The organism is Chryseobacterium gwangjuense, assembly GCF_021311115.1.
GTDB lineage: Bacteria > Bacteroidota > Bacteroidia > Flavobacteriales > Weeksellaceae > Chryseobacterium > Chryseobacterium gwangjuense.
This window is the reverse complement of sequence record NZ_JAJTNP010000003.1, coordinates 365,403-465,482: the sequence shown is the minus strand read 5'-3', so window position 1 is coordinate 465,482 and position 100,080 is coordinate 365,403. Positions and strand designations below refer to the sequence as shown.

The window sequence follows — 100,080 nt, the reverse complement described above, 5'->3', positions numbered from 1 at the left end:
AGGCTCTTCTGCGCTTACTGAGATACTCTCGTTTTCAGTGGGGCAAAGATAGAACAACTATCCATTACAATCCAAACTTTATTAACCTTTAATTTACTTTTAATTCATATTTAATCCTAACTAGCTGAACAGGAGAGAGAAAAAGTTTAAATTAAAAAATCTAAAAGCATATTAAACACAAAAACACCCATACATTACTAATGAAATGATCAAAGTATACTATTATATAGGTCATCAATATCTACATTTGAAAAATATTTTATACCTTCGCCATATGATTTTTAACAACAAGACATATTATTATAGAATTTTTAACTCAAATATGGGATAAGGAATTCTTATGTATATATAATTCAAACCTCGTCCTAAGACGGGGTTTTTTGATTTTTAAAGTATAGAGAAATGAAAATAAGCATTATTGGTATCGGATTAATAGGAGGCTCGATCGCATTAAAATTAAAACAAAAAGGCATTGCAACATATATTTATGGAATTGATAATAGTGCACGACATCTTAATGAAGGTTTAGATTTACACATCATTGATGAAAAAACCAATCTGGAGGATGGGGTAAAAAATTCCGACCTCATCATTATTGCAGTTCCTGTAGACGCTACAAAAACGCTTCTTCCTAAAATTTTGGATCTGGTTACCGACAATCAGACGGTCATGGATTGTGGTTCTACAAAATCAGGAATCGTGAATGCAGTGAAGAATCATCCTAAACGATCAAGGTATGTTGCTTTCCACCCGATGTGGGGAACAGAAAACAACGGTCCGAAATCTGCTGTTGCAGAAAGTTTCTCAGGCAAAGCCGGAGTCATTTGCAATAAAGAAGAGTCTATGGAAGATGCTTTTGTATTAGTTGAAAACATCGTACAAGCTTTAGATATGCATCCTATATATATGAACGCGGAAGACCACGATGTTCATACGGCTTATATTTCCCATATCTCTCATATCACGTCTTATGCTTTAGCTAACACGGTGTTGGAAAAGGAACGTGAAGAGGAAACTATTTTTCAGTTGGCAAGTTCCGGATTTTCAAGCACGGTACGTTTGGCAAAGTCTCATCCGGAAATGTGGGTTCCGATCTTTAAGCAGAATAAGGAGAATGTTCTGGATGTTTTAAATGAGCATATTTCACAATTAAGAAAATTCAAATCTGCTTTAGAAAAAGAAAACTACGAATATCTGGGTGAACTGATTTCAAATGCCAACAGAATAAGAGAAATTCTTGATAAATAATAACTTACAATAAAAAGTAACTCATAAACTTCCCTAGCCGGAAGTTTTTTTATTTTATATTTTCAATTAATATTTTAACTTTATTAAAATAATATTTAATTTTATTCAAATTAACATTACATTTGTAAAAACATTTTCAATGAAACTACCTATTGTTTGCCCCAGTTGTGATCATACTTTACATGTAAGCCAGATGAAGTGCCCCAACTGCACTACAGAAGTAAATGGAGATTATGAGCTTCCGGTCATTTTAAAACTCAATCGTGAGGAACAGGAATTCATTCTCAACTTTTTCTTATCCAGCGGAAGTATTAAAGAAATGGCAAAACAGGCTGATCTCTCCTATCCTACTATGAGAAACAAAATGGACGATCTTATTCAAAAAATCAATGTATTAAAAAACTAAATCAAAAAAGCTCATAACATGAATTGGAAAACGATTTTCAACCCTTTCTCAAAATACAGCGAAAAACAGCTTCTTCTTGTAGGAATTTTATCTTTAGGAATCACTTTGGTTATTTGTCAGTGGTTCGGACTTCAGGTAGACAGTATTTTTCATTACAGATATGCAGATGAGAAACATTCACTCATAGAAAATATTGGTTTAAGTTTATTAAGCTACAGCATCGCCATTATCATCTTCTTTATCCTTGGAAAAATCTATAACAAGAGGGCGAGGTTTATCGATATTGTTAACACCATTTTAATTTCTCAGATTCCGGGAATATTCATTCTTCTGATCGGAGAACTTCCCATCGTTAACAACAGTATGGAGTCTGTAAGATTAATGGCAGAAAAAAATCCTGAAAATATTTCTCCTTTTGACCTTATTATTATTTGTATTTTCAGCTTTTCAGCTCTTTTACTGATTGCTTACGGAATAACTCTTTTTTATAATGGTTTCAAAACTGCTACCAATGTAAAGAACTGGAAACAGATCGTCATTTTCGCATTCTTAATTATGGTCACCACAATCACTTGTCAATTTATATTTTAAAACTATGAAAACCAAAATTTCATTTAGTCTCTTTTTACTAAGTATTCAACTGATTTTTGCCCAACAAATCACAGGATCCTGGAAAGGGGAATTAGATTTTGACGGAACTAAGCTTCCTATCATTATCAACATCGAGAAAGATAAAGATTCTTACAAAGCTTTGCTTGACAGCCCTGCGCAAGGAGCGGAAGGTATTCCTGCAGAAAAAACGTCTTTCCTCAACAATGAATTAACTTTAGAAATCTCAAGCGCGAATGCCTCTTATAAAGGTAAACTTGAAGGTAATAAGATTTCCGGCAGCTTTATTCAGAATGGGAAAGCTATCCCTTTAATTTTACAGTCTTATGATAAAAAGAATAATACAGATGAAAAACTTGAGGTTTTGAAATTAACCGGTAATCTTCAGGAAGGTTTGAATAAGATTGATGATTTCATTTCTTATTTGGAAAAAAACAATGCTGAAGCAGGTGAAATATCGATTTTCAAAGAGGGAAAAGAAGTTTATAAAAGAACTTTTGGTGAAGCAAGTCTTTCGCAAAAAGGTAAAACTACGTTTCAAATTGGTTCTATCACAAAATCGATGACTGCCATGATGTTGTTTAAGCTTATCGAAAAAAAGGAATTGAACCTTAATGATAAACTTTCAAAGTTTTACCCTAAGATTCCGAATGCTGAAAAAATAACGATTTCACAACTGCTTCATCATTCTTCAGGACTTGGAGATTATGTTGTTGGAAAAAACACGATGAAATGGCTGACAGAAAAGGTTTCTGAAGAGCAGATCATGAATCATATTATTGAACAGGGCTCTTTATTTGAACCTGGAACAAAAGTTCAATATTCTAATTCAGGATATTATTTACTAACAAAGATTTTAGAAAAAATCAGTAAAAAATCTTATGCAGACAATTTAAAGGAAACATTTGTACAACCTTTACAACTGAAAGATTTTTATACAGTCAGTCAAAAACCTGCAAACGTTTTCAGTTCTTATAATTATGCTAATACATGGGAATCTGTAAAAGATTTTGACTTCAATAATGTAGTAGGTGTAGGTGACATTGCCACTACTCCAACGAATTTAAATATCATCTTGAACGCATTGTTTGCAGGAAAGATTGTTTCTAAGGAAAGTCTTTCTGCCATGATGCCTAGAGAAGATCGATTTGGAATGGGACTCGCTTTGGTTCCTTTTTATTCCAAAATGTTTGTAGGGCACAGCGGCGGAACTTACGGAACCAATTCATTAATGATTTATAATGGTGAAGATGATATTTCAATTTCTTATTCTTTAAATGCTGACCGAATAGGAGCCAATAATTTTGTCATTGATATTTTCAGTATATTTTATAATAAAGAATTTAGTTTACCTACATTTTCAACTACAACAATTACCGAAACGGAATTGAAACAATATGTCGGAGATTATTCGTCTAAAGACCTTCCTTTGGGTATTAAAATATACATAAAAAACGGAGGATTATTTGCACAAGGAACCGGACAACCTGAATTTCCGCTGGAATATGTGGAAAAGAATCAATTTAAGTTTGATAATGCCGGACTAAAGATGACCTTCTTCCCGGAAAAAGAAGAAATGCAGCTGGAGCAAGGCGGCGGAAATTTTTTATTCAACAAAAAGAAGTAAATAAAAAACCTCAGATGTATTTCTGAGGTTTTTCTATTTAATATAAAAGTTTTCTTAACATTCCGGAACATTCACCGCAATGGCCAAACCTCCTTCTGAGGTTTCTTTAAAACGATCGCTCATAGCCAAAGCAGTTTCCCACATCGTCTGAATTACCTCATCCAAAGTCACTTTTGCTTTCGTAGGGTCACTTTCCAATGCAATATTTGCTGCAGTAATAGCTTTTATCGCTCCCATCGTGTTTCTTTCAATGCAAGGAATCTGTACTAAACCTTTAATAGGATCACAAGTTAAACCTAAATGATGCTCCATTGCAATTTCGGCAGCCATTAAAACCTGTCCTACACTTCCTCCTAAAATTTCTGTAAGTCCTGCCGCAGCCATCGCTGAAGAAACCCCGATTTCTGCCTGACAACCACCCATTGCTGCAGAGATTGTTGCATTTTTTTTGAATAAGGTTCCGATTTCACCTGCTACTAATAGGAATCTTACAATATCATCTTCACTTATCGAGTCTGTGAAAGCCTGAGAATACATCAATACTGCCGGAATTACTCCACTTGCACCGTTTGTAGGAGCTGTGATAATTCTTCCAAAGCTTGCATTTTCTTCATTTACGGCCAATGCAAAGCACGCAATCCATTTATTGATATTGGTAAAGTTCTCTTCGGCATCCACTACCTGCTGAAACCATTCGTCTTTATTTTTATAAACTTTATCGCCTAATAGTTTTCGGTTCATTCCGGCCGCTCTTCTTGTCACATTCAGACCTCCCGGAAGAATTCCTTCTTTATTTACCCCTTTATAAATACATTCTTTGATTTGCTGCCAAATATAAAGCGCTTCCTGTCTTGTTTCTTCCTGAGTTCTCCAGCTTTCTTCATTCATCAGAATTAAATCTGAAATTCTGTTAAGCCCGAGTTTCTCACAATACTTTACAATATCCGAACCGTGATGGCAAGGATACAGTGTTCTTATACATTGTTTTTCAATAGATTTTTTTTCCTGACTCATGATAAATCCTCCCCCAACAGAATAAAAATCCTGAACAAGCTCGGTTCCGTCTTCGAAAATCGCTTTAAAAATCATTCCGTTTGGGTGAAAATCAAGAGACTTTTTCATATTCAAAATCAAATGATGACCGTAGATAAAAGGAATTTCCTTTTCACCACCCAAATTCAGAGTCTGGGTCGTTTTTATTTTATCAATTTTCTCATCAATTTTTGTAGTATCGATTGTTTTAAAATCTTCACCGTTCAAACCAAGCATTCCGGCGATATCTGTTCCGTGTCCGATCCCCGTTTTTGCCAGCGAACCGAAAAATTCAAGGAAGACCTCCTTCACCTCATCAATTAATCTCTCCCTTTTAATAATTCTGATAAATGCAGAAGCTGCATTCCAAGGTCCCATTGTATGTGAGCTGGACGGACCTATCCCTACTTTAATAATCTCAAAAACCGATATTGATTCCATATAGAAAATTCATCATTTTATCCTAAACACAAAGATACACGATAAATTGAAAAGCAAAAGCCGAAGATGAAAATTCAGCTCCGGCTTTCCCGTAAAATATTTTTAATATCGACTCACCATTGTGAATTGATCATTTACCAAAACCAAAGAATAGTATTTAAATAAACTCCTCTTCCAAAATCCGAGAGACTTCTTTAAATTTCGTTGCAGGAAAAAGATGGGTTCCTCCTTTGACAATATAATCCGGCTTTGAATTTTTAATCGGAAAAACGATATCTCTATCACCCAATACCTGAACAACATTGGACGTTTCTTCAAATTTCCATTCTGAAATTTTTTCTACCGACCATTTCAAATAATATGGATCTTTTACTCTGAAGTATTGCCAAACTTTAGGATTTTTAGGATCAAAAAACTTTCTCAATACAGAATATGCCCTGGTTGTTTTTTCATTAAATAAACTCACCGGTAAAATTTTAGGGATTTTTGTAATCTCTCCGGCTCTTATCAATCTGGATTTTTCTTTATCCGATTTTATGCTTCCTAAAATCACTACTTTTTCAGCAGGCTTTAATTTATTAATTTCCTGTACCAAAATTCCTCCAAATGAATATCCTAAAAGATAGAATGGTTTCGAATCGTCTATTTTTTTTGCCATTCTCTGTATATACACCGCAAAGCTTTCCTCTTTTTCGGGAATCAGCCAGTCTATGAAAACAATTTCATGTTGTACAGGAAAACTTAGCTTTTCCAATACTTTAAAATCTGCTCCCAAGCCGCTAACTATATAAATTTTCATTCTACTAAAATAAAAAATATGGGCAACTTCTGAAAGCTGCCCATATTTAAATATTGTTAAAAAAATTTATTTCTTTTTTACCGGAACTCTGTTTTCGTTATCCAATTTCTCTGTAGAAATCTTAAACTGAATATCCATTTCATTTTTGATGAAGTAATCTTTTAATGAAGACTGATAGAATACTTTGAAATCTCTTCTGTTTAGAGAGAATTTAGCAGATTCAATGATTACAGTAAACTGAGTAATATATACATTCGCAGGGAAAGAAATTGTCTTTCTTACTCCTTTCAATGTAAAGTCTCCGTATACTGTTGAATTGTATGTTCCGTTTGCTAATGGTAAAATTTTAGTTAAATGAAACTTTGCAGTCGGGAATTTTTTAACCTCAAAGAAATTTGTGCTTTTTAAGTCGTTTGTAAGCTTTATCTGATCTTCTTCTGAAACATCTCCTGCCATTAAACTTCTCATATCAATGATAAACTCACCATCGATCAAAACCGTTTTATCGAAATTGAACTTTCCGCTTTTCAACTTTACAGTTCCTGAGTGTGAAGTCTCTTGAGTTTTCACTACTTTATAACCCCACCATCTTATTTCAGATGAAGTTACTTTGATCACTTTATCACCTTTTTTTTGAGCGAAAACAAATGACATGCAAACACACATCATAGCCAACAATAATAATCTTTTCATTCTTTTTTATTTACAATTCAACAAAAATAAAAAAAAGTGTAGAATTTCTACACTTTTAACAATCTTTTTTTGTTTAAATTATTTAGCAGTCACTTTTACAGTCATGTCGATGTCATCTTTCACAAAAACATCTTGCATGGTAGACTTGTAAGCAACATCAAATTTTTGTCTGTCAAATGAGAATTTATTAGACTCAATTGTTACCGCTCCGTTAGCAATTGCAACTTTAGCAGGGAAAGAAACAGCATTTGTTTTACCTTTTACAGTAAGATTTCCTGTCACTAAGCTATTGTAAGTTTTATCGTTGTTTTTCTTTACAGAAGTAATTTTAAAAGTTCCTGTAGGGAATTTTTCAACTTCAAAGAAATCTCCGTTTTTCAAATGCCCGTTAAGCTTTTGTTGATACTCTCCTGAAAGGTCTGTTGCGTTGATAGAGGTCATATCCAAAACGAAAGTACCTCCTACAACCTGATTTCCTTTTAAAACTACATTACCGGATTTTACTTTGATTGTTCCATCGTGAGAACTTGCCTCAGATTTAGCAACTTTATAACCCCACCAGTGAACATCTGATGATACTACTTTTTTTGTCTGCCCGAAAGCTAATCCACCAGCTAAAACTGCTAATAAAAATATTTTTTTCATTGAATTAAATTATTACTTGTTTATTTAACAGTGCAAATGTAGCTAACTTCCCTGATAGATTTCATTGATGTACATCAATAAAATCAATTATTTTTATGAATCATATCATCAAAAAAAAATCTCCGAATTTCTTCGGAGATCTTTTTTATTCTTGATAATAAGCTGTATAGAGCGCTGCTCCGTTTAATGCTGTATTATTATTCTTTATCAGGTAAATCGGAATGCTTCTCAGCATCTCTTCCATCTTATCACTGATTTTATATTTTTCGTAGAAGTTTTCTTTATTAATGTATTCTCTTATCGCCTGAGGAATATCTCCTGAAATCAAAAGTCCTCCGGTAGCTTTAAGCTTCAGCGCAATATTGTTTGCTTCTCTTGCCAAAAACTCTAAAAAGGTATCTAAAGCAATCTTACAAATAAGTACATCATCCTCCATCGCAGCTTTAAATAGTTCCTGAACAAAATTACCTTTCGTAAGCCTTTCTGCTAACCATTCAGGTTCAGGATGCCTTTTTACATCTCTTAAAAATCTATAGATATTAAATAACCCGGTTTTTGAAAGCACATTTTCCCAGCTTACAATTCCGTAAATATTATTTAAGAACTGGTAGAATTCCACCTCTACGTTAGTACGCGGAGAAAACTCGGAATGCCCTCCTTCTGAAGCAAAGGGTCTCAAATATTTCCCGTCAAAGAAATATCCGGCCTCACCCAATCCGTTTCCTGGTGCTATAATTGCAACATTTCCTTTCTCCAGATGGCCACTTGTATAAATAGGTTCTAAATCGTTGTCTTCCAAAAGTGCCATTCCGTAAGCAGAAGCTTCAAGATCATTCAGCATATCTGCTCTTTCGAAACCAAACTTGGCGATAATTTCTTCCTGATCAAGACTCCAACCCAGTCGTATTGGATGGCTCTTTCCATTCATTACCGGACCAGGAATTGCCATTCCTAATCGCTTTACATTTTCAAGTTTATTTTCCTGAATAAATTTTTCTAAAATTTCAGAAAAAGAAGAAAATGATTTTGTAGGATAATTGGTTTGAATTTTAATATGTAGCCCTTCATTGCTGGAAACAAAATAACCTAATGTTGTCACATCTTCACGAAGGCTTGCTCCTATAATTGAAACATTGTCATTATTACCATTTTTTACTCCTGGTAGATAAAGCGGAAATTTTGGATTTAAGTTCATAATCTCAAATTTTATCAAATATAATAATACTTTTTGTAAATTCTATAGGGAAAGAAAAAACCTTTTCACAAAATTGAAAAGGTTTGGTTAATAATTGCTTATATAATGATATAATTAATTTCCTAGCGGAATATTGTAAGAGAATCCTACTCCGATATTCCCCACATTATAGTCCTGTCCTGACAAATCTCCTTTATCTCCTACAAATACTTTCTGATATTGTACAAAGAAGTTCCAGTTTTGGTTGTGGTATCCTATCTCCGGTTTGATGTAAAAGCCACCATCCGGTCTGTCCACTGTAGAATTAGAAGCTACTTTATTATCACCAACCAAGAATCCGTATCCTAAGTCAGTTCCAAAATAAAATCCTGTTTGTTTCGGATAAATTCTGATTAATGCACCTACAGGAATTACTCCTACATCATTATTGGTATATCCGTTATTATCTTTTCCGAAATAATGAGTATATCCTGTTGCAATACCTAATCCGAATCCAGGTGTAATCAAATTCTGATAAGCAACATCAACACCTGCTGCTGCAGAAACGTTATCAGCAGGAACAGCCAAACCGGCATTCGCTCCTACTTTAATCATATTATTCATTTTTGAGTCCTGCGCACTTAATACACCCGCTGTTAAAATTCCAGCAAATAAAATTGCTTGTTTAAACATTTTCATAACTCTGATTTTTTAAATTTTACTACCCAAGAAGATGTAAAAATCGTGCCAAGCAAAGAAAAAATAATTATTTTAACACTTTTAAAAAACACAAAATACTGAATATCAAAAACTTAATTCAAGACAAAATTAAATACTTGTTTAACTCATTTTTTTCTAAAAAGTAATATTAAGAATTGTTAATCGTTTTTAAATTTAACCTATATTCTCAAAAAACATCCAAAAAACAAAGTATTAACATGGCTCTCTCATCACTCACCAACAACAAACATCTTCTGTGGCGCGCAGGTTTTGGCTCTGGAATCAACCAGTTTGAAGAACTCAATAAAAAAGACAATACAGCGCTAATTAATGATCTTTTTAAGGAAGAAACCTTCCAGTACATTAATTACGAAACACCCGATGTGGAAACTATCGACTACATGAATGATAAATCTCCTGCAGAAAAGAGAAAGGAAATTCAGAGGATCAATCGCATACAAAATGAAGAGCTCAACCTGAATTTTCTTGATAAAATGGTGAACAGCAAGGAACAGATGAGAGAAAAAATGGCGTTTTTCTGGCACGGCCATTTTGCTTCGAGAGTTCAAAATCCGAAATTCAACAGACAACTCTTAAATGTAATCCGGAAAAATGCACTGGGAAATTTCAGAGATCTTTTATTTGAGGTAAGTCAGGCTCCTGCCATGCTTAATTTTTTAAATAATCAGCAAAATAAGAAAGACCATCCCAATGAAAATTTTGCCCGTGAAGTGATGGAACTTTTCACAATGGGACGAGGAAATTACACAGAAAAAGATATCAGAGAGGGAGCCAGAGCTTTTACAGGATGGGGATTTGATAAAGAAGGGAATTTTGTGGAAAGAAAAAAGCTTCATGATGAAGACCCAAAAACATTTTTGGGGAAAACCGGAAATTTCACCGGAACAGATGCCTTAAATATCATCCTTGAACAAAAAGCAACTTCAAAATTTATTACCACTAAAATCTACAAGTTTTTCGTCAATGAGAATGTAGATGAATCTATTGTCAACAAACTAAGTGAAAGCTTTTACCAATCCGGTTACGACATCAAAAAACTGATGAAGGATATTTTTTCGAGCTCATGGTTTTATGACAAAAAGAATATCGGGAACAGAATAAAATCTCCGATAGAACTGATGGTCGGAATGATGAGAACGCTTCCGATGAATATTCAAAACCCGGAAAACCTTATTGTTTATCAAAAATTGTTGGGACAAATGCTTCTTTATCCACCGAATGTTGCGGGGTGGCCAAACGGAAAATCCTGGATCGACAGTTCTACTTTGATGTTAAGATTACAAATTCCTCAGATTTGGTCAGGTTTGCGCCCGCTTGATTACAAGCCAAAAGAAGATGATGATTTGGATATGGGATTGAAAAACAATACGAATACTTTAACAAAAAGTTTTAAAAATCCGAATATCACCATAGACTGGGCCAGAGTAGAAAAAATTTTTAACGGAAAAAATATTGAAGAGTATTTAATTCAAAATTCAAAATCATTGGACATGAATTCCGTGAAAAATTTCTCAGACAATAGTGTTAAAATGAATGTTATTAATCTAATGTCAACACCGGAATATCAGTTAATGTAGTTTTAGGTAGCAGGTAGTAGATTTTAGCAGATTGTTAAAGTCGCCTGAATCACCTGTAGCCTATCATCTTTAACCTAAAACCTAATTGTATGTTAATCAAAAGAAGAGAATTCCTAAAAATAAGTTCATTGGCTACCGCATCTTTTTTGATGCCAAATTTCCTGAAAGCAATGACATTCGACGAAGCGTTGGTACCCGATCAGAAAATACTTGTCGTACTACAATTCACAGGAGGAAATGACGGTCTGAATACGATCATTCCTACCAAAAACGATATTTATTTTAAAGAAAGAAATAAAATCGCAATCAAAGATTCTTTAGCATTGAATGACGAAACGGGGATCAATCCTGCCCTCTCCTATTTTAAAGAGCTCCATGATCAGGGTGAACTCTCAATTTTAAACAATATTGGTTATCCGAATCCCGATAAATCTCACTTCCGAAGCATGGATATCTGGCATTCTGCAAGTAAAAGTGATGAGTATTTAGAAACAGGCTGGCTAGGTCGATTTCTGGATGAAGAATGTTATCGTTGTGAGCATCCTACTCAAGCACTGGAAGTAGATGATATGCTGAGCTTAGCTTTAAAAGGCGAAAAAAACAAAGCGTTTGCTTTCAAAGATCCGAAAAGATTGTACCAAACAAGCCAAGAAAAGTATTTCAAATCGTTGTATGATCATCACCATGATGATGAAACGGTTTCTTATTTATACCAAACTTTAGGCTCTACCATCAATAATGCTGATTATATTTTTGAAAAAAGTAAAGCAAAAAAAACTGAGCAGACCTATCCGAATTCTCAATTGGGAAAAGACTTCAAAACCGTTGCTTCATTGATTAAATCTGATATCAATACAAGGGTTTATTATCTTTCTGTCGGAAGTTTTGATACGCATGTGAACCAAAATGAAAGACAGAAAAAGTTATTCGGAGACATTAATGAAGCTGTAAAATCTTTCGTTGCCGATATGAAAAGTAACGGACTTTTTGATGATATTTTATTAATGACCTTCTCAGAATTTGGCCGTCGTGTTGCTCAAAATGCAAGTAACGGAACCGACCACGGAACAGCAAACCAGATGTTTTTCATCAGTGGAAGCCTGAAGAAAAAAGGTCTTTTGAATCCACTTCCGGATTTAGCCCACTTAAATGAAGGAGATTTAATTTATACTGAAGATTTCAGGAAAGTTTATGCTACGGTTCTTAAAAACTGGCTAAAAGCGGATTCTTCCAAAGTATTGGGCTGGAAAAATGGGGTTTATGATTTTATTTAATTATCAAAAAACAAAAAGAGACTGTTACACAATGAACAGTCTCTTTTCTATAAATATAAATCTAACTACTTCTAATTTTATGCAGGAAGTTTCTTAGGCTCTTCTTCCTGTGATTTTTTATCCAGTTTTTCGGAAATTTTCTTTACTATAAATTCAATTACCAAAGGTGCTACAATTGCGAGAACAGCTTTAAATATTCTTGATTTCATACTATTTATTTTATGTTTCTAAGAGATACAATTTTCAAGCCATTTTAATTAAACGAGATTATAATTCTTCATTTTTATTAGTAAGCTCCTGATAATTTAAATAAGCCATTTGAATACTTTTAGCAATTCTTTGTTTCAGTTTCCTGGGGCCTAAAACTGTTAAAAACTCACCCATTCCCAAAATCATTCGCTCCAACTCGAAATTGAGCTGAACACAGATTTTAAAAGTAGTTCCTCTTTCGTCTTCTTTGATAATTTCCTGAGAATAATGAAAAGGTTTAGTTTTCACATAGGGAGCATGTTTGGAATTCACTATGAATATTACATTTTGAGGACGTTGCGTTTCTGAAACTGTCGCACCAATAACTTCCCCGAAATAGCGGTCTGCATCAAAATCCTTATCAATATATTCCGTTTCATGATCTGTTTCAATACCTATCATTCTGTCTAAAGCAAGATTATAGATTGCTTTTTTATGCCAGCAAATCAAAAACCACCGGTTGTTATATTCTTTCAATAATTGAGGATGGACCGTCAGAATATTTTCTTCTTTCGCTTTAAAACTTTTATAACAAATCTTTAAAACCTTCTTATTAAGAATCGCTTCATATAAAACATCAATATGCTCCAATCCTTTCAACTGCTCATTTTTATCTAAATGAATAATTGATTTCTGATTAGTTGAATGAATAGAATCTTCCAGTTTCTGAATTACCCCGTTCATCTCCTTAAACATCGAAAAATCCTTGAACTGCTTCAAAATCTGCACCGCATTATTCATTGCTTTCAGGTCACTTTCATTCACCGAAATATTATGAATGCTGTATTCAGGATCGCTGTACCTATAATATTTTCTTTCATACACTTCAATCGGAGCTTCATACCCGAACTTTTCACTTCGCATATTCTGCAAATCCAACTGTACCGTACGTTTGCTTACGAAAGATTCTTTTCCTTCAAATTCAAACAATGCTTCGGAACATTCATCGATCAGATCTTCTAAGGTATATTTTCGATACTTATTCTTGAGACATTTGTCTAAAGTTTTATAGCGGATTAAAGCGTTTTTATTGGATGACATAGGCTTAGATTGAGGTTAAGCTGAATTTAAATTATGTAAAATTCCCCTCCTTTGGAGGGGTGGCGAAAATTCGCAGAATTTTTGACGGGGTGGTTAAAAACTTATTATTTATAACTATTTTCTCACTAAAGCTTCTCCCTCAAAAGCAATTCCGTCCCAACCGAATTCCATAAAGTTTCTGATATTCTGATGATCCGTTCCTTCAGGATTTTTCAATACATCTTCTCTGTAAAATTCTCCGAAAAGATTCAAGGTATCTTCTTTAGACAAATCATTCAGTTTTGCATAACTGAAAACTTTACACGAACCATTATTTTGGTTTTCTTCATTTACCGTATTTCCGTTGGTAAATTTCGTAGGTGTAAAATCGTAATTTTCATCAATATGAGCGATTACCTCTTTAAATTGAATGGTTTCCGGTGAATTTTTTAATTGTTCTGTCATGATATTTTTTTATGTATTTTTTGTATTTCAGCATCAAGGTTTTGCCAACAGTTCTGGCTCCATATTCTTACATATTCAAAACCTGTATTTCGTACTATTTTTTCTTTATGCACATCTTCCAGATATCCAAGATTTCCGGAATATTTTTCTTTACTCATTGCTTCCACGATAATAGATTTTCCATCTTCTTTTTCAATGAGAATATCAAATTCATAGCCTCCGAAATGATGGTTCTTCAACAGTTTGATATGAGGAAAGTCTTTCTGTAATTGATTATAAATTACATCAATGAAAGCACTGGAACTATTGTTTTTCTCAGAATGATTGGTATATCCGAACTGATCCAAAGTATTTAGAATTTCAATCCTTTGATTTTCATTTTTATCACTCACAGCTTTACAATACGCCAGATACGCATACAAAACTGCTTTTCTGTTATTCGAACCTTCCTGCTCCAAAGCATCTTCATAATTTGAGAAAACATCTTCAGGAATTGAGTTGCAAACGTAGATCTTCTCTTTCGCTCTTGTGATAATTACATTCAATAATTTATAGCCTTTTGTATGGTTGATCGGTCCAAAACTTTGGATAAATTTCCCACCGGATTTTCTTCCATACGTTGTCGACATAATGATAATATCTCTTTCATCACCCTGAATATTTTCAAGGTTTTTAATAAACAATCCGGCTGCTTCCAATCCCTGGATTTTTTCTTTAAAAATTTCATTTCCGGGAAGATTGGTCTGCTGAACGATTTTTCTTTTAATATAATTTCTCTGTGAGATATTAAAGGTGGCAATCCCAACTGAAGGATAATTTCCCTCTTTCAAAGGTTGAATACTTTGTAAAATTTCCAACACTTTATCCGCTTCTTCCTTATTTGTATGTTCATCAAAAATTCCATCCACCTGAAAGAATTCAATCGGTTGTGTTTCAGATTTTGTCGGAAGAGGTTTCAAACGCGAATTGTAGAACGCATGATTAGAAAAGTCGATTAAGTAAGGATGTTTTGAACGGTAATGAAAATCCAGATGATTTTTTTCAAACTGGCTTTCCGTGGCAAAATCCAATAAAGACTCAATATTTAACAAAGAGTTTTTATACGTGATCACCTCATTTTCAGATTCAATATCATCCTCATCTTCAATTGTCCCGTCAAAAACTTTGCTGAAATAATTTGAAGGCGGCATCTGATGCTCATCACCTGCAATAATAATATTTTTCCCTTTCAGCATTGCCGGAAGGTTATCTTCCAGTTTCAACTGACTGGCTTCATCAAAAACCACATGATCGAAGTAAAAATTCTTCCCCTGGAAAAGATTGCTGCAAGCATCCGGAGTTGTAAGAATAATAGGAAAAAAGTTAGTAAAAAGATCCATGTCTTTCTGAACAATCTGCCTCAATGTTAACCTTTTATGATTGACACTACTTCTTTTATTATAAAGATTGGCAACCGTAATATCTTTATTCGTTTGTTCAAACCTCTTTACCGCATTTTGCTGAGCATCATTCCAAAAATACTGAATAAAATTCTGCTGAGAAGAACCATACTGTTTAATCTGTTTTGAGATTTCTTCGTAATTCTTTTCGTTAAAATTAAGTTTCGAATCAGAATATTTATTTAACAATAGCGGAAAATAGGCAGCATAAAAAGAAGCATTCCAGTTGTTAACGGAATGAAGTTTCTCCAATATCTTTTTCTGAAAAACACTTAAAGGTTGATAAAAATAAAACCAGTTAAACTCCGCCAACAAAGGATTTTCAGGATGATTTCTGTACGTTCTGTATCGATCTAAAATAGCAATCAGATACTGATCAAAGTTTTGATAGGTGTTTCCAAAATTTACATCTTTCACCCATTGATCATTAGAGATACTTTTTTTCAGCTGCTGAATTCGTTGAGTAATGATCTCAGTCTCTTTTCCTGAAACTACAGGATCAAATACATTCAGGAAATCAATGGCATTAAACTGTTCTTTCAAATGAAAAGAAAATTCAGACTGAAGAGTTTGCATTTTCTGACGATAATTCAGAATTTCGTTTTTATTGTTCCAAAGATGATCAGACAGATCGATCGAAGGGAAAAACTCATTCAGACTGATCTGTTTAATAGAAGAACTTATTTCCAGTAATCTTTTCTGATTGCTGATCTTCTTTTTCTTTGATGAAGAAAACAATGCAGTGAACTTATAGAAAAATCCGTTCGTAATTTCCGGGTGAAATTCATCAGAACTTTCATTCAGCACAGAAGTAATTACTTCCGTTTCGTTAATTAAAGATGATAATTTTTGAAAATTCTGACTAAAATCCTGCTTTTTATTTTCTTCATAAACAGGTTTAAAATCTATGATTAACGACTGGATTTCGTCCCACATTTTCTCATAATACTGAAAGGAAGTATCTAAATTCTGCAGGCTGCTATGAAAATTCTCACGGATCAGTTGTTCAGGATGAATAAATGATAATTTTTCAAAAGGTTGATACTCCTGATAAACCTCTTTTCCTTTTTCCAAAACATATTCAATCTCCTTACCTTCTTCTTCTGAAAAAGAAAACTGAATATCCTGAATATTTATATTTTCCTTGGTATCCTGAAATGTTAAAAGATCACCGACAATTTCCGTCCAGTTTTTGCCCGAAATCAAATCTGAATTCAAGAGTTCATGAACCGTATTAATTGTTGCTTTATGTTGTGAAATTACTGTGAGTTGATCTTGCAATGACTGAACGGAATAAGGCTGTCCCTGTTTTTTAAAATCGGCCGGGTCAATTGTATTTCGGACAGCATCTACCACAAGCTTTCTGTCGGACATACTGTCTTTAATCATCACACAATAACGCCCCAAACCTAGTTTATGAAGCGCATTATATAAAACTTCCAATGCAGTCTGCTTTTCACAAACAACAATTGTTTTTTGTTTATTTTCCAAGGCATTGACCAAAACCGCAGTCAATGTCTGACTTTTTCCCGTACCCGGTGGACCCTGAATCAGAATTTTCGTCTGTGATTTTAATGATTCTAAAATTCCTTGCTGAGAAGGATCGGTTTCAATGGACGTAATAGATTGAAAATCCTGTTTTATTTCGTTTTCAAGAGGTTTAAATTCCCTCTTCAACGATTCATAATCATTAATAATATTTTGTTTCTGAACTTCAAAAATAGAGAAAACACCAGATTTAATAATAATCGCATCTCCATTATTCTGAAGCTGTTCATCGTAGGAAGCTTTTGGCTTTATGAATGGGATTTCCTCGTAATTATTCAAGATAAAATCAAGATTCTGCGTGATTTTTAGCTGACCTAATAAGGTTTGGCAAATCTCTAACAGTTCCGGTTTATCTATTTTTCCGTCGGCAAGCATTTCTTCAGAAATCTGTTCCAATACAATTCCTGAGTCATTTTGCAGGTGATTGATCAGAACCTCATTCACATAGATCGGATCATCTTCGGTTCTACTGATTTCCCAAGTATTCAGCTCATTGACAGGTTTTATATTCACAGACCAGATCAGAATAGGTGAAGCGGAAATCTGTCCATCCATATCTTTCCTGATCAAAATCGGAAAACCAAATCCCAAAGAATTGATTCCTTTCTCAGATCGTATGACTTCGTTTTGAAAGATCAGGTTTTCTAAACCGGTAGAAAGTTTTTCTAAAGCTGCTTCTCTTGTTCTATCTTTAACCAGTGCAACTTCTGCTACCTTATTTTCGGTAACTTCTTTTTCATCTTCATATAAGTAAATACTTTCTTTTTCCGGAGTTTTAGCAACCTCATCAGAAATTTTATCATGAATGGAGAATTTAAAATTAACGTTCTTTTGCGTTAAAAGGTTAATGATAAAATGCTCCGGAAGACTCTTATGAATTTTAGAAAGTCGGGCAAGATCAAATTTATATCTTGAGTTTCCGGGAATCGCATTTAAATGAACACCTCTTCTATTACCTGTTTTCAGTTTGTTTTGAAATGCCTGAAATATTTCCGGATTTAAATTTTCCATCTTGCCTAAAAATAATTTTGAATAAAAATATAAAATTTTTCTACAACGCAAAAACATTGCACACTTTAGTTTTTACTTTGCATCAACAAAATGACCTTGTAGCTTAAAAGGAAAAGCCTACGGAAAAATTTACGTATTCGTAGAGTTTGGGGATATTCCCGTTAGACCTGCGCGGACTAATGGGTAGAGTTTACAGAAGCACCGAAATTCTGAGAAAAGTAGGGAAGCGTATTTACAGCCTCAATGCCAATTTGGAATGTGAGTTCGAATCTCATCAAGGTTACAAAAATGACAGATGTAAACACCGCAGCCCGACTTGAACGAAGCTCTTTTTGAGAAACGAAGTGGAGCAAAAAAGCAGGAGTGGAAGGCGGTTAACAGCTGCCAATAAAAAAAATTAAAATGAATAAAATGACTGGTAACGATTTAATAGCTTTAGGATATAGACCTGCAAAATGGTTTGCGGAAGCTTTGGGGTATATTAAGGAAAACAAACTAAATGAAAATCAAATTAAAGAATATTTAGAGCAATTCAAACAACCGGAGCCTATTCCGCTTCATGAAACAGCAAAAGATTTTATCATCAACATCCGAGCCGAGCATGAAAGTGAAAACGATAATGTGGAAAAAGTAATCAATACGATGAATGTCTTAATGAAAACTCCGACTTTGGTTGCCGGTGCAATCATGCCCGATGCGTGTCCTACAGGTCCGGTTGGTCAAATTCCTGTAGGTGGAGTCGTTGTAGCGAAAAATGCCATTCATCCGGGATTCCATAGTGCAGATATCTGTTGTTCGGTGATGTTGACGGATTTTGGAAAAGCAAATCCCAAAGAAGTGTTGGATGCCGCTCATTCTGTTACGCATTTCGGATATGGAGGAAGACCAAGAGGTGAGCAAATGCCAATGTCTCAGGAATTGATGGATGCGTTCAGAGCCAATGAGTTCCTGAATGATGAAAAACTGATCAGCATTGCCCGTTCTCATATGGGAACTCAAGGTGATGGAAACCATTTCTTATTTGTTGGGATCTCAAAAAATACAGGAAATACCATGTTGGTAACGCATCACGGCTCAAGAGCTCCCGGAGCGGCTTTGTATGATAAAGGAATGAAAGTGGCCAATAAATTCAGAATGGAAAACTCTCCTGAAACCTTGAAAGAAAACGCCTGGATTCCGTATGAATCTGAAGAAGGAAAATCATATTGGGAAGCACTTCAATTGATCAGAACATGGACGAAAGAAAACCATACTTCCATTCATGATGCGACTTTAAGTAAGCTGGGAATTGAGAAAGAAGACAGATATTGGAACGAACATAATTTCGTTTTCAAAGATGGGGATTTGTTTTACCATGCAAAAGGAGCAACACCTTTAGATGATAAATTTATGCCGGATATTACAGGACCAAGATTGATTCCGTTGAATATGGCAGAACCTGTTTTAATTGTTCAGGGAAAAACGAATGAGAGAAATCTAGGCTTTGCTCCACACGGAGCGGGAAGAAATTTCAGCAGAAGTCAGCATAAAAGATCTTTGGCTCACAAAACGATTGAAGAAGTTTTTGAAGAAGAAACTCAAGGATTAGATATCCGTTTCTTTTCAAATGAAATTGATATTTCTGAACTTCCGACTGCTTATAAAAGCGCCAAAAACGTAAGAGCGCAGATCGAAGAATATGGACTTTGCGAAGTTCTGGATGAAGTGATGCCTTATGGATGTATTATGGCGGGTGACGTTCAGAAAAATGCACCGTGGAAGAAAAAGAAGAAGTTTGGAAAAGCTTAGTATTTTTCTTTTGTCTTGAAACAAAAATTCACCATGCAAATACAATTTTATCGAAGATAAAATCCTTGCGCCTTAAAACAACTAATAAAACAAATTGCGTCTTTGCGCTTAAACCCAAAAAACTAATGACCCAACCTTGCAGGTCTTTGTAACTTGCAAGGTTATTTTTATTTTAAATATTCATTTTTTTAATAGAAACCTGTTCATTTTTCACATCAATTACAACCTTTTTCCCGTAATCGATCTGAATATTGAACATATTTTTCAAAGGAAACTGAAGAATAGTCTGAAGTATTAATCGAATGACTCCTGCGTGGGTAACAATTAAAATTTTGTTGACGTTTTCTTTCGAAATCAATTCATTCCAAAACTCAGAAACACGGATTTGCATTTCCAATAAATTCTCTCCGTTTTTAGCTTTTCTAGTAATGAAATCTTCATACCAAGGATTGATTTCCTCTTCGGGAATTTCTGACCATTTTTTCAGTTCCCAATCTCCGAAATTCATTTCACGAATCCTTTCATCTGTTTCGTAATTCAACTGAAAATATTGTGCTAATAACTGACAACGCTGTGAAGGGCTTGAAATAATCCAATCAAAATCTTTATCAATTTGAACAACCTTTAAATCTTCTTCAAAGCCTTTTCTTAAAGGTATTTCGGCAAATCCGTAACACAAATGATCAGGATTTTCTACAGCAGTATGACGAATTAGATGAATTTCCATACGATGATTGTTCCTAAATAGAATAACACCTCACAAACCTGCTGAACCGTTCCCAAACAATCACCAGTATAGCCTCCGATATGTTTCTTGAAATACCATCCCAAATAGACTTTCCCGATATAAGCTAATATAAAAGCCAGGATTAATCGCCAATCCGGAAGCAGTGAAAATGCAATAAGAACAGCTAAAAAACTTATGAATAAAGACTTTCCATCCAAAGGTTTATTCGCCAATGGTTTAGATTTGCTTACATCAATATCTGTAACATATTGATGCGTGTAAATCATAGTTCCTGAAATAAAGCGGCTTGATGTATGAGCAAAAATAATGATGGCTAAAGTTTTCGTTACATCAATATTTCCTAATTCTTTAATGCTGAAAAATTTTAAGGCAAATAACAAAATGATTCCAATTGCGCCATAAGCTCCAACGCGGCTGTCTTTCATGATAGTCATAATTTTCTCTTTACCATAACCACCTCCGAAACTATCGCAAACATCCGTAAAACCATCTTCATGAAACGCTCCGGTCAGCAAAACACTTGAAACCATCATCAAAACAATCGCTATTTCAAGGTTAAAAAGTTGAAAGGGAAGATAGAAAACAACAGCATTGATTACCCCAACCAATAATCCAACCCAAGAAAAATATTTTTGGGATCTGTTCATAATCTCACTAGAATACGGAACTTTGAACGGAACAGGAATCCGGGTGAAAAACATCAAAGCTGTTGCAAAGTAAATCAGTTCATTCTTTAGAGCTTTCATTTAGTCTTTATTTGAAACATTTGCATCTTCAAAACTTGACATTTCATTCAGAAAATTAACCGCACTCTGAATGATCGGGTAGGCTAATGCACAGCCAGTTCCCTCTCCTACTCTCAAATTAAGATTCAGCAAAGCTTTTTGACCTAATAATTCTAATAATTTGATGTGTGCATATTCATCACTAACATGACAGAAGATGCAATTATTTAAAATATCAGGATTCTTTTTAAATAAGGCAGAAATAGCAACCGTTGCGATAAATCCGTCAATCAGAATCAACATATTCTGTCGGTACGCTTCTTCCATTGCGCCCATCATCTGAGCAATTTCCAAACCTCCAAAAGTCTGGGCAATTTTATCCGCCGTTTCAAGATTTGGATATTTCTCTATAGATTTTGAAAGAATTTCAATCTTATTCTGCAATTGAGCATCATTTAAACCGGTTCCTCTTCCCACACAATCCGCAATCGGAATATTGAATAACTGGCTCATCATTAATGAAGAAGCCGAAGTATTTCCAATCCCCATTTCCCCAAAACCGATAATGTTACAACCTGTTTCAGCAATTTCTTCAACAACCGACTTACCGTTTTCTAAAGCTAGTTGATATTCCTCAACAGTCATTGCGGGTTCGTCCAGAATATTTCTACTGGATTTTCTGACTTTTTTATCGATCAAATTCAAGCCTTCAGGAAAATCGAAATTGACTCCAGCATCCACAATTTTTATATCAGTTCCGTTCTGTCTACAAAAAACATTGATTGCTGCACCTCCCCCTAAAAAATTCATCACCATCTGGTAAGTAACTTCCTGTGGATAAGCGCTCACACCTGCTGTTGCAATTCCATGATCGGCTGCAAAAACAACCATATGAGGTTTGATTAATTTGGGAGATGCTGTCTGCTGAACCAATCCGATTTTATGAGCCAGTTGCTCCAAAAATCCTAGTGCACCTAGAGGTTTTGTCTTGAAATCGATTTTGTGTTGTAATTCGTCTGCTAACATTGATGTAATGTAGGTTTTTGTCTTTTTATTAGATTAAATGATGGGTGCAAATTACTAAATTCCGAGTATTAAACGGGTATTTAATTTTCTTTTGTCTTGAAACAGAAATTCAAGACTTTGAAACTTTAGCCATCGGATTATAGTCCAAACATATTTTTATCCAATATTCAAAATCTTCGGGTTTTTGAAAACCTTGAGGTTCTACATAGCAATATCCTTTAAGCTGTTTCCCTTTCATCATCATCGGCAGAAATCCCTTTCTCTCTGCAACTTCATCTTCCAGATCAGGATCATAACGACACATCAGATTGTCGTGACTCACATTGATACACATTTTCCCATTCACCAGAAAAGATAACCCACTGAACATTTTTTTCTCAACAATTTCAAGATCGGAAATTTCGGAAAGCCGTTCACGAACTCTGTTTGCAAGTTCAATATGATATGCCATGATCAAAAATTTTATATTTCTAAGTTAATTAAAAACTGCCATCTATATTAAGTTTTTCCCTATTTTAATACTTAATTAAAAATTCAGAAATAAAATTTTATTTAAATTACTTATTGTTTTACGATAATTAATTATACATTTGCATTATCTATTAATTATCAAGTCATGAACCAGACAAAAATTATTTCACAAATTCTCTACTACATTTGCTTTGTACTGGCAATCGGCTATTTGCTGACTGCGGTTTATTCAATTCTTTGTCTCGTAACCGGATTTAGCATTACCCCTTATAAGGAAAATGTATACTTTCATATCAACTACCCTTTTACCGAAAAACCTTTTTTGAACATTGAAAACAACTATCCGTACATCTTATTCTCCTTTCTTTTGGTTTTAATATCGTACGGAATATTCTTTTGGTTTTCTGCTAAAGTTTTTAAGGTCTTCTTCCAACCAAAATTATTCACAAAGGAAAATATTATACACCTGAAAAGATTTTATGTTTATAATATCTTTTTTCCATTACCTCTGGTAGTGATCGCGAACTTCTTCGTAGAAGTGGAAAGTATAATCTGGGGATTGGTTTTTATCCATCTCATGCTGGGAATTTTCTGTTTATTTCTTGCGAATATTTTTAAGCAAGGATTACATTTGCAAAACGAACAAGATTTATTTATATAAAATGCCAATTATAGTCAACTTAGATGTGATGCTTGCCAAGCGTAAAATGCAGAGTAAAGAATTGGCAGAAAAACTGGGAATTACACCCGTTAATCTCTCCATCCTGAAAACAGGAAAAGCCAAGGGAGTCCGTTTTGATACATTGGAAGCCATCTGCAAGATACTGGAATGTCAACCGGGAGACATTTTAGAATTTAGAGATGAATGATAAGTAATCAAGAATCCTCGATTATTTTGATCATCTTATGTGAACTTTTTGAAATTAAAACTCTAGTCTTTTAATAATAGCTTTTGTGACTTTTGTGGTTACATTACACCTTTCAGTATAAAATCTTAAACATATTATTTTAAAAAAGCAATGGAAGCATTGCCTGTCCTTCTATTATCCAAACCCAACAATATGAATACTTTATCTATCAACAATCTCAGTCTCACCTATAAAAATGGGTTTCAGGCTATTCAAAACATTTCCCTGGAAATCGGAAACGGAATGTTCGGACTTTTAGGTCCCAACGGAGCCGGAAAATCTTCTTTAATGAAAACCATCGTCGGACTTCAGAAACCCACTTCAGGAAATATAATCTTCAATGGAGTCGATATTGCTGAAAACCCTGATTATATAAAACAAAATTTAGGCTTTTTGCCTCAAGATTTTGGTGTATATCCTAAAATTTCCGCTTATGATCTATTAGAACATATCGCGATTTTAAAAGGCATTAAAAACAGTACCGAACGCAAAAATCAGATCATAAACTTGCTTGAAAAAGTAAATCTGTCTGATTTCAGAAATAAAGAAGTCCATACGTTTTCCGGAGGAATGAGACAACGATTTGGAGTTGCACAAGCTTTATTGGGTAATCCGAAGATTATTATCGTCGATGAACCTACAGCTGGTCTTGATCCCGAAGAACGTAACCGCTTCAATTCTTTGTTGAATGACATCAGTAAAGAAGTTATTGTAATTCTTTCCACGCATCTCGTGGAAGATGTCCGCAATCTGTGTTCACAAATGGCGATTATGAATAAAGGAAAGCTACTGAAAAAAGGAAACCCCAATGATCTGATCGCAGAACTGGATCAGAAAATATGGTCAAAATCCATTGAAAAAAATGAATTGGATCATTATCAGTCAGCTTATCAAATTATCAGTCAGCAATTGATTGAAAGGGAATTATACATTACGACATTCTCCAACGAGAAACCAAAAGATTTCCTACCAGTAAATCCTTTATTGGAGCACGTTTACTTCCATTCTCTCACTCAAAACATCTAATCATGAATGCCTTATTTTTATTCGAAATCCAACGCACTACAAAGCATTGGCTCACTTATCTTATTTCCTTAATTCTGATCGGAATCGGAATATTTTGCGGAAATAATTTCAACCTCAGTATTGGAGAAGGCATCTATTTGAACTCTCCTTATACCATTGGTTTTATGACCGGGATGTTGAGCTTATCCGTTATATTATTTGCTACTATTTTTGCCAGTCAGCAACTTTTTAAAGACCAGGATTCAAAATTTGACACCATCTTGTTTTCCCTTCCGTTTTCAAAATGGAATTATGTATGTGGAAGATTTTTCCCTTTCTTTTTAATGACATTCTTAAGCTTTACGTTCTTAATGACCGGCTTTATGATCGGACAGAATATGCGTACCGGAAGTGAGATACAACCTTATTTTAACCTTTGGTATTATCTATTTCCGCTTTTAATCTTTGGATGCATCAATTGTCTTTTGGTCTGTAGTTTTTTGTTTTTCATTTCATTGACTACGAAGAAGAAGCTCCTGGTTGTGATTGGCGGATTACTGCTTTACGTCTTCTATATGGTTGTTTTGCTGTTTTCCAACTCCCCTTTTATGGCGGGAAGTGTTCCTCAATCATTAGAATCGCAGCAGATATCTGCATTCATTGATCCTTTTGGCTTATCTGCCTATTTTTTTGAAGGAAGAAGTCTTTCTGTTTCTGAGAAAAATGAATCGATTATTCCCTTGTCTTCCTATTTGTTAGTAAACAGAAGCATTTTCCTGATCATTTCGGTGGTGTTTTTATTGCTCTCCTATATCCTTTTTTCATTTTCAGGATTTTCCGGTAAAAAGAAAGGAAAAGCAGAGATCAATGCTCTATTTTCAAAGATCAATTCAAAAGCATATACTGTTGTAAGCCCAAATTTCAGAGTGGTTTCGTCTTTACAATCTGTATTATCTTTTGCCAAAATCGATCTCATTTATCTTTTTAAAGGGATTATCATGATCGCCGTTTCCATCTTATTGTTATTTTTTGTCGGAATGGAGATGTACGCTGAAATTGAAAAAGGAATCCGGCTTCCGCAGAAATACGCCAGCTCCGGTTTGATGGCCACTACGATTTCCGAAAATTTTCATTTGTTGGGCTTACTGATTGTCACTTACTTCATCAATGATCTGTATTGGCGAAGCAATACTTCAGGATTTTCACTGATTGAAAAAAGCACTTATTTTCATAAAAATAAATTGAGAGGTCATTTCTTATCTATCAGTATTTTACTGTTCTTTTTTACCGTAATATTGATTTTGGAAGGATTAGTTTTTCAATTGGGTTACGGTTATTTCCATATTGATTGGAACGCTTATTTAGGAACTACTCTTTTCAATACTTTACCGCTCATTCTTTTTTCCGGTTTTGTTTTGCTTATCAACGATACTATCAGGAACAGGTTTGTTGCTTTGGGCATTTCCGTTGTAGCGCTGATTATGATGGCAACACCCATTACAAAAAAAATCATTTCTTATCCGCTTTTGAGAATATTCTCAGATTTTAAAGGAACTTACAGTGAATTTAACGGATATGGAATTTACTCCACAGCTTTTGCAGAAAGACTTTTATTCGGATTCGGAATCATTCTTCTTTTGTGGATGATAAATGAATGGCTTACAACTAAGAAATGGAACCTAAAAAAAGCTTTCTTCAGTGTTTGTATACTTATTATCGGATGTTTGGCAGGAAATCAATTTATGAAAGGATATTCACCTAAAAATGATGACAAACTCATTTTAAATGCGGTTCATTATGAACAACAGTTCCGTTGGTACGAAAACCTACCACAACCTGTCATTACCGATGTTACGACACAAATTGACCTATATCCATCTCAAAGGTCTTATGAAATTAAAGGAAAATATACCTTGGCCAATCAAACTGATAAAGCTATTGACAAGATTCTTATCAATTTTCATCCGGATTTGAAAATAGAATCTGCAATCCTTCAAACTGCGTCTGAAACAAAGAAAATTGATCAAAACACTACTGAGATTCATTTAAAGCAGCCATTGCAACCCCATGAAACCACCCACCTTGATTTTAAAATATCCTATCAATGGTTTGCTGTAAACGGACATGAATCATTTAATGCGATTGTAGAAAACGGTTCTTTCATGAGGATCAGCAGATATTATCCTACGATTGGATACCAAAAAGATTATGAAATTGAGGATCAGAAGAAAAGGGATGAATATAAACTTGGAAAAGCACGAACTGTAAAAAAATTAGAAGCTCCGGAAGTTTTCAATAAAGATTTCATCAATTTAAACATGATCATCTCTACGGAAAAAGATCAAGAGGTTATTGGAACTGGAGATCTTATGGCTCAGTCAATAAGAGGAGAAAGACGATTTTTTCAATATGAATCGAAAAACATTCCTTTCCGTTTCGCTCTTTCTTCGGCAAAATATAAGCAGAAAAGTGTCAATTATAAAGGTATCAAGATCAATGTATTCTACCATGAAAAACATGAGGAAAATGTAACCCATCTCATCAAAAATACTCAAATAACATTAGATTATTGTACCGAAAATTTTGGAAACTATCCTTTTAAAACCATCAATTTTGCAGAAATTTCTTCATTTACCAGAGGTTTTGCAGCAACAGCTTATCCTTCTGCTATTTTTATGCCTGAAGATATGGTTTTCCATGCGAACATTCATGCAGATAAGAAGCAGGACGTCATTAATGAGCTTGCAGGACATGAACTCTCTCACCTTTGGTGGGGAAACAGCCAGATCAATCCGGATGACCGGGAAGGCTTTCCTATGCTCACGGAAACTCTTGCCATGTACACGGAAATGATGCTTTACAAAAAAATGCACGGTAAAGAAAAAATGATGGAACGAATAAAGGTTCATCAGCAAATCTATGATAATGAAAAAGGGTTGTCTGAAAACGAACCCCTCTATAAAGTAACCGGAAATAACACCCATATTTCTTATTCCAAAGGTCCTATTGCTATGGTACAACTCAGTGAACTGATCGGGGAAGGAAAAGTTAATCTAGCCTTGAAAAACTTCCTTCAACACAATACGTATCCTAAAAAACCTACTACTCTTGATCTTCTCAAAGAGTTTTACAGAGTCGCTCCGAATGAACAGATCAAAAAGAAAATCAATCAATTATTTACCTCTATATAAGTTTAAAACCATCGTGTATACGGTGGTTTTTATTTTAATCTAAAAAATTTATTGCTCCATTGTAACAAAACAAAATTTCACACAACAAATTAATTGATATATCAATAATTGATAAGTCATTTTTATTTAAAATTATAACTAATGGAAAAATTAGATTCAATCATATTTTATAACATCGATAAAGCCATCCGATCATACAGAAACTATGCTCAAAGACAATTAAAAGAGAATGGATTCAATATAACCATCGATCAATGGCTGATTATTAAAGCGATATTGGAAAATCCGGGAATTACACAAAATGAAATCGGAGATCTTGTTTTCAAGGATAATGCTTCTGTGACAAGAATTATTGAACTGCTAGTAAAATCTGAATATATCATTCGAAATTCAAATCCGGATGACCGCAGAAAGACCAATCTTGAAATCACAAAGTCCGGCAAAAAAATCATCCAAAAAGTACAGAATTTAGTGGAAAACAACAGAAAGACTGCTTTGGAGGGTGTTTCTAAGGAAGAACTTGAAATCATGAACGCTGCATTACTCAAAATATCAAAAAATTGTCTAACCTCTAAAAAATAAACACAATGACCAGAATATTTTTATTCGTTTTCTTTTGGCTTCTCTCAGCCTTTAGTTTGCTGAAAGCACAGACGATACAGAATTTATCTTTATCAGGAAAAATTGATTCGGATAAAGCAAATCAGATGGAAATTAATTTGTTCAATTCCGAGAACAAACTGGTAAAAACTGAAATTGCCGATTCTAAAGGAAACTTCAGTTTTAATGATTTAGCTTCAGGAAATTATTCCTTAAAAATCAACCGAAACGGCGCAGAAACATATGCGTCTGAAAATATTGCCGTAACAGAAAATACAACATTGCCTTCCATTTCATTAAACGAAAAAGTAATTGAAGGCGTGGTAATTACCAAAGCAAAACCTTATATCGAAAGACAGGACGGTAAAATGATCCTGAATGTTGAAAACAGCATTGTAAGTACCGGAAATTCTGCTTTTGAAGTCTTAGAAAAGGCTCCGGGCGTGAAAATTGACAATAATGACAACATCAGTCTTCGAGGAAAAGGAAATCTATTGGTACAGATCGACGGAAAAAATACGCCGATGAACGGAACCGATCTTGCTAACTACCTTCGTGGAATTCCTTCTGCCAGTGTTGAAAAAGTAGAATTTATCACCAATCCTTCTTCAAAATATGATGCAGCCGGAACTTCGATCATTAATATTAAACTGAAAAAAGACCAGAGAAAAGGAACGAACGGAAGTATTTCAACAGCTTTGGGAACAGGAAAATATATTAAAAACAACAATAGTCTCAGCATCAATCACAGAAATAAAAAAGTGAATCTTTTTGCGAATTATAGCTTTGCATATCGAGAATTCTATAATAAATTACTTCTCGACAGAAGTTTTTATGAAAATGGAAATTTTAAGCAGGCCTACATTCAGGATAACTTCCTTAAAATGAATTTTCGAAATCATATCGCCAAAGTCGGGATGGATTATTACATGAACAATAAGAATGTTCTCGGATTTTCAGTAGGACTTATCAGCAACAGATTTGATCCGACCAGTAATAACAATACTTCTATTTTGGATCATAATTATCAGCCTGCAGGAAGTTCCAATACAACTAGTAATAACCGGGATCATTGGAAAAATATTGCATTGAACCTTAATCATAAACTTACCATCGATTCATTAGGTTCGGAACTGACAACAGATTTGGATTATATCAATTATTCAAACGCTTCTTTGCAGAATTTTGTTACCAGAAATTTTGATGTCGATGGAAATCTGTTGCCTTCCACTATATCTGCACCCAATCCTTATAATTTAAAGGGAGATTTGGGCGGAAATCTCAATATTTATTCACTGAAATCCGATCTTACCAAAGCTTTCAAAAAGAACTGGAAATTAGAAGCAGGAATCAAAACAAGTTTTGTAAAAGCAGACAATGATCTTCAATTTTTTAATGCGAGCTCTGGAAATTTAGAACTTGATCATTCTAAGACCAATCATTTTATTTATGAAGAAAATATTAATGCAGTGTATGGAAATTTAATTAAAAACTGGGAAAAATTCAAAGTGAATTTCGGGTTAAGAGTAGAGAATACCAATGTTACGGGAAATCAAATAACCACGAATCAAATCAATAAAAAGAATTACACTCAATTATTCCCAAGCGCCGTTTTCTCTTATGATCTGAATAATAAAAATACAGTTGAGCTTAATTTCAGCCGAAGAATTACAAGACCGACTTACAAACAGCTTAATCCTTTTAAATTTTATCTGGATCTTACAACGTATCAGGCAGGAAACCCTGATCTGAACCCGCAAACCACAATGAATTATGAGTTTACCTACAGTTTGAGCAACAAATATTTTGCAACGTTGAGTTATAGCAAAACAAAAAATAATATTACCGATGTTTTAAAACCAACTGTTGAAAACGGAAATATCGTTGTCGTTCAAGCCAATGAAAACCTAAGTTCAGCCTCCTATTTCGGTCTGAATCTGATTGCTCCGGTAAAAGTTGCCAAATGGTGGGATATGAACAACAGTGCCAATTTCTATTACGGAAGTTACACTGGTAATATTGCTGATACTTCTATTAAAAATCAGGGGAATTTCACTTTTGATCTCAACAGTAATAATTCTTTCAAACTAGGAAACGGATTTACTGCTGAATTAAACGGAAATTATAAAGCAAAAGAAGTCTATGCCTATATGTTCCTGAAACCGATGTGGTCTGTAAATATCGGTGCTCAGAAGAAATTTAAAAATAACAGTACCCTTAAGTTTTCTTTCAGTGATATTTTCTTGACAAGCAATCCTGAAGCCAAAAACATTTATAACAGCTATGTAGAAAATTTTATTGTAAGACGGGATACCCGAGTTGTTACGCTTTCCTACACCTATAATTTCGGGACAGGAAAATCGGGACAGCCTAGAAAAACTGGCGGTGCAGATGATTTGAAGCAAAGAATTGGAAACGGATAAAGTTTTAATTTATATAGAAAAGAAAAACCACCAAAATTTGGTGGTTTTTTTATTATTTGTTCTTCTTTAAGATATAGTAAATCGCTTTATCTTTTTCATCATTCATTGTATAGGCAAACTGAAAAGAAAATCCGTTTGCAGACATAAAATTAAGCGCATCCATCATCGAATTGAACTTCATATTCCTACCTCTTTCATCTTTGATGCTTGTCCCGTTTTTAAAGGAAATTGACTTGATTTCCTGCCCAAAATCAATTTCAACATTTACTTTGGTACTTAGTGACCTTCCTGTTCCGATGATCTGTACATAATCGACATCAATATCTTTAAGAGGAACATCATTTACCGTTTGTGCAAATGAATAAGAAGTAAAACCAATAAGGGAAAGCATCAGTAGTTTTTTCATAAGTTTTTGTTTAAAGATAATTAAAATTTCATCATGAGTAAACATACAAAATCCCTCAAACAATGAGGGATTCTACTATATCTGAGAAATTAATCTGAAGTGGGATTAATTATTTTACCAATCTGATCTCTGTTGCAGAAAATCCTTTCGGAGATTTTTCTTTTTCAAAAGATACTTTGTTGCCTTTTTTAATCTGATCAATGCAATTGTTGTTATGGAAGAAGATATTTTCTTTTGTTTTATCTTCCGTGATAAATCCATAACCTTTTTCGCTTAAAAAAGTTACAATTCCTGTTTTTAAAGCTTCTTCAGCTTCGATTGGGGCTGCACCCAGCTGAATGTTGTCAAGATCTATTTCAGCTCTTTCATCATTATCAGGTGGTGTAGATGTCAGTTGCCCGTTCGCATCTACATACATAAACATTTCATCAAGGGTTTTCCCTTTGTCGTTGTTCTCTTTACGCTCTTCACGACGTAAAGCTTTTTCTTTTTGTTTTTGCTGTTTCTTCTTGAAATTTTCTTTTTTAGAGAAAGAATCTGCCATATATTATTATAAAATTAAAATTATCGAGTACTATTCATTAGCTTAAATATAAAATAAACTAATTCCACACCATCCTATTTCTCAAAGAGAAACATCTAAGCTCCTTTATGAACTTTTCAGTAATTGATGATCCAAATTGCCGCTTTACAATTTTAAACGGCAGTAAAAAATGAAAAGAAGAAAAAAATGAATATCTAAATTCTTTTTCCTACTTTAAAGATAAAGAATTTTTACTGATGGAGCTACAAATATACGAAAAATGAAATTAACAGGTATCAAATAATCAAAATATCAATAAGATAAAAACAAAAAACCACCGGAAATTCCGATGGTTTCTATTTTATTAAGCTTGTTCAGCAGGTTTTTCACCTTCTGCCTGAGCTTGTACTTCTTGTTTTGGTTTCCCTTCCGGTTTTGGAGGTCTTGGTAAAAGAACTTTTCTTGAAAGTTTCATTTTCTTACGATCATCATACCCCATGAATTTCACCTCAACTTCATCACCTTCAGCATAAGGAACCTTGTCTAAACGCTTCCACTCGATTTCCGAGATATGAAGAAGACCTTCAGTACCTTTAGCAATGGCTACGAAAGCTCCGAAATCCATTACTTTCACAACTTTACCTTTGTAAACTTCACCTACAACCGGTACGAAAGTAATTTCATTGATTCTAGCAACAGCAGCGTTAATTTTCTCTCTGTCTGTTCCGGCAATTTCAATACGTCCGATTTCACCTTGTTCTTCAATTGCAATAACAGTATCTGTATCTTTTTGCATTTGCTGAATAATTTTTCCACCAGGTCCGATTACAGCACCAATGAAATCTTTAGGAATCTCCATTACAACCATTTTCGGAGCGTGAGGTTTCACATCTTCTCTTGGTTCAGAAATCGTTTCCGTGATTTTATTTAAGATATGTAATCTTCCGTCTCTTGCCTGCATCAAAGCTTTTTCCATGATGTCCATAGAAAGTCCCTGGATTTTGATATCCATCTGACAAGCCGTGATACCGTCTGCAGTTCCTGTTACTTTAAAGTCCATATCTCCAAGGTGATCTTCATCTCCTAAGATATCAGAAAGTACCGTGAATTTTCCTGATTTTACATCAGTGATCAATCCCATTGCAATACCTGAAACCGGCTTAGTAATTTGTACACCTGCATCCATTAATGCTAATGTTCCTGCACAAACTGTTGCCATTGAAGACGAACCGTTTGATTCTAAAATGTCAGAAACAATTCTGATCGTATATGGATTTTCTGCAGGAATTACTGCCTGTAAAGCTCTCTGAGCTAAGTTTCCGTGTCCGACTTCTCTTCTTGAAGTTCCTCTTAAAGGTCTTGCTTCACCTGTTGAGAATGGAGGGAAGTTATAATGTAAGAAGAATTTTTCGTCGTGTTGAGTGATTACGCTGTCTACCATGTTCGCATCTTTTACAGAACCTAGTGTTACAGCCGTTAAAGACTGAGTTTCACCTCTTGTAAAGATTGCAGAACCGTGAGCTCCCGGAAGATAGTCAATTTCTGACCAGATTGGACGAATCGTTTGAGGATCACGACCATCTAGACGAATATTATCTTCAAGAATCATCTGACGCATTGCTTCTTTTTCTACATCATGATAATATACTTTTACGAAAGGAGTTACTCTTTCTAATTCCTCTTCATTATCAGCATATTGAGCTAAAAACTCTTCACGAACCGCTTTGAATTTTTCTCCTCTTTCTTCTTTTCCAGATGGAGTTCTTGCAACTTCGTATACTTTATCATAAGTCTCTTTCCAAACTTTTTCACGAATTTCTTCGTCATGATTTTCGTGAGAATATTCTCTTTTAGGGAAAGCTTTTCCTACTTTTTCAGCTAATCTTTCCTGAGCTTCGATTTGTTTTTTGATTTCAGCATGAGCAAAAATGATAGCTTCCAGCATTTCCTGCTCAGAAATTTCTTTCATCTCTCCTTCTACCATTACGATTGAGTCTTTAGTAGCTCCAACCATAATATCAAGTTCAGAATCTTTTAATTGCTCATAGCTTGGATTGATCGCCAACTCTCCGTTGAATCTCACCACTCTTACTTCAGACATTGGTCCGTTGAAAGGAATATCCGTAATAGCGATTGCTGCAGAAGCTGCTAAACCTGCTAAATCATCAGGAATTGTTTGCCCATCGTAAGAAATCAATGAAATCATTACCTGAACTTCCGCATGGAAATCTTCAGGGAAAAGCGGACGTAGAACTCTGTCTACCAAACGCATTGTTAAAATTTCCTGATCAGAAGGTCTCGCTTCTCTACGGAAGAAATTTCCAGGGATTCTACCTCCCGCATAAAATTTCTCTCTGTAATCTACCGTTAATGGTAAAAAATCCACTCCCGGATTTGCTTCTTTATTGGCTACAACAGTTGCTAATAGCATTGTTCCGCCCATTTTTACTACCACAGATCCATCAGCCTGTTTTGCCAACTTCCCTGTTTCTAGTGTGATTTCTCTTCCGTCTGCAAGAGTAATCGTTTCTGTAAACGCTTGAGGTATACTCATAAATTTTCGTCTATTGTACTCCGTATTGAGTACGATTATTATTTAAACTCTTTAAATTTTCGTTTGCAAATTTAATGTATTATTTGGATAAAACCGAAAATTGAGTCCCAAAAAGGTTTTCGTTTGGTCAAAAAAACTTCTTCCATACAATTTCTACAGCTTAAAAGCATTCAGGCTTCTATTTTCTGACTTTCTTGGAGAAAGTATAGCCTAGTTTCCATTCCAGATAATTCGCAACATGGAAATCATAAGCATTGATTCCGAATGAGGCAAATAAACGATCTGTAACCTGATATTGTAAACCTATTCTTTGAAAGAAAGCGGTTTTATCATATTTTGTTGTTTTTTTGAAAGCATAATATCCTGCTCCCACATTCACATATAAATTACCAATCATCAAACGATAGGTAGGAATAACACTAAACAAAAGCTGATCATGAGAAAAACGTTTTTTTTGATACAATGTACTGTCTGAAATATACATGGTATGATTATATTCTTCATCCTTAGTTATTCCTATCCCTATTCCATAAGCCGATTTAGCAGAATACTGACGTAAATAGAAAGCTTCTGCTCCATATATTGAGTAATCAAATCCGTCATACAATTTTATTTCATCCCTTCTTTCACCTTTATAAAAAGCATCTTTTCTCCCTGCAAATACCGAAAACTCTAATGTATTATATTTTTTGCCACTTGTAGTAATTGAATCGTCTCTTTTAATGACTGCTCTTTCCGGATAATATACCAGACTCAACTGAGGTGCAATACTATTCAATCCTTTATTCGGGATTTTTAGTGATCCATTTGAAAGATGATTAAATTTAAGATTCAATCCCAAATCAAAATGTTTCCCCATTTCATAATACAAACCGGTTCCTACGCTAATAAACATATTAGTTTTTGAACCTACTGAAGTATTATAATATCCATTATCCAGATCAAAAGGGTTTGAATTAAAAGAAATACCAAAATTGATATTATGATACCATTTAAGATTTCCCCATTGTTTAATTTTGGTATTATATATTCCATAAACAGCAAAAGGACTTCCCATTTGTTTATTCTCAAGAAAGTCGAAAGCAAAGAAACCAATACCATATTGAGGGTAGTTATACAACTTTTCCCAATCTTTTTTTCCCGTTGCTTGCTTTAAAAACTGGAATGAGTAGCCAGTATAATCTCTGTTTGGATAACTTTTCAAATGAAAGTTAGTAGGCAAAACCGTTCCATATTCCGCGCCTCCGGAAATAGCCCAGGATGTATTGCTTTTTATAGAATCTGCTTCTTGAGCACTGCAGAAGATTGATAATAAAACTAAAAAATAAGTATAAAAATTCTTCAAAACTAATCTTAATTAAAAAAAAGAAACAAATTTAAATATTCATTTAAAAAAATGGTAAAAAAATAATTAAAATTCGTTTATTCTTTACATATCTAATAAAAAGCATAAAAAAAGCAACTTCTTTCGAAGTTGCTCTTGTGTAAATCTTTGTAGATTATTTTCTTAAACCTAGTTCAGCAATAATTGCTCTATATCTTGCGATATCTTTGTTTTTAAGGTAATCTAGTAAACTTTTTCTCTTACCTACCAATTTCACCAAAGATCTCTCTGTGTTGAAATCGTGACGGTTAGCCTTTAAGTGCTGAGATAAGTGATTGATTCTGAAAGTGAAAAGTGCAATTTGCCCTTCAGCACTTCCTGTGTCTTGTGCAGATTTTCCGTGTTTTGCGAAAATTTCCTGCTTTTTTTCTGTTGTTAAGTACATTCCAATATTGTTTAATGATTATTATGTAACGCGTGCAAAATTACGACTATTTTTTGATTCTGCAAACATTATTGATTTCATGTATGGAAATTGATAGAAAAAAATGTTAAAAATTTCTTAAAAAAATTATGCCATCCCATTAAAAGACAGTAATTTTGCAACCGAATTACAAATGAGAAAAGTTTTATTTTTTTTAGTCTTTACTTCTTTTTTATTGATCGGAACAGCTTCAATGAAAGCACAAAAAAGTGTCGATAATAAAACCAGAAAAGTCCTTTACTTCAACCCTGAAGTGGAGCCCGACATCGAGGAGATCAAAGAACCTACCAATAATGCATTTTTCAGCGCTGTTTCTGATAATATCAGTAACATGAAAAAAAGCAAAATGCTGAGAGCCGAAGTGCAGGTTTCTTATGATAGCATCGACAAACAAACCATTATAGACTATTGCAGTAACAACGCAACCGATTTTGCCATTGTTCCAAAAGTAAAATACTTTAAAGTAGGCTTAGGTAAATACGTATTTTCAAATCAGGTCGTAGTAAGCATGAAGCTTTTCGATGCAACGGGAAATCTTCTCACGGAAACAGATTATGATACTTATCGTAAAAACATGCGTCTTTTGGGATCTACTGAAAATTCTATAAAAATAGGAACCAATGGTGCTATAAAAGGGATCTTAAAGAAGTTGAAGAAAATAAAGTCTGCCACAGAATCCGGGTTTTAGTCTTTAAATATTCTTTAAATTTCATCCATTATTCCTGTTTCTTGAAAATTTAAATTATTTTTGCATATCCAAAAATTTCACGTTTTGAATTCTAGAGACGAACTTATCTTTAACCCTGCCGATATTGCCGAAACTCTTAGTGGACTTCCCGCTGATGAGAGGCTTTTAGCATTTTTAAAGGTTCCAAAAGAATACAAAGCAGAAGTTTTTTCACATCTTGATCCCGATTTTCAGGAAGAAACTATCAGAAGTATTGGAAGCGACGAAGTTTCCGAAATTTTGAACGCTATGACTCCCGATGACAGGACGGCTTTATTTGAAGATTTCCCGGATGAATTAATTAAATATTCTATCAATCACCTTAACCCGCAGGAAAGAAGAATTGCCCTGAAACTTTTAGGATATAATTCCGACTCCATTGCCCGTCTGATGACACCTTATTATATCCAAATCCGTAAGGAATGGACCGTAAAAAAGTGTCTTCAACAAATAAAAAAGGTAGGTAAAAGAGTGGAAACCATGAACCACCTGTATGTAGTGGACGAAAGAAACCGCCTGATTGATGATATTGCATTAGGAAGTTTACTTCTAGCAGAAGAAGATACTCTGATATCTGAGATTACGGATAACCATTTTGTAGCCATTACCACTACCACTTCAAAAGAAGATGCGGTACAATATTTTGAAAAATATGACAGAGCCGCACTTCCTATTATAACTGAAGCCGGAGTTTTGGTAGGAATTGTTACCATTGATGACATCTTAGACCAGATAGAGCAACAAAACACTGAAGATATTCAAAAGTTCGGGGGACTTGAAGCATTGGATGTTCCCTATACGCAAACTTCTTTGATCGAAATGATCAAAAAAAGAGGAATGTGGCTGATTATCCTGTTCTTTTCAGAAATGCTGACCGCTTCTGCCATGGGTTATTTTGAAGATGAAATTCAAAAGGCCGTTGTTTTGGCTTTATTTGTTCCTTTAATTATTTCCAGTGGAGGAAATTCCGGTTCGCAGGCTGCCACCCTGATCATTAGAGCAATGGCACTTCAGGAAATCGGTTTAAAAGACTGGTGGTATGTCATGAAAAAGGAGATTTTCACAGGACTTTTCCTTGGTGGAATTCTTGGAATTATCGGTTTTCTAAGAATTATGATCTGGCACGAAGCAGGCTTCTTTAATTATGGAATGTACTGGCCATTTGTAGGACTTAGCGTTGGGGTTTCTTTAGTGATGATCGTCCTTTGGGGAACTCTTTCCGGATCTATGGTTCCTTTTATTCTAAAAAAATTAAAACTTGACCCGGCAACCTCTTCTGCTCCATTTGTAGCAACGTTAGTAGACGTAACAGGACTTATCATCTATTTTTCTGTAGCCGGACTTTTCTTAACCGGTAAACTTTTGTAATTTTAGGCAGAATCTAAAATAGTAATATGAAAGTTGTTTCTTTAGTTCCTTCAATTACTGAAGCTTTATTTGATTTGGGGTTAACCGAAAAAGAAATTGTCGGAAGGACAAAATTCTGTATTCATCCTGAAGAAAAAATAAAAAATGTTGCGGTAATCGGTGGAACAAAAAATATTAATATTGATAAAATCAAAGCTTTACAACCTGATTTAATTCTTGCTAACAAAGAAGAAAATATCAAAGAGCAGGTAGAAGCTTTAATGGATGAATTCAAAGTAGTTGTTACTAATGTAGAAACTATTGAGGATAATTATTATTTACTTAAAAGCCTCGGAAAAACCTTTAATAAGGAAGAAAAAGCACAACTTTTCAATCTTAAAATCTACGAAATTTTAAACCAAGCTAAGATCAGTTCCAGTATAAAAATAGCTTATCTCATTTGGAAGAATCCTTATATGACGATAGGTTCTGACACTTTTATTCATAAGATTTTAACTGAAATTGGTTTTGAAAATATTTTTAAGAACAAAACACGCTACCCGGCAATTCAAACTGAGGATTTAGCAGAAGCGGATATCATTATGCTGTCTTCTGAGCCTTTTCCCTTTAAAGAAAAACATATTGAAGAATTGAAGAAATTTTATCCGGAGAAAAAAATTATGATCGTAGACGGGGAAGCATTTTCCTGGTACGGAACGCACATCGCAAAGTGTGAAAATTATTTTAAAGAACTGATTTCTGAGGTTGAATCGATTACAATCTGATTTAATTTTTCAAACAAAACAAAAAACTCCGGCTCTTCGAGCCGGAGTTTATATTTACTAAAAGTATTTTCAATTATAATATTTTTGATACTTCATTACAAAGCCATTCCAACAATTCTCTGTCTTCATCTGTAAACGGATCTACTGTATGGGAATCGATATCGATCTGTCCAATGTTTTTACCATCTTTAAAAATAGGAACTACAATTTCAGCTTTTGTATCAATTGAACAGCTTAAATAATTACTTTCTTCATTCACATCAGGAACAACAAATGTTTCATTAGAAACCGCAACCTGTCCGCAAATTCCTTTTCCGTAAGGAATGATGGTATGGTCTGTCGGTGCTCCAACATAAGGTCCTAATTTCAGTTCATCTTTATCTCCGTTTTTAAAATAAAAACCCGTCCAGTTAAAATAAGAGATTTCCTGATCCAAAAGATGACAAACTTTTTCAAGTTTCTCTTCCGTATTATGTTTAGGACTTTCAAGGATAGAAGAAAGTCTTTTCTTTAATTCTGACATTGTATATATTGTTTTAAGAGAATTGTTTTAACGAAAAATCTTCTTTAAACCCAAACATTCCTCGTTCTTTAATCATTTCTGCAACACCATCAGGAACCTGTGTTTCCCAACCTTTCATATTGCATCCAATTTTTTTCAAAATATCTCTTGAATAAATTTCCAAAAACTCAGGATTATAGTTTGTAATATCTACAATACGTTCGTTGAGTTTGAAGTATTTATACAATTCTTTCAGATTTTCTTCCACTTTAAGGGTTTCAGAGTCTAAAAGTTCATGTGTTTCCGGGTCTTTATAAGGATACAGATACACTCTCATTCCGTTTCTGAAGAATTTACCAAAAGCTTCAAGAATTCCTCCTGACATATCTGTGTAATATTTTTCATCAAACACCATCAATAGGTTATTAACTCCCATTGCAACTCCAACATTTTCGCTTGTGTAAGAAGAAAAATAATCGATCAAACGATAATATTCTGAGAAATTTGACACGATTACTGTATACCCTAATTTCCCAAGGACATCTACCCTGTCGAGAAAATCTCTTTCATCAATATCTCCGTCTGCACGAAGATTTGAAATGGTAATTTCTATTAAAACTTCCGTTTCTTCCTGAGTACAGATAGCATCTTTCATGAACATGTCCAAACCATTCTGAAGCATGTCAATATTCACTTTTGTTACAGGTCTGAAACTTCCTCTTACTGCAAAAATATTTTTCTTATACAAAATATCTGCAGGAAGCATATTGTTCCCTTGTGAATTGAAAATTACTGCATCCGTCATTCCGTTTTTCACCAATTGTAATGACATTAGCCTATTGTCAACATACGCAAAAGCCGGCCCGCTGAAATCAATCATATCAATTTCGAGGTTATCTTTTGCCACGTCATCATAAAGAGACTCTACCAACGTTCTTGGATTATCGTAATAATTGAAAGCTCCAAAAATAAGGTTTACCCCAAGATTCCCTAAAGTTTCCTGCTGTAAGGTAGCATCATTTTCTTTAAATTTTACGTGAATAACAATTTCGTTATAATCTTCATTTTCTTTTACCTGAAAACGGATTCCTACCCAACCATGACCTTTAACAGTCTTATCAAAGTTAATCGTAGTAACCGTATTGGCGTAAGAAAAAAACTTTCGGTTTGGATTGTTTTCTCTGGAAATTCTCTCTTCAATTAAAGCTACTTCATAACGAAGCATTTTTCGAAGCCTGTTTTGAGTAACGTATCTGTTTTTTACCTCTTTTCCATAGATCGCATCACTAAAATCTTTGTCGTAAGCAGACATTGCCTTAGCGATTGTACCCGAAGCTCCCCCTGCTCTAAAAAAGTGTCGAACAGTCTCCTGCCCTGCTCCAATTTCCGCGAAAGTACCATAAATAGTAGGATCTAGATTAATTGTTAATGCTTTTTGTTTAGGAGTTAGTTTCTGATACATTAGGACATTAAATTTTTCGTAAATTTACCAAAATTAAACCAACCTCAAAAGAAAATGAAGTTGAAATTTTTAGGAACGGGAACTTCCCAAGGCGTACCCGTGATTGGCTGCGCTTGCGAAGTGTGTACTTCAGAAAATCCCAAAGACAGTCGACTCCGTTCTTCTGTAATGATCAGTACTGACGAAAACAAAAAAATATTGATCGATTGTGGTCCCGATTTCAGGCAACAAATGCTTTCAAACCACGAGACTCACGTTGATATTACGCTGCTTACTCATGAACACAACGATCATGTGATTGGTCTTGATGATATGCGCCCGTTAATTTTTAAAAGTGGAAAAAATATTCCCCTTTATTGCTATCAAAGAGTTGCAAATGAAGTAAAAAACCGTTTTCCGTATGCTTTTGCCGACGTAAGATATCCCGGAGCTCCTGCATTTGATCTGCATGAAATTGAAAATAAACCTTTCCATATTTTAGATATAGAAATCACTCCGATTGAAGTGATCCACTATAAAATCACAGTTTTTGGCTATAAGTTTAAAAACCTTGCTTACATTACGGATGCCGGTTTTATCTCTGAGACTGAAAAAGAAAAATTGAAGAATCTTGATGTACTTATACTAAACTGTATCCGAAAATTTGATCCTCATCCTGCTCATTTTGTCCTTCCGGATGTCATTAAGCTGTTTGATGAACTAAAACCTAAAAAATTATTTTTAACTCACATCAGTCATCATCTAGGGTTGCATGATATTGAAGACAAGCAACTTCCACCCGGAATACACCTTGCCTACGATGGTTTAGAGATAAATTTCTAAAATTTTTATGCAAAAAAACTTTGGAGTATTAAGAAAAGTTTATATATTTGCACACCAATTTGAAACAAGCGGTAACGTTTGAAGTAAACATCAAGCCCAGGTGGCGGAATTGGTAGACGCGCTGGTCTCAAACACCAGTTCTTAGGAGTACCGGTTCGATCCCGGTCCTGGGTACAAAAAACCTCTGAAATCGATTGATTTTCAGAGGTTTTTGATTTTCAGGGTGGTCAAAAGGGTGGCTAATAATATTTTTATTATTGATTATCACTAACAAATTAATTACAACGCTACAGAGATTCTATTTTCAAGATCTAAACTAATAGGAAGTAATGCTGAATATTTAGCTCTAACCTTACTATATAAATCTACTTCTGACTTAGGAGTTGTTACAGTTAACACTAATGTATATTTTATTTTCTCAGATTTATATCTTTTTCCACGCTCCAGAGCATGTAAGTGAAACATAGGATTATATACATTATCTGCATTTTTATTTTTTCTTCTAGTATCCATACTATCCCATTTAAAATCAGCTCGTAAATCATTTTCTACCTGATAAGGAGTTTGCCCAGATTCACTTACAGGAAAAGGAGATTCCCTAGACCATCCTATCGATAGAAGTTCAGTTTCCTTATCTGGATCTTTCATAACATCAACAATCTTTGTTGATCCACCATTTTTAAATTTAAATTTTGAGGTATGGGGATAAAAAGAAGTCACTACAGAAGATGTAGAGTAATCATCTGGGCTCTGTGGATCTACATTGGTTTGAGTTGAAACCGTCCATCGAAAATTCACTTTACCTTTATCTATCTCTTCAGTCCAAGGGATAGGTAATTCTATAAATTTACCAGGCTCTACTTCTCCACTATATATAATTGTATAAGAAGATTCAGGACACGTGACAAGCTGTTGAATATCATCCGGTAGTATTCCGTGCCCTAATTCAAAGCTATGACTATCAGTAGCCTCAGATACACCATGTATGAGTAACACTCTTGCAACGAAACTATTGATAGTATCATTGCTATAACCTACCAAATGAGCGCTTGCAGCAGAAACTAAAGGACTTGAAAAGCTCGTTCCAGCTGTTAAAATTCTTAAATCTTGATTTTCACCCATTAATTGTATTGGGTTTTGAGAGCATCCACCGAATGCTGATAAATCAGGCTTTAATTTATTTCCTTCTCTTCCTGGACCAACACAACTGTATGGGGCTCTAGCAATCTCAGTATCAATTTTTGAATAAGCACCAACAGCAAGACCGTTAACCATATCAGCAGGAGCTTGTATTCTGTTATAACCAACTATATGACCATCATTTCCTACTGCCGTACAAAATAGAACACTATATTTTTGAATAAGTAAATCGCAAGCAAATGTAAATCGGCTTATGTGATCATCTAATATAGGTCCCGCAGGTCCCATACTTAGATTATATATCTTAATATTGTCATTTTCAGGAACAATTTTTTCTATAGCATCAATTACTTCGTAAAGGTCAGGATCAGAAGCATCAGAAGACAACACTCTAAAATTCTTTACACTTACCTTAGGCTCTGGTAAAGTATCGGTATTTTTATATTTATTTAATGCACCGTATAAAACTGCACTAGTCACTTGAGTACCATGTTGCTGGTAGTATTCTACTGCCGTACCCGGAACTGAATCTTCAGATTCTACATACGGATCTAATGCTGGATTTCCTGGAATATAACCTCCATCTATAACACCAACAACAATTGAGGATTTTCCTGTAAATTGTGGAGGGATTGGAGCTCCATACATAGGAGTTCCCCTTTCGATAGAACTAAAATCTCTTGCTTCTAAAGGATGTAATGTTCTTAATGGATTATATCCGGATAAAGCCCTCACAACTTCTCGATCACCATAAAGACTAATAAACGTCACTCCTTCATCATATTGTTTATATTTTATACTTTCAACATCTACACCAGAGGAATTCAGAACACTCATGAAATGATCAAAAGCTATTTCATGATCTATCTCAAAAGGATGAAGTACAGCTTCTAAACACCCTCTCTCCCAATCATCAGGTATTCCCAATATTTGCTCTTCTTCAGATAGCAAATCAATACTTATAATTTTCCTTACATCTTCAGTAAATTTTTTTGTCAGTCTGAATGGTGGTCTGTCTAAATGATTCTTTAATTTGTCCAATGCCTGCTCTGTCCCTCTTACAAAAAAAAGTTTTCCTGATTCCTCAAATTGATTTTGATCTTCATTATCTTCCGTCCTCCAGATTCTTGAACCAACCTCTTGTAATCCAAATTTCTCATTATTTCCATCAAAAAGAGAATCTGGGTAATAGCTCTTTGCAGAAAAGTCGGGATGCATTCTTATGCAAACAACAACTTCATTAGGCAGCTTTGATGTTTCTGGTAGACTCCGAATTGTATCATGAACCTTATCGATATCATCCTTAATTCTATACTTTGCTTCCTCATAAGAAATAGGAAGTTTAAGAGGGCCCCCTCCACCATTTTTCGAAACAGGTTTGCTATAAACTTCTCCTTTGTATAATATTGGTTTTCGGTTATTATTCATATTAAATTATTTTATTTTAGAGATATGATGCTGTACACCCGCCGTGCTTAGGCCGGTCATTTCTGAAAGCTTTCTTACAGTGATTTTTTTTCCTAACATTTCTTTAGCAAGAATGCAAAATTTCCCTCGAACTTTTTTATCTGTTGAATGTGACTCAAGTTCATTAAGTGATGCTATAATCAAATCTTCGTCTTTTAAAGCAATACGACGTTTAACATTATTTGTAAACTTACATATATCAGCCGCGCTTCTACCATCGAGCAGTCCCGCAAGCAACTGCAAAATGGACATATTATTTAAATCATCATTTAAAAATTGAAGGAGGTTTTGATTTAATATTTTGATCACTTCCTCCGTTGATGGCAAGGGAACTTCTATTACATGATCAAATCTTCTCCATATAGCCCTATCAAGCAATTCAGGGTGATTACTTGTTGCAATTAACATTGAAGAAATCGGCCAATCCTCCAACTCCATTAAAAGGACGTTTACAACTCTTTTTATTTCACCAAGGTCTGTTTGATCATCTCTTTTCTTAGCAATTGCATCAAACTCATCTAATAGTAATACAGCTCCTGTATCTTTTGCATAATTAAGAACCTTTTTTATGTTATGGCCTGTTTTTCCCATTAAATTAGAAATACTTGATGAAAGATCCATTATAACTAAATTTTTATTAAGCTTAGATGCAATATAATGAGCAAGCATTGTCTTACCTGTCCCAGGTTGACCTATTAACAATAAATTAGTAGAAGGACTTATATCAAAAGCTAACAATGTATTCAAGTTGTTTCTTTCTTCCAAAATATCATTAATCCACATATTTATTCTCTCATTAAAAACAGGAAGCACTCCTCCATCAGAATGGGGTTTTATAATGCGAGCCATTTCTAAATGTGTATCATTATCAGTAGGAATAGGTATATTACCATTACTTCTTACTGCACTGCTTCCTGCGGAAGAATTTAAAGCAAGTATGTTTTGTATTGAAGACGAAACATCGGGATCCGATTTTCTAATAGATCTTGCTAAACTAAGAGAAATCACTTCAACTTTTCTAGTATCACCAATAATCCCTGCAGTTACAAGATCTATTAAATATTTAGATATATTATCAATTTTGTTTAGTTCTTTATTCATTGTATTATAAAATATACCATACAAAAATAACAATATAATAGTATTTTGCAAACATTTTGTATGGTAATTTTATTTACACTTTTAAAACCATACAAAAAAAACACATCTATAATGAGAAATGTCAAATAGAAGATTGTCAATGTTTAAATTCTGGAAATTTTGAACCAAGAAGCAACGAATGACAAGCGTTTCGAAGAAACGAAAAGTCTGAGGAAGTGATGACTGAAAAATTTATATAATACAAAAGCTCCTAAATTAGGAGCTCTATTTGAAGTCACAACTCGGGAATTGAAAGGTATTGTTCCAACCGAGGTATTATTAATTTTCAGAATAAGATTCCCAGGATTTCCTGCAAATTTTAAATGTGAGTGACAGTAAGACTTCCATTCCTGATGACAGTAGCTTTATTATTTCAGTTCCAGAATCAGAAGCCGTCCAAGTAAAATCGTGTAAGTGGTTATTTCAAATACATAAAAACCCCGTTCCTTGGTGCAAAAAACTTCTGAAATCAGATGATTTCAGAGGTTTCTCATTCCTAGAATGGTCAAAAGAGTGGCTAATTTTCATTTGACATTATCGTTCCATCAGTAAATTTAAATTCATAATCCCTATACTCTTCCCAGAAATTATTAGAAATTTTATTTACTAATTGTTCACGAGTTGCTTTACCAGCAATTATAACAACACCATCTTTATTCTTAGATGTTATTAATAAGCTCCAACCTTCATTAATACCTCTTATATAATCCAAGTCATCGTGATGCTTTAGTAGTTCTTTTTTATCAATTTCACTCAATTCAACAGGAGAAACAAACACCATTAAAACCCATGCTTTTTTTTGCCTGTTAAAACTATATCGATCATTTAATTCCATAATCCAAATGTCACCTCTTTTATTATCAAAATTATAAATATTAGAATTATTTCGATTTATGCTACTTTTACCTAAGTATAACCCCAGCTTCGAGTGAACCAATAACGGTGACTGAGAAAAAACTCCCAGTAATCCATTACTGTAGTTATGCATGCCTTTTATTAAATTTCCTGCTTTTTTTAAACCAAAATCATTAAGATTATTAAATAATCTTTCAGGTATTAAAGGGTATAAGCCTGTTATTAGATCAAAATCCTTATCAAAAACACCCCATTCATTTGCTTTGAATAAAAGTTGTTCTCTATCCAAATCACCATATCCATTATTAGATATATGATTCTTATTGAATTTTTGCATATTTATTTCAACAATCCCATCAATTATATTTATAGATTCCGCACTTATTAATTTTGATAAAATTAATTTCTGTGTTAGTTGCGTTTTTTCTTTAAAATCAAAATTATGAATACTTATTTTTTTAGCACGGATAAATTCTTTTATAGAAATATTCTTTCCTACTATGTCAGACAACTCTTTACTCTGCACGTCTCCGTACTCTGTTTCACTCAGCTCATTAATGAATAAAACATCAGCAAAGTTTATTTTATCTAAAACATAGTCCCACACAAGATTAAATTCAGTTGAATCGTCCAAAATATTATGTGTCTTAATATGCTCCCTGGCTATTTCAATGATTCTTTTAATATAGTCTATTGAAATCTGCTTAGCTTGTTTCTCACATTCTTTAGGGTAAGAAATAATCGATTTTCTATCAACAGAAATAATAGGTCTCAATTCTCCATAAAAATCCAAATGCCCATCGTAATGTATAAGATGATGAGTAAAATAATGCTTAGATTGGCTTAAGTGACGATCATCAATGGAAATTCCATCAATTGATAACCCATCATTACTTTTTAGAAAGAAGCGTCCTGCATTTACCTTTTTAAATGAAAAATCTAGGTTTTTGTTAGGTAAGCTTATTAAAGTCGTAAAGCTGATATCATTCTTTACAATTTTAATTGGATACGTACTTATTTCTTCATGTATTTGAGTAATAGTTGGTGCATCATCTGCTCTATTATGATTCCATAAGAGTATGTCATTAAGAGGTTCTGCATCTTCAATAATATCTATCTCAAGTACTTCTTTATTCTCTAAAACATTTAAAGGTTTAGAGAATATTGGAAGGCCTTGACCATCATTAAATTTTACCAAAATTTCTATATCATCTGGAACAATTGAAATAAAGTTGTTAATAAACTGATATATATGCTTTTGCCAAATTTCTGACATATCTTTAAACTTAGCATATTTTTTCTGAATACCTAGCAGTAAGAGTCCCGTCTTATCAAGCTTACAATTTTCTAAATTTTGTGAGATTTTATCATTTAAATAAACTTTAATAAGGGTTCCTGTGTTTACAATTCTTTCCTTATCTGACATTACTGCTGGCTTATAATAAAAATTATCATGAACTCCAGTTATTATACAAGAGACATAATCTCCTCCTTCTGATCTTGTAACTATTTCTATTTTCGTACCTATCATAAAGCAAGATAGAATTCCAATTCCAAATTGTGATGTAGGAGTAAAACCTCCATCCCATTTAGATTGTTCCTTATAAAAATCAGAAGAATTATAATAAGAATTTCCTATATTTAATAGATATTTTTCAATAATATCTTTATTCATGCCTATTCCGTTATCTAACGCGTAAATATACCTTCCCACTTCATTTTCTTCTATTCCAAACTCTATTTGTCCCTTAGTTTGAATATTTACTTTTCTCTTCTTAGAAACCATGCATCTGCAAGCGTCTAATGAGTTCTGATACAATTCTCTCAAACATGCAAATTCATCTTTGTATAATCCAACTCCTTTTAGTAACTCGAGAATTTTCTTTTGATTTAGCGAAAAGCCTAATCCTCTCTTAGGTGAAAATTGTGATTCATCATTAGATACATTGATTCTCTCTACCTTATCATTAAGATTCTTTATATACTCAACATTCCATTTTCTTTGAAATTTAAAATAATTTTGAATCTCTACTTCAATCCAGTCTATATACTGATGAAGCTTAAAATATGTTTCAGGGCTTTCACAATAAGCTCGATACGATATCAGACCATTTTCAATTGAATAGTTTGCTCCACTATTTTTTACTGCCCATTCTTGAAAGCTATATTCAGATTTAAAAATTTTTGCCGAAAGTATATTTAAAGGCGCCCTGTCAAAGCTGTAATGTATTATATCTCCTAATCTCAACATCATTGCAACCATTTGTAAATTTGCTGAGGAACTTCCGTAATATTGAGAATTTACACTTAATTGTTCTGTATATTCTATATTTTCACCATGTGATCTACAAATTTTTGCTAAATCATTTGCTAACTTTTTGCCCCAGGATGGTTGCTCAAATGCATTTCCAAATTTAGTTTCTAAGTTTTTAACATAAGTTTCAATTCTTATATGATGTGTTGCTCTAATATAATCTATTCTAATAAATTCATTAATAGATTTAAAATCCTCAATATCATTAACGCCTTTTAATTCTTTAGCAAACCCATTTCTAAAATTTTGGTAATCGACTAATAGATCTGCTAAATAATTTGTAAAATCTTTTTCGGTAGAAGAACAAAATATCCATTTACTTGGGAAACCAAAATCTTTATACAAGAATTCCTTGTTAGAATTTATAATATTTAATGCTTCTGTATGCTTTAATGGTGCTTTTAGATCATGTTTAATAGAATTTCTTTCAGAATAAAAGTTCTCATTCCCTTCTGTTAGCTTCATAACATTAATTTCATATTCTGAAGGAGCCATTGCACAATCATGCAAAAATGCTGATGAATGTAATAAAAATAACTCATAAGAAGAAAGCTCATTTACTGTATTTCCTAATAAATCTTCAATATTTTTAATAACTTTCTCGCTGTGTTTTTCATCATGAATATCAAATTCCTGTAAAACAGTTATAACTCTTTTAAGATGATTTCTTGCTTCTTTTTCTATATCATCAATTAGATTATAAAGTTTCAAATCTATTTTTACAGAATCCTTTTCAAGCTGGCTTCTTTTCTTCAATTCTTCTAATACTCTCATTAATTTTTTAGGTTTTTAACAAATTTACAAAAAAGGCTTTCTCTCAGACAAATACTGTATATCACTTTAAATCATAAATTGTATATTTGAGATAAATCATACATTTATGAAAAAATTACAGCCAAAATTTAATTCAAATACATTTCTTAAAAAGACCATTTGTGATTCAATGTATACTGATGCAAATCAGTTTCTATGGCGAGTACATCATTTGATTCGAATAGATGAATTTCATGATAGAAATTGGTATAGTAAAATATATGTTGATTTAATAATGGCAATTGAAACAGATTTAAAAGCCATTATAGTTGCATTATCTAAATCCTCTGAAACACCAGAAGATGCCTATAAATCTGCACGAGGAAAAGGTCATAATATCCAAAAACTTTATGGTGAAGTTGAATCAAGAGCAAAGAATCGTTTAAAATTGTTGAGTAAAAAAAACAAAGAACTTTTACTTACTAAATACACCTTACTAAATGTAAGTAACAGATATGATTTAGTTACTTTGTATGGTATTAGAGAAGATATTAAAAACAAGAACTTCACAGATAAAGCGGTTAAATATCTCTTAACTCATGAATCATTATTGGAGCTTGAAAAAATAGCAAATCTATTACATCAAGTTTCTAAAAAAGCAATTAAAAAGAAACCTATTATTGCTATGAGTGGGGATAAAATGACAAAATTCTATCAAAGAATTGATAAATTTAAATCAAATATAGGAAATATATAAAATCATAGTTTTTTAATCCTTATCCTAATAAGGTTTAAATCTTAAATAAATTTTTTATTAGTTTTAGCAATGAAAGCAACATATATAAATATTGAAGAAACGCAAAAAATAAAGAATATTTTACTCGAAAATGGAGACAATTTTGATTATGATCAAATTCTAAAATTATGTAATACTGCATTTCCGAGAATTCCAATTTCAATATATAATTTTCAAAATTTACCTTTCGAACTAAATCAAAGAGAGGCGGGAGGTCTTAATCTAATTTACAGAGCTCGTGAAATAAAAAATACAGAAAATAAACCTTTTGATAAGATTGATGAGATATCTTACATTCCTGAAAGTTTAAAGTATTTAATAGCGGATTTTGGCAGAGCCAACAAACCTAACGAGTCAATGTTCTATGGAGCTTTTGATTATCCCATTGCCTGCACAGAATGCATTGTTAACGGAAGAGAAGTTTTAGATAAAGGTTCATCCTTATTTACAATAGGAATGTGGCAAATAACTGAACCTCTAACATTAGCTCAAATCCCCCATTCTGAAAATACTTTTAAAGATTTTTATGATACAGTAGGCTTTAAGTCAGAAACAATACAAAGTGAAGATATTATAAAAGCAAATGAACAAATCAAAAAGCAAATAAACTCAGAATATGATTATAATAATTTAATGTTTTTTGCAGATCAATTTGCTAGATTTGATGAAGGAAATTCCTATAAACTAAGTAATTATTATAGTGACAGAGTTTTTAATAAAATAGAAAACTTGAAAACACAATATGAGATCGAAGGCATTATATATCCTAGTATTGTAAATTCATTTCAAAAGGAAAATATTGTCTTAAAACCATCTGTTGTTGACAAAAAATTAAAATTTGCTGGTGCAATGTTAGTTTGGTTTATTCCAGCACCAGATGGAAAAAGCGGCGCAAAATTTATTCCAGTTAAACAGCATATTAAAGCGGATGAAAATGGGATCTTACAATGGGATCTATAATAAAGTAATAGATATAATCTTTTATAAATATTGTGAGTTTAATTTTGAACAAAGAAAGAACGAATGACAAGCGTTTTGAAGAAACGAGAAGTCTGAGGAAGTGACGACTGAAAAATTATATTATCGATTTTTAATTATTCGTTTTCCTACAATTGTAAATAATTTTATAAGGGTTTGTTTTTTCGATAAAAAGGATATATTTTTGTTGAGCAAAGAACAGGACCAGTATAATTTGGACAGCTTCGGCAGGATTATCAGTGTTTGGGCAGTTCTTTTTCAAAAATTAAAAAAAGTATTTTAAATATAAAACACTACAATTTAAGTGAAGTTTTTTATAGATATGCTTACTTTTACCAAAGAAAAAACAGGGCGAATGTAATCTGGACAGCTTCGGCAGGGTTATGAAAAGTCTGGACAGTTTTTTCATTTTGAGTAAGAATGAACTCGTAAAAATCCATCCATAAATTATTTATGAGATGGATTTTTTTAGATATTTAAAGTTTTTACTGTATTGCATGATTAATGATATTATTTGTTTGAATTGAAAGAAATAAGATTTTAATCAAAAACCAATTCACAGCAAATTCTTTTCAAGGTCGGCTTCTAATAAAACTGGCTGATTTTTAATATCAGATAAAATTTTTTCCAAATCACTTCTCAATTCTTCTATATCCTCGTAATTATCTAAAGCAACTGGATCTTCTGTCCACATAATAACTTTTCCAGTTTTTTCGTTGAAATAAACTTCGTGCACTCCATAAATAGGAGTTTCCGTTGTTCCTGTATTGATAATCTGATAACGCCAAAAAGATATATTTTCCATTGATATTTATTTTTTTAAAAAATATGCTTACTTTTAACAACGAAAAAAACAGGATTTACAAAATCTGAACAGCTCAACAGCAGGATTTATAAAATCTGAACAGTTTTTTTCTTTTTAAGCTAAAAATAAACTTATAAAAATCCATCTCAATAATTTTAGAGATGGATTTTGTCTTAAAGATTACAATTCAAATAATTAATTAACTATAAATTTATGTGTCATATTTTCTGTTTTAAGAAGATACATACCCTTCAGTAGATTATCTATTAATATTGAATTGCTTCTTAAGTTTGATTTCTTAATAAGTCTCCCTTCACTATTATAAATAAGAACCTCATTTACCTTTCTATTAAGATACAGATATTCACCGTTTTTAATTGGATTAGGATAAATTGAAAGCTGAGCCACCTTATTAATTTCACTAATTCCCAAATTTGAATAGCATGACCAGGAAAGATCATCAATAGCAACTCTTTGCCCCGTATTAGGATTTACAAGCTTAATAATGATATTTCCTGCGATATTTATATTATCAAGTGTTGTTGTCACAACTCCGGAATTAAAAGGTATTGTTCCAACTTGGATATCATTAATTTCCAGAATAAGGTTTCCCGGATTTCCTGAAAATTTTAATTGTGTAGTGACAGTAAGACTTTTAATTCCTCCTGTAATAATAGAACTCGTAAGACTACCATTTCTGATAACAATTGCTTTACTATTAATTGTTTGATCGGTTCTGGAGTCCGAAGCCGTCCATGTAATATTATTATTTAACCAGCTATTTGATTCAAAAGAACTGGAGCTTGCTGGGATATTTTCAAAATTTTCCGATCCGCAAGAAAAGAACATTTTAAAATTCTGATCAGTAATTTCCTGATCGATTGAATTGCAGTAAAGCACATTAGAACAAAATATTAATGCACTGATAATTAGTAAATTGATTTTGTTTTTCATTTTTTTAAATTTTAAATTAATATTTTTTAAGGTTTGTTTTTAGATATGGAAACCCCTGTTCTGAACAGGTTCCAAAATTTTTTTGCTATAACACAGCGGTCGTAAAAATTGTTTGATTTAGTTAGTAGCTTCAGAAAAGCTGAGTATTAAGCTTTGTTAACTTAATTTTCTTATTGATATTTCTTTTTATCCAGATCGGATAAAAAATACGGTTTTCTTTTATTTCCGAGTAATATTTTCTTTAACCTCATTCTTTTATTTACAATTATAGAAATGTAGTTTATTCTGTAAACATTTAAAAAATTATAATAGTTTTTAAATGAGTGCTCTTGGCTATTGATTTTGGCAATAGCGTCATCTATTAGATTTTCCAGATTATCATATTCTTTAAAAGGAATTCTCAAAATATTTATTCTGTTTTTCAACGCATATCTATTCTTAATCCAATCACACTTTATTGTATTTTTAAAGCTTTTAAACCCTTTAAAATAGTCAATTGGATAATAATGTTGATGTCCATCATACTCAATTATTAAATTCAGTTTTGGAATAAAAAAATCACATTTTAATTCCATATTATTTTTCAGTCCAGGGAATTTCTTTTGCTTTTTAAAAGTTATATTTTGAAAGTTTAAATATTTGATAACTCTACTTTCACCAAGGGTATCATTTGGGTAGCAAACTTTACATTTTACAGATTCAACATACTTTTCTCTTTCCCATTCGGAACATCCACAATTTTCACAAATTAATTCATAAAAAATAATACCTTTATTATTTCGGTTTATAGAACCAAAGAATGAAAAAGAGTTGTTCTTATTTTTTAAAATATCATTTATTTTGTCAATGAGATCTTCACCATTCTTCTTTTTGTAATCTCTTGTTTTACAGCATTCGGGACAGATATTGTTTTTCCCAATCGACACTGCGGTTTGAGGAAACATTTCTTTATGATGACCAAACAAATTACATTTAACCATTACTACAGTATTGTTATTATGTAATTTTTCAGAATATTTAATAACAGTCTGTTTGTTTATTACTAATGGCTCTGTTGAAAGTTGAATTCTTCTATTAAGTTCAACAATAGGAATGCGAGTATTTTCACTTTGAATTATAGAAAGACATTCCGGACATTTTTTAGAGCGTCTTAATATCCTTGCATCCTGAATATCCTGTTCAAAAGGTTCACAATCATGCTCATTGCAACTAAGTAAAGCCCACTTTTTAAATTGTTTACCTGAAGGCTTATAGTAAACGTCAACAGGAGTATAAAAGTGTTGATTTTCTAGGTATAAAATCTTTAACTCTTCAAGAGAATTCTTACAAATATTGATTTGTTTTTCGGTCATTGTGAATGGATTTTTCATATTAAAAATTTTTACAAAATTATTTCATTAAATAAATTTTTTAATTTTTGTCAAAAAAGATTTCAATTATTTTCTGTAGTTCCAAACAAAGCCTTATCAAGTTCTTTATAATCTACTTTCGGCTTTTCCGCTGTTGTTTTAACTGAATCTTTTGTTATTGCAATTGAGATCAAAAAGATCATTAATATTAATAGGGTTACAATGCCCCAAACAGAAATTTTGCTCTGTAGTATTTTCATAACTTTTTTGTTTTTTTATAATTATTTAATGATTGTTTGATTTAGAGACTTCTGCTTGAAAACTTAAAATTTCTTTCATTTTCTTCAAGCTCAGTGGATGAATTAGATTCTTCATCTTCAATTATGTTGATTCCGCTAAACTCTTCAGAACTATTATCGGGAGCCGGATTCATTTGCCTGGATCGATCTTGCTTGCTTTCATTCTTATTAATTTCGCCTTTGAAAAGAGAAATAATTTCATTGACTTCATCCCGAACTTTTTCATAATAATCAGTAATGACGAAATCGAGTTGGTTTTTAAACTTACTGTCTATCTGATAGGCTAATTGCTTTCTTTTAACAGGTAAAAATTTCTCATGAATATAAGCTTCAGAACTTTCGGCAACTCTTCCAATGAATTCACCAACCGGTAGCTCCATAAAAACTGAATTTCTGAAAACGTCTCTTTCTTGTACAGATCGACTTTGACCAACGTTTCTCTTAAATGGATTTAGAAAATGACGTGAAGTATTACTGCTTTCAAAAAATTGATCTTTCTTACCAAACTGTTTACTGAGAATATCTGCAGTATGACTACTGGAAACCTGACCGTAAAAATGATTTAGACAACTCGCAAACAACACATCTGCTTTTTCTTTCGTATAACCATCCGTAAGCTGTGAAAGATCCTGGCAGAAAAACATACTTGCAATCTTATTACTTCTTCCCGTATTTGGAAGAGTTTGGATATCGTTAATAAAAACAGTTGGAAATTCATCCAGTAATACAAAAGAATGGTGTTTACGAGGTTGATTCAATTGTTTTGCAGCAACTGATATAACCAAACTACACAAAGGAGCTAATGTCGTTGCAATGGAAGGATTATTCCCCACCGTCAAAACAATTGGATTTTCCGGATTATTAATATTCAAATCAAAATCCTCTCCTCCGAAAATATACATAAACTCCGGTGTATTAATCTGTGCTACTGCTCCCTGTAATGATCCCACTACTCCTGCTAATTGTGAATTTGCTTCGCTCTCTAGAGCTGTAGCAAGCGACAATATCATTGCCTTGGTTTCGGAATTTGAAGATAGTAAAGCAATTAAATCAGTGTGATTTGTCGCAATCAATGCTAATGTATGTGGAAGATCACAATATTTAGGATATTCTTTCTTCAGAAACCAAATACATGCTGTCAGAAGATCTGTTGCAGAACGTGACCAAAAATCCTCTTTCTTGATAGATTCTTTCATCAAATTTTTAGTGATGGCAGAAGCATATTCCCTTGCATACGCTGAATGAGGTAAATATTTTGGATTTAAAGGGTTACATCTATGGCTTTTAAGTGAATCATTAAAATTCAAAACATAATGCTTAATACCCGAATCTGAATAAAAAAGTTCAATATCATTTGCCAGTGCCGGATATTTAAAATCATAACAGATACCTGAAAACTTTTTTTGTGCTAACTCTCGTATAAAGGGGACTGCAAAACTTTCAGATTTTCCTGCTCCGGGACCGCCTATTACCAAAATCCCACGAAAAGGATTAGGAATTTGAACGGTTCTTTTTTTGGTTTGTAAAGTTAATCCCTGAAATTTTTTCTTTGAATCTTTCAAAGATGAAAAGCCCGTAAATTGTTTATTAATAAACCCAAATGGATAAAAAATCAGTTTTTTATAAAAATTGAAAGGTGTTTTCAGTGGCGGAATTAAAGATTTTACAATCCAGAATTGAATCAGAATGTATAAAAGCTCTGCATATCCGAAACAAATTCCCACAACTAAAAATTTTAATCTTGCCAGGAAACTTGCTTCAGGAGATACCACTACTGAAAATCCGTGCTGAGATATATTGTATAAGAATGAATTAATACCTATAATCTTCACTCCTAGCATATACAATAAAAATAAAGACATTGCGACAATGATAAATTTTATCATTAAAATTGGATCTTTTTCCATGTTTATTATTTTTTATAGGCTTAAGCCCTGGTTATTTTTTTTATTTTGTTCGATAGTTTTTTTAATTTCAAATTGCTTTGAAGATTCCTGCTTTATTGCCGTTTCTATTACTCTTTTTCTTTCTTCGATTGTACCGTTTTTGATCGCATTACAATATTCAAAAGATTGTTTATAGTTTCTTTGAAAGGCAAATTTCTTATCAAAAGCTTCTTCGGATTTTTGAATAAAATTTTTACGGTCAAAACCTCCTTTAACCTGTCCTCTCGTTGTATTTTTATGGTTCGTCATTGGAGAAAGTTTCATTCTTTTATCTAAAGATTTTCTACTAACAACTATATGAACATGCATATCAATATTATTTTTCAAGTTTCTTTCGTGATGAATTTTAGCGTAATACATAATATCTTTAGCCTGTAATCCTTTTCCAAAATTTTCCGCATACTTCTGCATTACTTCGTTTCTTACATAATCTTTCAAAGCGTCACTTCTTTCTTGGGAGGTTTTGCCAATTTGCTGTAATTCTTTTTCTGAAGGACTCACAGTAATGACAAAGAATTTTGCATCTTCTTTTGTCAGTTTTTGTTTATTGTTATCAAGCGATTCAACCACTTCAGCTGAAGGAACTCTATCCTGGTAATGAGAAAAAAAATGTTCAACCTGTTTCCCCTCCTTCATTCTTTCCAGGTCTTCATGTTCTAAATAATCAATTAGGTTTGATGAACTTCCGGAATTTGAATATTTACCACTTTCGCCACCCTGAATTTTAATGTTCATTGTGATTGCTTTGATTTAATAATTTCAAAGAATTTTTTGTTTCCATAGCAAAAGAATTAAACCCTCTGATGAACTCATTAAAATGTTCAATTTTCAGAATTTTTGAAAGATCATTTTTAATTCTTTCCTCACTCGAAACGATTGCTTCAAAACTTGGACGAATAGTTTCTTTCTCCTGAGTTTTTATAAAAGCGATAATCTGATCTATTCTTTTTATCACTTTTTCAAGTTCAGTTTTTGGAGATTCGTGTTTAACCGGATCAAGTCCGGTTCTCTCAAAAAAATCTAATGAAACTGTAATAAATTCTTTCTTCGAAAGTCCTTTTTTTCTTACAAAGCTCTCCAGTCTTTTTAGGTCTTGTTGAGAAATAGCAATTGTTGTATTTGGCTTTTTATTAGATTCCATTATATTGATTTATATGTAATAACTTCGATGAATACGGCTTTTCAAGAGATTTATATATCCCTGATATATAGTTTTAAAAAGATTAAATATTGTAATTCATTGACGGTCAGTTATTTCCCCGAAGGGGCAAGATGAAACAGTGGCTCTGCCCAGTTTCGTCTTGCTGGATAAATCCACCCTTATCAGCCACGAGAAACTCATTAAAATCCTTGTAATCTTTATATATAAAACTATAATCTACTGCATTGGAAAACGAAAACAACAGTGCATCTTTTGTCTTTTTTCCGGCAGGATCATTGTCGAGAAAAAGTAATATTTCCGAATAGTTTTGAAGATAATTTTTGGCTTTGTTTAACATCGAAATTGAATTCAGAATTAGAATGTCTTCTTTCAATTTTTCTTGAAATTCGATATAAGAAAGTGCATCCAAAAAACCTTCAAAAACAACAATTTTATTGCTATCATTTTTAATTATCGAAATATCTTTTTTCAAAAGTGAACCTTTGTAAAATGAATTTCTAAGTTCCCATCCTCCGGATAAATTTTCGAATCCAACAGCATACAATTTTTTATTATTGATCGTAAATTTTATCTCTTTTAAAAATCTGAATGATCTTTGACTTATACCTCTTTCAAATAAATATTTTTTAAGGTTCCAATTCTGAATTTCCGCAACATCTGTAATGTTGTAATTTGGCTTCTCAATTTCCGTCTGCTGATGAAAAGAAGAAAAACTTTTCTCGGATGCCCAGGAGAGAATTTCATTGATTGAATAATTAAAATATTTCTTTAAAAAATCGATGTTATTACCACCAATGCCTTCTGAGTATAAATACCAAATATTTTGGCGCTTATCGAGCTTAAAAGATGCTTCAGTTTCGATTCCGAAAGGACTGAGAAACCAAGCTTCTTTTTCATTTTGTTTTTTTGGAAGGTGTCCTAGAGAAATGAGAACTTCTAGCAATTGCCAAGAATTGACCTGTTTACAATTTTTCATTTTTTCATTTTTTTTTTTTTGATTAGCAAAAATTCCTTTTAATAAAAAAGAAAACTTTTAAATACTTTTAATATATATTTTAGTAATTCCCGCAAACCATTTACAGGTAGTCGTTTGAGTTGAAAATGACAGGAGTGCAATACCGCAAGTGACAGGAGTGCAATACCGCAAAAACAAGAGTGCAATACCGCAAAAACATCAATTATGTCCGAGCGCAATACCGCAAACAATTGGTGAATTCACTAAGAATTTTCCCAATTGCTAATTTTCAGCTAAAAATTTGATGTGGAAAAGAGCGCAATACCGCAAAGCTGACGGTAAAAACTAAAATTTTAACATTTTCTTAACTTCAGAGAGTGCAATACCGCAATTGGAGAGAGCGCAATACCGCAAACACAGGAGTGCAATACCGCAAACTAAATTATATGATGACTGGATATGCATCCGGAAATCTTTTTCCGGTTTCTGATTCCCGGTAAACTTCAATAAGAAATTCTTGTAATTTCTGAAGGAAATAAATCCCTTTAATATTGGTAGAAGTTTTTCCTCTAATCCTGTTTTCTTTAATGAATCTTTTGTAAGCTTCTTCAATCTGATGCCTTATTTTTAAAATATTAGAATAACTATACAAGAATCTGGTTAAGTCAATATTTTCTAAATAATATCGCTGTCTAAAATATCTCATCCTTCGCTTTATAAACCTAGGATCATTAATTTTCTCCGTTAAAAGTTCTTCTTTACTATTTTTATTTAAATACGGAATAATTGAAATAGCATCATTTTCGTATTTATAATTGAATGATAAATACTTTAATTTATCAAGGTTTAATCTGATTGGTTTCAAAAACTTAATACAGAAATCATTTGAATTTTTATAATTGAGATTAAACTTCTGATTAAAAGTCGAAAGTTTCAGAGTCGTACCGTTCTCAGGAATCTTCGATAACCATATTGCAAACAAAACATGTTTGTTATTTCTGATTTCATAAACCAATTTATACATAACATGATTATATTCTGTTAAGACAATCAATTTTTTAAGCCAAAAACTACTTATTAAAAAAGAAGTATAGCCTCTTTCTTCATAGCTAGGTAAAGAGATTAATCCTCCAAAAGTTTTAATATCCTTACCTGCTATATTTTTTGATGTGTACCAACCCATTTTGAATTTTGTAAGATATTCATATGCTTCAACAATTTGTTTACTAGATCTTTTTTCTGAAATCTTTTTATTCCTGATTTTCATAGAGATAAAAACGTTATTTTCAGTTTCGAATTCTTCATCAAAAAGAGTAAGTTGTCTTACCTGCTTTTCAGGCATAAACTGGTCATTTCTCAGAATTGATATTATATTGAAAATAATTCTTAATGCATTTATGGGTATATCCGTTGCTTTATTATCCTGAAACAAAAAGTCATCGGCAAATTGATTACTTATTTTTATATATTCAGCATTCTTAATACCATCATAGCTTCTTTTAACAATTTTTCTACTTTGATCGGAAACCATATGTGTCATTTTTAATTTCTCTTTAATGCTTCAAAAAAACTTTTGAAAATTGAAATTATTTTCGAAAATAATTTCTTTAACCTTTCACTAAAATTCTCTCTGTAATATTTGTCTACGAAATTTTCCTGCACCAAAATGTTACAAGCTAATCTCCGAAGATGGTGTCTTGATAGTTCCGGATTTCTTTGAATAGAATTCAAAAATTCTTTCCTGGCTGTATTATTAGGTAAAGAATCTAGCTGTTTAATCAGTTTGTGTAATTCGTTCATTACAATTTTGACTATTTACGATTTCTTCTACCGTATTCTAGAAGCTCTTTTTTCGAATAGTAAAATCTCCCACTGAAATTATAGTAGGGAAGATCTTTATTCTTTCTCCAGTCAATGATTGTTGGCAAAGAAACATGCAAGAATTTTGAAGCTTCAGTTTGAGAAATAAGATCTTCCGGCTGTTCTTCTGATTTTTTTCCAGGAATAATGAAACTTTCTGCTTTAGAGAGGATAATCTCTACGGCTTTTTCTAAGTCATTTTTAGAATAGGAATAAAGTTGTATTGCCATTTTATTTAGTTTTAAATTAACATTGTAAAACTGAGAAAAAATGACAAGCTTTTTTTGGGGTAATTTTTTATTTCTGTATAATATTGATTTACAATTCTTTAAATGCAATTAAAAACTGATTTAATAAATTTTTCCCATTTTTTATATTCGCTACTTGTTGAGTCATATGTATAGTTTTCAATGTTTAACTCAATTGAAGAAAATGAAAATCCATAAAAACCTTTGAAAATTAGGTTTAAAAAATAGACTATTTCATCTTTAGACTTTGCTTTTATGTAGGACATAGAGTATAGTGTATATATATATAAACAAAGTTGGTGCTTCCAGTATTTGTTTTCTTTATCTAGTTCTCTAAATATCTGAAGATAATTATTCTTTGCAATAATGTCGATTGCAAAAGTTTCTCTTTTATTGAAAAAATAATCTCTAAAAATATATTGTGCTAGAATTAGATTAAAATTCCTTTTGTTAGAAGTATTCTTTTGAAGATCTGGAAAAGTTTCATTCCAGAACTGTGTAAAGATTTCTAATTCAATTTCATGTACGTTTTTACATTTAAATTTCTCAATATTTACTTCGAAGTTTGGAATTTTGGCATTAATAGATCTATTTAAGTAAACATATAGCTCATATAAAAGTCTATATTCTTTTTTTAATTCTATTCCTGATAATTGAATATTAAGTAATGCTCGATGTAGCGCTTCAATGTTCTTCAGATTTTCAGAAATGAACATTTTAAATACTACTTCTTTTTTAAATAGAGGGCTCTTTTGTCTCGATTCCTTAAGAATCTGCTTTTTCAGTACATCAAATTTTGATTTGAAATCCAATGTTATTTCATCATTAAAGTTTTCGTATTCGGCAGGAAAAAATAATGAAACCAGAAAATCAATATTTTCATATTCTTTTAAAGGTAAACATAAATTCAATAAATAAAATGACTCTAATAATCTTAATTTATTAAGTTTTTCTTTAAGTTTTGAAACATCAGTCTTATCACTAATCCTTATTCTAATTAATTCTTTATATGCTGCTTTGAAATTTTTATCTGTAAAATCTAATAGATTTTTAAAGTCAGAAATTTTTAAATTCTTAAAATTCGATATTTTTATTATCATAACTTATTTCCAAGCTTTATCCATTTGATCATCAGTAAATGCTTCTGTAACCTTCATATATTTATCTAAGACAGCATCTTTTTTAATATTAGCTATTTTCTTAATTGCTTTCGGCTCCATTCCTAATAAAAGAGAGTTTGTGATAAATGTTTTCCTGGCTGTATGACTTGTAATAAATCTACATTTTGGCTTGGTCAATGATTTTTTTTGATTGCCAACAAACCAGTGTATTGTGAAAGGTTGCGTTAGATCTGCTTTCTCACAACATTCTTTTATGTATTCATTGAATTTTTGAGATGAAATATGAGGTAATGGCTCGTAAATAGTACCTTTATATTTATTCAAAATCTCTTTTGCGTATTTATTAAGTTTAATAGCATGATTTTGAGTTTTCGTTTTTTGGATTGATAGTATAATATGTTCTTCAGAAATATTTGCCAGGTGAAGCTTTGAAAGATCGGAAAATCTTAATCCTGTAAAACATCCCATACAATAAAAATCTCTTACATGGTTTATTCGCTCACTTTCAAATTCTTTATTATAAAGAATCATCAGTTCGTCAAAAGTCAGATAAACGATATCGATATCATGTTCTGAAGCTTTGAAATCTTCGAATTTGCGGTTTTCGTTATAGCCTTTTTTAATACTCCATCGAAGCATTGTTTTAATTACAGCAATAATTTTAGCGAAGTAGTTATTTTTAATCTCCTTTTCAAAAAAACAATATTTTGATAATTCTTCAAAAAAATAGTCGTCAATTCTGTCGAATTCAATTTTGAAATTTTTGTCATTTTGAAATTCTTCAAGAAAGTTTTTAACCGTATTTTGGGCTTTTGTTGTATTGTAGGCTTTTGAAAGTTTTCCACTTTCAATAAATTCTTTAAAACAATCAAAGAAGTCAAAATGAGCAGTTTTAATTTCTTCTTCGCTATCATATTTCTTAAGGAATAGTTCTTTGGAGAACTCTAGCTTATTTGCCCGGAAAAAGAAAAAAATATCATTGATTTTCTCTTCAGCTTTCTGAAGTTTATCATTCAAAAATTGATAATTATTACTTGGTTCTTTTTTAGCGTTCGGTTTAACTCTGGAACCGCTCCAATATTTTTCTAGTACCGAAACACCTACATTTTTCCTTATTCTTTCTCCTTCAGCTCTAACAACAAACTGGACAGGTATTAATCCATTTGCATTAATTTTCTCTTTTCTTAATTCAAAACTTACTTTCATTTCAATTAAACCTAGATTAAACAAATTAAAGGGTGGCTAAAAAGGTGGTTTATTTTGAAATTAAATGAATGAAAGATCAGACAAAATTATATTTCAAAATTCTACACTATTCAAATATACTGATATTTAGATAGTTTAAGAACATTAAAATTAAATAAAAATATACGGTAGTTCGGTCCTGGGTACAAAAAAACCTCTGATTTCTCAGAGGTTTTTTATTTTTATATTCTTTCTGTAAACTCTACAATCCCTTTTAAACTCCACCCATCACATACATATTTTCCATAGTAGGAACATCACTCCCACCCTGCTTTTCTAATGTAATAGCGAAAGCCTGAGCTTTAGGAATATTAGCAAGTACAATTTTACTGTCTTTCTCTTCTGTATACATTCCTGCATTCACTGGTTTTCCGTCTGCGATTGCCCACAGCTGATATTGCATTCCTTCAGGAGCTTTTGGTAAACTTTCAGCATTCAGGTATACTTCTTTTGTTTTGGTATTCCAGAAAACCATTGCTTTGGAATCTGTGTGTTTTTCTACCCCTTTCAGCATTACCATTTTCATATCAGGATTGGAAATCATTTCCATTTTCTGATTCATTTTCTGTAGAACAACATCCTGAGTTTTTTTCTCAGTCTGCATTTTTGCAATTTCTGCTCTGGTTTTAGATTGGTTATTCATCCAGAAAAGATTTCCGGCAACACTTACTAAAAACAATACTGAAGCCGCCATCGCAAATGCCTTCCAATTACTATTTCCCTGAATTTTAATTTCTTCCTGAGGTTTTGCAGCAGGAATATCCGTTGAAACAACAGGTTGTATTTGTTCAGCAGTTTGTTCTTGTTGAATTTTATTCCAAATCTTTGATTTTAAATCTGCCGGAGGTGTCACTGCCTGTGCAGTAGCAAGGTCTTCCAATGTTTTTTGCGCTTCTTCAAGAGCTGCCTTTACTTCTGCATTGTTCTTCATCACACACTCCAAAATCCCTGCCTCTTCTGGAGAAGCAAGACCTAGAATATAAGATTCTATAATTCCGGATGATATGTATTCTTTAGTGTTCAATTTATTGGTATTCTTTTAGCAAATCTTTTAATTTCATAAGAGCATTCCGCATCTTGGTTTTTACCGTTCCCAGCGGTATTTTCAGTTTATCGGATATTTCATTTTGAGTATATCCCTGATAATAGGCGAGATCGATAAGTTCCTGTTTGTCAACATCCAGACTTTCAAGAACATTGTTAAATCCTATATAATCCGAGGAATTATTGGTCGTTGAAAGTTCTTTAGAATTATATACGAAATCCGGAAGCGGTTGGTTTTTCAATTCGTTTTGAAAACCTTTTGATTTTAAATAATCTATCGCTGTATTCCTTGCTATATTAATCATCCAAGTATAAAATCTTCCTTTTGAAGAATCATATTGATGAACGGAATTCCAGATTTTAACGAAAACATCCTGAATAATCTCTTCCGTATATTCTTTAGAATTAACAATTCGAAGAATCACCCCATACAACGCACCGGAATAATGATCATATAAATAATGAAAACCGGTTTCGTTTTTTTCTTTCAGTAAAACGACGAGTTGCTCTTCGGAGTAAATTGTTTTAATAATGGATATTTTTCAAGCCAAATGTAATGAAATAAAATTAATGGCAAACAAATTTTAAAAATTCTTTCAATTATCAAATAATTTAAACGAAACATTAACAAATTATTAATTCAAAATATTCTTTTCATTCTAAAAACAAAAATTAATCAATTGATTTTCAAAACATTGTGATTTTTAATTAAAATTTTAAAACCGAATTACATCATAGCTCGTAAATGGTTTTAAGAACAAAATCAAATTCAATAACAATTAAAAAATTACAGCAATGAGTACAACGTCAAAAATCGCAGTTTTAGGAATGATCGCTCTTTCTTTTGCTTTCAGTGGAAATGTTTCAGCACAGAGTATGAAGGAAAAAACAGTAATGGTAGGTGGTGCCGCTATGTATCCTTCTAAAAATATTATCGAGAATGCAGTGAATTCTAAAGATCACAAAACATTGGTAGCAACCGTAAAGGCAGCCGGACTTGTAGAAACCCTGCAAGGAAAAGGACCTTTCACCGTTTTAGCACCTACCGATGAGGCTTTTGCAAAGCTTCCCAAAGGAACTGTTGAGAATTTAGTAAAACCAGAAAATAAACCCATGTTGACTAAAATTTTAACGTATCATGTTCTTGCCGGAAAATATAATGCTAAAGAAATCTGGGCAGCTGTAAAAGCTAAAGGCGGAAAAGCAATGATGAAAACAGTCGAAGGTGAAAATCTTACTTTCTGGACTAAAGGAAAAAATCTGTATGTAAGAGATACTAAAGGAAATGATGCCAAAGTGACCATAGCGGATGTAAACCAATCCAACGGAGTTATTCATGTGATTGATACGGTGTTGATGCCATAATTTTTAAGTTTTTCAAACAGCATAAAAATTTATGCTGTTTTTTCTTTTTTAAACAAATTACCTAACACTAAAAGAATACTATTATGAAAACAACGATTAATGTCTCCAATCAGGGTACAAGTCTTGATACTGGCAGACGAAATTTTTTGAAATTAAGCGGTGTCGGCTTGGCAATGGCAGGACTTACCCTGATTGGCTGTAATGACACCGACTATGATTTGATGGAAAATAATACCATTTTCGATTTGGGAATGGGTGATGTAGGTGTTTTGAATTACGCCTATGCACTGGAACAGTTGGAAGCCGATTTTTACACTAAAGTCGTGAATAATTTCTATTCAGGGATTTCAAGTATAGAAATGCAGATCTTCACAGACCTTTATCATCACGAAGTCATTCACAGAGATTTTTTTAAAGCCGCCATCAGTGGAGCAACTTCAAATGTTTTGCCCACCTTGGAATTCCAATATCCTAATGTAAATTTTAACGATCGAAGTTCTGTACTTGCCACCGCAAAAGCTTTGGAAGACACAGGAGTTGCAGCCTACAACGGTGCCGGAAAATTCATAACAAATCCGGAGTATTTAGTGATCGCAGGGAAAATCGTTTCTGTTGAAGCGAGACATGCTTCAGCCATCAGAAATCTGATCAACCCTGGAACGGCAGCGTTTTCGGGTGATGATGTAATTGATGCCAACGGACTGGATCTTGCCAAAGAACCCAAAGACATTGTAGCAGCTGCGGGAGGATTTATCAAAACTCCTTTCACCTGGAAAGAGCAAGGAATTATTTAACTCGTATTCATCTTCAAAAAAGTACATTATGAACATTCTTAAATTACTCGATAAGCTTTCTGATGATAAATTTTTCACTAAGGAAGCTTCAAGATTAGATGCATTAACTGATATTTCAGGATTCGGAAAAAAAGCAGCAGCTGCTGCCGTTCCTTTTGGTCTGGGAGCACTAATGACTACTCCTGCAAAAGCAGAAACTACAGTTTCCATCACCAATACTCCATTTTTTAAAACTGTTTTAACGGATGCCCTACAATTGGCTTTGATACTGGAATATCTTGAAAACGAATACTACGCCATGGGTTTGGCAGCAGGAACGTTGATTCCTTCAGCTGACAGAGTTGTTTTTATGCAGATTTCGAAACATGAATCTGCTCACGTCACCTTTTTAAAGAATACTTTGACCTCTTTAGGGGTAACTCCGGGAGCAAAACCCACTTTTGATTTTACAGCTGGAGGAAATTTTACTCCTTTTACAGATTATAATCAGTTTTTAATTCTTGCTCAGGCTTTTGAAGATACTGGAGTAAGAGCTTACAAAGGACAGGCGGGAAACGTAATGTCTAATAAAGTAGTTTTACAAGCTGCATTACAAATACATTCTGTGGAAGCAAGACACGCTTCACAGGTACGAAGAATGAGAGCCAACAAAGGCTGGATAGAACTTGCCAATGGAGGAAATATGCCTTCTGCAACCAATCCTGTATATGCCGGAGAAGATAATATCAACCAAGCAGGTTTCAATACGTCTACAAAATTTGGAGCAACAGCAGGATCTGCGGCTTACGATGAGATTCTTACAGGAAGTGATGCTCAGGCAATCGCATCTTTGTTTATTGTATAGCTTTTTCGTAATTTAGTTGTAATCCCTTTCTTTTTTCGGAAAGGGATTTTTGTTTATTCCAGAATGTTAATTTGGATTCAAATTACTTCTCGTCAGTGCTACCATCCTTTTCCAGTCTGTTGAGCATGATCCATCATTTTATAAGAATTGGATGAATCAGACAAACTAAAAATATAAGGAAGTATAGCTTTGTCATTTTCAAGAATATCGATTTTTTTCACTTTGTCATTTCTGTCGAATTTCACAGATAAGGTAATTCCTTTGGTAAACCATGTTCGATTGAATGTGTAATAGAGTACATTCTCAGAATACACATAAGTATTTCCAAATTTTGAAATGATTTCGTTCTTGGTTTTACCTACTAAAGAGTTAAATTTTTTTGCAAGCCTTTTCAATTTTTATTTTTTTGGTGTTAAAACTTATTTAAAAACACATAAGGCTTCATTTTATTGCCTTTAGTTTATTTTTTTTTTAATTTTTTGATTCTTCTGATCTGAGAACAAAAAGTGACCTTAGATAAGTGATTGTTGTGCGTTCACCTTTTTCATTCACTTTCATCATGATAGACCTGCAACAGGGAGATGCACTGAAATGGTTTTGGTATCGTGTTCCACATTTAAAACACTCTGTAATTACAATACTCTTTTCTTCCATACTTATATTGTGTTAAAATTAAAACGGGATAGACAGGTGTAGGATGGTTAAAAATTAATAACCATAACTTCATACCTCAAAAAGTTCTTTGTGTTTTTCAGGAGATACCTTACCTATAAAACTGTGTTTTGAGGCTAGTATTCCTGATTAGATTGCAGAGCATATCAATTTCAGGTTCCCGTTTGTAGTTTATTGAATAAAGCCACTTTGTAAAGAGCATCCATTATTCTTTCGTCGTAAATCGTTCTATTTTTCACCTGTCGTATATATTCAGGCTTTTTCTTATCTTCTTTTAGGATAAAATTTACTGAACTTGTATAATGTACCGGTAACCATTGTTTAATGAAATCATATTTTTCATTAATGATTTTCTGATCGTGAGTGGTCTCAAATTTGCCCATAATGAAATAATTTTGTTTAACTTTTTTCGTAATTTTGTGTTTGATCGCAAATCAATCCGACAAGACAAATATACAATTATCTATCAAACAAACAACAAATCATTGTTTTATCAATATATAATTGTTTTGATTGAAAAAAATTATTTAATATGAAGATATACCAGAAGATAAGAGAATACAGCAAAGAGAAGGGAGAGACCATGAAAGAGATCGCAGCAGCTTATGGTGTCACACCGCAATCTATCCAGCTTTATTTCTCAGGAAAAAACGCAATGCCTCTTAATTTTTTAGCATGGTATATTGAAACCCATCCCGATTTAGACCTTTACGCTCTTTTTGACAAGAAACAACAAAATATTGTTGCAGAGCCAAGAGCTGTTTATGAAAAGAAAGTAAAGAAGCAGGATGTGATCGATAAGATTGTATCGATCCTGGAAAACGAATTATAAGAACTAAAAAAATAAATGCTTCCGTACTGGAAGCATTGTTGTTTATTTATAATGTAAAAATATTCCGTAGTCGGAAGGAGTCCAACATGCGGCTTTTTGTTCGGCAGCTTTTAAAGCATCATTTGCCCATGTATTGCAGGTATATAAAAAGCTATAATTTCCCCTTGCATCATAAAAGGCATCATTATCGCCATATACCGCATTGGTAGGAATTAAAACAAACTTTCCGTTTTTATCTGTATCAAATTTACCTTCAACAAAAGCAATCAATTTCTGATACTGATTTCTGCTGATCATGATTTTCTTACAGTCTGATGCTTCTTTCATTTCTCTGTAATATGTACAATGCATTGCAGATTCGCTTAACCAAAATGCCGCTTTAAAAGCCGTAGAAAATTTCAGATCTGCCCATGTAGGCGTATCCAGATAGAAACCTTTATCTCCCCAACCTACTCCAATATAATTATAATCCGTCTGTTTCGATTTTATATTGTTAAACGGAAGCTTTGCGCTCCAATCCTGCATATCATTTTTTACGGGCATTACAATATCCGTATGAACACCATTGGTATAGATATAAATCGGTACTTCTTTATTTTGACCATCATCTTTCGCTGGGGTTTCGATAAAAGGCAGCAAATACCCTAAAACAACATACAGAATCACGATGCCTAAGACTGTTCCGAATATTTTTAGCAGCAGGATTATCATTTTTTTTATAGTCATGTTTTATATTAATGAAATTTAACAATCAAGATTAATGAAAATATTTGTTTTAAGCGAAAAATTTATTAAATTTAAGTAACAAAATATTCTAAATATGCTTAAAACTTCCAAATCCCAGAAGAGATTTAAAGTAAGAGTAAAAGTTGCTCCTAAGAGAGTACAAAAAAGACGTTGATTTTTGGTGAGATAACCTCCCCGGAAGTCAATTTTTTCTTTTGTAGAAAGCTTTTTACCTCAATAGATCTTTACCTCCTTAAGAGCACAAATTTTAAGGAATGGTCGATTAACCCTACTTGCTTTGGAACCCAATAATTCCAGGTGAGGATTTGTCACCAAAAAACAGATTATTTTTTCTCTGAGGATTTTTCTAAAAATTCGATATTTCTTTTCAGACCAGCAAATTTTGTTCTTTTTACAGGAGATTTTCTGAAGATTTCGGAGAATAATTCCTGAGTAAGTTCCTTCCACTCTCCTTTTTTAAAACTTTTCAACGCTTCATTCGGCTGAAATCTACTTTGCTTATTGGGAGCCGAAAACCTATTCCACGGACAAACATCCTGACATACATCACAGCCAAACATCCAGTCATCCATCTTATCCTTAAAATAGTCCGGAATTTCATTCTTTAATTCTATGGTTGCGTATGAAATACATTTGCTTCCATCAATAATTTTTTCAGAAACAATAGCATTGGTAGGACAGGCATCAATACATTTTCTACAGGTTCCGCAATGATCGGTAACAGGATGATCCGGAATCAGTTCCAGATCACAGATAATTTCTGCTAAAAAATAAAAAGAACCGTTTTGCTTGGTGATTAAATTCGCATTTTTCCCCACCCATCCAATTCCTGATTTTTTTGCCCAGCTTCTTTCTAAAACCGGAGCAGAATCTACAAAAACACGAAAGCCGAATTCTCCAATTTCCTCCTGCAGTTCAACCACCATCTCACGAAGAATCTCCTTAATGACTTCATGATAATCTTCTGCATAAGCATATTTTGAGATTTTGAAATTTTCTAATGCCGAAATCTTCTCTTCAGGAAAATAATTATAGGAAAGCGAAATCACAGATTTTGAACCTTCTACCAATAATCTCGGGTCTAATCTCTTGTCAAAATAATTTTCCATGTACTTCATTTCTCCATGAAAATCATTTTTCAGCCATTTTTCCAAATGAGGTGCATCTTCCTCCAAAAAATCTGCTTTAGAAATTCCACAATCCTGAAATCCAAAACTTTTTGCTTTGGCTTTAATGAGCTGTGAATATTTTTCGGCAGTTGAATTCATAATTTCGCATTGCAAAACTAAGATTATTTTATAAATTTGTTTAGACTTTGGATGATTGTACAAAGGTATGCATCTTTACAAACATCCATTTTATATTTTTTAACTCTAAAATATTAGTTATTATGTCTTTAGCAGAAGTAATAAAATCAGGAAATTATGAATTAATCGACGTTCGTGAACCTATGGAATTGGAAATGGACGGAAATATAGACGGTGCAAAAAACATTCCTTTGGGAGAGGTGGAAGACAGACAGGATGAAATTTTGTCTATCGAAAAACCTGTTGTAATCTTCTGCAGAAGCGGAAACAGAAGTGGAAAAGCATTAGAATATTTAAATTCTCAGGGTTTAAAAGACGGCTACAACGGTGGCGGTTGGGCAGACCTGAAAGCAACGATTAAAGCAAATCAAGGAACTTTTTAAAGTTCCTTTTTTTATACAATTTAATGATGGATTTAAAAGAGATATTTTCGGAAAGCTGTTTACTATTTACTCAAGATCAACATCTTATTGAAAAGCTATGGTCTGAGATTGAGAAAAACTATTCTCAAAAAAGCAGGCATTATCATAATCTTGAGCACCTGAAAAGTATGTTTTCTGAGCTTGATGCCATAAAGAATAGTATTTCAAATTATTTACATATATCATTTTCTGTTTTTTATCATGATATTATTTATGATGCTTCTTCAAAATCGAATGAGGAAAAAAGCGCTGATTTTGCAAAAGAGAGACTTCAACAATTAGATCTTAATCCTTCTGATATTGCTGAAATTGAGCATCAAATCTTAGCCACCAAAGTTCATCAGAATTCTGACTTCCAAGACATAAACTATCTTTTGGATGCTGATCTTTCTATTCTTGGAAAAGAGTTGGAAACGTATATTGATTACACTAAAAAGATCCGAAAAGAATATTCTATTTATCCAGATTTACTTTATAAACCGGGAAGAAAAAAGGTTTTAAAACATTTTTTAGCGATGGAAAACATCTTCAAAACGAATTATTTCAGGGAAAAATATGAAGAACAGGCAAAAAGAAATATTCAATGGGAAATTGATAATTTATAATTCTGTTAATTTATAACTACCCCGTCAAAAATTCTTTCAGAACTTTTGCCACCCCTTCAAAGAAGGGAAATCTTCGCACTGGAAAAATTTCTGATTAGTGATTAATGATTTCGTCAATAAATTCAATTGCTTTGTTCAAAACCACTTCCGGAGCTTCTTTATGTGGAGTATGTCCAATATTAGGAATAATGAATTTTTCCGTGCTTCCGCTTACCTGGGAAATCGTTTTTTCAACCTGATCCAATGTTCCGTATTCATCAGCTTCTCCTTGAATAAAAAGTAACGGACTTTTAATATCTTTCAGCAAATACTCTATGTTCCAGCTTCTGAATCTGTCACTCAGCCAGATTTCCGTCCATGCTTTGATTATCATTTCGACTTTATCACCGTGATATTTTTGTAAACGTTCCGGAAGATTGGTCGTTTGATAAGCTTCTAAAGCATCTTTCACTCCTTTTACGGTTACCTCTTCCACAAAAATATGTCCGGCTTCACATAGGGTCGCTTTTATTTTTTCGGGGTATTTTGAGGCTGTAATCAATGCTATTGTCCCTCCATCACTATGACCGAAAAGAATAACATCATTTAGATTTAATTCATTTAAAATATCATTCAGAAGATCTGCTTCCGTTTCCATGTAGTTGTTTTCTCTTTCGTGAGTAGGCATCGGAAAAGATTTTCCGTATCCTAAACGGTCATACACGAGAACGTTACATTGAGTAGCCTCGGATAATTTTAAAGGAAAATCCCTCCAAAGTTGTGCAGATCCTAAAGAATCGTGTAAAAAAACAATTGCAGGTCTCTTCTCAAATGAATTTTGATATTCTATATAAAGTTTTTTACCGTTTACCTCAATTATTTTCCCTTCCATTTTTAGAAACTTTAAATTTTATTTTAACCATTAAGGAGAATTAAATTTTTAAGCAGAGTTAAGTTTTTTAAACACTGAGCCAATCTTAATATTCTACACCTCTTAAAGGATCTTAATGGCTACCACTTTTATGCCTTTTGCTATTTAAAAACCAGCCACTTTTACCAACTTGGATTGTTTGCCTGTTCAAATTCTTTTAATAAGTTTCTAAATACAGCATCTACAGGAAGAATATCATCAATTAAAGCAGAAACCTGCCCGATTTCCAGTTCGCCTTCTTCCATATCGCCTTCGAACATTCCTTTTTTAGCTCTTGCACGACCTAAAGAAGCGATCAGGGAGTCTTTATTTCTTCCTACATTATAAATATCCTCCAACTCATTAAAGAACTTATTTTTAACCATTCTTACAGGTGCTAATTCTTTTAATGTTAGATGGGTATCTCCTTCCTGAAGCTCGGTAATTTTATGTTTCCAATTGTCGTGAGCACTGGCTTCAACTGTTGCGGCAAAACGAGAACCAATCTGAACTCCGTCTGCACCTAAAATCATGGCAGCCTTCATCTGAGAACCTAAAGCAATTCCTCCGGCAGCAATCAACGGTTTTGAAATATGTTTTCTTACATTGGGAATTAAGCAAAACGTTGTCGTTTCATCTCTTCCGTTGTGACCTCCTGCTTCAAATCCTTCGGCAACTACTGCATCTACCCCTGCGTCTTCACATTTCATGGCAAATTTTGTAGATGAAACTACGTGAGCTACTTTTAACCCTTCTTTCTGAAGTGTTTCTGTATAGGTTTTCGGATTTCCTGCTGAAGTAAAAACGATTTTTACGCCTTCTTCCAATATAATCTGAATCACTTCATCCAAATTCGGATACAACATAGGAACGTTTACACCAAAAGGTTTATCCGTAGCCTGCTTGCATTTTTGAATGTTTTCTCTTAAAATATCCGGATACATACTTCCTGCTCCGATTAATCCTAAACCTCCGCAATTAGAAACGGCAGAAGCCAATCTCCAACCGGAATGCCAAATCATTCCTGCCTGAATAATAGGATGCTGAATATTAAAGAGTTGTGTAATTCTATTTTGACCTTGCTGCATATCGTGAAGTTTTCTAGCTGAATTGAAATCTATAAAATTGCTCATCGTGTAAAAATACTAAAAACAAGGCTTTTGCAAAGTATTTCAGCACTTTTTTACAGAAAAAAACCTTCAGATTGTTCTGAAGGTTTTTTATTTATTTTTTAAGAGATTCTTTTTTCCAGTTTCCTTTAAAACTACAAGAATCGTAGCGGCCATCTATTGAAATAAAAGTTGTCGGTAATTTGGAGTTGACAAACTTTTCGATCATTTCATTTTTCTTTTTATTAAGAGCCATCTGCTTTATTCTGTCGTAGTCAGTTTCTAAAGTAATCTTATGAGTAGGAATTTCATCGTCGATTTTAATGATTTTCACTACTTTTCTTTTGTTTTCTGCATCTTCAAAAGCTGTAGTAATATCTCCTTTTTTAAGACCTGCCATTTCGTAAGTAATTGTTCCCGGAATACTTTCTCTTTCAATTTTACTTGAACCGTCTGCTCCCGGAACTAATCCTCCGTTGAATTTAGTTCTCTTATCATCTGAAAACTTGAACGCTGCATCTTTAAAACTAATTTTACCGTCTGTAATAAGTGTTCTGATACTGTCTAACTTCTTTTTAGCAGTATTTACTTCATCGTCTGTAGGAGTAGCCATCAATAAAATATGTCTCGCCTCGTACATTTTTCCTGATTTTTTCACCAATTGGATAAGATGGTAACCAAATTCAGATTCTACCGGATCCGAGATCTCGCCTTCCTGCAGGTTTAATGCTGCTGCTTCGAAAGGCTTCACCATTTGACCTTTGTAGATATTTTTCATCAATCCTCCATTCGCCGCAGAACCCGGATCTTCAGAATAAATTCTAGCCTGGCTTTCAAAGCTTTCTCCTCCAAGGATATCTTGTTTTACTTTTTTAAGTCTATTGATTAATTCCTCTTTATGAGCTTCTGTCAATTTAGGATACATCATGATTTGCCCTAAAGATACTTCGTCTTTAATTTCTGGCAACTGCATTTTGTACATATTATAAAAATCTGTCACCTCATTTGGAGTAACATCAGCTTTCTCTGTAATTCTCTGATATTTAGCTTGTCCGTAATACTGATCGGTATCTATTTTCTCGATCGTATTTTTCATCTCATAAGCATTTCTGAACTTATAAGCAGCTAACATCGTTTTCTCGTCCGGAAACTGAGACAATAACTGCTGATATTTTGCATTTGCACCTTCTTTTAAAGCTGCAGAACGGTTATCAATCAATGTATCTCTTTTAGCTTCGTATACTAAAAGTTTATTATTAATTAAGTTCTCCAAAAACTCACATTTATCTACGCTGGCAATTCCCTGTTGCTTTCCATAATTCATTTGCTCTTCTACATCAGATTCCAAAACGATCTCATCTCCAATTACCGCTGCAATACCGTCTATTAACTGACCCTTCTTAAGTTGAGCTGTTACATTTGTAGAAAACATCAGCACGAAAATCCCAAAAAGAAAAGTGATTTTTAGTTTATTTATCATTTTACTATTTTAAACAAGTTGCAAATTTAGAATTCTTAATCAATTAGACTAAATTTTTTATTATAAATATTTCTTAAAAAGCTTTATTTATTGTAGTTCAACATCAAAAGTTGTTAATTCTTTGAACTGTCTCAATCTGCTGAACATATCAGCTTCTTTTACTTCCTGAATTCTTTCTGTTCCGAATTTCTCAACGGTAAATGATGCCATTGCAGATCCTACGATTAATGCAGACTTCATTGTTTCAAAATCAATTTTATCTTTTTTAGCAAGATAAGCTGCAAAACCTCCCGCAAAAGTATCTCCGGCTCCTGTTGGATCGAAAACTTCTTCTAACGGTAACGCAGGAATTGCAAACACATTGTTATCATGGAAAAGTAAAGCACCGTGCTCTCCCTTTTTAATGATCACATATTTTGGACCCATTGCATGGATTTTTTTAGCGGCTTTCACCAAAGAATATTCTCCTGAAAGTTGTCTTGCTTCTTCATCGTTAATGGTAATTACGTCAGTTTTAGCAATCATATCCATCAAAATATCCCAAGCGGTATCCATCCAGAAATTCATTGTATCAAGAATTACCAGTTTCGGGCGCTTGTTCATTTTTTCAAGAACAGACAGCTGAACTCCCGGGTGAAGGTTTCCTAATAATAAAATCTCAGCATCCTGCATAGAATCAGGAATTTTTGGGTCAAAGTTCTCTAATACATTTACTTCAGTAGCTAAAGTGTCTCTTGTATTTAAATCATTATGATATTTTCCTGCCCAGAAGAATGTTTTTCCTTCTTTTACGATTTCAAGTCCTTCGATATTTACATCTCTGTCTGTAAACATATCAAGATATTCCTGAGGAAAATCTCCTCCTACTACAGAAACGATTCCGGATTTCACTCCTAAAATAGAAGATGTGATTCCGATATAAGTGGCTGCACCTCCTAATATTTTATCTGTTTTACCAAATGGTGTTTCAATTGCATCAAATGCAACACTTCCTACAACTAAAAGTTTCATATATGTTTTAATGTAAATTTTAAGAATTTTAATTTTTCCATTCAAATGTATCCAGCAAATGCTTCATATCCTGTTTGATATAGTTTACAGCCGGAGCTAATGAATCTGGTTTTGGTCTTGTATTGAAATAAAGATATCCCGTCACAAAGTGTTTTGTACTGTCAGTAACATAGAATTGAAGGTTAGAAGCACTCTGCCCTTTTAATTCATAGAAATTTCCAAACACTTTTCTTTCAGGGTACTCAAATGATTTTGTATCGATTGAACTTGCTTTAATGGTATGTTCATACACCATTTTTTCTGTTTCTTTCAGATGGTCTGCAAAATCATTTTTAATTGGGAAATAGGTGATGAATACCTTAGCTTTCATCTTAGGATAGTTCAGGTAATACCAACATGGCCTTTTAGCATCAGTAATTTTAGCAAAATCCGAATATTCAAAAGTATAGTTACAGTTGTTCTCAAATTTCTGGTATTTTGGAGCAGGATACTCCAAACGAAGTTCTCCATACGGTTTAGGAACAGAGTCTTTTCCGCAAGACACTAAAACTAAGGCTATAAAAATAAAAATGATGTTTTTAATCATTTTGCAAAAGTACAAATTAGATTTCAGATTTTGAAAGACAAATTTCAGTCTTTCAGTGAGTTTTGAATATAGTTTTCCAAAGGTTTTGGAAACGACTTTTCGTGAAAGTTTTCAAAGTCAGAAATTATATACTGATTTGAGTCTTTCAGAACCTTCCAAACGGAGGCTGAAATCACTTCTACATCAAAAATTTCTATTGATAAATTCTTATGAGTCAGCTTATGATTAATGGTTTTTGCACTTTTGACAAACGGCTCAAGCTCCACAGAAATTTCCGGTAAAAATTCAAAAAGTTTTTTCCAGATAAAATCATCTTTTCTTTGCTGAATTAAAAACTGACCGTCTCTGTGAACAAAATAGTAGGTTAACTGAAGATTCTCTGCCTTCACTTTTTTAGTTTTAACAGGAAAAGAAGAGATTTTATCTAAAGAAAAAGCGATACAGTTCTTATCTATCGGACATTCTCCACAAAGAGGATTTTTAGGTTTGCAGATTTCTGAGCCCAAATCCATCATGGCCTGATTGAAGTCTCCAACATTTTCAGGCAGGATCAAAGCTGCAAGCTCGGAAAAGTAATTGAAGGCTCTGGAATTGGAAATATCAAAATCATCTGCAAAGAAACGACTCAGCACACGATAAAAATTACCATCAACAGCAGGCATTTTTCCGTTAAAACAAATACTTGAAACAGCTGCAGCAGTATACTTCCCCACTCCTTTCAGTTTTAAGATCTCCTCATATTCGAAAGGAAAAGAGCCTTGATAATCCGTCATAATCTGCTTTGCAGCTTTATGAATATTTATCGCTCTTGAATAATATCCCAATCCTTTCCAATGCAATAAAACCTCATCTTCATCAGCTTCTGCCAATGTTTTTACATCCGGAAATCTTTTGATAAAGTTATTGTAATGGTTTAATCCCTGATTAATTCTGGTTTGCTGAAAAACAATTTCACAGATCCAGATTTTATAAGGGTCTGTTGTTTGCCTGAAAGGTAAATCGCGTGCGTTTTTTTTGTACCAGCTAAGAAGTGCATTACCTATATGCTGAAAGTCTGAACTGTTGCTATTCTTTTCCAAAAATCCTGCTCATTTTTATGATGGCAAAGATACTTTATTTTTTGACTTCAAAAGCGGAAGCACCTTTTACCCATTGGTATTTAAGGTGTTTTTCTTCTGCAATAAAGCGAAATCCTTCGAGTTTTTTCAGATAGACATATACTGATGAATCTTTTTTAAAGGTTAATTTTTGATTGGACAAAAACTGAAGAGGATAAGTAATGACCGAATCTCGTGTTGTTTTTAATACATTCCCGGAATCAACTTTATAAATAAAAATAGGCTTTCCGCGACCGGAAAAGCTGTCTTCGAGTTTGATTTTTGAAGTTGAAATCACTATTTCGCTGGCCTCAAAGCATTCTTCTTCATTCATTACATAAGCCTTACCCTCTTCTCTTTCACCAGCAAAAAGATCAATTTTATGTTCTATTTGTGGTTGTTTTTCTTCACAACTTATGGCGAATATTATGAAAAACATTGATAAAAAGATCATCCTTTTCACTTTCATATTCATTAATTTTGGTGGTTTGATATAGAAAAACCGATGTTTGAATAGCATCGGTTTTTCATGAATTATTAAGTGTGTTGTATTATTCTTGTGAATATTCAGCATCCCATTCGTTTCCATCATCTCCTTTGTGTCCGTCTAGTTTAATAACGAAACTTTTTGTTGGGAAATAAGGTGTTAAACGAATATCTAACCAAACTCTGTCTTTGTTTACTTTATCTTGTTCAAAACGAACAATTTTAAATTTCTCAATTAATTTATCCGGTCCTTTAATATTGTCAAGGAAATTTACAATTTGTCTTCTTAGATCATCTTCGTTTCTTGCATTCCAGTTTTCAAAGGCTCTTCTGTTTAAGAAATCCAATAAAACTTTAGTTACATAATCGAATACACGAACCACCGAATACGTCTGAAGCCCGATATTGTCTCCTGTAAATAATGTTTTTGCCGAGAAAGCCATGATTTTACCATATTCATTCACCATAGGAACCAATCCCATTTTTTCCAACTGAGAAATTTCGCTTTTCTTCAATTCGAATTTTACAGCATCTACTTCGTTGATGTTACCATGCTTTTTACCTGCAGCTACCTGAGACATCAATGTTTTATGAATTTTTCCTGCTAATGAAGTGGAAGGTGGAAGTTCTACATTTTCTTCTTCTCCTACTTCTTCTGCTTTCCCTCTTCCAACAAGCCAGTTACACGTCATAATCACATTACTTCTGTGTAATTCGCCTCCGGTAAGGTTCGCAGAATGGAATAAGTCTACCACATCATCCGGTTTGTCAAGGTTTGCAAAGTCCGTAACCATCATTACTTTGTTCTCGTTACAGATTTTCGCCCATTTTTCAATGACTTTGTTCGATCCTAAGTAACCGGGAATCGCCAAAATCGAATAGTTATCTCTAAGGTCTAAACGGTCGTAATAGTTCTTGAATTCTTCTGCAATAGCATCAATATACAAAGGATTATCCAAGTCCGAAACCTGATCTAAACTTGCATTTACAATGCTTACATTATCTACTTTATCAAGCTCTGTATTCTTATAAAACTGAGCTACCGTTCTGTAATTGGTTTCCAATAGTCGAACTGCATCTAATGTATTTTTCAGATTAGTTTTTAAGCTTTGATCTGCCTGTTGTGCTTTATTTTTGCAGGTATCTGCCATTTTATCTGCAGATTCGTTACCTTCCAAAAGGTTTACCCAAAGGTTGATCTTTTGAAGCAATTCTTTTCTTTCGTCTCCTTTGTTGTTATCGTTAAGGAAGATTTCTTTCCTAGCTTTTCTGGTAGGGTTCATGTTGGCGATGCCATCTACAACAGATTCAACAAAACCGAAACCTCCTATTTTATTCAGTTCGGCAAGAGGATTACCTTTCGGTTGTCCTGAGTGTTGCTGCTGCCCTTGTTGTTGGCTTTCAGCTGCCTGTAATTTACTATCCATGATGTAATTGTAAAGTCTTTAAAATTATTTTTCAAGTTCTTGTGCCACTTCTTTCAACACTTCCACAAAAGCAGTTCTTGTCTGCTCATTTTCTAACATATTACGCAGAATTTTGTTCGTTTTCAGCTGACGAACGATTTTATTATATTGCTCCTGCTCCATGCTAAGCTGCTGCAAATAATCTGATTTCTGAGTAAGGTTTTTGGGAGTGAAATCCGCAAGATTTTGAAAACGGAATTCTTCTTCTACTACATTGCCATTCTCTGTTTCATGCTGTACGTTTACAGAAGGCTGAAAATGTTTGAAGACATCATCCACGGTTTTTAATCCTGTTACAATTTCAGGGGTATAAGATTCGTCGGTTGTAAGCTGGCTTACTATCAGTGATTTATTTTCCTGTATTTCCTGAATAGCTTCATTAGCGTCTACTTTGACCTCGTTTCCGCCAACACCATAATTAAACATTGCCATATTATTAATATTTTGAGATTTTATGCTTGGGTGTGAATTGGTTTTATCTGAATCGAACAAGTGCCCAATCCAATGTTTAAATTTATAAAAAAACTGTAACATACAAAATTTTGTTAAGATTTTTTCTTGAAATATTTAATAACGTTCATAAATAAGTATCTTATTATTACCACTTTACAAAGTCACTAAACTATGAAAAATAAACAAAAAACGCATCATTTCTGATGCGTTTTTCTTTCTAACAATTGATTGGTTATATTACCAAATTTTTATTCTATCCTGAGGAGCTTTATACATTTTGTCTCCAGGTTTTATATCAAAAGCTTTGATAAATGCATCCTGATTCACCAACGGACCAAATGCTCTGAAAATTCCAGGAGAGTGAGGATCTGTCTTTACCTGATTCACCATATACTGCTCCGTTGCTTTGGTTCTCCAAACAGTCGCCCAGCTCATAAAGAATCTCTGATCTTGTGTAAAACCACTGATTAATCCCGGATTTCCTTTGTCTTTAAGATACATCTGAAGTGCATCATAAGCAACAGCAACACCGCCTAAATCACCGATATTTTCTCCACTTGTGAATTTTCCGTTTACAAAGCTTCCTTTTACTGGTTCATAGCCATTGTATTGTGCTGCTAACTGCCCCACTTTTGTATCAAAGTTTTTACGATCTGCATCTGTCCACCAATTATTTAAATTACCATCACCGTCGAATCTTGAACCGCTATCGTCAAATCCGTGAGAAATTTCGTGACCGATAACTGCACCGATTCCACCAAAATTAACGGCAGCATCAGCTTTTGGATTGTAGAAAGGAGGCTGAAGAATTGCAGCAGGGAAAACGATTTCGTTGTTTGAACCGTTATAATATGCATTTACCGTTTGCGGAGTCATTCCCCATTCTGTTTTGTCAACAGGCTTTCCTACTTTGTCCAAGTTTTTTTGATATTGCCAAGCCGAAACATTCTGTAGGTTCGAATATAAAGTTGCACCTGATTTTGGAGACTCTACTTTTAATTGTGTATAATCTTTCCATTTGTCAGGATACGCAATTTTCACGGTGAATTTTGATAGTTTTTCCTGAGCTTTGACTTTGGTTTCAGGAGACATCCAATCCATATCGTTGATATGCTGTTTGAATGATTTTAGTAAGTAATCAATATAGGTCTCCATCTGAGCTTTTGCTTCAGGAGTGAAATATTTTTCAACGTATAATTTCCCGAACGCTTCACCAAGAACACCATTCACAAGAGAAAGACCTCTTTTGTTCATCGGACGCTGCTCTTTTTGCCCCTGAAGATATTTAGAATAGAAATCAAATCTGATCTGCTCTAAGTTTTCATCCAGATTGCTTGCATTACCATTAATTAAATGATATTTCAGATAGTCTTTCAATAATGGAAGGTTCTTTTGAGTAAGGAACGAATCCATATTTTGGTAATATTTCAGTTCACCAACGATTACTTTATCTGTTTTAACACCTGCTTCTGTAAGATATTTAGCAAGGTTAACATTTTTCACCAAAGCAGGCAATTCTGATACATTTTTAGGATTATATCTTAAATTGGCATCTCTGTTTTGCTCAAGCGTCAATAAATAATTTGCCAGTTGTTTTTCAAAATCCACTACATTTTTTGCTGCAGCAGAAGAGTTTTTATATCCTAAAACTCCAAACAGTTTTCCAACATAAGTTTGGTATTCTGCTAAAGTTTTAGTGTTGGCTTCATTTACTTTTTGATAATAATCTCTTCCCAATCCTAGATCCGGACCACCAAGATATACTGCATTCATATTAGAATTCTTCATATCTGCGCTCACTCTCCATCCGTAGAAGGAATTGTCACCTAATTTAGTCGCTTCCAATAGATACTTCTGAAGATCATTCAAGTTTTTGATCGCATCGATTTTTGCCAGATCTCCTTTAATTGGAGCCAAACCTTCTGCATTTCTTTTAGCCGTATCCATAAAAGAAGCATACAGATTCTGAATTTTCTGTCCTTCAGAACCTGCCGTATAATTCTCTGATAAAATTTTGTTTAAAATATCCAAAGAAGCATCATCTACATTTTCTCTTAAGGCATTGAAAGATCCCCAGCTTGCTTTATCGGAAGGAATCTGAGTCGTTTTCACCCAGTTTCCGTTTACATAGCTAAAAAAGTCATCTTGCGGGCGAACACTCTTATCCATATAAGATAAATTAATTCCCTCCTCTTTCACTTCCTCTTTTTTCACCTGTTCTACTACAACGTCTTTCATCGTTTCCGGTTTTTGAGTTTCAGCAGTTTTTGTCGTACCACACGAATTTAAAAATACCAAACCTGAAAAGGCAAGTATTCCAATATTTAGCTTTTTCATTAAAGATTGTTTTTTGATTTTACACAAACTTATCAAATATACGAATAGTTTGTTAATGATAATTTAATAATTGAGATGCTTCGACTTCGCTCAGCATGACATTTCTAATACTAACAGTTTATTTTAACAGCATATTTTAGCGGTGTTATACTGAACTTACCGAAGCATCTCTAATATTATTAAAACAAAAAAACCGCTCATTTCTGAACGGTTTATTATTTTTTGGTAATGATTACCAGATTTTAATTCTGTCTGTAGGAGTTTTGTATAATTTATCTCCTTGCTTCACATCAAATGCTTTATAGAACGCATCAACGTTGATTAGCGGACCGAAACTTCTGAAATATCCAGGAGAGTGCGGATCTGTTTTCACCTGGTTGATCATGTATTTTTCACTTGACAATGTTCTCCAAACTGTTGCCCAGCTTAGGAAGAATCTTTGATCTTGTGTATAACCACTGATTGAACCTGGATTTCCTTTATCTTTCAAATACATTTGAAGCGCATCGTAAGCGATGTTTACACCACCTAAATCAGCAATGTTTTCTCCGTTTGTAAATGTTCCGTTTACGAAAGTTCCTTTTACCGGCTCATATTTGTCATACTGAGCAGCAAGAGCTTTTGTTGCTTTTTCGAAGTTGGCTTTGTCTTCCGGAGTCCACCAGTCTACCAAATTACCTTCTGCGTCGAACTGTGCTCCTGAATCATCAAACCCGTGGCTCATTTCGTGACCGATAACTGCACCGATTCCACCGAAGTTAACAGCAGCATCTGCTTTAGGATTGAAGAAAGGTGGCTGAAGGATTGCAGCAGGGAATACGATTTCGTTGTTTACCGGATTGTAGTAAGCATTTACAGTTTGTGGAGTCATTCCCCATTCTGTTTTATCTACAGCTTTTCCGATTTTTGCTAAATCTTTGTTATACTGCCATTCTCCGATATTCTGAAGGTTGCTGTATAAGCTTCCACCTTTAGCTTCAGAAACGATATTCAATTTAGAATAATCTTTCCATTTGTCAGGATAAGCAACTTTTACGGTAAACTTGTTCAGTTTTTCCATTGCTTTTACTTTCGTAGTTGAAGACATCCATGTTAAACCATTGATGTGAACTGCAAAACTTTTCTTTAAATAGTCGATCAACTCTACCATTTGAGCTTTAGCTTCAGCAGGGAAATATTTTTCAACATATAATTTTCCAAAAGCTTCTCCTAAAGTTCCGTTGATTAATTCGAAACCTCTCTTGTTTAAAGCTCTTTGTTCTTGCTGACCTCTTAGATATTTACCATAGAAAGCAAATTTCATGTCACCCAATTTCTCACTTAAATAAGATGAGCTTCCGTGAATCATGTGGAACTTCAAATAATCTTTAATCACAGGAAGGTTTTGAGCATTCACTAACTTGTCAAAATCTTTATAGAAACCGATTTCACCGATAATTACCTTATCTGTATTTACTCCAACTTTTTTAAGGTAAGCCGGAAGATCAACTCCTTTTACCAACGCTGAAAGTTCAGCCATTGTTCTTGGGTTGTACTGAAGCGTATTATCACGGCTCTGCTCGTTAGTAAGGTAAGTTTTTGCCAAACTTTTTTCGTAATCTACGATACCTTTTGCAGCTGCATCAGCATTTTTGTACCCTAATTCTTTTAACATAGAAGCTACATACTTTGTATATTCTGCAATAGCTTCTGTATTTTTTTCGTTTACTTTCTGGTAATAATCTCTTCCTAAACCAAGAGACGGATTACCCAAATAAACCGCATTCATTTTAGAATCTTTTAAATCTGCATCAATTCCCCATCCGTATAGAGTATTTTCACCTTCTTTCGTTACAGAAGTCAGATAATTCTGAAGATCTGTAAGGTTTTTAATAGCATCGATTTTGTTGATGTTTGCTTGAATAGGCTTAATTCCGTCTGCATTTCTCTTCTGCATATTCATGTACGTTGCGTACAAATCCTGAATTTTTTTCCCTTCGCTTCCGTCAGCAAATTTATCCTTCAAAAGAGAGTTCAAAATCGTCATCGAGTTATTGTCTGTATCATCAGCCAATTTGTTGAAACTTCCCCAAGTTGGTTTATCTGAAGGAATTTTGGCAGTTTTCATCCAAGTTCCGCTCACATAGTTATAAAAATCATCTTGTGGACGAACTGATTTATCCATCAAGCTAAGGTCTAAACCTTTATCTGTTCCGGCTACAGCCGCTTTGGTAGCTTGAGCATTCACTGTTTGTGAACCAATTCCTGCTAATAAAGCCAAAGAAAGTGTTAATTTTTTCATTTCTAATTACAATTTAACAATATGTATGTTTTTTTTTCAATTTGTTACTAAGAATTTTTGTTTTTCAAAAAAACTCATTAACCATTGGTTTTCTTTCGTTTACTTCTTAATTTTTTATTCAGAAATTAAAAATCCCACCAAATCCTGAACAATTTTCTGTGAAACAAAGTTCATAAAATCCAATCGATCAAGATGTGGCATATAAAGTTTTGAAGTTCTTTCTTTATCACCCATTCGGATGGTGTAAAAAACAGTTCCGATGTCTTTTCCGTCCTCTCCTTTTCCGGGCCCTGCGACACCTGTTGTTGACAAAGAAACATCAGTTCCAAATAATTTTTGACAACCTTCCGCCATTTCCGCAGCAACCTGCTCGCTTACCACAGTAAATTCATCTACCGTTTCTTTTTTAACTTTTAAAATTTCAATTTTCTTTTCTGTTGCATAGGCTACCATTCCGCCAAAATAATATGCCGAACTTCCTGAAACCGACGTTATCATTTTTGCCAGCTCACCTCCTGTACAACTTTCTGCTGTAGAAATGGTGAGTTTTCTCTCGGTTAAAATCTCTGCAAGAATTTTTTCGATTTTATCTTCGGAAACAGCAATTACATTATCTTTAACCAAAGGCAATAGTTTCTGAATTTCTTCTTCCAGTTGCTGTTGCAGCAGAGCTTCATTTTCTCCCATCGCCGTAAGTCTCAGCTTTACGCGAGTTCCAACCGGAAGGTAGGATAAAGCTAAATTTTCTGGTAAAGCCAGTTCCCAATCTTCTATGGTATCAGCCAAAATGCTTTCTGGAATCCCAACAACGGAGACAATTCTTGTAGAAATATAATTCAGGCTAAATTTTTCCTGTAAAAAAGGAACAATCTGATCTTTAATCAATGGTTTTACTTCGTAAGGAACTCCGGGTAAACTGAACAATAATTTCCCCTCCTGTTCCATCATCATACAAGGTGCCGTTCCGAAATGATTTTGAAAAACTGTCGATTTTGTAGGGACAAAAGCCTGCTCGCGGTTTCTTTCCAGAATTTCCAGGCGACCGCGTTTTTCCATGTAGTTTTTAAGATGATTAAAAGTCACCTCATCCAAGGCAATTTCATCATCAAAAAACTCGGCAATCGCTTTCTTGGTTTTATCATCTCTTGTTGGTCCTAAACCTCCTGTTGTGATAATTAAATCTCCTATTTCAAAAGCTGATTGAATGGTCTGTTTAATGGTTTCTATTTCATCTGAAATCGTGAAAATCTGTGAAACTTTAATTCCTATGTTCTTAAGTTCAGTAGCAATGAAGTTAGAATTGGTATCAATCGTATTTCCTGAGAGAATTTCGTCACCAATTGTGATCAGAACAGCATTTTCCATATATTATTTTTCGAAAAAAATTCGTTTACAAATGACGGAAAATTCTGATTGACGGGCAATATAAATTGATTTTTTCTATTTTTGGTAAATATTGTTTAAAACTATAATTGGTTATGTCTAAATATGATGATGCTTCATGGCATTATGGTGGTGATTTTCCTGAAGGTCTTCCTGAGAAAAACAGTGCAACACACACCGGAATGTTTCTGAACTGGTGTATTCACAATGATTTAATTTCCGAAGAGCTGAAAGAAGATGCCCATGAAGAAATAGAAAAATTAAAAAGAAGAGAAATTACAGGTGCAGAGTTCGTGATAGAAGCCATGGACGGAAAATTTTCCGAGTATGATCTAAATGATCTTGGAAATCAATTTGCTAAAGATTATTATGCAGATGATACGGATTTCGGGAACAGGTTCAGCTCATTTGCGGATGATTACATTAATCTGTTTGATGCAAAAGCTGAGGAAAACGATTATGAGTATGAGACTTTTTATCATATTGAAGATACGTACGAAAACTATGATCTCATGAAACAGATGATTGCTCATCGTTTTGAGGAATGGAAAGAGTATAAAACTCTGAATTAAATGCTAGTCTGTCATTCTGAAAGAAGCGAAGCGTATTGAAGAATCTCTGTAATTGAAACAGATTCTTCACTTCATTTTATTTCGCTCAGAATGACAAAATGTATGAATTGATTTGTTTTTACAGTCTCATGAAACTACCCCGTCTTTTTGCTTTCGCAAAAATCCACCCCTTCAGAGAAGGGGAATTTTTTATAATGATTAAGTATGCTTTACCCAGATTAATTCGTCAGTATTATAACCAATTTTTTTAGCTTTTTCTAAGAATCTTTGTCGGATACTTTCAGGAATATCTTTTACTCTGGAGAGAATCCAGAGGTATTTTAGACTGTTTCCGGCAACTAAAGCATATTGATAGTTTTCATCAATATCAATAACATTATAGCCGGCCCAAATTGGCTTAAAAAATGAGACTTTCAATCGGGCTTCATTTTTATCTTTCACAAATTTTGCTTCTCCTATAGATTCTTTCCATTCTTTTTTAACGTAATTGTACCCTTTATTATCTACACGAATGGTTCCGTTTGGATTTTGAGAATAAATTGCCGTCACATTATCCATATCTTTCTCGAATTTGTAATCGAAACGGGCAATTTCATACCATTTTCCGAGGTATCTATCTGCATTAAAGTTTTTCACGGCAGTCGCTCCTTTAGGAATTCCTACGGAACATGATTTAAATATCATAAAGCCCAAAATACCTATAGAAACCGGAATGGCAATTTTTTGAAGAGTTTTCATAATACAATATTTGTGTGGGTTATCATGAAAAGTCCAAAAATGATGCCTTACGAATTTTAATTGAATGACTTTTATTTTTAACGCAAAGGCGCAAAGATGTTTTTAATTATTAATCGTTTTGAGTCGCAAAGGCGTTTCACTTAACTGAGATTCCAAGGAAAAAAGTTGAAAAAAATTATGAAAAAACTTTCAGAAAATTATCTTTAAAACTTCCCGAAACTTCAATTTCGGTTTCGTCTGAAAGTGTTGCAGTTCCGCTTTTATGATACGATTTTACAAAACTGGTATTAATGATATGCGAACGATGCACTCTCACAAAAGGGTTTTCCAGCAAATCATCGAAATGTTTTAAAAATCGACAGACCATTTTCTTCGAACCGTCTGTCAGATAAACCTGTGTGAAGTTTCCATCTGCCTGAAGCCTGACAATATCTTCGGTTTTCACCACATCAAAACCCTGTAAGGTTGGAAGTATAAGTTGCTGCTTTTCGGGTTTTAATTTTAAATTTTCGAGAAGAATTTTATTTCTATTGAGTTCTTCTTTACTTTCCAGACTTTCGGCCACTTTATTTACTGCTACAATTAATTCCTGAATGTCGATAGGCTTCAGAATATAATAGCTCGCAGATTTATTCAAAGCCTGTAAAGAATATTGTGAAAACGCCGTAATGAAAATGGTTTCATAAGAAAATTCCTTCGTCGCTTCCAATACATCAAAAGCATTTCCGAAAGGCATTTCCACATCCAGAAAAACCAATTGTGGCTGCTTTTCTGCAATCAAGGGAACGGCTTCTTTAATATTTTCCGCTTCACCCAAAATCTCAACCTGCGGACAGTATTTTGTAAGATAATTCCTCAAAACATCTCTCGCAATGATTTCATCGTCTACGATTACGGCTTTTATTTTCATATTTTTCAGGTTTTAGGTGGTAGCTTTTAGGTTGCAGATTGTTTACTGAAAATTTATTGGTAATTATTAATTAATCAGTTTATACATGATTTCGACAAAAACTCCCTGTTCGTGGTTTTTATCTGTGATTTTACATTGAATGTTCTGGTCATACAAATCATTCAGCAGAGCTATTCTTTCCAGGGTATTTTTCATTCCGCGACCTTCCCGATTTTTTTGATGCTCTGTTTTTTGTTTTTTACTTTCTTCAATACCGATTCCGTTGTCTTCGATGATAATTTTTAAATATTCACTTTCTTTTTTGAAGCTCAGTTTTAAAAATCCTTTACTATCTCTGTAACGCAATCCGTGCCAAACTGCATTTTCCAAAAATGGTTGTACAAGCATTCCGGGAACTTTCAGACTTTGGGTATTCAGGCTTTCATCAACATCAATTTCAAAATCGAATTTATCTGCAAAACGCGTTTTTTCCAATGCCAAATAATTTTGAAGCAAATCCAATTCCTGCTGAAACGGAATAAAATCTTCGGTTGAATTTTCCATTACACCACGCATCAGCTTTGAAAATTTGGTTAAATACTGATTGGCTTCCAATTCATTATTGGTCGCTATAAAATGGTTCACAGAATTTAAACTGTTAAATATAAAATGTGGATTCATCTCGCGACGAAGCGACTGTAAGGCAATTTTTTTGTTTTTGACCTGAACTTTTTTCAGGGTTCTAAAAATGAAAATAATTAAACCTGTCAGAACCAACAAAACCCCGATCAAACTATAATTGAAAACATTTTTTTTACGGATCAGCTCATCTTTTAATTCTCTTTCTTTTTCTAACTGAGCAATTCTCTGTTCTGTATCTTCCAGAATTTTGTTATCTACTAAACTTCTGTCCTTTGACACCAAATCGGGTAATTTCCCGAGAAAATCACGATATAATTGTACTGAAGCCTCCGTATTTTCGGACACATTATAAAGACTGTCTAATTTTTTAACACTTTTTTGAGCTTCCAGAGTATGTCCTTTTTCAAGAGCAATTCCGTAGGATTTTTTTAAGAGATTAATGGCTTCTTCAGTATCATTCTTTTTGATATAGATATCGGCAAGCTCCTGAATCTGATTCACTTTTTCCTGAGAATTATCTTTTACAAAAGCTTCTTTTAAAACTTCTTTTTTAGCTTCAATAGCTTTGTCGAATTTTTTATTTTCGACATAAAAATCGGTCAGTTTTTGACTAATTTCCAACGCTTGTTGTGGAGCAGCCTGTCTGGAAGCTTTATAAGCGTTATTCAGATTTTCTTCGGCTTTCGGAATATTTTTCTGTTCAATATTCACATCTGCCATCTGGCTGTAACTTGCTGCTAGATCTCCTTTATCTTTCTCCTTTTCGCTGATCTGGATATTATTCTGGATCGCTTCTTGTTTTGCCTCCGGAGAATTTGTAGAAAGTCTTGCTACATCATTGGAATTAACTTCTTTCTTTTTAGATTCACTTACTTCCGCAGCTCTGTTGTAATTACTAATTGCAATGTTAATTTTCTTTTGCTTTTCCTGTGACTGGGCCAGTTTTCTGCTTACTTTTTCAATATTGGGTTTGTCATTAAGCTTTTCATAAATATTTTTAGATTTTATGTAATATTCTTCACTTTTTGAAAAATTCCCGTCATTGAAAAAGCTTTCAGCAATATTGTAGTAAGAATCTGCCTGTGCAGCTTCATCTTTTCTATCCACTGCTTTTTTCAGTTTTTTACTTTGTGTCTGAACTTCCTGAGCAACATTCGTTGTTTGAGAATACATTGCACTCCCAAAAATCATTAGTAAAAAAGCGATAAAAAATCGAAACATTTTCATAAAACAAAGATATACATATATATAATTTGCCCAACAACTATTCACCAAGTGAAAAGCAAGCTTTACCAAGTTTGAAATAAAAAATTTTAATTCCGTTCTAAAAATTACTTTTTTATCTTTGAAGCCTAATCAATCATGAAATAAATGAAAAAGAAAGTTTCTATCACCTTCCTGTTGTGTTTTGTAATCACCCAATTTTATTCACAAACTTATATTCATAATGTTACCGTTGTAGATGTTATCACCCAAAAGCTCATTCCAAACCAAACCGTAGTACTTACAAAGGAAATTATCACAGAAATTAAGCCTTCAAAGAAAATAAAAATTCCTAATCATGCTAAAATCATTAATGGCGAAGGAAAATTTCTAATTCCAGGAATGACAGATTCTCATATCCATTTTTTTCAAAGCGGAGGTTTATATACCAGACCGGATGCCTTAGATTTAAGAAATCAGATGTCGTACGAAAAAGAAATTTCCTGGGTTCATCAAAATATGGAAGACTTTCTGAATCGTTATTTAAAATTGGGAATTACTTCTGTAATTGATGTAGGAGCAACTTATAACTTTTTATCTCAAAAAAATTCGCTTCAAAAAGCAAACTTACCAACGGTTTATATGACAGGACCTCTTTTGACAACCTATGAACCTGAAGTTTTTAAAAATCGTGGCAAAGACGAACCTTTCAAATTAGTTTTAACAGCAGAAGAGGCTAAGAAAATGATTCAGGAGCAGCTTCCATACAACCCTGATTTTATAAAAATATGGTACATTGTAAGTGGCGACAAAAAAGATCTAGAAACAAATGCCAGAAAATATGAAGCAATTGTAAAAACCGCTATTGATGAAGCTCATAAAAACAATCTGAAAGTCGCAGTACATGCTACAGAAAGAATCACAGCACAAATTGCAGTAGAAAACGGCGCAGATTTTCTTGTACATAACATTGAGGATGAAATCGTTCCGGATAGCTTTGTCAAATTATTAAAATCAAAAAAAGTCATTTTAAATCCTACTTTAACTGTTGCAGGTAATTATTACAAAACTTATGGTCAAAAAAATCATTACAATACTTTCGAACTCAACAATTCGAATCCTGAAGCAATTGGCTCTATTCAAGATTTGAGACATTTGTCAGATTCTTCGGATTCTGCGATTGTAAAAAGATTAAAAACAAGATTTAATCTGCCACAAATGGATGTCTATATTTCAAAAAAAGATTCAATACAAACCATTAATCTGAAAAAATTATCAGACGGAAGTGTAACCATTGTAGCAGGAACAGATGCAGGAAATATCGGAACTCAACACGCAACTTCTTTTATTTCTGAACTGAATGCCATGAAAAAAAGCGGTATGAGCAATTGGCAGGTTTTACAGTCTGCAACGATTAATCCTGCAAAAATTTTCAATAAAGAAAATATTTCAGGAAGTGTTTCCACAGGGAAAATTGCTGATTTGGTTTTATTGGATTCAAATCCAGTGGAGAATATCGAGCATCTTACTGAAGTAAATCTTGTCTTCAAGAACGGAGAAGCAATAGATTTTGAAAAAACCATCAAAGAAACTCCGGAAATGTTGGTTCAAAAACAAGTGAACGGCTATAATGTAAGAAATATTGATGCTTTCTTGGAGCCATATTCAGAGGATATAGAATTGTATATGTTCCCCAACCAGCTCATCAGCAAAGGTAAAGAAGCGATGAGAACCAGCTACACTGACATGTTTAAAAGATTGCCTGAACTCCACTGTGAAATTAAAAACAGAATTGTAAATGGTAATTTTGTAATCGATCAGGAAAACGTTTCGGGCATGAGAAAAGGGCAAAAAGTAGAAGCTACAGCGATTTATGAAATTAAAGATGGCAAAATTATCAAAGTTTATTTTTTACCATAACCATTTTTCTTTATAAAAAATTATAGACAATTCTTTCGGAGTTGTCTTTTTTTGTGCTTACCAAGTGAAAACCTCTGTTCACCAAGTTCCCGTTTCAGCTTTTGGCTATGATGCTAAGTTTGTGCCCTAATTTAATCTTACTACTTATGAAAAATCTATCTCTTTTCATCCGATTCGGAGTATTGGTTTTGAGTGGCAATCTACTATCTCAAACCAAGTTAATTTCATATAAAAGTCATAGCGGAAATATGGAATACTTTGAAAAAAGTATTGTAGAAGACAGCTATAATACCAATTATTCCAATCTTGGAATAAGGCCGGAACCCTATATTATCAATTCAAAATTAGACAGTGTAATTATCATTGATGATCATAAGAGTGTGATCGTAACTTCAGTATTTTGTAAGAGCGAAATAACCCCATTCTCCAAAAAATGGAAACCGGGAAGGGATACGGTGTACAACCATGCCGTTTTTTCCAGCCAGAATATAGACAGTGTAAAAAATGTACTCAGGAAAAATTATCATTTTCAGAATAATATCGACAGTACCGTTTTCCTTAAATATGACCAAAAAACGAAACAATACCGACCGATTTCTGCTAAAAAAACAGTAAAAACCGCAGAGATAAAAGGTCTGAATTTAAGAGCGAAAATGCTGTACTATTTTGTTCTAAGCATTGCTGTATTAGCATTTGTTTTCACCTATAGAAAGTCTCGATAAAAAATCATCATTGTGTACGCTCAATCATTTATCATAAGAAAGATCTCTATTTTTACCGGTGCTTTTTTTCTTCAGTTTATTCTTTTTTTTCCGTTGAATTTTTTAAATGAATTTCAGCTGAAATTCACTCAATTTATTTTTGGAAATATTACGGAATTTATTCTGACGACTATTTTCAATAAAAAGTATGTAAGAATAGATTACAGCTCGGATAGTTATTCGATGCTGATCTTGCTTATTATTTTAGTCTTCACTTCCATTATTTTCAGTTTGTTGATCAGGAAAAAATGGACAAATTATTTTTTGTGGATAGCAGAATATATATGCATGTTATATATTTCTGTTATTCTCATAAAATATGGTATTGATAAGATTTTTAAAACCCAATTTCCGGAGCCCGAATCTAATATTTTGTTTACAAGACTGGGTAATTTAGATAAAGATATTCTTTTTTGGAGCGCAATAGGAACATCCAAGATTTATAATACAATCATAGGTTCTGTTGAATTATTTTCGGGCATTTTAATGTTGTTCAGACGTTTTCAACTGTTCGGATTGTTATTGGCAATCATTTGTTTTACTCAAATATTTATCATCAATATCAGTTTTGATATTTCCGTGAAATTCTTTTCATTCATCTTACTTCTCATGAGTATTTTTCTTGTCAGAAGAAACGGATGGGAACTTATTCTTAAAATTATTGATCTTCGGAATAAAACTTTTTTTGACCAACCTTTATTTTTACCCTATAAAACTTTTTTAAAGGTTCTGATTTTAGGAACTATATTTATCAACATACTAATCCCCTACTTCAGTAACGATTTTGAAGCGGAAGACAAAAATTCATTACGTTTAGCAGGAGCCTATGAAATCGTTTCATCAAGTAGTCCCTATCAATATATATTCTTTCATAAAGATCATTATCTGATCTTCATGGAAAAGTCTTCCGAAAAGATGACTTCCTTTCACTATGATCTTTCTTTTGACGGCCAAATTATTATTGAAGACAACCAACACAATATTTCAAAACATTTATTAGTAAAAGATCAGAAAGACAATGCTATTATTTTTTCTTTTAATAACCAAATGATAAAGGCTAAACCTGTTGACAGTAAAGGAATGAATGCATTACAAGACCGGTTTCATATTTTGGTAGATTAATAATAAACATCATTATATTTCTTCCACCAAGTGAAAACCTCAGTTCACCAAGTTTACTCAATTTCAGTTTCTGTTCAGCGTAATTTTACTTTAGAAATTTAAACAGGAAATTATGAAACTTAAACATTTTTTATTGATCGGATTCTTTACGTTAACCAGTTTTGCCAATGCGCAGGAAGTAAAGAAAAATGCCATTGAAGTAACCGGAGTTGCAGAAATGGAAGTGGAGCCGGATGAAATCATTTTCAGCATCGGAATAAAAGGCGATAACAAAAATGATCTTGCCTCCAACGAAAAAAAATTATTTGAAATCTTAAAAAGCAATGGGGTAAAAAACGAGGACATCAAATTCAAATCGATGTATCAAAATATTTATCTCAAAAAAAGCTTTACCAAAGGTTTTCAATTTAAGGTAACCAAAAAAACAGATATGGGAAATCTATTTGAAAACCTGAATCAAAAGTGTATCACCAGCATCAACATCGTTGAAATCAAAAATACCCAAATCGCTGATTTTAGAAAAACCGTTAAAATTAATGCATTAAAGGCAGCTAAAGAAAAAGCGGGTTACTTATTGGAAAGCATGGGTAAAAAAGTCGGAGCTTCCCTTGAAATCGTAGAAATTGAAGATTATACCAGCGACACGATTCTTCCGGTTGCTTATAAATCTGCAAGAGTAAGCAATATGCAACTGGAAACAGCAGACGCAGGAATCGATTATTCTTTCGAAAATATCGAAAACATTAAGCTGAAATACAGCATCAAAACAAAATACGAAATTCTTTAAACACAAAGTCATGATAACTATTAAAACCTTAGCATTAACAATTGGGACAGTTGCTTTTTTAAATGCTCAGACTTCTTCAATAAAAGGATGTAAAGAGCCTACACAGCACACCATTGTTCAGAACGACACTCAAAGTTCCACATCGGCAAGTAAAGAAAATAAAATTCAGGTAGCTTTACTTCTTGATACTTCAAACAGCATGGATGGATTGATCGATCAGGCAAAATCCAGACTTTGGAATATTGTCAACACTTTAACCACCCTGAAATACAACGGAAAAGCACCTCAAATTGAAATTGCTTTGTACGAATATGGAAATGATGGTCTTCAGGATGAAAATTACATCCGCCAAGTTGCTCCGCTTACTCAAGATTTAGATTTAATTTCTGAAAAGCTATTTGCCTTAAGAACCAATGGTGGAAGTGAATATTGCGGAGCTGTAATTCGTGATGCCACCATGAACCTGAACTGGGATGGGAATGAAAAAAGCATGAAGCTAATCTATATTGCAGGTAATGAGTCTTTCGATCAAGGAAAGATTAATTATAAAGAAGTGATTTCAAGTGCAAAAAGAAAAAACATCTATACAAATACCATCTTTTGTGGTGACAGAAACGAAGGTATCCAAACTTTCTGGCAAAACGGAGCTTCACTCGGAGACGGAAAATATTTCAATATCGACAGCGACAGAAAAGTAATTTATATTGAAACTCCTTATGATATAAGAATTTCTGAATGCAATACAAGATTGAATGATACTTACATGTATTATGGAAGTCACGGTGCAGAATATAAAGTTAAACAAGTGGCTCAGGATCAAAATGCCAAAGCTCAATCTGCAGCCATTGCAGCAGAAAGAACTGTAGCCAAATCTAAGAAGAATGCTTACAAAAACGATCATTGGGATTTGGTAGACCGTGCTGAAAAAGATTCCGGTTTCATGTCAACGGTAAAAGAAGAAGAGCTTCCGAAAGAATTAAAGGGTAAAAGCAAGGAAGAAATACAAAAAGCAGTTGCTGCAAAATCTGCCGAACGTGAAAAAATTCAGAAAGAGATTGAAGAGCTTTCTCTGAAACGTCAGAATTTTATTGATGCAGAAATGAAAAAAAGAGGAAATTCTGATGCTGATGATCTTGGAAAAGCGATTGAAAAATCAGTTCTTGAACTGGCAAAGAAAAACGGATATAGTTTATAGTGTTAGAAATCATGTTGCAGACTTTCTGATTAAGAAAGTCTTGAAGTTTCGGCGGCGGCTTTGCCGCCGCCGAAACCTATCTTCCAAATCTAAAGTACTTTGAAAGCCTGTGTTTTTTACCTTTTAAAAATAATGAAACCATCTCCATCCCTGTTACAGAAAAAGTAATTCCGTTACCTCCAAAACCTAAAACGAAATAGGAGTTTTTAAACTTTTCATGCGTTCCAATATATGGAAGTCCGTCTTTTGTTTCTCCAAAAGTTCCTGCCCAGATAAAATCTGTGAAAAATGTATAATCGGGTTTTATTTTCTTTAGCGTTCTAAGGATCTCTTTTTCTTTTTTATCTAAAAATGCATCCCGTTTTTTCGCATCATAAAAATCCTCATCTCCTCCACCTATCAGCAATCTGCCATCATCCGTAGTCCGCATATACATATAAGGATTATCTGTATTCCAAACCAGCGTATTCGCGATATTTTTATACTTTTCCGGAGCCACTTCTGAAACAATAGCATACGTACTTTTGAGATCAACAAAGTTTTCTTTGATTATATTTTTACTTTCATACCCGGTACAATAGATTATTTTCTTCGTCCTGATCTGAAAACCTGAATCTACAGTGGCAATGTTGAAACCTTTACGATATTCAACTTCTACCACTTCTGTTTTATCAAAGATCTTTAATCCTTTCCGTGCATTTACTTCAAATAATTCATGCGTAAATTTAAAAGCATCCATACTTGCTCCCTGCTTTGATAAAATCCCACCATACGTATTCTCAAAGCCAAATCTTTTTAAAATATCATCTGCTTCCATCCATTTTACTTTGAAACCGGTATTTTTTCTGGCTTCAAATTCTTTTTTCAGATCTTTTACATCTTTCTTTTTTGAAGCAAAGTACAGAGATTCTTTTCTTTTAAAACCTGCATCCGATTTAATTTCCGTAGAAAGCTTTTCAATTACATCAATAGCATCAGAACAAGCTTTATAACTCTCCGTCGCTCCTTTTTCTCCTATTTTTTCAATGAGTTTAAAAAGAGGAATATCAATTTCGTATTGCAGCATGGAAGTGGTGGCTGAAGTACTTCCATTACACAGTTCGCGTTTATCAATAAGAATTGTGGTATAACCCTCTTTTATCATTTGATGGGCAATTAAACTTCCTGTAATTCCGCCACCGATAACTAAAACCTCACATTCTTCATTGGATTTCAACGAAGGATATGATTGTATCAATCCGTTTTTTAAAAGCCAGAAAGGTTCATTTGATTTAAGATCCACAAAAATATTCTTTCTTCATAGTCATCAACAATTAAGCCTTTCTTTTGGATAAAAATTAAATTATGGTTTAATTTTTGTTCTTAAAATCAACACAAAACCACCAAAAATTTAAAATATGATAACGATTATTCCAGAGGCTCCGGAGAATGTTGCAGCTTTCAATGCAAGCGGAGAGGTAACGAAAGAAGATTTTGAAAACCTTGTATTTCCTATAGTAAAAGAAAAAGTAGATCACTTTCATGAACTCAATTATTTGCTTTATCTGGATACAGATATTGACAATTTTACTGTAGGAGCCTGGTTTGAGGATGCACTTTTAGGATTAAAAAACTTAGCCAATTGGAACAGAGCTGCTATTGTAACAGACGAAAAAGGAATCCAGAATTTTACGGATATTTTCAGTGTTCTGATGCCTGGAGAATTCAAATCTTTTCCGAAAGAAAACCTCTACAATGCTTTATACTGGTGCAAAAACGGTAATGAAGTAGAAGTATAAATTTATTTCAAAAAAAAATAGAAGCAAAATTGCTTCTATTTTTTTATTTATCGCTTGAAACGCATTCTACGGCAATTTTTTCTTCATGAAGAGTTTGTGATCCGTATAAATACTTATATCGTAAAGCAATCACAAGACCGATCAAAGTCATCCCGACTCCTACCAACGACGGATAATTGAATGAGTATCCGTTTTCTAAAGGAAGTCCGCCTAGGAAAGCTCCCATTGCATTAGCACAATTAAAAGCCGCCTGCATGAACGCTGCCGCCATCATTTCACTTTTTGGCGCTGCCTTCATCATCATGATATTAATAGGTGCTGCAACAGACATTGACAACGCTCCACAAATGAAAGTTAAAGCCAATGAGATCGTTTTATATTCCGAAAGAAAAAATACTCCAGCCAAAGAAATCATCATTAAGAAAAGCAATAACGCACAAGTTTTTTCAGGACTTAATTTGTCTGATAAATATCCGCCAACCAAGTTTCCGACCACCATTCCGCCACCTGCAAGAATCATAACATAAGCCATCTGACTTTCTTGTATGCCGGAAACGAGTGTCATCAACGGTGTAATATAGCTGAACCAGGTGAAAAGTCCTCCAAATCCGATCGCTGTAATCATCAACACCAACCAGGCTTGTTTTCTTTTAAGGAATTTTAATTCTTCCATAAAATGTGTATCCTGATTCGTTTCTAATACAGGAAGCCATAGTTTTAGAAATAATAAGGCAAACAATCCGATTACCGCAACGATCGCAAAATACCATCGCCAGTGAAAAGTATGTCCAATATACGTTACCAAAGGAACCATTGCCAAATTCGCGACTGTAAGTCCGGTAAACATTAAAGAAATATAAAACGCTTCCTTCCCTTTTCCTGCCATTCTTGCAGCCACCACAGTTCCTACTCCGAAAAATGCTCCGTGTGGAAGTCCTGACAAAAATCTGATGATCAACATTGTTGTATAATCAGGTGCTACAGCCGATAAAGCATTAAATAATGTAAAAATCATCATCAATGCAATCAATACCTTTTTAGGTGGAAATTTAACGGAATATCCGATCAAAATGGGTGCTCCAATTACCACTCCCAAAGCATAAGCAGAAATTAAATGTCCTGTTTCAGGTATCGTGATCTGTAATGTTCTTGCAATATCGGGAAGCAATCCCATCACAGTAAATTCTGTAGTCCCAATCCCTAAACCACCTATTGCAAGTGGCAAAATTCTTTTATCAATCCCCATTTTATTTTTATTGCTTGAATATTAAATAATAACTATCATCATTTGGAAATGCAAATTTCGATAGAAATAATCTCTTAAACTTTAACTGGACTAACTTATATTTGCTCTATATTAACCTTTTTAATTAAATTTGAATTAATTATCAATCAAAAGAGAACATAATGAAAATTCAGAAGGAAATTATTGAATTTGAAGAAGGAAAATCTTTCAAGTTGTTTTCACCCTCGTTAAAGAACTGTTTTTTCTGGCATTATCATCCTGAAATAGAACTTGTATATGTAGAAGCCTGCAACGGAATTCGTCATGTGGGTAAAAATATTTCAGATTTTGAGGGAAGCGATCTTTTATTAATTGGCTCAAATATTCCACATCTTAATTTTGATTATAAAATCCAGACCGAATGTAAACAGTTGGTTCTTCAGATGAGAGAAGATTTTCTCCAGAATATTGTTTTTCCTGTTCCCGAGTTTGATGCGATTAAGAAATTATTGGACCGTTCTTATCTTGGCTTATCATTTTCCGGAGAAACTAAAAGAAGGGTCGTTGAAAAACTTCATTTTATCCAGGATAAAAACCCTTTTGAATCTCTAATGGGACTGATTGAGATTCTACACATTCTCGCTGGCTCTACTGAAGTGAAAGAATTAAACAACGAAGACACCCGAATCAAGTGGTTTTTAAATGATAAAATTCGAATGGGTACTATTTACGATTATATTCATGAGAATTATAATCAAGATCCGAATGTCAATATCATTGCAGAAAATGTGAATTTAAGTACTCCCGCTTTTTGCAGGTATTTTAAAAAACA

92 protein-coding genes and 1 tRNA gene (1 of these 93 cut by a window edge) are annotated in these 100,080 nt (G+C 33.4%); 34 read left to right on the top strand and 59 right to left on the bottom strand.

Translation table 11 applies throughout. From position 1 onward, the window contains the following. Positions 1-402: 402 nt before the first annotated feature. The 4 genes from LV842_RS08745 to LV842_RS08730 all read left to right on the top strand — a co-directional run bounded on the left by LV842_RS08745 (position 403) and on the right by LV842_RS08730 (position 3,890). Positions 403-1,248 carry a prephenate dehydrogenase gene (locus LV842_RS08745; RefSeq protein ID WP_233111056.1) on the top strand — a complete coding sequence of 282 codons (846 nt, stop codon included), beginning with the start codon at positions 403-405 and terminating at the stop codon, positions 1,246-1,248. A 139-nt stretch (positions 1,249-1,387) separates the two neighbouring features. Further along, a complete protein-coding gene (locus LV842_RS08740) occupies positions 1,388-1,654 on the top strand; it encodes a DUF2089 family protein (RefSeq protein ID WP_233111055.1) in 267 nt (88 codons plus the stop codon). An 18-nt stretch (positions 1,655-1,672) separates the two neighbouring features. Continuing rightward, positions 1,673-2,245 carry a YIP1 family protein gene (locus LV842_RS08735; protein ID WP_233111054.1) on the top strand — a complete coding sequence of 191 codons (573 nt, stop codon included), beginning with the start codon at positions 1,673-1,675 and terminating at the stop codon, positions 2,243-2,245. 4 nt (positions 2,246-2,249) lie between these two features. Then, positions 2,250-3,890 (top strand): serine hydrolase domain-containing protein, encoded by a 1,641-nt coding sequence (locus LV842_RS08730; protein ID WP_233111053.1) that lies wholly within the window; start codon positions 2,250-2,252, stop codon positions 3,888-3,890. Positions 3,891-3,944: 54 nt separating this feature from the next. On the opposite strand, the gene LV842_RS08725 is transcribed toward LV842_RS08730, so the two are convergent. From LV842_RS08725 to LV842_RS08700, 6 genes are all read right to left on the bottom strand, one after another. Beyond that, positions 3,945-5,363, bottom strand: a complete 1,419-nt coding sequence (locus tag LV842_RS08725; RefSeq protein WP_233111052.1) for an L-serine ammonia-lyase — start codon at positions 5,361-5,363, stop codon at positions 3,945-3,947. 157 nt (positions 5,364-5,520) lie between these two features. Further along, positions 5,521-6,162, bottom strand: a complete 642-nt coding sequence (locus LV842_RS08720) for an alpha/beta hydrolase family protein (protein ID WP_233111051.1) — start codon at positions 6,160-6,162, stop codon at positions 5,521-5,523. Positions 6,163-6,228: 66 nt separating this feature from the next. Next, positions 6,229-6,855 carry a YceI family protein gene (locus LV842_RS08715; RefSeq protein WP_039372854.1) on the bottom strand — a complete coding sequence of 209 codons (627 nt, stop codon included), beginning with the start codon at positions 6,853-6,855 and terminating at the stop codon, positions 6,229-6,231. Between the two features lie 78 nt (positions 6,856-6,933). Then, entirely contained in the window at positions 6,934-7,500 is a 567-nt protein-coding gene (locus LV842_RS08710) for a YceI family protein (RefSeq protein ID WP_233111050.1), read from the bottom strand. A gap of 145 nt (positions 7,501-7,645) precedes the next feature. Then, positions 7,646-8,695, bottom strand: coding sequence for a glucokinase (locus LV842_RS08705; RefSeq protein ID WP_233111049.1), 1,050 nt, complete (start codon positions 8,693-8,695; stop codon positions 7,646-7,648). Positions 8,696-8,809: 114 nt separating this feature from the next. After that, the gene (locus LV842_RS08700; RefSeq protein ID WP_233111048.1) at positions 8,810-9,373 is read right to left on the bottom strand and encodes a hypothetical protein; all 564 of its coding nucleotides are present in this window, start codon (positions 9,371-9,373) and stop codon (positions 8,810-8,812) included. A gap of 239 nt (positions 9,374-9,612) precedes the next feature. On the opposite strand from LV842_RS08700, the gene LV842_RS08695 reads away from it, so the two are divergent. Further along, on the top strand, positions 9,613-10,992 hold the full coding sequence (locus LV842_RS08695; protein ID WP_233111047.1) for a DUF1800 domain-containing protein: 1,380 nt from the start codon (positions 9,613-9,615) through the stop codon (positions 10,990-10,992). Positions 10,993-11,081: 89 nt separating this feature from the next. After that, positions 11,082-12,266: a DUF1501 domain-containing protein gene (locus LV842_RS08690; RefSeq protein ID WP_233111046.1), complete on the top strand. Its 1,185-nt coding sequence runs from the start codon at positions 11,082-11,084 to the stop codon at positions 12,264-12,266. Positions 12,267-12,343: 77 nt separating this feature from the next. On the opposite strand, the gene LV842_RS16090 is transcribed toward LV842_RS08690, so the two are convergent. From LV842_RS16090 to LV842_RS08675, 4 genes are all read right to left on the bottom strand, one after another. Then, the gene (locus LV842_RS16090) at positions 12,344-12,475 is read right to left on the bottom strand and encodes a hypothetical protein (protein WP_262909399.1); all 132 of its coding nucleotides are present in this window, start codon (positions 12,473-12,475) and stop codon (positions 12,344-12,346) included. 58 nt (positions 12,476-12,533) lie between these two features. After that, on the bottom strand, positions 12,534-13,556 hold the full coding sequence (locus tag LV842_RS08685) for a helix-turn-helix transcriptional regulator (RefSeq protein WP_233111045.1): 1,023 nt from the start codon (positions 13,554-13,556) through the stop codon (positions 12,534-12,536). A gap of 114 nt (positions 13,557-13,670) precedes the next feature. Beyond that, positions 13,671-14,003, bottom strand: coding sequence for a HopJ type III effector protein (locus LV842_RS08680; RefSeq protein WP_233111065.1), 333 nt, complete (start codon positions 14,001-14,003; stop codon positions 13,671-13,673). Continuing rightward, positions 13,997-17,998, bottom strand: a complete 4,002-nt coding sequence (locus LV842_RS08675; protein WP_233111044.1) for an AAA domain-containing protein — start codon at positions 17,996-17,998, stop codon at positions 13,997-13,999. Before LV842_RS08675 ends, LV842_RS08680 begins: the two co-directional genes overlap by 7 nt. A gap of 402 nt (positions 17,999-18,400) precedes the next feature. Here LV842_RS08675 and LV842_RS08670 point away from each other — a divergent pair, with 402 nt between their 5' ends. After that, positions 18,401-19,786: an RtcB family protein gene (locus LV842_RS08670; protein WP_233111043.1), complete on the top strand. Its 1,386-nt coding sequence runs from the start codon at positions 18,401-18,403 to the stop codon at positions 19,784-19,786. A 172-nt stretch (positions 19,787-19,958) separates the two neighbouring features. Here LV842_RS08670 and cobC read toward each other — a convergent pair whose 3' ends face one another. The 4 genes from cobC to LV842_RS08650 form a co-directional block, all read right to left on the bottom strand. Further along, the gene (cobC, locus tag LV842_RS08665; RefSeq protein WP_233111042.1) at positions 19,959-20,513 is read right to left on the bottom strand and encodes an alpha-ribazole phosphatase family protein; all 555 of its coding nucleotides are present in this window, start codon (positions 20,511-20,513) and stop codon (positions 19,959-19,961) included. Then, positions 20,498-21,280: an adenosylcobinamide-GDP ribazoletransferase gene (locus LV842_RS08660; protein ID WP_233111041.1), complete on the bottom strand. Its 783-nt coding sequence runs from the start codon at positions 21,278-21,280 to the stop codon at positions 20,498-20,500. The genes cobC and LV842_RS08660 overlap by 16 nt, the downstream gene beginning before the upstream one ends. After that, the gene (gene cobT / locus LV842_RS08655) at positions 21,281-22,285 is read right to left on the bottom strand and encodes a nicotinate-nucleotide--dimethylbenzimidazole phosphoribosyltransferase (RefSeq protein WP_233111040.1); all 1,005 of its coding nucleotides are present in this window, start codon (positions 22,283-22,285) and stop codon (positions 21,281-21,283) included. It lies immediately after the preceding gene. A 109-nt stretch (positions 22,286-22,394) separates the two neighbouring features. After that, positions 22,395-22,736 (bottom strand): TfoX/Sxy family protein, encoded by a 342-nt coding sequence (locus LV842_RS08650; protein ID WP_233111039.1) that lies wholly within the window; start codon positions 22,734-22,736, stop codon positions 22,395-22,397. Between the two features lie 165 nt (positions 22,737-22,901). On the opposite strand from LV842_RS08650, the gene LV842_RS08645 reads away from it, so the two are divergent. From LV842_RS08645 to LV842_RS08620, 6 genes are all read left to right on the top strand, one after another. Next, complete coding sequence (locus LV842_RS08645; RefSeq protein ID WP_233111038.1) at positions 22,902-23,417, top strand: DUF2975 domain-containing protein; 516 nt, start codon at positions 22,902-22,904, stop codon at positions 23,415-23,417. 1 nt (position 23,418) lies between these two features. Next, positions 23,419-23,625, top strand: a complete 207-nt coding sequence (locus LV842_RS08640; RefSeq protein WP_233111037.1) for a helix-turn-helix domain-containing protein — start codon at positions 23,419-23,421, stop codon at positions 23,623-23,625. A 192-nt stretch (positions 23,626-23,817) separates the two neighbouring features. Beyond that, positions 23,818-24,690 (top strand): ABC transporter ATP-binding protein, encoded by an 873-nt coding sequence (locus tag LV842_RS08635; RefSeq protein WP_233111036.1) that lies wholly within the window; start codon positions 23,818-23,820, stop codon positions 24,688-24,690. Positions 24,691-24,692: 2 nt separating this feature from the next. Continuing rightward, positions 24,693-27,860, top strand: a complete 3,168-nt coding sequence (locus tag LV842_RS08630) for a M1 family aminopeptidase (protein ID WP_233111035.1) — start codon at positions 24,693-24,695, stop codon at positions 27,858-27,860. 141 nt (positions 27,861-28,001) lie between these two features. Next, the gene (locus LV842_RS08625; RefSeq protein ID WP_233111034.1) at positions 28,002-28,442 is read left to right on the top strand and encodes a MarR family winged helix-turn-helix transcriptional regulator; all 441 of its coding nucleotides are present in this window, start codon (positions 28,002-28,004) and stop codon (positions 28,440-28,442) included. Positions 28,443-28,447: 5 nt separating this feature from the next. Next, positions 28,448-30,883, top strand: coding sequence for a TonB-dependent receptor (locus LV842_RS08620; protein ID WP_233111033.1), 2,436 nt, complete (start codon positions 28,448-28,450; stop codon positions 30,881-30,883). Between the two features lie 52 nt (positions 30,884-30,935). Here the strand turns inward: LV842_RS08620 and LV842_RS08615 are convergent, their stop codons facing one another. The 5 genes from LV842_RS08615 to rpsO all read right to left on the bottom strand — a co-directional run bounded on the left by LV842_RS08615 (position 30,936) and on the right by rpsO (position 36,135). Continuing rightward, positions 30,936-31,289, bottom strand: a complete 354-nt coding sequence (locus tag LV842_RS08615; protein ID WP_233111032.1) for a hypothetical protein — start codon at positions 31,287-31,289, stop codon at positions 30,936-30,938. Positions 31,290-31,398: 109 nt separating this feature from the next. Next, positions 31,399-31,833 carry a cold shock domain-containing protein gene (locus tag LV842_RS08610; protein WP_233111031.1) on the bottom strand — a complete coding sequence of 145 codons (435 nt, stop codon included), beginning with the start codon at positions 31,831-31,833 and terminating at the stop codon, positions 31,399-31,401. Between the two features lie 343 nt (positions 31,834-32,176). Beyond that, positions 32,177-34,366 carry a polyribonucleotide nucleotidyltransferase gene (locus LV842_RS08605; protein WP_233111030.1) on the bottom strand — a complete coding sequence of 730 codons (2,190 nt, stop codon included), beginning with the start codon at positions 34,364-34,366 and terminating at the stop codon, positions 32,177-32,179. 178 nt (positions 34,367-34,544) lie between these two features. Beyond that, a complete protein-coding gene (locus tag LV842_RS08600; RefSeq protein WP_233111029.1) occupies positions 34,545-35,711 on the bottom strand; it encodes an acyloxyacyl hydrolase in 1,167 nt (388 codons plus the stop codon). 154 nt (positions 35,712-35,865) lie between these two features. After that, positions 35,866-36,135: a 30S ribosomal protein S15 gene (rpsO, locus tag LV842_RS08595; RefSeq protein WP_100377935.1), complete on the bottom strand. Its 270-nt coding sequence runs from the start codon at positions 36,133-36,135 to the stop codon at positions 35,866-35,868. Between the two features lie 172 nt (positions 36,136-36,307). Between rpsO and LV842_RS08590 the strand changes: the two genes are divergently transcribed. The 3 genes from LV842_RS08590 to LV842_RS08580 all read left to right on the top strand — a co-directional run bounded on the left by LV842_RS08590 (position 36,308) and on the right by LV842_RS08580 (position 39,033). After that, complete coding sequence (locus LV842_RS08590) at positions 36,308-36,862, top strand: pyruvate decarboxylase (RefSeq protein ID WP_233111028.1); 555 nt, start codon at positions 36,308-36,310, stop codon at positions 36,860-36,862. Positions 36,863-36,946: 84 nt separating this feature from the next. Continuing rightward, positions 36,947-38,269 (top strand): magnesium transporter, encoded by a 1,323-nt coding sequence (gene mgtE, locus LV842_RS08585; RefSeq protein WP_233111027.1) that lies wholly within the window; start codon positions 36,947-36,949, stop codon positions 38,267-38,269. 26 nt (positions 38,270-38,295) lie between these two features. Continuing rightward, positions 38,296-39,033, top strand: coding sequence for an ABC transporter substrate-binding protein (locus tag LV842_RS08580; RefSeq protein ID WP_233111026.1), 738 nt, complete (start codon positions 38,296-38,298; stop codon positions 39,031-39,033). 73 nt (positions 39,034-39,106) lie between these two features. Here the strand turns inward: LV842_RS08580 and LV842_RS08575 are convergent, their stop codons facing one another. Continuing rightward, on the bottom strand, positions 39,107-39,556 hold the full coding sequence (locus tag LV842_RS08575) for a GAF domain-containing protein (RefSeq protein WP_233111025.1): 450 nt from the start codon (positions 39,554-39,556) through the stop codon (positions 39,107-39,109). A 13-nt stretch (positions 39,557-39,569) separates the two neighbouring features. Beyond that, the gene (locus tag LV842_RS08570) at positions 39,570-40,997 is read right to left on the bottom strand and encodes a TonB-dependent receptor (protein ID WP_233111024.1); all 1,428 of its coding nucleotides are present in this window, start codon (positions 40,995-40,997) and stop codon (positions 39,570-39,572) included. Between the two features lie 54 nt (positions 40,998-41,051). Between LV842_RS08570 and LV842_RS08565 the strand changes: the two genes are divergently transcribed. Beyond that, positions 41,052-41,819, top strand: coding sequence for an MBL fold metallo-hydrolase (locus tag LV842_RS08565; protein ID WP_233111023.1), 768 nt, complete (start codon positions 41,052-41,054; stop codon positions 41,817-41,819). A 94-nt stretch (positions 41,820-41,913) separates the two neighbouring features. Next, a tRNA-Leu gene (locus LV842_RS08560) sits at positions 41,914-41,993 on the top strand. 105 nt (positions 41,994-42,098) lie between these two features. On the opposite strand, the gene LV842_RS08555 is transcribed toward LV842_RS08560, so the two are convergent. From LV842_RS08555 to LV842_RS08545, 3 genes are all read right to left on the bottom strand, one after another. Continuing rightward, positions 42,099-44,387, bottom strand: a complete 2,289-nt coding sequence (locus LV842_RS08555; protein WP_233111022.1) for a S8 family peptidase — start codon at positions 44,385-44,387, stop codon at positions 42,099-42,101. Positions 44,388-44,393: 6 nt separating this feature from the next. Continuing rightward, positions 44,394-45,527, bottom strand: a complete 1,134-nt coding sequence (locus tag LV842_RS08550; RefSeq protein ID WP_233111021.1) for an AAA family ATPase — start codon at positions 45,525-45,527, stop codon at positions 44,394-44,396. A 556-nt stretch (positions 45,528-46,083) separates the two neighbouring features. Beyond that, positions 46,084-49,509, bottom strand: a complete 3,426-nt coding sequence (locus LV842_RS08545; RefSeq protein WP_233111020.1) for an HD domain-containing protein — start codon at positions 49,507-49,509, stop codon at positions 46,084-46,086. Between the two features lie 106 nt (positions 49,510-49,615). Between LV842_RS08545 and LV842_RS08540 the strand changes: the two genes are divergently transcribed. Further along, on the top strand, positions 49,616-50,245 hold the full coding sequence (locus LV842_RS08540; protein ID WP_233111019.1) for a hypothetical protein: 630 nt from the start codon (positions 49,616-49,618) through the stop codon (positions 50,243-50,245). 69 nt (positions 50,246-50,314) lie between these two features. Further along, positions 50,315-51,244 carry a hypothetical protein gene (locus LV842_RS08535; protein WP_233111018.1) on the top strand — a complete coding sequence of 310 codons (930 nt, stop codon included), beginning with the start codon at positions 50,315-50,317 and terminating at the stop codon, positions 51,242-51,244. Between the two features lie 574 nt (positions 51,245-51,818). Here LV842_RS08535 and LV842_RS08530 read toward each other — a convergent pair. From LV842_RS08530 to LV842_RS08465, 14 genes are all read right to left on the bottom strand, one after another. Next, positions 51,819-52,067 (bottom strand): hypothetical protein, encoded by a 249-nt coding sequence (locus tag LV842_RS08530; protein ID WP_233111017.1) that lies wholly within the window; start codon positions 52,065-52,067, stop codon positions 51,819-51,821. A 195-nt stretch (positions 52,068-52,262) separates the two neighbouring features. After that, positions 52,263-53,021, bottom strand: coding sequence for a T9SS type A sorting domain-containing protein (locus LV842_RS08525; protein WP_233111016.1), 759 nt, complete (start codon positions 53,019-53,021; stop codon positions 52,263-52,265). Between the two features lie 170 nt (positions 53,022-53,191). Further along, the gene (locus tag LV842_RS08520) at positions 53,192-54,391 is read right to left on the bottom strand and encodes an endonuclease domain-containing protein (protein WP_233111015.1); all 1,200 of its coding nucleotides are present in this window, start codon (positions 54,389-54,391) and stop codon (positions 53,192-53,194) included. Between the two features lie 62 nt (positions 54,392-54,453). Beyond that, complete coding sequence (locus LV842_RS08515; protein ID WP_233111014.1) at positions 54,454-54,630, bottom strand: hypothetical protein; 177 nt, start codon at positions 54,628-54,630, stop codon at positions 54,454-54,456. Positions 54,631-54,671: 41 nt separating this feature from the next. Further along, positions 54,672-56,576, bottom strand: a complete 1,905-nt coding sequence (locus LV842_RS08510; protein WP_233111013.1) for a type IV secretory system conjugative DNA transfer family protein — start codon at positions 56,574-56,576, stop codon at positions 54,672-54,674. Between the two features lie 12 nt (positions 56,577-56,588). Continuing rightward, on the bottom strand, positions 56,589-57,350 hold the full coding sequence (locus LV842_RS08505) for a DUF5712 family protein (RefSeq protein WP_233111012.1): 762 nt from the start codon (positions 57,348-57,350) through the stop codon (positions 56,589-56,591). After that, on the bottom strand, positions 57,340-57,756 hold the full coding sequence (locus LV842_RS08500; protein ID WP_185205113.1) for a BfmA/BtgA family mobilization protein: 417 nt from the start codon (positions 57,754-57,756) through the stop codon (positions 57,340-57,342). Before LV842_RS08500 ends, LV842_RS08505 begins: the two co-directional genes overlap by 11 nt. A gap of 106 nt (positions 57,757-57,862) precedes the next feature. Then, a complete protein-coding gene (locus LV842_RS08495; protein WP_233111011.1) occupies positions 57,863-58,753 on the bottom strand; it encodes a toprim domain-containing protein in 891 nt (296 codons plus the stop codon). A 421-nt stretch (positions 58,754-59,174) separates the two neighbouring features. Next, positions 59,175-60,263 (bottom strand): hypothetical protein, encoded by a 1,089-nt coding sequence (locus LV842_RS08490; protein WP_233111010.1) that lies wholly within the window; start codon positions 60,261-60,263, stop codon positions 59,175-59,177. 280 nt (positions 60,264-60,543) lie between these two features. Further along, complete coding sequence (locus LV842_RS08485; protein WP_102978424.1) at positions 60,544-60,822, bottom strand: helix-turn-helix domain-containing protein; 279 nt, start codon at positions 60,820-60,822, stop codon at positions 60,544-60,546. Between the two features lie 98 nt (positions 60,823-60,920). Then, a complete protein-coding gene (locus LV842_RS08480; RefSeq protein ID WP_233111009.1) occupies positions 60,921-61,940 on the bottom strand; it encodes a hypothetical protein in 1,020 nt (339 codons plus the stop codon). Between the two features lie 3 nt (positions 61,941-61,943). Continuing rightward, positions 61,944-63,167 carry a site-specific integrase gene (locus LV842_RS08475; RefSeq protein WP_233111008.1) on the bottom strand — a complete coding sequence of 408 codons (1,224 nt, stop codon included), beginning with the start codon at positions 63,165-63,167 and terminating at the stop codon, positions 61,944-61,946. Between the two features lie 253 nt (positions 63,168-63,420). Next, the gene (locus LV842_RS08470) at positions 63,421-64,230 is read right to left on the bottom strand and encodes an anti-sigma factor (RefSeq protein ID WP_233111007.1); all 810 of its coding nucleotides are present in this window, start codon (positions 64,228-64,230) and stop codon (positions 63,421-63,423) included. A gap of 1 nt (position 64,231) precedes the next feature. Then, positions 64,232-64,741 carry an RNA polymerase sigma factor gene (locus LV842_RS08465; RefSeq protein WP_262909403.1) on the bottom strand — a complete coding sequence of 170 codons (510 nt, stop codon included), beginning with the start codon at positions 64,739-64,741 and terminating at the stop codon, positions 64,232-64,234. A gap of 304 nt (positions 64,742-65,045) precedes the next feature. Between LV842_RS08465 and LV842_RS08460 the strand changes: the two genes are divergently transcribed. The 3 genes from LV842_RS08460 (at position 65,046) to LV842_RS08450 (ending at position 67,253) form a co-directional block, all read left to right on the top strand. Further along, positions 65,046-65,615 carry a fasciclin domain-containing protein gene (locus LV842_RS08460; RefSeq protein ID WP_233111006.1) on the top strand — a complete coding sequence of 190 codons (570 nt, stop codon included), beginning with the start codon at positions 65,046-65,048 and terminating at the stop codon, positions 65,613-65,615. A gap of 83 nt (positions 65,616-65,698) precedes the next feature. Next, entirely contained in the window at positions 65,699-66,409 is a 711-nt protein-coding gene (locus LV842_RS08455; protein WP_233111005.1) for a ferritin-like domain-containing protein, read from the top strand. A gap of 28 nt (positions 66,410-66,437) precedes the next feature. Further along, positions 66,438-67,253, top strand: coding sequence for a ferritin-like domain-containing protein (locus LV842_RS08450; protein ID WP_233111004.1), 816 nt, complete (start codon positions 66,438-66,440; stop codon positions 67,251-67,253). 98 nt (positions 67,254-67,351) lie between these two features. On the opposite strand, the gene LV842_RS08445 is transcribed toward LV842_RS08450, so the two are convergent. Together LV842_RS08445 and LV842_RS08440 are read right to left on the bottom strand one after the other, a co-directional pair. Further along, on the bottom strand, positions 67,352-67,648 hold the full coding sequence (locus LV842_RS08445) for a hypothetical protein (RefSeq protein WP_233111003.1): 297 nt from the start codon (positions 67,646-67,648) through the stop codon (positions 67,352-67,354). Between the two features lie 429 nt (positions 67,649-68,077). Continuing rightward, entirely contained in the window at positions 68,078-68,308 is a 231-nt protein-coding gene (locus LV842_RS08440; protein ID WP_233111002.1) for a hypothetical protein, read from the bottom strand. Positions 68,309-68,457: 149 nt separating this feature from the next. On the opposite strand from LV842_RS08440, the gene LV842_RS08435 reads away from it, so the two are divergent. Beyond that, the gene (locus LV842_RS08435; RefSeq protein WP_233111001.1) at positions 68,458-68,757 is read left to right on the top strand and encodes a helix-turn-helix domain-containing protein; all 300 of its coding nucleotides are present in this window, start codon (positions 68,458-68,460) and stop codon (positions 68,755-68,757) included. 42 nt (positions 68,758-68,799) lie between these two features. On the opposite strand, the gene LV842_RS08430 is transcribed toward LV842_RS08435, so the two are convergent. Then, entirely contained in the window at positions 68,800-69,477 is a 678-nt protein-coding gene (locus LV842_RS08430) for a TIGR02117 family protein (protein WP_233111063.1), read from the bottom strand. A gap of 350 nt (positions 69,478-69,827) precedes the next feature. Further along, complete coding sequence (gene queG / locus LV842_RS08425; protein WP_233111000.1) at positions 69,828-70,772, bottom strand: tRNA epoxyqueuosine(34) reductase QueG; 945 nt, start codon at positions 70,770-70,772, stop codon at positions 69,828-69,830. Between the two features lie 122 nt (positions 70,773-70,894). On the opposite strand from queG, the gene LV842_RS08420 reads away from it, so the two are divergent. Together LV842_RS08420 and LV842_RS08415 are read left to right on the top strand one after the other, a co-directional pair. Continuing rightward, positions 70,895-71,194, top strand: coding sequence for a rhodanese-like domain-containing protein (locus tag LV842_RS08420; protein WP_233110999.1), 300 nt, complete (start codon positions 70,895-70,897; stop codon positions 71,192-71,194). Positions 71,195-71,217: 23 nt separating this feature from the next. Beyond that, the gene (locus tag LV842_RS08415) at positions 71,218-71,838 is read left to right on the top strand and encodes an HD domain-containing protein (RefSeq protein WP_233110998.1); all 621 of its coding nucleotides are present in this window, start codon (positions 71,218-71,220) and stop codon (positions 71,836-71,838) included. Positions 71,839-71,932: 94 nt separating this feature from the next. Here LV842_RS08415 and LV842_RS08410 read toward each other — a convergent pair whose 3' ends face one another. The 12 genes from LV842_RS08410 to LV842_RS08355 all read right to left on the bottom strand — a co-directional run bounded on the left by LV842_RS08410 (position 71,933) and on the right by LV842_RS08355 (position 86,398). Then, entirely contained in the window at positions 71,933-72,709 is a 777-nt protein-coding gene (locus tag LV842_RS08410) for an alpha/beta fold hydrolase (protein ID WP_233110997.1), read from the bottom strand. Between the two features lie 161 nt (positions 72,710-72,870). Then, positions 72,871-73,860: an NAD(P)H-dependent flavin oxidoreductase gene (locus LV842_RS08405; RefSeq protein WP_233110996.1), complete on the bottom strand. Its 990-nt coding sequence runs from the start codon at positions 73,858-73,860 to the stop codon at positions 72,871-72,873. Between the two features lie 91 nt (positions 73,861-73,951). After that, positions 73,952-75,316 carry a peptidylprolyl isomerase gene (locus tag LV842_RS08400; protein WP_233110995.1) on the bottom strand — a complete coding sequence of 455 codons (1,365 nt, stop codon included), beginning with the start codon at positions 75,314-75,316 and terminating at the stop codon, positions 73,952-73,954. An 87-nt stretch (positions 75,317-75,403) separates the two neighbouring features. Further along, the gene (locus LV842_RS08395; protein WP_233110994.1) at positions 75,404-76,327 is read right to left on the bottom strand and encodes a PfkB family carbohydrate kinase; all 924 of its coding nucleotides are present in this window, start codon (positions 76,325-76,327) and stop codon (positions 75,404-75,406) included. Positions 76,328-76,355: 28 nt separating this feature from the next. After that, a complete protein-coding gene (gene gldD / locus LV842_RS08390) occupies positions 76,356-76,913 on the bottom strand; it encodes a gliding motility lipoprotein GldD (protein ID WP_233110993.1) in 558 nt (185 codons plus the stop codon). A 44-nt stretch (positions 76,914-76,957) separates the two neighbouring features. Next, complete coding sequence (gene mutY / locus LV842_RS08385; RefSeq protein ID WP_233110992.1) at positions 76,958-77,992, bottom strand: A/G-specific adenine glycosylase; 1,035 nt, start codon at positions 77,990-77,992, stop codon at positions 76,958-76,960. Between the two features lie 34 nt (positions 77,993-78,026). Next, positions 78,027-78,464: a hypothetical protein gene (locus LV842_RS08380; protein ID WP_233110991.1), complete on the bottom strand. Its 438-nt coding sequence runs from the start codon at positions 78,462-78,464 to the stop codon at positions 78,027-78,029. A 97-nt stretch (positions 78,465-78,561) separates the two neighbouring features. Further along, a complete protein-coding gene (locus tag LV842_RS08375; protein ID WP_233110990.1) occupies positions 78,562-79,923 on the bottom strand; it encodes a DUF5458 family protein in 1,362 nt (453 codons plus the stop codon). A gap of 24 nt (positions 79,924-79,947) precedes the next feature. Beyond that, positions 79,948-80,496, bottom strand: coding sequence for a type VI secretion system contractile sheath small subunit (locus LV842_RS08370; protein ID WP_233110989.1), 549 nt, complete (start codon positions 80,494-80,496; stop codon positions 79,948-79,950). Between the two features lie 156 nt (positions 80,497-80,652). Continuing rightward, positions 80,653-82,752: a M13 family metallopeptidase gene (locus tag LV842_RS08365; protein WP_233110988.1), complete on the bottom strand. Its 2,100-nt coding sequence runs from the start codon at positions 82,750-82,752 to the stop codon at positions 80,653-80,655. 232 nt (positions 82,753-82,984) lie between these two features. Beyond that, positions 82,985-85,033, bottom strand: coding sequence for a M13 family metallopeptidase (locus LV842_RS08360; RefSeq protein WP_233110987.1), 2,049 nt, complete (start codon positions 85,031-85,033; stop codon positions 82,985-82,987). Between the two features lie 114 nt (positions 85,034-85,147). Next, positions 85,148-86,398, bottom strand: coding sequence for a CinA family nicotinamide mononucleotide deamidase-related protein (locus tag LV842_RS08355; RefSeq protein ID WP_233110986.1), 1,251 nt, complete (start codon positions 86,396-86,398; stop codon positions 85,148-85,150). Positions 86,399-86,511: 113 nt separating this feature from the next. Here LV842_RS08355 and LV842_RS08350 point away from each other — a divergent pair, with 113 nt between their 5' ends. Beyond that, the gene (locus tag LV842_RS08350; RefSeq protein ID WP_233110985.1) at positions 86,512-86,988 is read left to right on the top strand and encodes a DUF7832 domain-containing protein; all 477 of its coding nucleotides are present in this window, start codon (positions 86,512-86,514) and stop codon (positions 86,986-86,988) included. A gap of 198 nt (positions 86,989-87,186) precedes the next feature. Here LV842_RS08350 and LV842_RS08345 read toward each other — a convergent pair whose 3' ends face one another. From LV842_RS08345 to LV842_RS08335, 3 genes are all read right to left on the bottom strand, one after another. Beyond that, positions 87,187-87,726: a lipocalin family protein gene (locus tag LV842_RS08345; protein ID WP_233110984.1), complete on the bottom strand. Its 540-nt coding sequence runs from the start codon at positions 87,724-87,726 to the stop codon at positions 87,187-87,189. 175 nt (positions 87,727-87,901) lie between these two features. After that, a complete protein-coding gene (locus LV842_RS08340) occupies positions 87,902-88,636 on the bottom strand; it encodes a LytR/AlgR family response regulator transcription factor (protein WP_233110983.1) in 735 nt (244 codons plus the stop codon). A 66-nt stretch (positions 88,637-88,702) separates the two neighbouring features. Beyond that, a complete protein-coding gene (locus tag LV842_RS08335; protein ID WP_233110982.1) occupies positions 88,703-90,478 on the bottom strand; it encodes a tetratricopeptide repeat-containing sensor histidine kinase in 1,776 nt (591 codons plus the stop codon). 150 nt (positions 90,479-90,628) lie between these two features. On the opposite strand from LV842_RS08335, the gene LV842_RS08330 reads away from it, so the two are divergent. From LV842_RS08330 to LV842_RS08310, 5 genes are all read left to right on the top strand, one after another. Next, positions 90,629-92,380, top strand: a complete 1,752-nt coding sequence (locus LV842_RS08330; protein WP_233110981.1) for an amidohydrolase family protein — start codon at positions 90,629-90,631, stop codon at positions 92,378-92,380. Positions 92,381-92,526: 146 nt separating this feature from the next. Next, positions 92,527-93,102 carry a hypothetical protein gene (locus tag LV842_RS08325; protein WP_233110980.1) on the top strand — a complete coding sequence of 192 codons (576 nt, stop codon included), beginning with the start codon at positions 92,527-92,529 and terminating at the stop codon, positions 93,100-93,102. Between the two features lie 327 nt (positions 93,103-93,429). Further along, positions 93,430-94,263, top strand: coding sequence for a hypothetical protein (locus tag LV842_RS08320; RefSeq protein ID WP_233110979.1), 834 nt, complete (start codon positions 93,430-93,432; stop codon positions 94,261-94,263). Positions 94,264-94,375: 112 nt separating this feature from the next. Then, on the top strand, positions 94,376-95,050 hold the full coding sequence (locus tag LV842_RS08315) for an SIMPL domain-containing protein (protein WP_233110978.1): 675 nt from the start codon (positions 94,376-94,378) through the stop codon (positions 95,048-95,050). A gap of 10 nt (positions 95,051-95,060) precedes the next feature. After that, positions 95,061-96,245, top strand: a complete 1,185-nt coding sequence (locus tag LV842_RS08310; protein WP_233110977.1) for a vWA domain-containing protein — start codon at positions 95,061-95,063, stop codon at positions 96,243-96,245. A gap of 76 nt (positions 96,246-96,321) precedes the next feature. Here LV842_RS08310 and LV842_RS08305 read toward each other — a convergent pair whose 3' ends face one another. Continuing rightward, the gene (locus LV842_RS08305) at positions 96,322-97,527 is read right to left on the bottom strand and encodes an NAD(P)/FAD-dependent oxidoreductase (RefSeq protein WP_233110976.1); all 1,206 of its coding nucleotides are present in this window, start codon (positions 97,525-97,527) and stop codon (positions 96,322-96,324) included. A gap of 115 nt (positions 97,528-97,642) precedes the next feature. Here LV842_RS08305 and LV842_RS08300 point away from each other — a divergent pair, with 115 nt between their 5' ends. Beyond that, positions 97,643-98,023 carry a SpoIIAA family protein gene (locus LV842_RS08300; RefSeq protein ID WP_233110975.1) on the top strand — a complete coding sequence of 127 codons (381 nt, stop codon included), beginning with the start codon at positions 97,643-97,645 and terminating at the stop codon, positions 98,021-98,023. A 43-nt stretch (positions 98,024-98,066) separates the two neighbouring features. Here LV842_RS08300 and LV842_RS08295 read toward each other — a convergent pair whose 3' ends face one another. Continuing rightward, on the bottom strand, positions 98,067-99,269 hold the full coding sequence (locus LV842_RS08295) for an MFS transporter (protein WP_233110974.1): 1,203 nt from the start codon (positions 99,267-99,269) through the stop codon (positions 98,067-98,069). A 161-nt stretch (positions 99,270-99,430) separates the two neighbouring features. On the opposite strand from LV842_RS08295, the gene LV842_RS08290 reads away from it, so the two are divergent. Beyond that, a protein-coding gene (locus tag LV842_RS08290) for an AraC family transcriptional regulator (protein ID WP_233110973.1) crosses the window boundary here: on the top strand, positions 99,431-100,080 show its 5' portion. Its footprint extends 205 nt past the window's final position; only the first 650 of its 855 coding nucleotides appear in the window; its start codon is at positions 99,431-99,433; its stop codon lies beyond the right edge, outside the window.

Bases quoted from the DNA above. Each gene is read 5' to 3' on its own strand.
- LV842_RS08745 (WP_233111056.1), top strand. From the start codon at position 403: ATGAAAATAAGCATTATTGGTATCGGATTAATAGGAGGCTCGATCGCA.
- LV842_RS08740 (WP_233111055.1), top strand. From the start codon at position 1,388: ATGAAACTACCTATTGTTTGCCCCAGTTGTGATCATACTTTACATGTA.
- LV842_RS08735 (WP_233111054.1), top strand. From the start codon at position 1,673: ATGAATTGGAAAACGATTTTCAACCCTTTCTCAAAATACAGCGAAAAA.
- LV842_RS08730 (WP_233111053.1), top strand. From the start codon at position 2,250: ATGAAAACCAAAATTTCATTTAGTCTCTTTTTACTAAGTATTCAACTG.
- LV842_RS08725 (WP_233111052.1), bottom strand. From the start codon at position 5,363: ATGGAATCAATATCGGTTTTTGAGATTATTAAAGTAGGGATAGGTCCG.
- LV842_RS08720 (WP_233111051.1), bottom strand. From the start codon at position 6,162: ATGAAAATTTATATAGTTAGCGGCTTGGGAGCAGATTTTAAAGTATTG.
- LV842_RS08715 (WP_039372854.1), bottom strand. From the start codon at position 6,855: ATGAAAAGATTATTATTGTTGGCTATGATGTGTGTTTGCATGTCATTT.
- LV842_RS08710 (WP_233111050.1), bottom strand. From the start codon at position 7,500: ATGAAAAAAATATTTTTATTAGCAGTTTTAGCTGGTGGATTAGCTTTC.
- LV842_RS08705 (WP_233111049.1), bottom strand. From the start codon at position 8,695: ATGAACTTAAATCCAAAATTTCCGCTTTATCTACCAGGAGTAAAAAAT.
- LV842_RS08700 (WP_233111048.1), bottom strand. From the start codon at position 9,373: ATGAAAATGTTTAAACAAGCAATTTTATTTGCTGGAATTTTAACAGCG.
- LV842_RS08695 (WP_233111047.1), top strand. From the start codon at position 9,613: ATGGCTCTCTCATCACTCACCAACAACAAACATCTTCTGTGGCGCGCA.
- LV842_RS08690 (WP_233111046.1), top strand. From the start codon at position 11,082: ATGTTAATCAAAAGAAGAGAATTCCTAAAAATAAGTTCATTGGCTACC.
- LV842_RS16090 (WP_262909399.1), bottom strand. From the start codon at position 12,475: ATGAAATCAAGAATATTTAAAGCTGTTCTCGCAATTGTAGCACCTTTG.
- LV842_RS08685 (WP_233111045.1), bottom strand. From the start codon at position 13,556: ATGTCATCCAATAAAAACGCTTTAATCCGCTATAAAACTTTAGACAAA.
- LV842_RS08675 (WP_233111044.1), bottom strand. From the start codon at position 17,998: ATGGAAAATTTAAATCCGGAAATATTTCAGGCATTTCAAAACAAACTG.
- LV842_RS08670 (WP_233111043.1), top strand. From the start codon at position 18,401: ATGAATAAAATGACTGGTAACGATTTAATAGCTTTAGGATATAGACCT.
- cobC (WP_233111042.1), bottom strand. From the start codon at position 20,513: ATGGAAATTCATCTAATTCGTCATACTGCTGTAGAAAATCCTGATCAT.
- LV842_RS08660 (WP_233111041.1), bottom strand. From the start codon at position 21,280: ATGAAAGCTCTAAAGAATGAACTGATTTACTTTGCAACAGCTTTGATG.
- cobT (WP_233111040.1), bottom strand. From the start codon at position 22,285: ATGTTAGCAGACGAATTACAACACAAAATCGATTTCAAGACAAAACCT.
- LV842_RS08650 (WP_233111039.1), bottom strand. From the start codon at position 22,736: ATGGCATATCATATTGAACTTGCAAACAGAGTTCGTGAACGGCTTTCC.
- LV842_RS08645 (WP_233111038.1), top strand. From the start codon at position 22,902: ATGAACCAGACAAAAATTATTTCACAAATTCTCTACTACATTTGCTTT.
- LV842_RS08640 (WP_233111037.1), top strand. From the start codon at position 23,419: ATGCCAATTATAGTCAACTTAGATGTGATGCTTGCCAAGCGTAAAATG.
- LV842_RS08635 (WP_233111036.1), top strand. From the start codon at position 23,818: ATGAATACTTTATCTATCAACAATCTCAGTCTCACCTATAAAAATGGG.
- LV842_RS08630 (WP_233111035.1), top strand. From the start codon at position 24,693: ATGAATGCCTTATTTTTATTCGAAATCCAACGCACTACAAAGCATTGG.
- LV842_RS08625 (WP_233111034.1), top strand. From the start codon at position 28,002: ATGGAAAAATTAGATTCAATCATATTTTATAACATCGATAAAGCCATC.
- LV842_RS08620 (WP_233111033.1), top strand. From the start codon at position 28,448: ATGACCAGAATATTTTTATTCGTTTTCTTTTGGCTTCTCTCAGCCTTT.
- LV842_RS08615 (WP_233111032.1), bottom strand. From the start codon at position 31,289: ATGAAAAAACTACTGATGCTTTCCCTTATTGGTTTTACTTCTTATTCA.
- LV842_RS08610 (WP_233111031.1), bottom strand. From the start codon at position 31,833: ATGGCAGATTCTTTCTCTAAAAAAGAAAATTTCAAGAAGAAACAGCAA.
- LV842_RS08605 (WP_233111030.1), bottom strand. From the start codon at position 34,366: ATGAGTATACCTCAAGCGTTTACAGAAACGATTACTCTTGCAGACGGA.
- rpsO (WP_100377935.1), bottom strand. From the start codon at position 36,135: ATGTACTTAACAACAGAAAAAAAGCAGGAAATTTTCGCAAAACACGGA.
- LV842_RS08590 (WP_233111028.1), top strand. From the start codon at position 36,308: ATGAGAAAAGTTTTATTTTTTTTAGTCTTTACTTCTTTTTTATTGATC.
- LV842_RS08580 (WP_233111026.1), top strand. From the start codon at position 38,296: ATGAAAGTTGTTTCTTTAGTTCCTTCAATTACTGAAGCTTTATTTGAT.
- LV842_RS08575 (WP_233111025.1), bottom strand. From the start codon at position 39,556: ATGTCAGAATTAAAGAAAAGACTTTCTTCTATCCTTGAAAGTCCTAAA.
- LV842_RS08570 (WP_233111024.1), bottom strand. From the start codon at position 40,997: ATGTATCAGAAACTAACTCCTAAACAAAAAGCATTAACAATTAATCTA.
- LV842_RS08565 (WP_233111023.1), top strand. From the start codon at position 41,052: ATGAAGTTGAAATTTTTAGGAACGGGAACTTCCCAAGGCGTACCCGTG.
- LV842_RS08555 (WP_233111022.1), bottom strand. From the start codon at position 44,387: ATGAATAATAACCGAAAACCAATATTATACAAAGGAGAAGTTTATAGC.
- LV842_RS08550 (WP_233111021.1), bottom strand. From the start codon at position 45,527: ATGAATAAAGAACTAAACAAAATTGATAATATATCTAAATATTTAATA.
- LV842_RS08545 (WP_233111020.1), bottom strand. From the start codon at position 49,509: ATGAGAGTATTAGAAGAATTGAAGAAAAGAAGCCAGCTTGAAAAGGAT.
- LV842_RS08540 (WP_233111019.1), top strand. From the start codon at position 49,616: ATGAAAAAATTACAGCCAAAATTTAATTCAAATACATTTCTTAAAAAG.
- LV842_RS08535 (WP_233111018.1), top strand. From the start codon at position 50,315: ATGAAAGCAACATATATAAATATTGAAGAAACGCAAAAAATAAAGAAT.
- LV842_RS08530 (WP_233111017.1), bottom strand. From the start codon at position 52,067: ATGGAAAATATATCTTTTTGGCGTTATCAGATTATCAATACAGGAACA.
- LV842_RS08525 (WP_233111016.1), bottom strand. From the start codon at position 53,021: ATGAAAAACAAAATCAATTTACTAATTATCAGTGCATTAATATTTTGT.
- LV842_RS08520 (WP_233111015.1), bottom strand. From the start codon at position 54,391: ATGAAAAATCCATTCACAATGACCGAAAAACAAATCAATATTTGTAAG.
- LV842_RS08515 (WP_233111014.1), bottom strand. From the start codon at position 54,630: ATGAAAATACTACAGAGCAAAATTTCTGTTTGGGGCATTGTAACCCTA.
- LV842_RS08510 (WP_233111013.1), bottom strand. From the start codon at position 56,576: ATGGAAAAAGATCCAATTTTAATGATAAAATTTATCATTGTCGCAATG.
- LV842_RS08505 (WP_233111012.1), bottom strand. From the start codon at position 57,350: ATGAACATTAAAATTCAGGGTGGCGAAAGTGGTAAATATTCAAATTCC.
- LV842_RS08500 (WP_185205113.1), bottom strand. From the start codon at position 57,756: ATGGAATCTAATAAAAAGCCAAATACAACAATTGCTATTTCTCAACAA.
- LV842_RS08495 (WP_233111011.1), bottom strand. From the start codon at position 58,753: ATGAAAAATTGTAAACAGGTCAATTCTTGGCAATTGCTAGAAGTTCTC.
- LV842_RS08490 (WP_233111010.1), bottom strand. From the start codon at position 60,263: ATGGTTTCCGATCAAAGTAGAAAAATTGTTAAAAGAAGCTATGATGGT.
- LV842_RS08485 (WP_102978424.1), bottom strand. From the start codon at position 60,822: ATGGCAATACAACTTTATTCCTATTCTAAAAATGACTTAGAAAAAGCC.
- LV842_RS08480 (WP_233111009.1), bottom strand. From the start codon at position 61,940: ATGATAATAAAAATATCGAATTTTAAGAATTTAAAAATTTCTGACTTT.
- LV842_RS08475 (WP_233111008.1), bottom strand. From the start codon at position 63,167: ATGAAAGTAAGTTTTGAATTAAGAAAAGAGAAAATTAATGCAAATGGA.
- LV842_RS08460 (WP_233111006.1), top strand. From the start codon at position 65,046: ATGAGTACAACGTCAAAAATCGCAGTTTTAGGAATGATCGCTCTTTCT.
- LV842_RS08455 (WP_233111005.1), top strand. From the start codon at position 65,699: ATGAAAACAACGATTAATGTCTCCAATCAGGGTACAAGTCTTGATACT.
- LV842_RS08450 (WP_233111004.1), top strand. From the start codon at position 66,438: ATGAACATTCTTAAATTACTCGATAAGCTTTCTGATGATAAATTTTTC.
- LV842_RS08440 (WP_233111002.1), bottom strand. From the start codon at position 68,308: ATGGGCAAATTTGAGACCACTCACGATCAGAAAATCATTAATGAAAAA.
- LV842_RS08435 (WP_233111001.1), top strand. From the start codon at position 68,458: ATGAAGATATACCAGAAGATAAGAGAATACAGCAAAGAGAAGGGAGAG.
- queG (WP_233111000.1), bottom strand. From the start codon at position 70,772: ATGAATTCAACTGCCGAAAAATATTCACAGCTCATTAAAGCCAAAGCA.
- LV842_RS08420 (WP_233110999.1), top strand. From the start codon at position 70,895: ATGTCTTTAGCAGAAGTAATAAAATCAGGAAATTATGAATTAATCGAC.
- LV842_RS08415 (WP_233110998.1), top strand. From the start codon at position 71,218: ATGATGGATTTAAAAGAGATATTTTCGGAAAGCTGTTTACTATTTACT.
- LV842_RS08410 (WP_233110997.1), bottom strand. From the start codon at position 72,709: ATGGAAGGGAAAATAATTGAGGTAAACGGTAAAAAACTTTATATAGAA.
- LV842_RS08405 (WP_233110996.1), bottom strand. From the start codon at position 73,860: ATGAGCAATTTTATAGATTTCAATTCAGCTAGAAAACTTCACGATATG.
- LV842_RS08400 (WP_233110995.1), bottom strand. From the start codon at position 75,316: ATGATAAATAAACTAAAAATCACTTTTCTTTTTGGGATTTTCGTGCTG.
- LV842_RS08395 (WP_233110994.1), bottom strand. From the start codon at position 76,327: ATGAAACTTTTAGTTGTAGGAAGTGTTGCATTTGATGCAATTGAAACA.
- gldD (WP_233110993.1), bottom strand. From the start codon at position 76,913: ATGATTAAAAACATCATTTTTATTTTTATAGCCTTAGTTTTAGTGTCT.
- LV842_RS08380 (WP_233110991.1), bottom strand. From the start codon at position 78,464: ATGATCTTTTTATCAATGTTTTTCATAATATTCGCCATAAGTTGTGAA.
- LV842_RS08375 (WP_233110990.1), bottom strand. From the start codon at position 79,923: ATGGATAGTAAATTACAGGCAGCTGAAAGCCAACAACAAGGGCAGCAG.
- LV842_RS08370 (WP_233110989.1), bottom strand. From the start codon at position 80,496: ATGTTACAGTTTTTTTATAAATTTAAACATTGGATTGGGCACTTGTTC.
- LV842_RS08365 (WP_233110988.1), bottom strand. From the start codon at position 82,752: ATGAAAAAGCTAAATATTGGAATACTTGCCTTTTCAGGTTTGGTATTT.
- LV842_RS08360 (WP_233110987.1), bottom strand. From the start codon at position 85,033: ATGAAAAAATTAACACTTTCTTTGGCTTTATTAGCAGGAATTGGTTCA.
- LV842_RS08355 (WP_233110986.1), bottom strand. From the start codon at position 86,398: ATGGAAAATGCTGTTCTGATCACAATTGGTGACGAAATTCTCTCAGGA.
- LV842_RS08350 (WP_233110985.1), top strand. From the start codon at position 86,512: ATGTCTAAATATGATGATGCTTCATGGCATTATGGTGGTGATTTTCCT.
- LV842_RS08345 (WP_233110984.1), bottom strand. From the start codon at position 87,726: ATGAAAACTCTTCAAAAAATTGCCATTCCGGTTTCTATAGGTATTTTG.
- LV842_RS08340 (WP_233110983.1), bottom strand. From the start codon at position 88,636: ATGAAAATAAAAGCCGTAATCGTAGACGATGAAATCATTGCGAGAGAT.
- LV842_RS08335 (WP_233110982.1), bottom strand. From the start codon at position 90,478: ATGTTTCGATTTTTTATCGCTTTTTTACTAATGATTTTTGGGAGTGCA.
- LV842_RS08330 (WP_233110981.1), top strand. From the start codon at position 90,629: ATGAAAAAGAAAGTTTCTATCACCTTCCTGTTGTGTTTTGTAATCACC.
- LV842_RS08325 (WP_233110980.1), top strand. From the start codon at position 92,527: ATGAAAAATCTATCTCTTTTCATCCGATTCGGAGTATTGGTTTTGAGT.
- LV842_RS08320 (WP_233110979.1), top strand. From the start codon at position 93,430: ATGTTATATATTTCTGTTATTCTCATAAAATATGGTATTGATAAGATT.
- LV842_RS08315 (WP_233110978.1), top strand. From the start codon at position 94,376: ATGAAACTTAAACATTTTTTATTGATCGGATTCTTTACGTTAACCAGT.
- LV842_RS08310 (WP_233110977.1), top strand. From the start codon at position 95,061: ATGATAACTATTAAAACCTTAGCATTAACAATTGGGACAGTTGCTTTT.
- LV842_RS08300 (WP_233110975.1), top strand. From the start codon at position 97,643: ATGATAACGATTATTCCAGAGGCTCCGGAGAATGTTGCAGCTTTCAAT.
- LV842_RS08295 (WP_233110974.1), bottom strand. From the start codon at position 99,269: ATGGGGATTGATAAAAGAATTTTGCCACTTGCAATAGGTGGTTTAGGG.